At 70.3% G+C, this 109,606-nt stretch carries 112 protein-coding genes and 2 pseudogenes (2 of these 114 cut by a window edge); 54 read left to right on the plus strand and 60 right to left on the minus strand.

Features of this window, described 5'->3' with window-relative positions; genetic code table 11:
- The 3 genes from ACN20J_RS22845 to ACN20J_RS22855 all read left to right on the plus strand — a co-directional run.
- Window positions 1–35: the final stretch of a phosphorothioated DNA-binding restriction endonuclease gene (locus tag ACN20J_RS22845; RefSeq protein WP_419668930.1), read on the plus strand. The gene continues 862 nt to the left of window position 1, outside the view; 35 of the gene's 897 nt are visible here — the last part of the coding sequence; the start codon falls outside the window, past its left edge; its stop codon occupies window positions 33–35.
- A 63-nt stretch (window positions 36–98) separates the two neighbouring features.
- Complete coding sequence (locus ACN20J_RS22850) at window positions 99–377, plus strand: CopG family transcriptional regulator (RefSeq protein WP_037735482.1); 279 nt, start codon at window positions 99–101, stop codon at window positions 375–377.
- On the plus strand, window positions 374–799 hold the full coding sequence (locus ACN20J_RS22855; RefSeq protein WP_189843237.1) for a PIN domain-containing protein: 426 nt from the start codon (window positions 374–376) through the stop codon (window positions 797–799). Before ACN20J_RS22850 ends, ACN20J_RS22855 begins: the two co-directional genes overlap by 4 nt.
- Window positions 800–1,012: 213 nt before the next feature.
- On the opposite strand, the gene ACN20J_RS22860 is transcribed toward ACN20J_RS22855, so the two are convergent.
- Window positions 1,013–1,216, minus strand: coding sequence for a hypothetical protein (locus ACN20J_RS22860; protein ID WP_419666650.1), 204 nt, complete (start codon window positions 1,214–1,216; stop codon window positions 1,013–1,015).
- Window positions 1,217–1,572: 356 nt separating this feature from the next.
- Complete coding sequence (locus ACN20J_RS22865) at window positions 1,573–2,571, minus strand: helix-turn-helix transcriptional regulator (protein WP_419666651.1); 999 nt, start codon at window positions 2,569–2,571, stop codon at window positions 1,573–1,575.
- A 246-nt stretch (window positions 2,572–2,817) separates the two neighbouring features.
- Between ACN20J_RS22865 and ACN20J_RS22870 the strand changes: the two genes are divergently transcribed.
- From ACN20J_RS22870 to ACN20J_RS22880, 3 genes are all read left to right on the plus strand, one after another.
- The gene (locus ACN20J_RS22870; RefSeq protein ID WP_419666652.1) at window positions 2,818–3,435 is read left to right on the plus strand and encodes an ester cyclase; all 618 of its coding nucleotides are present in this window, start codon (window positions 2,818–2,820) and stop codon (window positions 3,433–3,435) included.
- 187 nt (window positions 3,436–3,622) lie between these two features.
- Complete coding sequence (locus ACN20J_RS22875) at window positions 3,623–4,390, plus strand: SDR family NAD(P)-dependent oxidoreductase (protein ID WP_419666653.1); 768 nt, start codon at window positions 3,623–3,625, stop codon at window positions 4,388–4,390.
- An 85-nt stretch (window positions 4,391–4,475) separates the two neighbouring features.
- Window positions 4,476–5,330 (plus strand): SDR family oxidoreductase, encoded by an 855-nt coding sequence (locus ACN20J_RS22880; RefSeq protein ID WP_419666654.1) that lies wholly within the window; start codon window positions 4,476–4,478, stop codon window positions 5,328–5,330.
- A gap of 161 nt (window positions 5,331–5,491) precedes the next feature.
- Here ACN20J_RS22880 and ACN20J_RS22885 read toward each other — a convergent pair whose 3' ends face one another.
- The 4 genes from ACN20J_RS22885 to ACN20J_RS22900 all read right to left on the minus strand — a co-directional run bounded on the left by ACN20J_RS22885 (window position 5,492) and on the right by ACN20J_RS22900 (window position 9,177).
- Window positions 5,492–6,475 carry an SMP-30/gluconolactonase/LRE family protein gene (locus ACN20J_RS22885; protein WP_419666655.1) on the minus strand — a complete coding sequence of 328 codons (984 nt, stop codon included), beginning with the start codon at window positions 6,473–6,475 and terminating at the stop codon, window positions 5,492–5,494.
- 147 nt (window positions 6,476–6,622) lie between these two features.
- Window positions 6,623–7,501, minus strand: coding sequence for a TIGR03943 family putative permease subunit (locus tag ACN20J_RS22890; RefSeq protein ID WP_419666656.1), 879 nt, complete (start codon window positions 7,499–7,501; stop codon window positions 6,623–6,625).
- Window positions 7,498–8,508, minus strand: coding sequence for a permease (locus ACN20J_RS22895; RefSeq protein ID WP_246575421.1), 1,011 nt, complete (start codon window positions 8,506–8,508; stop codon window positions 7,498–7,500). The genes ACN20J_RS22890 and ACN20J_RS22895 overlap by 4 nt, the downstream gene beginning before the upstream one ends.
- 159 nt (window positions 8,509–8,667) lie before the next feature.
- A complete protein-coding gene (locus ACN20J_RS22900) occupies window positions 8,668–9,177 on the minus strand; it encodes a spore germination protein GerW family protein (protein ID WP_419666657.1) in 510 nt (169 codons plus the stop codon).
- A gap of 189 nt (window positions 9,178–9,366) precedes the next feature.
- On the opposite strand from ACN20J_RS22900, the gene ACN20J_RS22905 reads away from it, so the two are divergent.
- Together ACN20J_RS22905 and ACN20J_RS22910 are read left to right on the plus strand one after the other, a co-directional pair.
- The gene (locus ACN20J_RS22905; protein ID WP_419666658.1) at window positions 9,367–11,481 is read left to right on the plus strand and encodes an NAD-binding protein; all 2,115 of its coding nucleotides are present in this window, start codon (window positions 9,367–9,369) and stop codon (window positions 11,479–11,481) included.
- A 68-nt stretch (window positions 11,482–11,549) separates the two neighbouring features.
- Window positions 11,550–11,846 (plus strand): annotated as a pseudogene (locus tag ACN20J_RS22910) (DUF6191 domain-containing protein); the annotation flags it as partial.
- A 104-nt stretch (window positions 11,847–11,950) separates the two neighbouring features.
- On the opposite strand, the gene ACN20J_RS22915 reads toward ACN20J_RS22910, so the two are convergent.
- A complete protein-coding gene (locus ACN20J_RS22915) occupies window positions 11,951–12,349 on the minus strand; it encodes a nuclear transport factor 2 family protein (RefSeq protein ID WP_189843248.1) in 399 nt (132 codons plus the stop codon).
- A 150-nt stretch (window positions 12,350–12,499) separates the two neighbouring features.
- On the opposite strand from ACN20J_RS22915, the gene ACN20J_RS22920 reads away from it, so the two are divergent.
- Entirely contained in the window at window positions 12,500–14,359 is a 1,860-nt protein-coding gene (locus ACN20J_RS22920) for a S9 family peptidase (protein ID WP_419666659.1), read from the plus strand.
- 85 nt (window positions 14,360–14,444) lie between these two features.
- Window positions 14,445–15,305 carry an SURF1 family protein gene (locus ACN20J_RS22925; RefSeq protein ID WP_419666660.1) on the plus strand — a complete coding sequence of 287 codons (861 nt, stop codon included), beginning with the start codon at window positions 14,445–14,447 and terminating at the stop codon, window positions 15,303–15,305.
- 145 nt (window positions 15,306–15,450) lie between these two features.
- On the opposite strand, the gene ACN20J_RS22930 is transcribed toward ACN20J_RS22925, so the two are convergent.
- From ACN20J_RS22930 to ACN20J_RS22945, 4 genes are all read right to left on the minus strand, one after another.
- Window positions 15,451–16,776 (minus strand): hypothetical protein, encoded by a 1,326-nt coding sequence (locus ACN20J_RS22930; RefSeq protein WP_419666661.1) that lies wholly within the window; start codon window positions 16,774–16,776, stop codon window positions 15,451–15,453.
- On the minus strand, window positions 16,773–17,441 hold the full coding sequence (locus ACN20J_RS22935; RefSeq protein ID WP_190230573.1) for a SigE family RNA polymerase sigma factor: 669 nt from the start codon (window positions 17,439–17,441) through the stop codon (window positions 16,773–16,775). Before ACN20J_RS22935 ends, ACN20J_RS22930 begins: the two co-directional genes overlap by 4 nt.
- A 401-nt stretch (window positions 17,442–17,842) precedes the next feature.
- A complete protein-coding gene (locus ACN20J_RS22940) occupies window positions 17,843–18,931 on the minus strand; it encodes an aspartate-semialdehyde dehydrogenase (protein WP_189843252.1) in 1,089 nt (362 codons plus the stop codon).
- Window positions 18,931–20,205, minus strand: coding sequence for an aspartate kinase (locus ACN20J_RS22945; protein ID WP_361893361.1), 1,275 nt, complete (start codon window positions 20,203–20,205; stop codon window positions 18,931–18,933). Before ACN20J_RS22945 ends, ACN20J_RS22940 begins: the two co-directional genes overlap by 1 nt.
- A 301-nt stretch (window positions 20,206–20,506) precedes the next feature.
- Between ACN20J_RS22945 and ACN20J_RS22950 the strand changes: the two genes are divergently transcribed.
- Both ACN20J_RS22950 and ACN20J_RS22955 read left to right on the plus strand, forming a co-directional pair.
- Window positions 20,507–21,268, plus strand: coding sequence for a response regulator transcription factor (locus ACN20J_RS22950; RefSeq protein WP_362001591.1), 762 nt, complete (start codon window positions 20,507–20,509; stop codon window positions 21,266–21,268).
- On the plus strand, window positions 21,265–22,644 hold the full coding sequence (locus ACN20J_RS22955; RefSeq protein WP_419666662.1) for a sensor histidine kinase: 1,380 nt from the start codon (window positions 21,265–21,267) through the stop codon (window positions 22,642–22,644). The genes ACN20J_RS22950 and ACN20J_RS22955 overlap by 4 nt, the downstream gene beginning before the upstream one ends.
- Here the strand turns inward: ACN20J_RS22955 and ACN20J_RS22960 are convergent.
- Entirely contained in the window at window positions 22,607–23,131 is a 525-nt protein-coding gene (locus ACN20J_RS22960) for an SgcJ/EcaC family oxidoreductase (protein ID WP_362299868.1), read from the minus strand. The two genes, ACN20J_RS22955 and ACN20J_RS22960, sit on opposite strands and share 38 nt — an antisense overlap.
- A gap of 153 nt (window positions 23,132–23,284) precedes the next feature.
- Here ACN20J_RS22960 and ACN20J_RS22965 point away from each other — a divergent pair, with 153 nt between their 5' ends.
- Window positions 23,285–24,022 (plus strand): sulfite exporter TauE/SafE family protein, encoded by a 738-nt coding sequence (locus ACN20J_RS22965; RefSeq protein ID WP_362299870.1) that lies wholly within the window; start codon window positions 23,285–23,287, stop codon window positions 24,020–24,022.
- Here the strand turns inward: ACN20J_RS22965 and ACN20J_RS22970 are convergent.
- Together ACN20J_RS22970 and ACN20J_RS22975 are read right to left on the minus strand one after the other, a co-directional pair.
- Window positions 23,982–24,182, minus strand: a complete 201-nt coding sequence (locus tag ACN20J_RS22970; protein ID WP_362299873.1) for a DUF397 domain-containing protein — start codon at window positions 24,180–24,182, stop codon at window positions 23,982–23,984. The two genes, ACN20J_RS22965 and ACN20J_RS22970, sit on opposite strands and share 41 nt — an antisense overlap.
- Entirely contained in the window at window positions 24,179–25,066 is an 888-nt protein-coding gene (locus tag ACN20J_RS22975; RefSeq protein ID WP_362299876.1) for a helix-turn-helix domain-containing protein, read from the minus strand. Before ACN20J_RS22975 ends, ACN20J_RS22970 begins: the two co-directional genes overlap by 4 nt.
- A 9-nt stretch (window positions 25,067–25,075) precedes the next feature.
- On the opposite strand from ACN20J_RS22975, the gene ACN20J_RS22980 reads away from it, so the two are divergent.
- Complete coding sequence (locus tag ACN20J_RS22980) at window positions 25,076–25,486, plus strand: hypothetical protein (RefSeq protein ID WP_307888730.1); 411 nt, start codon at window positions 25,076–25,078, stop codon at window positions 25,484–25,486.
- 45 nt (window positions 25,487–25,531) lie between these two features.
- Here ACN20J_RS22980 and ACN20J_RS22985 read toward each other — a convergent pair whose 3' ends face one another.
- The 3 genes from ACN20J_RS22985 to ACN20J_RS22995 all read right to left on the minus strand — a co-directional run bounded on the left by ACN20J_RS22985 (window position 25,532) and on the right by ACN20J_RS22995 (window position 27,321).
- Entirely contained in the window at window positions 25,532–26,191 is a 660-nt protein-coding gene (locus ACN20J_RS22985; RefSeq protein ID WP_189843261.1) for a DUF5063 domain-containing protein, read from the minus strand.
- 55 nt (window positions 26,192–26,246) lie between these two features.
- Window positions 26,247–26,846 (minus strand): recombination mediator RecR, encoded by a 600-nt coding sequence (gene recR / locus ACN20J_RS22990; RefSeq protein WP_055613476.1) that lies wholly within the window; start codon window positions 26,844–26,846, stop codon window positions 26,247–26,249.
- A gap of 133 nt (window positions 26,847–26,979) precedes the next feature.
- Window positions 26,980–27,321 carry a YbaB/EbfC family nucleoid-associated protein gene (locus ACN20J_RS22995; RefSeq protein WP_079053092.1) on the minus strand — a complete coding sequence of 114 codons (342 nt, stop codon included), beginning with the start codon at window positions 27,319–27,321 and terminating at the stop codon, window positions 26,980–26,982.
- 291 nt (window positions 27,322–27,612) lie between these two features.
- On the opposite strand from ACN20J_RS22995, the gene ACN20J_RS23000 reads away from it, so the two are divergent.
- Window positions 27,613–28,461: an SLATT domain-containing protein gene (locus ACN20J_RS23000; protein ID WP_419666663.1), complete on the plus strand. Its 849-nt coding sequence runs from the start codon at window positions 27,613–27,615 to the stop codon at window positions 28,459–28,461.
- A 379-nt stretch (window positions 28,462–28,840) separates the two neighbouring features.
- Here ACN20J_RS23000 and ACN20J_RS23005 read toward each other — a convergent pair whose 3' ends face one another.
- The gene (locus ACN20J_RS23005; protein WP_419666664.1) at window positions 28,841–30,343 is read right to left on the minus strand and encodes a M20/M25/M40 family metallo-hydrolase; all 1,503 of its coding nucleotides are present in this window, start codon (window positions 30,341–30,343) and stop codon (window positions 28,841–28,843) included.
- A 231-nt stretch (window positions 30,344–30,574) separates the two neighbouring features.
- Here ACN20J_RS23005 and ACN20J_RS23010 point away from each other — a divergent pair, with 231 nt between their 5' ends.
- Window positions 30,575–31,015, plus strand: a complete 441-nt coding sequence (locus ACN20J_RS23010) for a VOC family protein (RefSeq protein ID WP_419666665.1) — start codon at window positions 30,575–30,577, stop codon at window positions 31,013–31,015.
- A 27-nt stretch (window positions 31,016–31,042) separates the two neighbouring features.
- Here the strand turns inward: ACN20J_RS23010 and ACN20J_RS23015 are convergent, their stop codons facing one another.
- From ACN20J_RS23015 to ACN20J_RS23025, 3 genes are all read right to left on the minus strand, one after another.
- On the minus strand, window positions 31,043–33,097 hold the full coding sequence (locus tag ACN20J_RS23015; RefSeq protein WP_419666666.1) for a serine/threonine-protein kinase: 2,055 nt from the start codon (window positions 33,095–33,097) through the stop codon (window positions 31,043–31,045).
- Between the two features lie 142 nt (window positions 33,098–33,239).
- On the minus strand, window positions 33,240–33,743 hold the full coding sequence (locus ACN20J_RS23020) for a MarR family winged helix-turn-helix transcriptional regulator (protein ID WP_419666667.1): 504 nt from the start codon (window positions 33,741–33,743) through the stop codon (window positions 33,240–33,242).
- Window positions 33,740–34,351: a type 1 glutamine amidotransferase family protein gene (locus ACN20J_RS23025; RefSeq protein ID WP_362309180.1), complete on the minus strand. Its 612-nt coding sequence runs from the start codon at window positions 34,349–34,351 to the stop codon at window positions 33,740–33,742. Before ACN20J_RS23025 ends, ACN20J_RS23020 begins: the two co-directional genes overlap by 4 nt.
- Before the next feature lie 220 nt (window positions 34,352–34,571).
- Here ACN20J_RS23025 and ACN20J_RS23030 point away from each other — a divergent pair, with 220 nt between their 5' ends.
- The 3 genes from ACN20J_RS23030 to ACN20J_RS23040 all read left to right on the plus strand — a co-directional run bounded on the left by ACN20J_RS23030 (window position 34,572) and on the right by ACN20J_RS23040 (window position 37,569).
- Entirely contained in the window at window positions 34,572–35,927 is a 1,356-nt protein-coding gene (locus ACN20J_RS23030; RefSeq protein WP_362309182.1) for an aspartate aminotransferase family protein, read from the plus strand.
- 101 nt (window positions 35,928–36,028) lie between these two features.
- Window positions 36,029–36,760 carry a GntR family transcriptional regulator gene (locus tag ACN20J_RS23035; RefSeq protein ID WP_189843268.1) on the plus strand — a complete coding sequence of 244 codons (732 nt, stop codon included), beginning with the start codon at window positions 36,029–36,031 and terminating at the stop codon, window positions 36,758–36,760.
- 158 nt (window positions 36,761–36,918) lie between these two features.
- Window positions 36,919–37,569 carry a hypothetical protein gene (locus ACN20J_RS23040; RefSeq protein ID WP_189843269.1) on the plus strand — a complete coding sequence of 217 codons (651 nt, stop codon included), beginning with the start codon at window positions 36,919–36,921 and terminating at the stop codon, window positions 37,567–37,569.
- 69 nt (window positions 37,570–37,638) lie between these two features.
- Here the strand turns inward: ACN20J_RS23040 and ACN20J_RS23045 are convergent, their stop codons facing one another.
- The 3 genes from ACN20J_RS23045 to ACN20J_RS23055 all read right to left on the minus strand — a co-directional run bounded on the left by ACN20J_RS23045 (window position 37,639) and on the right by ACN20J_RS23055 (window position 39,964).
- Entirely contained in the window at window positions 37,639–38,076 is a 438-nt protein-coding gene (locus ACN20J_RS23045) for a hypothetical protein (RefSeq protein WP_189843270.1), read from the minus strand.
- A 123-nt stretch (window positions 38,077–38,199) separates the two neighbouring features.
- Window positions 38,200–38,490 carry a hypothetical protein gene (locus ACN20J_RS23050; RefSeq protein WP_143640208.1) on the minus strand — a complete coding sequence of 97 codons (291 nt, stop codon included), beginning with the start codon at window positions 38,488–38,490 and terminating at the stop codon, window positions 38,200–38,202.
- A gap of 190 nt (window positions 38,491–38,680) precedes the next feature.
- Window positions 38,681–39,964: an adenylosuccinate synthase gene (locus ACN20J_RS23055; protein ID WP_143640206.1), complete on the minus strand. Its 1,284-nt coding sequence runs from the start codon at window positions 39,962–39,964 to the stop codon at window positions 38,681–38,683.
- A 199-nt stretch (window positions 39,965–40,163) separates the two neighbouring features.
- On the opposite strand from ACN20J_RS23055, the gene ACN20J_RS23060 reads away from it, so the two are divergent.
- The gene (locus ACN20J_RS23060; protein WP_259333939.1) at window positions 40,164–41,213 is read left to right on the plus strand and encodes a diacylglycerol kinase; all 1,050 of its coding nucleotides are present in this window, start codon (window positions 40,164–40,166) and stop codon (window positions 41,211–41,213) included.
- A 211-nt stretch (window positions 41,214–41,424) separates the two neighbouring features.
- On the opposite strand, the gene eutC is transcribed toward ACN20J_RS23060, so the two are convergent.
- Both eutC and ACN20J_RS23070 read right to left on the minus strand, forming a co-directional pair.
- A complete protein-coding gene (eutC, locus tag ACN20J_RS23065; protein WP_419668931.1) occupies window positions 41,425–42,186 on the minus strand; it encodes an ethanolamine ammonia-lyase subunit EutC in 762 nt (253 codons plus the stop codon).
- Between the two features lie 35 nt (window positions 42,187–42,221).
- Entirely contained in the window at window positions 42,222–43,616 is a 1,395-nt protein-coding gene (locus tag ACN20J_RS23070) for an ethanolamine ammonia-lyase subunit EutB (protein WP_419666668.1), read from the minus strand.
- Window positions 43,617–43,867: 251 nt separating this feature from the next.
- On the opposite strand from ACN20J_RS23070, the gene ACN20J_RS23075 reads away from it, so the two are divergent.
- Window positions 43,868–45,388, plus strand: coding sequence for an APC family permease (locus ACN20J_RS23075; RefSeq protein ID WP_419666669.1), 1,521 nt, complete (start codon window positions 43,868–43,870; stop codon window positions 45,386–45,388).
- 119 nt (window positions 45,389–45,507) lie between these two features.
- On the opposite strand, the gene ACN20J_RS23080 is transcribed toward ACN20J_RS23075, so the two are convergent.
- Window positions 45,508–46,005: a GbsR/MarR family transcriptional regulator gene (locus ACN20J_RS23080; RefSeq protein WP_419666670.1), complete on the minus strand. Its 498-nt coding sequence runs from the start codon at window positions 46,003–46,005 to the stop codon at window positions 45,508–45,510.
- 104 nt (window positions 46,006–46,109) lie between these two features.
- Between ACN20J_RS23080 and ACN20J_RS23085 the strand changes: the two genes are divergently transcribed.
- Complete coding sequence (locus ACN20J_RS23085) at window positions 46,110–47,018, plus strand: ABC transporter ATP-binding protein (protein WP_189843275.1); 909 nt, start codon at window positions 46,110–46,112, stop codon at window positions 47,016–47,018.
- Entirely contained in the window at window positions 47,015–48,631 is a 1,617-nt protein-coding gene (locus ACN20J_RS23090; RefSeq protein WP_419666671.1) for an ABC transporter permease, read from the plus strand. Before ACN20J_RS23085 ends, ACN20J_RS23090 begins: the two co-directional genes overlap by 4 nt.
- Window positions 48,632–48,761: 130 nt before the next feature.
- Here the strand turns inward: ACN20J_RS23090 and ACN20J_RS23095 are convergent, their stop codons facing one another.
- From ACN20J_RS23095 to ACN20J_RS23130, 8 genes are all read right to left on the minus strand, one after another.
- The gene (locus tag ACN20J_RS23095; protein ID WP_419668932.1) at window positions 48,762–49,973 is read right to left on the minus strand and encodes a cytochrome P450; all 1,212 of its coding nucleotides are present in this window, start codon (window positions 49,971–49,973) and stop codon (window positions 48,762–48,764) included.
- Between the two features lie 78 nt (window positions 49,974–50,051).
- Window positions 50,052–50,717: a response regulator gene (locus ACN20J_RS23100; RefSeq protein WP_189843277.1), complete on the minus strand. Its 666-nt coding sequence runs from the start codon at window positions 50,715–50,717 to the stop codon at window positions 50,052–50,054.
- Window positions 50,714–52,063, minus strand: a complete 1,350-nt coding sequence (locus tag ACN20J_RS23105; protein WP_419666672.1) for a sensor histidine kinase — start codon at window positions 52,061–52,063, stop codon at window positions 50,714–50,716. The genes ACN20J_RS23100 and ACN20J_RS23105 overlap by 4 nt, the downstream gene beginning before the upstream one ends.
- Window positions 52,064–52,194: 131 nt before the next feature.
- Window positions 52,195–52,869: a response regulator gene (locus tag ACN20J_RS23110; protein ID WP_190230554.1), complete on the minus strand. Its 675-nt coding sequence runs from the start codon at window positions 52,867–52,869 to the stop codon at window positions 52,195–52,197.
- The gene (locus ACN20J_RS23115; protein WP_419668933.1) at window positions 52,866–54,230 is read right to left on the minus strand and encodes a histidine kinase; all 1,365 of its coding nucleotides are present in this window, start codon (window positions 54,228–54,230) and stop codon (window positions 52,866–52,868) included. Before ACN20J_RS23115 ends, ACN20J_RS23110 begins: the two co-directional genes overlap by 4 nt.
- Window positions 54,231–54,417: 187 nt before the next feature.
- Window positions 54,418–55,659 (minus strand): acyltransferase family protein, encoded by a 1,242-nt coding sequence (locus tag ACN20J_RS23120; protein ID WP_419666673.1) that lies wholly within the window; start codon window positions 55,657–55,659, stop codon window positions 54,418–54,420.
- Entirely contained in the window at window positions 55,652–56,578 is a 927-nt protein-coding gene (locus tag ACN20J_RS23125; protein WP_419668934.1) for an alpha/beta hydrolase, read from the minus strand. Before ACN20J_RS23125 ends, ACN20J_RS23120 begins: the two co-directional genes overlap by 8 nt.
- A 657-nt stretch (window positions 56,579–57,235) precedes the next feature.
- Window positions 57,236–58,102: an alpha/beta hydrolase gene (locus ACN20J_RS23130; RefSeq protein WP_419666674.1), complete on the minus strand. Its 867-nt coding sequence runs from the start codon at window positions 58,100–58,102 to the stop codon at window positions 57,236–57,238.
- A gap of 280 nt (window positions 58,103–58,382) precedes the next feature.
- Here ACN20J_RS23130 and ACN20J_RS23135 point away from each other — a divergent pair, with 280 nt between their 5' ends.
- Window positions 58,383–58,991, plus strand: a complete 609-nt coding sequence (locus ACN20J_RS23135) for a TetR/AcrR family transcriptional regulator (protein WP_419666675.1) — start codon at window positions 58,383–58,385, stop codon at window positions 58,989–58,991.
- Between the two features lie 355 nt (window positions 58,992–59,346).
- Here the strand turns inward: ACN20J_RS23135 and kynU are convergent, their stop codons facing one another.
- The 9 genes from kynU to ACN20J_RS23180 all read right to left on the minus strand — a co-directional run bounded on the left by kynU (window position 59,347) and on the right by ACN20J_RS23180 (window position 69,320).
- Entirely contained in the window at window positions 59,347–60,576 is a 1,230-nt protein-coding gene (gene kynU / locus ACN20J_RS23140) for a kynureninase (protein WP_190230549.1), read from the minus strand.
- Window positions 60,569–61,414 carry a tryptophan 2,3-dioxygenase family protein gene (locus ACN20J_RS23145; protein ID WP_190230548.1) on the minus strand — a complete coding sequence of 282 codons (846 nt, stop codon included), beginning with the start codon at window positions 61,412–61,414 and terminating at the stop codon, window positions 60,569–60,571. The genes kynU and ACN20J_RS23145 overlap by 8 nt, the downstream gene beginning before the upstream one ends.
- A gap of 154 nt (window positions 61,415–61,568) precedes the next feature.
- Window positions 61,569–61,982: a DUF3151 domain-containing protein gene (locus tag ACN20J_RS23150; protein WP_189843284.1), complete on the minus strand. Its 414-nt coding sequence runs from the start codon at window positions 61,980–61,982 to the stop codon at window positions 61,569–61,571.
- Window positions 61,983–62,177: 195 nt separating this feature from the next.
- A complete protein-coding gene (locus tag ACN20J_RS23155) occupies window positions 62,178–63,671 on the minus strand; it encodes an MFS transporter (protein WP_189843285.1) in 1,494 nt (497 codons plus the stop codon).
- A 124-nt stretch (window positions 63,672–63,795) separates the two neighbouring features.
- Window positions 63,796–64,818: a class II fructose-bisphosphate aldolase gene (gene fbaA, locus ACN20J_RS23160; protein ID WP_189843286.1), complete on the minus strand. Its 1,023-nt coding sequence runs from the start codon at window positions 64,816–64,818 to the stop codon at window positions 63,796–63,798.
- Between the two features lie 195 nt (window positions 64,819–65,013).
- Entirely contained in the window at window positions 65,014–65,562 is a 549-nt protein-coding gene (gene pyrE, locus ACN20J_RS23165) for an orotate phosphoribosyltransferase (protein WP_189843287.1), read from the minus strand.
- Window positions 65,563–65,572: 10 nt separating this feature from the next.
- Complete coding sequence (locus ACN20J_RS23170) at window positions 65,573–66,364, minus strand: aldose 1-epimerase (RefSeq protein WP_190230547.1); 792 nt, start codon at window positions 66,362–66,364, stop codon at window positions 65,573–65,575.
- A gap of 282 nt (window positions 66,365–66,646) precedes the next feature.
- Window positions 66,647–67,591 carry a carbon monoxide dehydrogenase gene (locus tag ACN20J_RS23175; RefSeq protein ID WP_419666676.1) on the minus strand — a complete coding sequence of 315 codons (945 nt, stop codon included), beginning with the start codon at window positions 67,589–67,591 and terminating at the stop codon, window positions 66,647–66,649.
- Window positions 67,592–67,679: 88 nt separating this feature from the next.
- Complete coding sequence (locus tag ACN20J_RS23180) at window positions 67,680–69,320, minus strand: polyamine aminopropyltransferase (RefSeq protein ID WP_190230545.1); 1,641 nt, start codon at window positions 69,318–69,320, stop codon at window positions 67,680–67,682.
- A gap of 353 nt (window positions 69,321–69,673) precedes the next feature.
- Between ACN20J_RS23180 and ACN20J_RS23185 the strand changes: the two genes are divergently transcribed.
- Complete coding sequence (locus ACN20J_RS23185) at window positions 69,674–70,201, plus strand: YbjN domain-containing protein (RefSeq protein ID WP_189843291.1); 528 nt, start codon at window positions 69,674–69,676, stop codon at window positions 70,199–70,201.
- 45 nt (window positions 70,202–70,246) lie between these two features.
- Here the strand turns inward: ACN20J_RS23185 and ACN20J_RS23190 are convergent, their stop codons facing one another.
- Window positions 70,247–71,446 (minus strand): hypothetical protein, encoded by a 1,200-nt coding sequence (locus ACN20J_RS23190; RefSeq protein WP_372505481.1) that lies wholly within the window; start codon window positions 71,444–71,446, stop codon window positions 70,247–70,249.
- Window positions 71,447–71,531: 85 nt separating this feature from the next.
- Entirely contained in the window at window positions 71,532–72,749 is a 1,218-nt protein-coding gene (locus ACN20J_RS23195) for a pyridoxal phosphate-dependent aminotransferase (RefSeq protein WP_419666677.1), read from the minus strand.
- Between the two features lie 993 nt (window positions 72,750–73,742).
- On the opposite strand from ACN20J_RS23195, the gene ACN20J_RS23200 reads away from it, so the two are divergent.
- Window positions 73,743–74,261 carry a DUF2617 family protein gene (locus ACN20J_RS23200; RefSeq protein ID WP_189843293.1) on the plus strand — a complete coding sequence of 173 codons (519 nt, stop codon included), beginning with the start codon at window positions 73,743–73,745 and terminating at the stop codon, window positions 74,259–74,261.
- A 197-nt stretch (window positions 74,262–74,458) separates the two neighbouring features.
- Here the strand turns inward: ACN20J_RS23200 and clpB are convergent, their stop codons facing one another.
- Entirely contained in the window at window positions 74,459–77,068 is a 2,610-nt protein-coding gene (clpB, locus tag ACN20J_RS23205) for an ATP-dependent chaperone ClpB (RefSeq protein WP_419668935.1), read from the minus strand.
- 113 nt (window positions 77,069–77,181) lie between these two features.
- On the opposite strand from clpB, the gene ACN20J_RS23210 reads away from it, so the two are divergent.
- Window positions 77,182–77,595, plus strand: coding sequence for a pyridoxamine 5'-phosphate oxidase family protein (locus ACN20J_RS23210; RefSeq protein ID WP_189843294.1), 414 nt, complete (start codon window positions 77,182–77,184; stop codon window positions 77,593–77,595).
- Between the two features lie 188 nt (window positions 77,596–77,783).
- Here ACN20J_RS23210 and ACN20J_RS23215 read toward each other — a convergent pair whose 3' ends face one another.
- Window positions 77,784–78,119 carry a hypothetical protein gene (locus tag ACN20J_RS23215; protein WP_143640154.1) on the minus strand — a complete coding sequence of 112 codons (336 nt, stop codon included), beginning with the start codon at window positions 78,117–78,119 and terminating at the stop codon, window positions 77,784–77,786.
- A gap of 325 nt (window positions 78,120–78,444) precedes the next feature.
- Here ACN20J_RS23215 and ACN20J_RS23220 point away from each other — a divergent pair, with 325 nt between their 5' ends.
- Entirely contained in the window at window positions 78,445–79,428 is a 984-nt protein-coding gene (locus ACN20J_RS23220; RefSeq protein ID WP_361893279.1) for a helix-turn-helix transcriptional regulator, read from the plus strand.
- Between the two features lies 1 nt (window position 79,429).
- A complete protein-coding gene (locus tag ACN20J_RS23225; protein WP_419666678.1) occupies window positions 79,430–80,425 on the plus strand; it encodes a LuxR C-terminal-related transcriptional regulator in 996 nt (331 codons plus the stop codon).
- Here the strand turns inward: ACN20J_RS23225 and ACN20J_RS23230 are convergent.
- Complete coding sequence (locus ACN20J_RS23230) at window positions 80,379–81,422, minus strand: helix-turn-helix transcriptional regulator (RefSeq protein ID WP_190230524.1); 1,044 nt, start codon at window positions 81,420–81,422, stop codon at window positions 80,379–80,381. The two genes, ACN20J_RS23225 and ACN20J_RS23230, sit on opposite strands and share 47 nt — an antisense overlap.
- 282 nt (window positions 81,423–81,704) lie before the next feature.
- On the opposite strand from ACN20J_RS23230, the gene ACN20J_RS23235 reads away from it, so the two are divergent.
- The 3 genes from ACN20J_RS23235 to ACN20J_RS23245 all read left to right on the plus strand — a co-directional run bounded on the left by ACN20J_RS23235 (window position 81,705) and on the right by ACN20J_RS23245 (window position 85,179).
- Complete coding sequence (locus tag ACN20J_RS23235; protein WP_189843305.1) at window positions 81,705–83,249, plus strand: circularly permuted type 2 ATP-grasp protein; 1,545 nt, start codon at window positions 81,705–81,707, stop codon at window positions 83,247–83,249.
- Between the two features lie 98 nt (window positions 83,250–83,347).
- Window positions 83,348–84,280 carry an alpha-E domain-containing protein gene (locus ACN20J_RS23240; protein WP_189843306.1) on the plus strand — a complete coding sequence of 311 codons (933 nt, stop codon included), beginning with the start codon at window positions 83,348–83,350 and terminating at the stop codon, window positions 84,278–84,280.
- A 56-nt stretch (window positions 84,281–84,336) separates the two neighbouring features.
- The gene (locus ACN20J_RS23245) at window positions 84,337–85,179 is read left to right on the plus strand and encodes a transglutaminase family protein (protein WP_189843335.1); all 843 of its coding nucleotides are present in this window, start codon (window positions 84,337–84,339) and stop codon (window positions 85,177–85,179) included.
- 150 nt (window positions 85,180–85,329) lie between these two features.
- On the opposite strand, the gene ACN20J_RS23250 is transcribed toward ACN20J_RS23245, so the two are convergent.
- Window positions 85,330–86,394: a sugar ABC transporter substrate-binding protein gene (locus ACN20J_RS23250; RefSeq protein ID WP_189843336.1), complete on the minus strand. Its 1,065-nt coding sequence runs from the start codon at window positions 86,392–86,394 to the stop codon at window positions 85,330–85,332.
- A 418-nt stretch (window positions 86,395–86,812) separates the two neighbouring features.
- Here ACN20J_RS23250 and ACN20J_RS23255 point away from each other — a divergent pair, with 418 nt between their 5' ends.
- Entirely contained in the window at window positions 86,813–87,244 is a 432-nt protein-coding gene (locus ACN20J_RS23255) for a hypothetical protein (RefSeq protein ID WP_189843307.1), read from the plus strand.
- Between the two features lie 409 nt (window positions 87,245–87,653).
- Window positions 87,654–89,204 (plus strand): MFS transporter, encoded by a 1,551-nt coding sequence (locus ACN20J_RS23260; RefSeq protein ID WP_419666679.1) that lies wholly within the window; start codon window positions 87,654–87,656, stop codon window positions 89,202–89,204.
- A 272-nt stretch (window positions 89,205–89,476) separates the two neighbouring features.
- On the opposite strand, the gene ACN20J_RS23265 is transcribed toward ACN20J_RS23260, so the two are convergent.
- Both ACN20J_RS23265 and ACN20J_RS23270 read right to left on the minus strand, forming a co-directional pair.
- A complete protein-coding gene (locus tag ACN20J_RS23265) occupies window positions 89,477–89,716 on the minus strand; it encodes a hypothetical protein (RefSeq protein ID WP_361921160.1) in 240 nt (79 codons plus the stop codon).
- A gap of 83 nt (window positions 89,717–89,799) precedes the next feature.
- Window positions 89,800–90,249 (minus strand): helix-turn-helix domain-containing protein, encoded by a 450-nt coding sequence (locus ACN20J_RS23270; protein ID WP_364187451.1) that lies wholly within the window; start codon window positions 90,247–90,249, stop codon window positions 89,800–89,802.
- A gap of 367 nt (window positions 90,250–90,616) precedes the next feature.
- On the opposite strand from ACN20J_RS23270, the gene ACN20J_RS23275 reads away from it, so the two are divergent.
- The 6 genes from ACN20J_RS23275 to ACN20J_RS23300 all read left to right on the plus strand — a co-directional run bounded on the left by ACN20J_RS23275 (window position 90,617) and on the right by ACN20J_RS23300 (window position 93,565).
- A complete protein-coding gene (locus ACN20J_RS23275; RefSeq protein WP_419666680.1) occupies window positions 90,617–91,129 on the plus strand; it encodes a hypothetical protein in 513 nt (170 codons plus the stop codon).
- Complete coding sequence (locus ACN20J_RS23280) at window positions 91,126–91,347, plus strand: helix-turn-helix domain-containing protein (RefSeq protein ID WP_419666681.1); 222 nt, start codon at window positions 91,126–91,128, stop codon at window positions 91,345–91,347. The genes ACN20J_RS23275 and ACN20J_RS23280 overlap by 4 nt, the downstream gene beginning before the upstream one ends.
- A 311-nt stretch (window positions 91,348–91,658) precedes the next feature.
- Window positions 91,659–92,060 carry a hypothetical protein gene (locus tag ACN20J_RS23285; protein WP_189844077.1) on the plus strand — a complete coding sequence of 134 codons (402 nt, stop codon included), beginning with the start codon at window positions 91,659–91,661 and terminating at the stop codon, window positions 92,058–92,060.
- 70 nt (window positions 92,061–92,130) lie between these two features.
- Window positions 92,131–92,727, plus strand: a complete 597-nt coding sequence (locus tag ACN20J_RS23290) for a phage tail protein (RefSeq protein ID WP_189844076.1) — start codon at window positions 92,131–92,133, stop codon at window positions 92,725–92,727.
- A 146-nt stretch (window positions 92,728–92,873) separates the two neighbouring features.
- Entirely contained in the window at window positions 92,874–93,164 is a 291-nt protein-coding gene (locus ACN20J_RS23295) for a hypothetical protein (RefSeq protein WP_419666682.1), read from the plus strand.
- Window positions 93,165–93,259: 95 nt separating this feature from the next.
- Window positions 93,260–93,565: a hypothetical protein gene (locus ACN20J_RS23300; RefSeq protein WP_419666683.1), complete on the plus strand. Its 306-nt coding sequence runs from the start codon at window positions 93,260–93,262 to the stop codon at window positions 93,563–93,565.
- 23 nt (window positions 93,566–93,588) lie between these two features.
- Here the strand turns inward: ACN20J_RS23300 and ACN20J_RS23305 are convergent, their stop codons facing one another.
- Window positions 93,589–93,978 (minus strand): DUF3592 domain-containing protein, encoded by a 390-nt coding sequence (locus ACN20J_RS23305; RefSeq protein WP_055618393.1) that lies wholly within the window; start codon window positions 93,976–93,978, stop codon window positions 93,589–93,591.
- 120 nt (window positions 93,979–94,098) lie between these two features.
- Here ACN20J_RS23305 and ACN20J_RS23310 point away from each other — a divergent pair, with 120 nt between their 5' ends.
- The 8 genes from ACN20J_RS23310 (at window position 94,099) to ACN20J_RS23345 (ending at window position 101,078) form a co-directional block, all read left to right on the plus strand.
- The gene (locus tag ACN20J_RS23310) at window positions 94,099–94,608 is read left to right on the plus strand and encodes a hypothetical protein (RefSeq protein ID WP_157881538.1); all 510 of its coding nucleotides are present in this window, start codon (window positions 94,099–94,101) and stop codon (window positions 94,606–94,608) included.
- 17 nt (window positions 94,609–94,625) lie between these two features.
- Window positions 94,626–95,684, plus strand: a complete 1,059-nt coding sequence (locus tag ACN20J_RS23315) for a hypothetical protein (RefSeq protein ID WP_419666684.1) — start codon at window positions 94,626–94,628, stop codon at window positions 95,682–95,684.
- A gap of 9 nt (window positions 95,685–95,693) precedes the next feature.
- On the plus strand, window positions 95,694–96,521 hold the full coding sequence (locus ACN20J_RS23320; protein WP_419666685.1) for a hypothetical protein: 828 nt from the start codon (window positions 95,694–95,696) through the stop codon (window positions 96,519–96,521).
- 3 nt (window positions 96,522–96,524) lie between these two features.
- Window positions 96,525–98,906 carry a hypothetical protein gene (locus ACN20J_RS23325; RefSeq protein ID WP_419666686.1) on the plus strand — a complete coding sequence of 794 codons (2,382 nt, stop codon included), beginning with the start codon at window positions 96,525–96,527 and terminating at the stop codon, window positions 98,904–98,906.
- Window positions 98,903–99,088 carry a hypothetical protein gene (locus ACN20J_RS23330; protein WP_190230515.1) on the plus strand — a complete coding sequence of 62 codons (186 nt, stop codon included), beginning with the start codon at window positions 98,903–98,905 and terminating at the stop codon, window positions 99,086–99,088. Before ACN20J_RS23325 ends, ACN20J_RS23330 begins: the two co-directional genes overlap by 4 nt.
- Before the next feature lie 88 nt (window positions 99,089–99,176).
- Window positions 99,177–99,818 carry a hypothetical protein gene (locus ACN20J_RS23335; protein ID WP_419666687.1) on the plus strand — a complete coding sequence of 214 codons (642 nt, stop codon included), beginning with the start codon at window positions 99,177–99,179 and terminating at the stop codon, window positions 99,816–99,818.
- Between the two features lie 7 nt (window positions 99,819–99,825).
- Window positions 99,826–100,683 carry a peptidoglycan-binding protein gene (locus ACN20J_RS23340; protein WP_419666688.1) on the plus strand — a complete coding sequence of 286 codons (858 nt, stop codon included), beginning with the start codon at window positions 99,826–99,828 and terminating at the stop codon, window positions 100,681–100,683.
- A gap of 140 nt (window positions 100,684–100,823) precedes the next feature.
- On the plus strand, window positions 100,824–101,078 hold the full coding sequence (locus ACN20J_RS23345; RefSeq protein WP_055618386.1) for a hypothetical protein: 255 nt from the start codon (window positions 100,824–100,826) through the stop codon (window positions 101,076–101,078).
- 5 nt (window positions 101,079–101,083) lie between these two features.
- Here ACN20J_RS23345 and ACN20J_RS23350 read toward each other — a convergent pair whose 3' ends face one another.
- On the minus strand, window positions 101,084–101,749 hold the full coding sequence (locus ACN20J_RS23350; protein WP_189844065.1) for a Uma2 family endonuclease: 666 nt from the start codon (window positions 101,747–101,749) through the stop codon (window positions 101,084–101,086).
- Between the two features lie 274 nt (window positions 101,750–102,023).
- On the opposite strand from ACN20J_RS23350, the gene ACN20J_RS23355 reads away from it, so the two are divergent.
- Window positions 102,024–102,293, plus strand: coding sequence for a hypothetical protein (locus ACN20J_RS23355; RefSeq protein WP_055618384.1), 270 nt, complete (start codon window positions 102,024–102,026; stop codon window positions 102,291–102,293).
- A 24-nt stretch (window positions 102,294–102,317) separates the two neighbouring features.
- Here the strand turns inward: ACN20J_RS23355 and ACN20J_RS23360 are convergent, their stop codons facing one another.
- Entirely contained in the window at window positions 102,318–102,602 is a 285-nt protein-coding gene (locus ACN20J_RS23360; protein ID WP_419666689.1) for an ATP-binding protein, read from the minus strand.
- Between the two features lie 278 nt (window positions 102,603–102,880).
- Here ACN20J_RS23360 and ACN20J_RS23365 point away from each other — a divergent pair.
- The 4 genes and pseudogenes from ACN20J_RS23365 to ACN20J_RS23380 all read left to right on the plus strand — a co-directional run.
- Window positions 102,881–103,039, plus strand: a pseudogene (locus tag ACN20J_RS23365) (helix-turn-helix domain-containing protein); the annotation flags it as partial.
- A 9-nt stretch (window positions 103,040–103,048) separates the two neighbouring features.
- Window positions 103,049–103,735, plus strand: coding sequence for a DUF5753 domain-containing protein (locus ACN20J_RS23370; protein WP_246575439.1), 687 nt, complete (start codon window positions 103,049–103,051; stop codon window positions 103,733–103,735).
- A 10-nt stretch (window positions 103,736–103,745) separates the two neighbouring features.
- A complete protein-coding gene (locus ACN20J_RS23375; RefSeq protein ID WP_189844064.1) occupies window positions 103,746–103,937 on the plus strand; it encodes a DUF397 domain-containing protein in 192 nt (63 codons plus the stop codon).
- Window positions 103,937–104,677 (plus strand): class I SAM-dependent methyltransferase, encoded by a 741-nt coding sequence (locus tag ACN20J_RS23380; RefSeq protein WP_189844063.1) that lies wholly within the window; start codon window positions 103,937–103,939, stop codon window positions 104,675–104,677. The genes ACN20J_RS23375 and ACN20J_RS23380 overlap by 1 nt, the downstream gene beginning before the upstream one ends.
- 36 nt (window positions 104,678–104,713) lie before the next feature.
- Here ACN20J_RS23380 and ACN20J_RS23385 read toward each other — a convergent pair whose 3' ends face one another.
- Entirely contained in the window at window positions 104,714–105,229 is a 516-nt protein-coding gene (locus tag ACN20J_RS23385) for a hypothetical protein (RefSeq protein ID WP_361991682.1), read from the minus strand.
- A gap of 123 nt (window positions 105,230–105,352) precedes the next feature.
- Here ACN20J_RS23385 and ACN20J_RS23390 point away from each other — a divergent pair, with 123 nt between their 5' ends.
- Complete coding sequence (locus tag ACN20J_RS23390; RefSeq protein ID WP_190230511.1) at window positions 105,353–106,450, plus strand: hypothetical protein; 1,098 nt, start codon at window positions 105,353–105,355, stop codon at window positions 106,448–106,450.
- A 138-nt stretch (window positions 106,451–106,588) separates the two neighbouring features.
- Here the strand turns inward: ACN20J_RS23390 and ACN20J_RS23395 are convergent, their stop codons facing one another.
- From ACN20J_RS23395 to dnaK, 4 genes are all read right to left on the minus strand, one after another.
- Window positions 106,589–107,056: a heat shock protein transcriptional repressor HspR gene (locus ACN20J_RS23395; protein WP_055615521.1), complete on the minus strand. Its 468-nt coding sequence runs from the start codon at window positions 107,054–107,056 to the stop codon at window positions 106,589–106,591.
- Window positions 107,057–107,063: 7 nt separating this feature from the next.
- Window positions 107,064–108,260 carry a molecular chaperone DnaJ gene (gene dnaJ / locus ACN20J_RS23400; RefSeq protein ID WP_055615522.1) on the minus strand — a complete coding sequence of 399 codons (1,197 nt, stop codon included), beginning with the start codon at window positions 108,258–108,260 and terminating at the stop codon, window positions 107,064–107,066.
- 87 nt (window positions 108,261–108,347) lie between these two features.
- Window positions 108,348–109,016, minus strand: coding sequence for a nucleotide exchange factor GrpE (gene grpE / locus ACN20J_RS23405; RefSeq protein ID WP_364187502.1), 669 nt, complete (start codon window positions 109,014–109,016; stop codon window positions 108,348–108,350).
- Window positions 109,013–109,606: the end of a molecular chaperone DnaK gene (dnaK, locus tag ACN20J_RS23410; RefSeq protein WP_055615524.1), read on the minus strand. 1,272 nt of this gene lie beyond the right edge of the window; 594 of the gene's 1,866 nt are visible here — the last part of the coding sequence; its start codon lies off the right edge, out of view; it ends in the stop codon at window positions 109,013–109,015. Before dnaK ends, grpE begins: the two co-directional genes overlap by 4 nt.

Raw genomic sequence — 109,606 nt, forward strand, 5'->3', positions numbered from 1 at the left:
TTCACGGCAGCCCACGCCCTGCCACGGCAGCCTGAACATCGAATCGTCGGCCGCGCCTCACTGGTACGTAGCGTGATACCAAGAGTATGGTCTCCTGTATGGCGACAAAGAAGGTGACCGTGACGATCCCCGAGGATCTCCTGGACGAGATCCGCGCGGACGCGGCAGAGCGGGGCTTGTCGGCGTACGTCGCCGAGGCGCTGCGCTTCAAGCGCGACCGGGACCGGCTCCTGGAACTGGTCGACTGGCTACAGGAAGAACACGGCCCCGTGACTGAGGACGAGCGTGTGGCAGCCCTCGACGAGCTGGAGGATCTCGACGCCGAACACGAGCGGCGCCGCACCTCCGGACAGCACAACGCCGGAGAGGCTGCGTGAAGAAGCGAGCCGGTGAGCACGGGCAGAGGCCGCTACGTGTCTTCGTCCTGGACTGTGAAGCCCTCTCCCTGGCAGTGCGCGGTGATCGGAAGATGATCGCCTGGCTCGACCTCGCAGCGCGAGGGGAGGCCGAAGTGCTGACGTCGCCGATGACCCTGGTCGAGGCGTATGACGGCAGAACGACCGAACAGCGCTGGGACTGGGTCCTGTCCCGGCTCCAGGTCGCCGACATCGGGAAGGACGAGGCCCGCCAGGCACGCCGGCTCCTGGCCGACGCCAAGCTGCACGGCCACAAGTACGCGATCGACGCCGTGCTCGCCGTCATCGCGCGACAGCAGAAGGGACAGGTCACCGTCTTCACCTCGGACGTCGACGACCTGGAGAAGCTGGTCCCGGACACGATCGTCGTCAAGAAGGTGTGACCCGACCCACGCCCCTCAAGGGCCCGCAGCTGGGATGGCACCGACCCGGGAGTGGGACATCCCGCACGGCTTCGAGCCCCGGATCCTGACCAGGACAGACGCGTCAATCGCCCTACCTGACCGGGCTCTCATCACTCACTGCCGCGGCAGCCTTCGCGAGCTCGGACTCGGCCCGCTCCCGCGCTTCCTGCGCACGGCCTGCTGCCCTTCTGATCACGGCCAGGAACCGAAGAACGCCGCCAAGACACCAGCGATCACTGCACTGTTATGAGCCCAGCGGGCGACCACGCGTGCGTGTCGCAGGTTCAGCCCGGCGGTCGAGGCGTTCGACGGCTTCTCGGACTGGGTGAGCTTCGGCCAGTACAGCACGGTGACGGATAGCGACCCGGCCGAACAGGAGAAGGACGTGAAGTTCACCTCCCTGCTGGCCAACCTGGTGATCTATCTCCGCCCCATACGCCAATCGGCACCAGGAACGGGAGCCGTGCCACGGCCGAGGATCCTCCGTCAGATGCCTTTGGCCTTTCGGCCGTTACTACCGGCGCCCTGGCTGAAGCTGCCGTGCGCGCAGGGATCTCGAAGGTCCTGCGCACACAACGAGGGACGGTCGGCCGGTCGCGGAGCGCGTTCCAGTAGCCGTACGGCTTCGTACTCAGCCCGTGCCGCGTCCCAGCGACGCTGTCGGCGTGCCACGTAACGTTCGGCCAACTCGCCGAACAATCACGGCCATGTGCCCCAGCCAGCAGCCAGGGCGGGGCGCAGCGCGCAGGACATCAGTCGCGTGGCTCGGCCAGCTCGGAGTCGTCGGTCGATGCGGGGGTGTCTGTCGACGCGGGATCCGCGAGGTCGTCGTTCTTCGTCGCAGACCAGCTCGCCAGCAAGTTGAGGGCCTCCTGGGAGTGGGAAGCGGGCTCGGGGGTGTAGGTGAGGAGGAGCTGGCTGGGGTCCGTGCCGAGTGGGAAGGTTTCGAAGGGGAGGTCCAGGTCTCCGACCACCGGGTGGTGGAGGCGCTTCGCGCCGGTGGTGTGGATTCGGACGTTGTGGGCTGCCCAACGGCGGCGGAACTCCTCGCTGCGGGTGGACAGTTCCCCGATCAGGTCCGTCAGCCGCCGGTCGTAGGCGTCGCGGCCGGCCTCGGCGCGCAGCATGGCGACCGTGTCGTTCGCGACCTCGTCCCAGTCGCGGAAGAACTCGGTCGCGTGCGGGTCGAGGAAGACGAAGCGGGCGTTGTTCGGTGGGCGTGCCGGGTCGGCGGGGGCGGCGGAGTCGGCGGGCGCCGCGTAGACCGGGGAGAACAGCGCTCGCCCTAGGGCGTTGGCCGCCAGGATGTCCAGGCGTCCGCTCAGTACGAACGCGGGTGTGCCGGTCATCGAGTCGAGCACGCGTTGTACCGCGGGCCGGACGCGCTGCTGAACCGGCCGACGGCGCGGCGGACGGGTCGTGCCGGCCCCTCGCAGCAGGTCGAGCAGGTGGATTCGCTCGGCCTCGTCGAGCTGCAGCGCCTGTGCGATGCCGTCGATGACGCTCTCGGAGACGCCGGTGGCGTTGCCGCGTTCCAGTCGCGTGTAGTACTCGCTGGAGATGCCCGCCAGCAGGGCCACCTCCTCCCGGCGCAGACCGGTGACCCGTCGGCGGTCGCCGCCGTACGTGGGCAGTCCGGCCTGCTCAGGGGTGACCCTGGCCCGTCGCGTGCCCAGGAATTCCCGGATCTCTGCGCGGAAATCGCCACGGACATCGCGATTAGTGCCGTACGGGTCGTTTCTGCCTGCCATGTTCTCCACTCTACGAGCGCTTCCCGGCGCCTGGGGGTCCCTCTCAGTGACCCCCTCAGCAGGGACTCCCACCCTCCCGTGACAACCGGTTCTGTTGGTGGTGCACCGCATGCACCGCATGCACCGCATGCACCGCATGCACCGCATATGGCGGTGTGAATCCCTCCGATCCCCCGATCCCTCCGATCACCCGGATCACCCGGATCACCCGGATCACCCGGATCACCCGAGATAAAGGGACTGGCAATGCGTCGATACAAGAAGCGGGCCGTCGTCGTCACGGCGCTGGGAGCGCTCGGCCTCGCGGCCTTCGGGGCCGGTGCCGCGGACGCCGTCGGCACGGTCCACGGCAACACCGGCACCAGCAAGAGCACGAGCACCGAAACCGGCTCCCGGTCGCCGTCCCGCGTCGCCGCCGAGTCCGCATCGTGGAGCCACCGGACCGCCCAGGCGAACAAGCGCATCATGCAGCGCTTCACCAGCGAGTTCCTGCCCACCGGCGATCCCGCGCTGGCCAGAAAATTCATCAGCCCGGACATCGTCATGCACTTCGCCGGAACGACACAGCAGGGCCGGGACACCTACCTCGGCGTCGTCGCCGCCAACATGAAGGCCATCCCCGACCTCGAGTGGACGGCGGAGGACATGCGGGCCGAGGGCGACACCGTCGCCGTCCGGTACGTCATGACCGGCACCCACCAGGGACCCTTCGCCGGCGTCGAGGCGACCGGCAAGGCCATCCGTGCCGAGAGCATGGCGTTCTACCGCCTGGCCGGCGGCAAGATCGTCGAGGAGCGCGCCCAGCTCGACATGCTCGGCATCCTCCAGCAGATGGGCGCCGTACCCGTCGCGCCCGCCGCGTAGCAGCGGAGCGCCGCACCGTACTTCACCCGCCTCCGCGCCGTATCGGCCCCCTGCGCCGTCACCACCGTGACCTGCGCTCGCCACCGCCGTGACCTGCGCCCGCCGCGCCCCTCCGTACGTACAGGTCCGGTCCCCCGGCCCCACGCCGCGCTCGCCCAGAGAACCCAAGCAAGAACAGGACACCCCCATGCCAACGAAACTGACCCACACCATCGCTCTCGTCACCGGTGCGAGCAGCGGTATCGGGGCCGCCACCGCCCGTCGGCTCGCCGAGGACGGTGCCTCCGTCGTCCTCGTGGCCCGCCGTAAGGACCGTCTGACAGAGCTCGCCGCCGAGATCGAGAAGACGGGCGGCACCGCGCTGGTCGTGGAGGCGGACATCGCCGACCGCGGCCAGGCCGAGGCCGCCGTACAGCGGACCGTCGAGCGCTTCGGACGCCTGGACATCGTGGTCAACAACGCGGGTCTGATGCTCCTGGGGCCCGTCGTCGACGCGGACGTCGAGGAGTGGGAGCGGATGATCGCCGTCAACGTCCAGGGTCTGCTCTACACCACCCGCGCCGCCCTCCCGCACCTGCTCAGGGCCGCCGAGGACGGGCCGCGCCGGGTCGCCGACGTCGTCAACATCAGCTCGATCGCGGGCCGGGTCGCCTGGAACGGATACGGCGTCTACAACCTGACCAAGTTCGGCATGAACGGCTTCACCGAGTCCCTTCGCCAGGAGGTCACCCAGCGGCACGTACGCGTCGGTGTCCTGGAGCCGGGCGGCGTGGACACCGAGCTGGGCTCGCACAACGACCACAAGCCCGAGATCCGCGAAGCGATCGGCACCTTCTTCGAGCAGACCGAGGTCCTCGCCCCCGACGACATCGCCGACGGCGTCGCGTACATGGTCACCCGGCCACGCCACGCCTCCGTCGGCGAGCTGTGGATCATGCCCACCGATCAGGCCTGATCGCCTTCTCAGCCCCACCCTTCCTCGACCCCACCCCTCATCACCGCGCCAATTCATCACCGCACCAATTGAAAGGAACCCAGCCATGAGCAAGGTCATTCTCGTCACCGGCGCCGGACGCGGTCTCGGCACCGACATCGCACGCGAGGCCCTCGCCGCAGGTCACCAGGTCGTCGCCACCGGCCGTCGCCCCGAAGAGGTCGAGAAGACTCTCGGCGGGCCGCAGGACAATCTGCTGGTCACCAAGCTGGACGTCACCAGCCCGGAGGACGCCGAGGCCGCCGCGCAGGCCGCCGTCGACCGCTTCGGCCGTATCGACGTGCTGATCAACAACGCCGGGAACTTCTTCGCCGGCTACTTCGAGGAGATCACGCCCGACCAGATGCGCCGGCAGATCGAGACCAACCTCTTCGGTCCGATGAACGTCACCCGCGCCGTCCTGCCCGTCCTGCGCAGGCAGCGCGCCGGCCACGTCATCACGCTCTCCTCGTCCGCCGGTCTGATCGGGCAGGAGTTCTGCGTCGCGTACGCCGCCTCCAAGTTCGGTGTGGAGGGCTGGATGGAGTCGCTGCGCTACGACGTCGAGCCGTACGGGATTCGCACCACCGTCGTCGAACCCGGCTTCTTCCGCACCGAGTTGCTCGTGGACGCCTCCACCACCTGGCCCGAGCCGACCATCGACGACTACGCCGAGCGCACCACCGCCACCATCGCGGCCTGGAAGAGCATGAACGGGCAGCAGACCGGCGACCCCGCCAAGCTCGCCCGCGCCCTGCTGAACATCGCCGACCGGGCCGAGCCGCCGCTGCGTTTCGTCGCCGGTGCCGACGCCATCGAAGGCGTCGAGGCCAAGGCCAGGGAACTCCTCGCCCAGGCCCAGGCATCCCGCGAGCTGGGCGGCGACCTGGCCTACGACGACACCACCACTGCCACCGCCTGACCCCCTCTCCCACCCGCCGGATCCGGGCGGGAGAGTTTCGGAATTCCCTTGCCGGAAAGGGGCCTTGGCGCCCCATCCGTACTCGTCCCCGTCCCCGGCCCCGTCCTCGTACTCGGCCCCGTACGGGTACTCGTCCTGCGATCGCGCCGTAGCCCTCCGCGTCAGATCGGGACCGCCACCCCCGTGAACGTCGTCTCCGGGGTCTGCGGGCTGGTGAAGCGGGCGTTGACGAGGTAGAGGCGGTTGCCGAAGCGGGCCGCGGTGGTGGGGACGTCGAAGCGGGGGTCCGTGATCGTGCCGGTCAGGGTGGCTGTCGTGGCCTTGGCGTTGAGGTGGAACACGCTGATGAGGTTCAGGCGGTTCTGGACCACGTACAGGGTTCGGCCTGTTCGGTAGAGGCCGTCGCCGTTGACTACGTTGGCCGCCCCGATCAGGGTGATCTTCGTGGCGTGGCCCGTCCTGAGGTTCACGTTGTAGAGCTCGCCCGGGGTGCTCTTGACGACGATCAGGGCGCGGCCGTCGGGCGTGCCGACGATGCCGTTCGCGTTGTTGACGTCGGGGAGTTGGACCCAGTCGCCCGTGAGGGGGAGGGTTTTCACGGTTCCGGCTCGGCCTCGCGGTACTCCGTAGAGCGCGGCGGCGCGTGAGTCGGTGAACCAGGCGCGGTCGCCCAGGAGCGTGACGTCGTTGATGAAGTGGCCGGTCGGTTCCGTCAGTTGGTGTGTTGCGACCACTTCGCCCGTGCGTGAGTCATGGGTACGGGCCACACCTGTATTGCCGGCCACGTACAGGAGGCCGTCGTGGTCGAGCTTCAGGCCGACGGCTATCAGGCCGGTGCCGCCCGCGAAGAGGATCCTGCCCTCGCCGGTCCGCAGGTCCGTGCGGTAGAGGGCGCCGTTGGCACGCGAACCCATGTACGCGTACGGCTTTCTGCCGATGGCTATGCCCTCGGGGAGGAAGCCGTTGGGGAGCGGGAACTCGGTCGGCCATGTGCCGCCGCCGTGCCCAGTGGTGGCGGTGGCTGCGTTCGCCGTACCTGCGCCTGCGCCCGTCGCCACCGCGAACGCGGTGAGGGCGGCGCCGCCCAGGAGGGCGCGTCGGGAAGGGTGGGGGAGCGAGTGCGGGTGCGGGTGACTGCGGGGCATGGTTGCGGCCTCCGGGAAGAGTGGGTGAGCCTTCAACTCGCTCATCCTGGCCCAGACTTGAGCACCCCTCCCCCCGTACGCCGGCTATCGACAGAGGATCGACAGGTTCCACCGCGAAGTCGGTGGCGTCGGCGGCCTGCGCCCGGGTCAGCCGTTCCAGCTCTCGTCGTACGGGTCCCGCGGCGCCTTGACCGGTTTCACCTCGGTGACGTCGAGGAACGGGATGATGCCGTCGTTCACCGGGTCCTTGGTCTGCTTGGCGGTGTACGTGCCGGTGACCTCCAGCCAGCTGTCCGGTCGCAGGACGGGCGGGATCCGGCCGGTCAGGCCGATCTTCACCGGCTGGGCGTCGGCGGCGCAGCAACTGAGTGCCATACGGACCAGGTACGGGGTGCCGTCGCGGTCCAGGGCCAGCAGGCCGGCGATCTTGATGTGCCGGTGGTTGAGGGAACGGCCGTGGTCGTACGCCGCCCGGCCCGCGTAGTCGACGAGGTTCAGCCGGACCGTCTCGCCTGCGGGGAGGTCCTCGAAGCCCCAGGGCTGCTTCTGCAGGGCCGTGCCGGTACGCATCGCGCTGTACGAGCCCAGTGCCGGCGGCGCCACGAGGATGAGGGCGAGGAGGGGGAGGACCAGGAGCCAGGAGATACGGGGTTCGTGGTGGGCGTGGGGGTGGGTGTCGGCGTCGGCGTCGGTATGGGCGTGCTCATGGAGGTCGGCGGGGGCGTCGACTTGAGCCAGGGCGCCCACTTGATCCGGGGCGTCAGCGCGTGCCAGGGCTTCAGTACGGGCCGGGGCTTCAGTGCGGGCCGCGGCTTCAGCCACTATGTCGTCCCCGTCGGACACACGCACCGCCTGCCGCTCGTACCAGACCGTCGCGACCGCCGTGGCGATCAGGACGACCCCCGCCGCCACCAGCAACGGCTGCAACCCGGCCTTGACGTACCGCAGATAGAGGTCGGTGAGGGCGGCGTGCAGGATCGCGCCGCCGGTGAGGAAGAGGACGGCTGCCTGGGCCTGGCGGTTCACAGGAGCACCGCCCCGACCAGGGCCGAGACCAGGACGGCCAGGGCGAAGGTGGCGGGCGCGAAGCGCAGGGCGAACTCGCGGCCGAACGTGGCCGTCTGCATCGCAAAGAGCTTGAGGTCGATCATCGGGCCGACCACCAGGAACGTCAGCCGGGCCGTGAGCGAGAACTGGGTCAGGGACGCCGCCACGAACGCGTCCGCCTCGGAGCATATGGAGAGCAGTACGGCCAGGACCGCCAGGGCGAGGACCGACACCACCGGGTTGTCGGCCGCGAGGCTCAGCCACTCCTCCGGGACCACGGCCTTGAGCGTGGCCGCGGCCATCGCGCCCACCACCAGGAAGCCGCCCGCGTGCATCACGTCGTGCCGTACGGATCCCCAGAACGCCGCACCCTTGCCGAGGCCGTCGGACGCCGGGCGGGCCGGCGGGCGCAACCAGTCGGCGCGGCCCAGCCGTTGCCACAGCCAGCCCATCGTGCAGGCCACCAGCAGGCTCGCCACGAAACGGGCCGCGACCATCTGCGGTTTTCCGGGGAACGCGACAGCCGTCGCGGTCAGCACGATCGGGTTGATCGCCGGCGCGGACAGCAGGAACGCCAGCGCCGCCGCGGGCGTGACACCCCGGCGCACCAACGCCCCCGCCACCGGCACGGACGCGCACTCGCAGCCCGGCAGCACCGCCCCGGCCATCCCCGCGACCGGCACCGCCAGAGCGGGCCGCCCCGGCAGCGCGCGGGCGAAGAACGACGGCGGGACGAACACCGCGATGACCGCCGACAGCAGCACTCCGAGTACGAGGAAGGGCAGCGCCTGCACCATCACCGCGACGAACACGGTCATCCAGCTCTGCATCACCGGCGCGGACAGCGCCCCGCGGATCGGGCCCTGAAGCACGATCCCCACGATCAGCAGCATGATCAGGACGAGGGGTGAGTTGAACTGCCAGCCCCGCGGTTCGCTCGGCTCGGCGTCCTCAACCCTGGGCGGTGCCGTGTCGGTTGTGGTCACGGGAGAGGTACCTCCGGTAGGGAAGGGCTTCCTGGATGGGTTGCCCTCCACCTTCAGTACGCCCGTTCCGGCACAGCTTCTCATCCCGATGTTCCGGCCGGGCGTGCGCGTGTTCCGGCCAGGGCACGCCCGCCTTCCGGCCAAGGCGTGCCCGAGCCGTCACTTCCTGCGGCGCAGCGCCCCGATGATCCCGGGAAGCGCACTGCCGAGTGCGACCACCGCCAGCGGGACGAAGACATCGACCCAGGGGTCGCGGATCGGGCGGTACGTGGCGAAGCCCTCCTGGATCTCGATGAATCCGATGGGCTTCGCGCCCGCGCCGCCACCTCCGCCACCTCCCTCGCCGGTCTTGGCCGCGCCTGCCTCGCGGCCCACACCGACCCCGAAGCCGAGCCCGACCTTGGCGACGGGGATGACCGTGACGCCGTTCCTCGTCACGGGTTCGCCGTAGACGGCGCTCACCGAGGCACGCCCGCCCAGCTTCTCGGCCAGCCGCTCCAGCAGCGCGACGGCCGGGTTGCCCTTGGGCACCTCCGCGAGGACATCCATGGGAACGCCCTCCGGCGGCTGCGCCGATGTGGTCCCCACCGACTCCACCGGCTCCACGGGCTTCACCGACTCCACGGGCTCCTCGGGCTTCTCCGGCTGTACGGGCTCGTCTTGGGGCATCACTCGTCACCATCCTCTGGCAGTACGGTCTTCGGTCTACGGTCGGTTCGGGCGGCCAGTGTCCCGCGGAACCCCCGCCTCAACTCCCTTGCGGCAGGCCCCTGTGCAACCGTCCGTACCGGTGAGGCACTCTGTGCTGTTGTGGCGAGCCTTCCTAATCAGAGCGGGTCGGACGATCGCGGTGCGCACATGGTGGTGTGCGGGGACGATGCCCTCGCGCACCGGCTGGCGGCCGAGTTGCGTGGCGTCTACGGCGAACGGGTGACGCTGGTCGTGCCGTCCGCCGAGGGCACCGTACGGCCGCCGGTCGTCGGGCGGGCCCGTGCCTCGGCGCTGCTCGACCGCGTGTCGGCGGCGGTGACCCGGGCGACGGCCAACGGCGGCATCGGCGGCGGTGGAAGCGGCAACAGCACCGGCGGGAGCGGAAGCGGAGGCACCGGTGAGGGCGTGGCAGGCCGGGCCACCGTCTCTCTGACCCGTGGAGCCACGTCTCCCCGGGGGACCGCCTCGACGAATCGGTCCGCCACCTCCGAGGAGCCCCGCCCCGCCCGGGTGCTGGAGGCCGCCGTCCTGACCGAGGCCGTACTCGCCGAAGCCGGTGTCGAGCATGCCGCCGCACTGGCGCTCGTCCATGACGACGACGAGACGAACATCCGCGCCGCACTGATGGCCCGGCGCCTCAACCCCCGTCTGCGCCTGGTCGTCCGGCTCTACAACCGCCGCCTCGGCCAGCACATCGAGGCCCTCCTCGACCAGGCCTCCGCCCTGGCCATGGCGGGTATGGCCGACGCCGGTGTCGGCACCGGAGCGAATGCCGCAGGAGACGGTGGAGGAAATGGCAACGGGAACGGCAGTCCGTCCGGGCCCGTACTCCTCGACGCCTCCACGACCGTTCTCTCCGACGCCGACACCGCCGCACCCGCGCTGGCGGCGACCGCGGTCGCCGGGACCAGCAAGGTCGTACAGACCGACGGGCTGATGCTCCGGGCCGTGGAACGGCAGCCCCCGGGCCCCGGGGAGGTCGCCGACCCGGGCCTGTGCACGCTGGCCCTGCTCTCGGCCACCACCAACGACCCGGCCGGCGCGGACGGTTCGGAGAGCAGCGGTGAGCACGGGCCTCGGCTCCTGCCCGACGAACGCTCCGTGGCCGCTGCGACCGGCCGCGGCACCGTCGTCCTGGAGGCGGTGTCGTACTCCGGGCCGCCGCTTCCCGCCGGACGCAGTGTCCTGCCCTTCGGCAGGCTGTTCTCCCGGCGGCTGCGGTGGTCGCTCGCGGGCCTGGTGGCCTGTGTGGTGGCGCTCGCCGTCGCGTCCATGGCGACGACGGGCGACCATCCGCTGCACGCCACCTATCTGACCCTCCTCGATCTCTTCGCCATCAACGACCCCGCCCTCGACGAACCCCTCGGCCGCCAGATCCTCCAACTCCTCTCCGGTCTCGTCGGGTTGCTGCTGCTCCCCGTGCTCCTCGCCGCCGTGCTGGAGGGCCTCGGTACGTTCCGCAGCGGGACCGCGCTGCGGAAGCCGCCCCGCGGGCTCTCCGACCACGTCGTACTCCTCGGGCTCGGCAAGATCGGTACACGTGTCCTCGCCCGTCTGCGCGAACTCCACATCCCCGTCGTGTGCGTCGAGGCCGACCCCGAGGCACGCGGGCTCGCGCTGGCACGCCGGCTGCGCGTGCCCGTCGTCCTCGGTGACGTCACCCAGGAAGGCGTCCTGGAAGCCGCCAAGATCCACCGTGCGCACGCCCTGCTCGCCCTGACCAGCGCGGACACCACCAACCTGGAAGCCTCCCTGTACGCCAGGTCGGTGCGGCCCGATCTGCGCGTCGTGCTGCGGCTGTACGACGACGACTTCGCCACCGCCGTCTACCGCACCCTGCGCGCCACCCACCCGCACGCGCTCACCCGCAGCCGCAGCGTCTCCCATCTGGCCGCGCCCGCCTTCGCCGGAGCGATGATGGGCCGCCAGATCCTGGGCGCGATCCCGGTCGAACGCCGGGTCCTGCTCTTCGCCGCCCTGGACGTCGCCGGGCATCCGCACCTTGAGGGCCGTACGGTCGCCGAGGCGTTCCGCGCGGGAGCGTGGCGGGTGCTGGCCCTGGACAGCGCCTCCCCCGAGGAACGCCGGCCCGGCCCCGCCACCGCTCCCGCCCCGGGCTCGCCCGAGCGCCCGTCGGGCCTGGTCTGGGACCTGCCTCCCACCTACGTGCTCGGCTCCGAGGACCGCGTCGTCATCGCGGCCACCCGACGAGGCCTTGCCGAACTGCTGGGACGACGCCCCCGGGACCGTACGGGCGCGTAGTCCCAGGACCGTACGGGTGTGTGGTCCCGAGTCTGTCCCCGCGGCGCGACCCGCCCCACAATGGGCCGATGGAATTCGCCGTGTTCGCCTCCCTTCCCGGGCTGGTCATCCTGCTGACGGTCATCGCGTTCGTCGATCAGTTGATGTTGCGCGCCGGGCGGGCCGGGGTGCTGCCCTGGCACAACGGGGCGCGGGTCGGACAGGTGTCGGCCACCGGCTTCGAGCAGCTGCACGGCGCGCTGTCACCGGGCAAGCAGAACGAACTCAAGGAGCGGGAGTCCGCCCTCGTGCTCCGGGACGACGAGGAGGACGGCGCGCCCCCGCACCGGACACGCGTCGACCTGGACAGCGGGGTCGCGGTGGTGGTCATAGGCACGCCGGCCCGAGCCCAAGCCGAAACCCAAGCCCGAGGCGAAGCCCCAGCCCCAGCCCGGAACAATGGAGACGGCTCCCCTCAGCGCCCCACCGATCAGTAACGCTCCACCAAGTGCTCCCGCCCCACCGGCGGTTCATACGGCTCGGGCCAGAAGTCCGTGATCGTCAGCACGCGGCCCTCGGCGTCACCCGTGAAGAACGAGATCCCGTACATCTCGTCCAGGCCCACCGTGAAGTGGAGCCAGGTGACGACCTGGCCGGGCTCGGCGACTATGCGCTCGATCCTCAGATGCCAGTCGCCGGGATACTCGCGGTTGAACTCGACGTACCTCTCCCGCCCGCTGACGCGCTCGCGCGTCTGGGGAAGGGTGTAGACGACGTCCTCCGCGAGGGTGTCCGCGAAAGCCGTCCAGTTCCTGTCCTCGGCCGCGGCCCAGAAGCTCTCCACTGTTTCGCGCAGATCTGTTGTGCGCGGATCGGTCGATGAGGTCATGGCGCCATAGTGCACCCGGCCACTGACAATCGGCCCTGACCTGCACGGACCCGGACATTGCCCCTGCCGCGACGGGTTCGGTCCGCGGAGTTTTCCACAGGCTGAGGACCTTGGGAGCGCATTGTCGTCCAGTGCGGGCAGTATGGGGCCATGACTGAGAGCAACGGGTCCGTCCCGCACGAGGGAAGCATGCCGGACTGGGAAAAGCGCTTCCGGGCGCCGCGGGTGTCCTTGCCGGACTGGGCGGAGGACGCGCCGCACCGGTCCTTGTTCGTGTCGAACGCGACAGGGACGTACGAGTTGTACGCGTGGGACCGTGAGACGGGCGACCAGCGCCAGGTCACGGACCGGCCCAACGGGACGACGGACGGCGTGATGTCGCCGGACGGCGAGTGGATCTGGTGGTTCGACGACAAGGACGGCGACGAGTTCGGGATCTGGCGACGCCAGCCGTTCGCCGGGTCCGGCGACAAGGATGGCAAGGGCGACAAGGGCGGCGCGCCCGTTCTCGACGAGCCCGCGGCTCCCGGGCTCGACCCCTCCTATCCCGCGGGGCTCGCGCTCGGCCGGGACGGACGGACGGCGATCGTCGGCCGGTCGACCGACGAGGACGGCTCGACGATCTATGTCAGCCGGATCGGCCAGGACCCCGTCGAGGTCTACCGGCACCGCGAGTCGGCGGGCGTCGGCGATCTCTCGCACGACGGATCGCTGATCGCGATCGAGCACACCGAGCACGGTGACGCGATGCACTCGGCGGTGCGGGTGCTGCGGATGGACGGCTCGGCGGTCGCGGAGCTCGACGACACCAAGGGCGGCACGGCCGAGCTCGGCCTGGAGGTGCTCGGCTTCGCCCCGGTCGACGGGGACACCCGGCTGCTCGTCGGGCATCAGCGGCGGGGCCGCTGGGAGCCGATGGTGTGGGACGCGGCGTCCGGCGAGGAGACGGACCTGGCGCTGGCCGCCCGCCTGGACGGCGACCTGAGCGCCGAGTGGTATCCGGACGGTTCCGCGCTGCTCGTGGTGAACAGCTTCGAGGCGCGCAGCCAGTTGTGGCGGTACGACCTGGCGACCCGCGGCCTGGAGCAGGTGCACACGCCGAAGGGCACGGTGTCGGGAGCGACGGCCCGCCCGGACGGCAGCGTTGAGTATCTGTGGTCGTCGGCCGCCGAGCCGCCGGTGGTCCGCTCGACGTCCGGCGAGGTCGTCCTCGACCCGCCCGGTATGAAGGCCCCGGCGTCTGTGTCCGTCCAGGACGAGTGGGTGACCGGTCCCGGCGGGCGTATCCACGCCCTCGTCCAGCGGCCGGCCGGGGTGACGGGTCCCCTGCCGACCGTCTTCGACATCCACGGCGGCCCGACCTGGCACGACAGCGACTCGTTCGCGGCGGGCCCGGCGGCCTGGGTGGACCACGGGTACATGGTGGTCCGGGTCAACTACCGCGGCTCCACGGGCTACGGGCGCGAGTGGACGGACGCGCTCAAGCACCGCGTCGGCCTGATCGAGCTGGAGGACATCGCGGCGGTACGGGAGTGGGCGGTCTCGTCCGGTCTCGCCGACCCGGACCGGCTGATCCTCACCGGCGGCTCCTGGGGCGGCTACCTCACGCTGCTCGGCGTCGGTATGCAGCCCGAGGCGTGGGCGCTCGGCATCGCGGCGGTGCCGGTCGCGGACTACGTCACGGCGTACCACGACGAGATGGAGGCCCTGAAGGCGATGGACCGCACGCTGCTCGGCGGCACACCGGAGGAGGTCCCGGAGCGCTTCGAGGCGTCGTCCCCGCTGACGTACGTCGACGCGGTGAAGGCCCCCATCTACATCTCCGCCGGGGTCAACGACCCGCGCTGCCCGATCCGTCAGGTCGAGAACTACGTGACCAGACTCGCCGCGCGCGACGCCGTCCACGAGGTGTACCGCTATGACGCGGGGCACGGTTCGCTGGTCGTGGACGAGCGGATCAAGCAGGTCCGTCTGGAGCTGGACTTCGCGGAGCGGCACCTGGGCAAGTGAGCGCACGGGTCCCCTCGTGGGGCGGGTCGGTCGAGAGGCACCCCCTCGGCCGAGCCTCCCGCGAGGGCCCCGTACCTTTGAGGTTGTGTACCGGTTCCTGCTGACGCCCCGCTGGTGGGGGATCAACGTCTTCGTGCTGTTGGCCATCCCCTTCTGCATCTTCATGGGGTCATGGCAGTTGAGCCGGTTCGAGGACCGGGTCCAGGACCACCGTGACGCGGGCGAGCAGGCCACGGCGGCCAAGACGGATCCGGCCAGGCCGCTCGCCGAGCTACTGCCCGTGGACAAGGAGACGTCCGGCAAGCAGACCACTGCGAAGGGCCGGTACGGGAAGCAGTTGCTCGTGCCGGGCCGGGAGCTGGACGACAAGCGCGGCTTCTACGTTCTGACGTTGCTGCGTACGGATGACGGCAGGGCCCTGCCGGTGGTCCGGGGGTGGCTCCCCGGAGCCGCGGACCCCTCGAAGGCCCCGGCCGCTCCGACCGGTGAGGTCACCGTGACCGGCGCGCTGCAGGCGTCGGAGACACCCGGTTCGAACGGCGTGCCCGCGGCCGGTGGTCTCCCCGCCGGCCAGACCGGCGCGATCAGCTCGGCGGCGCTGGTGAACCTCGTGCCGTACGACGTGTACGACGCATGGGTCACGCTCGCCAAGGCCGACGCGGGGATGAAGGCGGTGCCCGCGGCGGCTCCGGCGGACACGGGCCTGGACCTGAAGGCGTTCCAGAACCTGGGCTACACCGGCGAGTGGTTCGTCTTCGCGGGCTTCGTGGTCTTCATGTGGTTCCGGCTGATCCGGCGCGAGGTGGAGTTCGCACAGGACGCGGAACTGGGCCTCGTCGAGGACGACGGCGAGGGCACTCCCCCGGGCCAGGACAGCGACGGCGAGGACGCCGCCACATCCACCACCGCGGACAACACGAAGGTGTCAGCCTCTCCCACCGCCTGACGCGGCCCGACCGGACCGCAAGGCGCCTCGGCCGCCCCGGCCCAACCGGACCTCGGGCCCCGAGGGATCTCCGAACCCCAGGACCGCAGGGGACCCCAGAGGACCGCAAGGGGCCCCGGAGGACCGCAAGGGCCCCGGCCGGGCCTCAGGACCCGGCCAGCACCCCGGTCCGGTAGACCGTCCCGGCGCACGCGTTGGACACGGTCGTGGACACCGTGGGGCCGCCGCCCTCGGCCGAGTAGGAGACGACGACGCTTCCGTCGGCGGCTCCGTCCTCCTTCATGAGCTGCGAGCTCACGCCGCTGGTGCCCTCGGAGGTCGTACCGCCGCTGTCGCCGGTGGTGCTGGTCGGCGTCGGGTCGGGCGAGGGCTCGCCGCCGGTGCTGCCACCGGTGGTCGGACAGGTGCTCGACGGCACCCAGGCGAACTCGACCTCGTAGGCCGAGCCCGGCTGGAGCACCAGCGCGGCGGCGTACGTGGACTGGTCGGGCAGTCCGGCCGCCGCGTCACCCGTGGCGTGCAGGGCCGTGCCGATCGCGGACGAGCTCGCCGCTCCCTGGGCGGCCAGGGCGACCGAGCCGTCGCCGGAGACCGTACAGCTGGCGGCGGAGACGTTGGTGACCCGGAAGGTGCCGTAGACCGCGCCGTTGGCGTCGGGCGAGCCGGCGCTCCCGGAGGCGCTGCCGAGCTGCAGGGACGTACAGGCGGGCACGTTCGCGGCGGAGGCCGACGGCTGGGCGCCTGCGGTGCCGCCGTTGTCCCCCTTGCCCTTGCCGGGCTTGTCCGTCTTGTCGCCCTTGCCCTTGTCGTTGTCCTGGCCCGAGGAGCCGCCGGAGCCGCCCCCCGCGCCGGCCTGCTTGCCCTCGTTCGCGCCGCCCTGGGTCTGCGAGGCGTTGCCCGCGATGGACGGGTCGGCATTGGGGCCGGTGGAGTTCGAGACATGGATGAGGGCCGGGACGGCCGTGCCGATGAAGAGCGCGGCGGCAGCCATGCCGACGACGGCCTGGCGCTTGCGTGCCCGCCTGGCCGGTACCGCGCGCCGCAGATGGTCCAGCGTGCCGTCGGTCGGCTCGATCTCCTCGACGGCCTGGTGCAGGAGCCGCCGCAGGGCCAGTTCGTCGGACCCGAGCGCCCCCAGCGTGAGGCCGTCGGCACCGAACCCGCCCGAGTCCTCCGACTCGGGGCCCGCGGCATCCGTGTCCGAGTGGGCCGAACGGGTCGAGTGGGCCGAAGGGTCCGACTGGCCCGCCGCACCCGAAGGGCCCGAGGACTGCGTCGAGCGCGGCGAAGCGCCGGACGGGTGGTCCGCCGAGCGGCCGTCCGTGTCCGAGACACCCGATTCTTCCGGGCCCGAATTCTCCGAGGCGCCGTGATTCACAATTCCGTTCCCAGCGTGCTGGTCGTGCTCGTTGTCGTCGCTGTAGCCGCGACCGTACTCATCATGGCGTGCCCGCTCGTCTTTCGCGCTCATGCCGGCGCCTCCATGGCGACACGGAGCGCCGCGATGCCGCGCGAGCCGTACGCCTTCACCGAACCCAGCGAGATGCCGAGCGTCTCGGCCACCTGCGCCTCGGTCATGTCCGCGAAGTACCGCAGGACGAGGACCTCGCGCTGGCGCCTCTGGAGCCCCTTCATCGCCTTGATCAGGGCGTCACGCTCAAGCAGGTCGTACGCACCCTCCTCCGCGCTCGCCATGTCGGGCATGGGCTTGGAGAGGAGCTTCAGACCGAGGATGCGCCGACGCAGGGCCGAGCGCGAGAGGTTGACGACGGTCTGCCGCAGATAGGCGAGCGTCTTCTCCTGGTCACGCACGCGCTTGCGCGCCGAGTGCACCCGGATGAAGGCCTCCTGGACGACGTCCTCGCAGGAGGCGGTGTCGTCGAGGAGGAGCGCCGCGAGACCGAGGAGCGATCTGTAGTGGGCGCGATAGGTCTCGGTGAGATGGTCGACGGTCGTGCCGGCCGCCAGGGCTTCGTCGGCGCCCTCGCGCTGGTTCGGCAGGCGGGTCGGGCGCGCTGCGGGCATGGGGGCGATCACCGGCATGCCGCCGCCGGACGCGCCGGACATGCGGGGTCGGCGGGGCGGGCGCAGGGTCGTGCCCCGCGCCGCCACAGTGAATTCGAGTACCTCAGCCACGCCAGTTGGACACGCATCCCCCCGTTGGGGTTGTACGCGACAGGCATCACTTTTGCGTCAGGCTGCACGCCAGACAGTGCGTCAAATGCCCTCATACGTAAAAGCTCATCCCCTATGCCCCATATGAACGTGGCGTCCGGACGCCCCCTGAAGGGCGACCGCAAAGACGCTCCCCGCCCTCCGCGCGGTTGCGGAGAACGGGGAGGAAAATCTTCGAACGCCAGAAGCCTCGGTCGTCGGAAGCCTCGATTCAAGTGGTCCGGACCATTTTCCGACCATGAAAGTCACACAGATCCTACAAACGATTCAACTTTCGACCAGAAAATTTCCGGTCGAAAGCCCCTCGCAGCGCTGTGACACCACAGGACGGCAGCCGCGGCAGCCGCGCGCCCGAGTCACCCTCAACCCAGCTCGGCCGCCACCAGTTCCGCAATCTGGGCCGTGTTCAGCGCGGCCCCCTTGCGCAGGTTGTCCCCGCAGACGAAGAGCTCCAGCGCCGTCGGATCGTCGAGCGCCCGCCGCACCCGTCCCACCCAGGTGGGGTCCGTGCCCACCACGTCGGCCGGCGTCGGGAACTCCCCCGCCGCCGGATTGTCGAAGAGCACGACACCGGGCGCTGTGGCGATGATCTCCCGCGCCCGGTCGACCGTCACCTCGCCCTGGAAGCGGGCGTGGACGGTCAGCGAGTGCGTGGTGACGACCGGCACACGTACGCAGGTGACGGCGACGGGCAGGTTCGGCAGTCCGAGGATCTTGCGGGACTCGTCCCGCACCTTCATCTCCTCCGAGGACCAGCCGTCCTCGCGCACGGTCCCGGCCCACGGCACCACGTTGAGCGCCACCGGCTCCGGGAAGGGGCCCGTGTTGTCTCCCACGGCCCTGCGTACGTCACCGGGGGTCGTCCCCAGTTCCGTACCGGCGACGAGCGCGAGCTGCTGGCGCAGGGTGTCGACACCGCGGCGCCCGGCCCCGCTCACCGCCTGGTACGAGGAGACCACCAGCTCGCGCAGGCCGAACTCGGCGTGCAGCGCGCCCAGGGCCACGATCATGGACAGGGTGGTGCAGTTGGGGTTCGCGATGATGCCGCGCGGGCGCACCCGGGCGGCGTGCGGATTGACCTCCGGCACCACCAGGGGCACCTCGGGGTCCATCCGGAAGGCGCCGGAGTTGTCGACGACGATCGCACCCTTGGACGCGGCCAGCGGCGCCCAGCGCTCGGCGACCTCGTCGGGTACGTCGAACATGGCGACGTCGACCCCGTCGAAGGCCTCCTCCGTCAGGGCCACCACCTCGACCTGCTCACCGCGCACGGCCAGCTTGCGGCCGGCCGAGCGCGGGGAGGCGATGAGGCGGATCTCGCCCCAGATGTCCGCGTGCTGGGACAGGATCTGGAGCATCACAGTGCCGACGGCCCCGGTCGCTCCCACGACCGCGAGCGTCGGCCCCACGGACCCGGGTCGCACGGTCCCGGGTCCCACAGTCTTGGCCATCAGCGGCCGGTGCCTCCGTAGACGACTGCCTCGTCGCTGTCGGAGTCGAGCCCGAAGGCGCTGTGCACGGCGCGCACGGCCTCGTTGACGTCGTCCTGGCGGGTCACCACCGAGATGCGGATCTCAGAGGTCGAGATCAGCTCGATGTTGACGCCCGCGTCGGACAGCGCCTGGAAGAACGAGGCGGTGACGCCCGGGTTGGTCTTCATCCCGGCGCCGACCAGGGAGATCTTGCCGATCTGGTCGTCGTAGCGCAGCGAGTCGAAGCCGATCGCGCCCTTCGCCTTCTCCAGGGCCTCGATGGCCTTGTGGCCCTCGGTCTTGGGGAGGGTGAAGGAGATGTCGGTAAGACCCGTGGAGGCCGCCGACACGTTCTGCACGATCATGTCGATGTTGATCTCGGCGTTCGCGATGGCGCGGAAGATCACCGCGGCCTCGCCCGGCTTGTCCGGGACGCCGACGACCGTGATCTTGGCTTCGGAGATGTCGTGCGCGACTCCGGAGATGATGGCGTGCTCCACCTGCGCGTCCCCTTGCGGATTCTCGTTGCTGACCCAGGTGCCCGGCAGTCCCGAGAAGGACGAGCGGACGTGGATCGGGATGTTGTAACGGCGTGCGTACTCGACGCAGCGGTGCAGCAGCACCTTGGAGCCGGAGGCGGCGAGCTCCAGCATGTCCTCGGAGGAGATCCAGTCGATCTTCCGTGCCTTCTTCACCACGCGCGGGTCGGCGGTGAACACACCGTCGACGTCCGTGTAGATCTCGCAGACCTCGGCGTCGAGGGCGGCGGCGAGCGCGACGGCGGTCGTGTCGGACCCGCCCCGGCCCAGCGTGGTGATGTCCTTCTTGTCCTGGCTCACGCCCTGGAACCCGGCGACGATGGCGATGTTGCCCTCGTCCAGCGCGGTCCTGATGCGGCCGGGCGTGACATCGATGATGCGCGCTTTGTTGTGGACGGAGTCGGTGATCACGCCTGCCTGGCTGCCGGTGAAGCTCTGGGCCTCGTGGCCCAGGTTTTTGATCGCCATGGCCAGCAGGGCCATGGAGATCCGCTCTCCTGCGGTCAGCAGCATGTCGAACTCACGCCCGGCAGGGATCGGGGATACCTGCTCGGCGAGATCGATCAGCTCATCCGTCGTGTCACCCATCGCCGACACCACGACAACGACCTGATGGCCGTTCTTCTTGGCGTCGACGATCCGCTTGGCGACACGCTTGATGCCCTCGGCATCGGCTACGGAGGAGCCTCCGTACTTCTGCACGACAAGGCCCACGTGCGCTCCTCGCTCAGTCCGTCTCGTACCGCACGACTGCGGTCGGCTCAGTCTAACGAGCGGCCGAATTCCACCCCGGCGATATCGCATCGTGAGATGTCCCGCTCACGAGTTGATCACCCGGGTCCGTCCGGCTTTCGGTCGTCCGATCGGTCGGCTTCCGTCCACCGGCCCTTCGGCCGCTCCAGGACCGCATCTGCCCTGCCCGGACGCACCTCACTCGGAAAGTGCGCCGCGTCACACTCACGAGCCGTCGCGTTAATTTTCAAGCAGTTGAATTTCAAGCATTAGGGTTCCGCCTGTGCGCGTACTCCTGGTGGAAGACGACGAGCCGGTAGCCCAGTCGCTCCGGCGCGGGCTGCTGCGTTACGGCTTCGAGGTGGCCTGGGTCGCCACGGGCGGTGACGCCCTGGCCCACGAGGATCCGTACGACGTGGTGCTGCTCGATCTCGGGCTGCCCGACACCGACGGTCTGGACGTCTGCAAGGCGCTGCGCGAGCGCGGTGACGTGCCGATCATCGTGATCAGCGCGCGCAGCGACGAGACGGACCGGGTGGTCGGCCTGGAGCTCGGCGCCGACGACTACGTCACCAAGCCGTTCGGAGTGCGCGAGGTCATCGCGCGGATAAGGGCGGTGATGCGGCGCGCCCAGCCGCGTACGGCGGCCGAGGCCGCGGCGGCCGGACCGGATCGGTACGGGTCCCGGCTGACCGTCGACCGCAAGGCGGCCCGCGTCCGGCTGGACGGCGAGGAGGTCGCGCTCGCGCCCAAGGAGTACGACCTGCTGGCCTTCCTCACCGAGGAGCCGGGCGCGCTGATGTCGCGCGAACAGATCATGGAAGCGGTCTGGGACGCGAACTGGTTCGGGCCGACCAAGACGCTGGACGTGCATGTGGCGGCGCTGCGGCGGAAGCTCGCGGGCGCGATCACGATCGAGGCGGTCCGCGGGGTCGGCTTCCGCCTGGAGATCGACAAGGACGGCGACCGCGGCGACGGCGGCACGAGCAGCGACGGCGGGAACAGCGCCAGCGCCGGCGGCAACAAGGGTGACGCCTCCTCATGATCCGGCAGCTGATCGTCAGTTACGTACTCCTGGTGGCGATCGCGCTGGCCGCCTTCACCGTGCCGGTGGCCTTCACGCTGACCGCGCAGCTGCGCGGGGACACCGAGGAGTCGGTGGAACGTGAGGCCACCACCATGGCGCTGCTGCTGGGCGAGGGGGACGCGTCCTCTCGGCAGGCGCTGGTGCGGATGGCCGGGGCCTACTCCCAGGACACCCCCGGCACCGTCCAGGTGACCGACGCCGACGGCGCGGCGGTGGCTTCGCTCCCCCTCCCCGCGGACGACAAGGCGATCACGCGGGCCCTCAAGGACCATGAGCCGACGGTCGACTGGGGCTCCTCCTTCGTCTGGGGGCGGCACCTCGTGGTGACCGTGCCGGCCGAGTCGGCGGACGACAAGAACCAGACCGTGGGCGCGGTACGCATCAAGTACGCGACCTCCGACCTCAGCAGCCGGCTGTGGAACATCTGGGGCTTCCGGGCCATACTCGCGGTCGGCGTGCTGGCCGTGGCCGCCTTCATCGGCGCCTTCGTGGCCCGCCGCCTCACCCGCCCGCTCCGCCAGCTCAACGACATGGCGACCCGTTTCAGCGACGGCGACCTGACGGCACGCTCGCCGGTGGAGGGCCCGCACGAGACCCAGCAACTGGCTCGCACCCTCAACTCGGCCGGCGAACGCCTCGACAGCCTGGTCGCCGCCCAGCGGATCTTCGTCGCCGACGCCTCCCACCAGCTGCGTACGCCGCTGACGGCACTGCGCCTCTCCCTGGACAACATCGCGGACGGCACCGACGACGAGTTCGTACGGGAGGACGTGGAGCAGGCCACCTCCGAGGTGGTCCGGATGAGCCGCCTGGTGAACGGGCTGCTGGTGCTCGCGCGCGCGGAGGCGAAGGTGTCCGCGGCCGAACCGCTGTCGCTGCTCGACGTGATCGAGGAGCGCTTCGCGGTGTGGAGACCGGCCGCCGACGAGCGCGGAGTCACCGTCGCTCTGGGGGGAGTTGCCGGCGGCCGGCCGTTCGTGCTGGCCAGCCCGGGTCACTTGGACCAGGTGCTGGACAACGTCCTGTCGAATGCTCTGGAGGTCTCACCGGACGGCGGGACGATCACCGTGGAGGTGTCGTCCCACCCCGACGAGGTCGTGATGTCGGTGCTGGACCAGGGGCCCGGCATGTCCGACGCGGAGAAGTCCCGCGCCTTCGACCGCTTCTGGCGCGGCCAGGGCCTGACGGGCCGGGCCGGCTCGGGGCTCGGCCTGGCCATCGTCAAGCAGCTGGTCACGGATGACGGCGGTACGGTGGCGCTGCGGGACGCCCCTGGTGGGGGGCTGTGCGTCCGGTTCAGCCTGCGGCGGGCAGCACCGAGGAGTGGTGGTTGACGATCAGCCACTTGCCGCCGCGCTTCTCGTACTCGTACGTGTAGCGGGCCTCGACGTCCTTCTTCTCACCGGTCTTGGGGTCGGTCAGGTTGAAGACGTACAGCCCCGCGTCGATCGCCGAGTTGCCGTCCAGGACGTTGATCACGGACTTGATCTTCGTGCCCTTGGGCTTGTTCAGCAGGAAGTGGTCGAAGTAGTCGACGATCTCGGCGTGGTTCGTACGGATCTTGGGCGAGGCGGTGGGCAGGAGTACGGCGTCCGAGGCGTAGCGGGCGGCGACCTTCTTCGAGTCTCCGGTCTGCAGGGCCGCGTTCCAGCCGTCGAACAGCGCGGCGATCTCCGCCTTGGACGCCTTCTTCGCGTGCTTGGTGGTGGAGGGCTTCGACTGCTGCTCCGGCGCGGCCTGGCTGACGCCGACGGTGACGGCTCCGGCGGCCACGAGGGCGACGGTGACGATCGCTGCACGGGTCCGTATGTGACGCTGCATCACAACTCCTGTGTGGTGGGGTGGACTTGCTCCCCTGGGGGAGTGATCCAACCTTCGCTTCACACCGGTTAGGCCCCGTGCAGCGCAGATGCAGCGCACGGACAACGTTCGTACAAAACAGCAAAAGGCGCAGGTCACGGAGAGGGTTCGGCAATGGCGGGTGGCTGGGAGGCCGGTTTGCTGCTGAGCGGCATCGTGCTGCTCGGTTCCTGTGTGCAGTGGCTCACCGGTATGGGCTTCGCGCTCGTCGCCGTGCCCGCGCTGGTGCTGCTGCTCGACCCGGCGCAGGGTGTCGTCCTCGCCAACTGCGTCTCGTGCGCCATCTGCCTGGTCGGCCTCGCGGGCGGCCTGCGCGCGGTCCGGCTGCGCGCGATGGTGCCGCTGTGCGCCGCGGCGGCCTGCACGGTCCCCCTGGGCACCTGGCTGGCCCGCCGACTCCCCGAGCCCGTCCTGCTCGCCTGCATGGGCACCCTGGTGACGGCCGCCGTCCTCCTCGTGATGCGGGGCGCCCGGCTACCGTCCCTGCGCGGAAGCGGCGGCGCGGTGGCCGCGGGCGCGGTCGGCGGCTTCATGAACTCCGCGGCGGGCGTCGGCGGCCCGCCGATATCCCTGTACGCCCTCAACGCGGGCTGGACCGTACGGGAGTTCGTGCCCAACGCGCTGTTCTACGGGGTGGTGGTGAACGCCTTCTCCATCGCCGCGAACGGGGTGCCCCAACTCGCCGCGCCTGTGTGGGCGTTGGTGGTGGCGGGGATGGTCGTCGGAGGGTCGATCGGCAGATGGCTCGCGGGACGGCTACCGGAGAGGCAGGCCCGCCTGCTGGTCCTGCTGCTGGCGTTGGTGGGCGGGGTCATGACCCTGGGGAAAGGGTTGTGGGAGTTGCTGAGATGAAGGCGGACCAGGCGGGGGCCCGTACCTTCAACTGTGGGCTGTCGAAGGCCAGTTTGGTGTCACGTATGTGGGTTGTGGTGGGGGTGAGGGCGACTGACACGCAGTTGTCACCCTCGGCGTCGCTGTGACTGGACTTGAACCACGTCAGTTGCTCGCTCATAGCGCGTCCACCATCCGCTCGATGAAACCGGCCGACTCAGCAGGGCCGAGAGCCACGGTGCGGATCATGCTAAGCCGCTCGATGTGCGCGCTGACCACCCCTGGGTCGGACGTGAACTGACTCACCGACTGGCCTGTCGAGTACGCGAAGCGCTCGTGGTCGTGCGTCTCCAGCATCACCATGGGGCCGCCGAGGGCGGCAGGGATCGCCCGGTCGAACGGGAGCACCTGGATCGTGACGTTGTTGCGCTTCCCCAGTTCCAGGAGGTGGAGCAACTGCTCCCGATCCACCTGACAGCCACGCAGCACTGCCTCGTGCAGCACATAACTGCAGGCCACCGGCGGCTTGCGGGTGAGGAGTTCCTGGCGCTCCATCCTCGCCGCGACTCGCTCCTCGACCGTCTCCTCGTCCAGCGGCGGGCTGAAGTTGCCGATCAGCCCCGTCGCATAGGCCTTCGTCTGCAACAGGCCGGGGACCAGCAGCGTTTCGTACGACCAGATGCTGACCGCTTCCCGCTCGTACAGCATGAAGTCCTGCGCCCGCGCCGGGAACGGCTCCCGCTTCACATAGTCCTTGGCCGCACTCAGCAACCCCTCCGCATGACACAACTCGTCCGCCGCGTCCAGGACGCGCGGCGTCGGCATGCGTACGCCCTGTTCCATGGACTTGATGGTGTCCGGTGAATAGTTGGCGGCGGCGGCCAGTTCCTCGCGGGTCACGTTCGCTTTGGTGCGCCAGCGTTTCAACTGGTTGCCGCTGTATCGCCAGTTGAGCGGCGACGGCGTGGAGGAGTTGTACTGGACTGACACTGCGGCCACCTCCGCCTGATACACCCCGGCGTGTATCTCCTCGGTCACTACCGAGCGTAGCTGCGCGACCGCCATCGTGTGACCATGACGAACGCACTCCCCCACTACCGTCCCGAGTGGGTCCCCCTCGCCGGCCACCAACTCCGCCTGTCCGGCATCCACTTCGACACGATCCGTATCCAGGGCGTACGCGGGGAACAGGTCGCCGCGGACCTCGTCGAGGCGACGGACGGCGACGCGGGGCCCGTCGTCTGCGAGGCGGTCGGGTTCCGGTGGATGTACTTCCTGCTCGCGCCCGGATCCGCGAGGGCACACACCTGGCCGCTGGGGGTGCAGCGGTTCGGCGGGGCGGGGAGCCGCACGGTCACGTACATCGGGATTCCGGCGCTGGACGGCAACACGTGGCCGCTGCAGTGGTACAGCGAGCCGACGCCCACCACGCCGTACGTCGACCCGGACCGGCTGCACGCGACGCTCGGCCTCCGCTGCGCGTGAGTGCGCTGTGCGAGCGCCGCGGCAGCAACTTGCCTGCGGCCGGGGCTACTTGACCTCGCGCAGGCCCAGCGGGCCCGCGATCTCCTCCGCCATCACCTTGCCGGCCGCCTCCGCGAGGGCGTCCTCGCTGAGGTCCTGGTCGGTGTCGAGACCGTCCAGTTCCTCCAGGGGCTGGTTCAGGCGGACATGGGCGACCAGGGACTGGAGGGCGCGCAGGGTGGCCGAGGCGGTGGAGCCCCAGTTGGAGAAGTACGAGAACTGCCACCACCACATGGCCTCGGTGGTGCGGCCCGCCCGGTAGTGGGCCATGCCGTGACGGAGGTCCGTCATGACGTCGGCCAGGTCGTCCGAGATACGGGCCGGGACCGGGGGCTTGCGGGGCTCGTACGGGTCGAAGACCTCGGAGTAGACGTCGACCGGGTCGAGCATCTCCGCGAGGCGCTCGCGGATGTCGTCGACGTCCGGCTCGGGGCCGAGGTCCGGCTCGTAGCGCTCGTCCGGGACGATGTCCTCGTGCGCACCCAGCCGGCCGCCGGCCAGCAGGAGCTGGGAGACCTCCAGGAGGAGGAAGGGGACCGCCGAGTCCGGCTCGTCGCCCTTGGCGACCTCTGTGACCGCTACGAGGAAGCTCTCCACCTGGTCCGCGATCTGGACCGCGAAGTTGTCGGGGTCCTGCCCCGTCGCGTGCAGCGTGGCGTCAGACATCTAGAAGCCGGCCTTCCTCAAGGACTTCGACAGGACCTTCGTCCCAATTGCTCGTTCAGACATCCAGCAGCCGCCTTCCCTCGAAGGCGCGCCCCAGAGTGACCTCGTCGGCGTACTCGAGGTCACCGCCCACCGGCAGCCCGCTGGCGAGGCGGGTGACCCTGAGGCCCATGGGCTTGATCATGCGGGCGAGGTACGTGGCCGTGGCCTCGCCCTCCAGGTTCGGGTCCGTGGCCAGGATGAGCTCCGTGACCGTGCCGTCCGCCAGGCGCGCGAGCAGTTCCCTTATACGCAGGTCGTCGGGGCCCACGCCCTCGATCGGGCTGATCGCGCCGCCCAGGACGTGGTACTTGCCCCGGAACTCACGCGTCCGCTCGATCGCGACGACGTCCTTGGGCTCCTCGACCACACAGATGACCGTGAGGTCGCGGCGCGGGTCGCGGCAGATGTTGCACAGCTCCTCCTGCGCCACGTTCCCGCAGGTCGCGCAGAAGCGGACCTTCGCCTTGACCTCCATCAGGCACTGGGCGAGACGGCGTACGTCCGTCGGCTCGGCCTGGAGGATGTGGAAGGCGATCCGCTGCGCGCTCTTGGGACCGACGCCGGGGAGCCGCCCCAGTTCGTCGATGAGGTCCTGGACCACGCCTTCGTACACGGATTGCCTTCCTGTTCCTGCTCGTCGCCCTGCTCGTTCGCTGCTCGTTCGGTACGTACCGTAGTCGCGCTTGCCCTCTTGGTACGTACGGTAGTTGGCGGTCGGCCGTCTTAGAAGGGACCGCCGGGTTGACTTAGAACGGCAGGCCGGGGATGCCGCCGCCACCCAGGCCCTGGGCCAGCGGGCCGAGCTTCTGCTGCTGGAGGGTCTGGGCGTTCTCGTTGGCCGCCTGGACCGCCGCGACGATCAGGTCGGCGAGGGTCTCGGTGTCCTCGGGGTCCACGGCCTTAGGGTCGATGACCAGGCCGCGCAGCTCGCCGGAGCCCGTCACCGTCGCCTTCACCAGGCCGCCGCCCGCCTGTCCTTCGACCTCCGTCCGCGCCAGCTCCTCCTGCGCGTTCGCGAGGTCCTGCTGCATCTTCTGGGCCTGCTGGAGCAGCTGCTGCATATTGGGCTGGCCACCACCGGGAATCACGATCAGCTCCTGGTTTCGTACGGCTGTGAGTACGGCTGTGTGTACGGCTGTCCGGCAGGGTTTTCCCGCCTTGGGACGAGCCTACGTGGTCTGCCGAGCCGTCGCTCCAGCACTCTTTCGAGTGAGACGGCGGATTGGCCTATACCTGATCAACGCCCACGTCCGAGCGGAAAACCCCCGAAACCGGGTCCATCGCCACCCATTGGGAGGTAGTAAGAGTGCGGCGCAGCAGCATCTCGTGAACCTTGCGCCACGTTACCGTCACGCAACGTCACGAGTAGGGAGCGTCGGGTGAGCCAGCCGGACATGCAGCCCGAGGGGTCGGCCCAGGACGGGGACGGTCGGGGTGATGGTGCGAGGGCCGGTGGTCCGAGGCCTGGGCCGGGAGGGTTCAGGCCCGGCGGACCAGGGCGGAGCGGTCCGCGACGCGGTGTTCCCGGCCGGGGCGCGCTCGGGCCCGGCGGGCCGAGGTCCAGCGATCTCATGGGGCGTACGTTCCCTCTCGGGGACTGGGGTGAGCCGGCCGAGCGGCTCCACGAGCTGTACCGGTGGGTGGAGGCGGGGGCGCTCACCACGGCGTCCTGGTATCTCGCCGAGCGGGTGTGGAAGCGGCGGGGGGCGCGGGTGTTGCGGGGCGGGGCCGCGGTGGGGGTTCTTGCCGGGGCCGCGTTGCCTCTCCTCGATGTCACCGGGGTGGTGGGCGGGGGTGCCGTCTTTGGATACCTGGGGTTGCTCGTCGGGGTCGCCTGTGTGGCGGGGGACCGTTTCTTCGGGGTGACGGCCGGGTGGATAAGGGATGTGGCCACGGCTCAGGCCGTGCAGCGGCGGCTGCAGGTACTTCAGTTCGACTGGGCGTCCGAGTGTGTACGGGAGGTCCTCGGGCCCACCGAGGGGACCGCGGGGGAGGCTGCCGAGCGGTGTCTTGGTGTGCTTCGGCGGTTCTCGGAGGATGTGGCCGAGCTTGTGCGGGTGGAGACGTCGGACTGGATGGTGGAGTTCCGGACGGGGGCGGGGCCGCTGGCGATCCAGGCGGGCGCGGGCGGGGGTCCACGGGTGGACACGGCCCCACCCGGGCGCCCCCCGCTCCCCCCGGGCACCCGCCCGAACATGCCACGCCAGCGACCGCCCGAGCCCCGATAGACCTTTCTTCGCCCCCGCCGCCCCTACCCATTCCCGTCCCTTTCTGGGGGCTCCGCCCCCAGACCCCCGCTCCTCAAACGCCGGAGGGGCTGGGGGTTCGGGGTGGGTGGGGAAGTGCGGGTGGGTGGGCGAGAAACGGCCTGGACGGCCTTGTCCTCAAACGCCGGACGGGCTGGGTGGGTGGGGACTTGCGGGGTGGGATGCGTGCGGGTGAGTCGTGGCTAGGTGCGCAGTTCCCCGCGCCCCTGAAAACCTGGGGGCGCGGGGAACTGCGCAGTCTTTTAGCCTCTCCGGCGTTTGAGGAGCGGGGGTTCGGGGGCTGGCCCCCGAGTAAGGGACGGGAATGGGTAGGGGCGGCGGGGGCGAGGAAAAGTACGGGTTATACCTGGGGCAGTGGGAATGACACCGGGCCCCGTAGACCCGCTCGGTTTACCGCTCTTACTCCGAAGAAGACGTTGTCCTTGGACAGGTCCACCTCGTGGGAGGTCACGTCGCCGACCGGGATGATGTGGGTCCACTCGGGAGCCGTGGTCTCGCGCCAGACGACCTCGTAGCCCGCCAAGTCGGGCTCGGAGCCCCGGCTCCAGGTCAGCTCCGTGGAGTTCGTCAGCGCGGCCGTCAGGATGCGCGCGTTGCGCGGCGCGGCCGGGGCCTGGGCCAGCGTCCAGAGCGCGGCCGCGTTCACACGGGCGACCCGGGCCGTGAAGGGGAAGTCGCAGAACTCCGGCAGGTCGCCGAATTGCTTGCCGCCCTCGACCCGCACGTCCTGGTGCTGGTGCGCGAAATCCTCGGCCGGCTCGGTGAAACGCGCAGCCGCATAGCCCTGTTCGAGGAAGGGGATGTGGTCACCGCCCCGCCGGTACCGGTCCCGGCGGTAGACGACACGTACATGCATACCCGTCGCCGAGTTGTCCCCGGTGTCACGCACGAACCGCGCCAACTGCCGCGACGGCGAGTCGTTCTCGCCGCCCACCGACCGGCGCGTCGCCGCCTGCTCGGGGGTCTCCGACGTGGGCACGCCCTCGGCGAAGAGACGGATCGTGTACGGGTCCTTCGTCCCGTCGTCCGCCTTCGAACTGCCCACGATGTCGTTCGTGAACATGGCCTGCACATCCGTGCCCGCCGCCTTGAACCGGGACGCCATGTGCGCGGCCCCGTATAGCCCCTGCTCCTCCCCCGCGACAGCCGCGAACACGATCGTCGACGCCGGGCGGCGCTTCGCCATCACCCGCGCCAGTTCCATCGCCACGGCGACCCCGGACGCGTCGTCGTCCGCGCCCGGGGCGTCCGAGGTGGCGTCCATGACGTCGGTGACGCGGGAGTCGTAGTGCCCGGAGACGACGTACACCCGCTCCGGTGTGACCGAGCCCCGCAGGGTCGCCACCACGTTGGTGATACGAGTCGCGGTCGGGATACGGGACGCGGGTTCCTGGACGTACGACTGGAGTTCGGCCGTCATCCGGCCACCGGACCCGGCGGCGTACGAGCGCATCTCCGCGAGGATCCAGTCGCGGGCCGCGCCGATGCCGCGGTCCGGGTCGTCCTGGGTGGAGAGGGTGTGCCGGGTGCCGAAGGAGACGAGTTTGCGGACCGTCGCCTCGATGCGGTCCGCGTCGATCTCCTTCAGCAGGGCGCGCAGTTCACGGGAGGGGGCCTGCGCGGTGGCCGGCGGGCGCGAGCCCGGCGGCGCGGCCTCGGCGGACCGCGCGGGCGTGTCCACGAGCTCGGCCGTCGGCATGGCCGCAGCGGACGCGGCGGGCGCCGCGGACGGCCCCACCGTGACGGCCCCGGCAGCCGCCGTCGCGGCCAGGACGGTTCTTCTGCTGGGGCGTATGTGCGGGTCGGGGGGTGGGGTGGGGGATGAGGTGGGGGTGGGTGACATGGATCCATGGTTGTGCGCGTGTCCGGCGCACACAAGGGTCCCTGCCATCACCCGAGCGGCCCCGGCCCCACCCCCGGCTGCGGAGGTGCCCCCACCACTCCCGGAGTCCGGTGGTCTGCGGATGTCGAGAACGTGTCACCGGCTCCGTCCCAGGGACGTCAGCGGCCACCACCCGGCCGCACGAGGAAGAAGAAACAGAAGAAGAAGCAGAAGGAAGAAGGAGAAACCAGCATGGCTATTCAGCGGATGGACAACGTCGGCATCGTCGTCGAGGACATGGACGCCGCCATCGCGTTCTTCGTGGAACTCGGTATGGAGCTGGAGGGCAGGGCGGAGGTCAAGGGCCTCGTCGCCGACCAGTGCACCGGGCTCGACGGCGTCCACTGTGACATCGCGATGGTCCGGACCCCGGACGGTCACAGCCGGCTGGAGCTGTCGAAGTACCGCACTCCCGCGGCGATCAGCGACGGGCCGCGCGACCGGCCGCACAACGTGCTGGGCACGCACCGCGTCATGTTCGCCGTCGACGACATCGAGGACACCGTGGCCCGCCTGCGCCCGCACGGCGGCGAACTCCTCGGCGAGATGGCCCGGTTCGAGGACAGCTATCTGCTCTGCTACGTCCGCGGCCCGGAGGGCATCATCGTCGGACTGGCCGAGCAACTGGGCTGAGACCGGCTCAGCCCTGCTCAGCCCTGCTCAGCCCTGCTTCGTGTACGTCAGTTCGTCGCCGTTGCTCGTGTTCACCCGGCGGAGGCGGCCGTCGGGGAGGACGGTCAACTCCGTTGCCTCGCCCGGGCTGCAGGACGAGGCCGGTTCGCCGACCGTGACCTCGGACGCGCTGATCCGGAGCGGGCCGCCGGAGCTCGGGGCCTCGGAGAGCTCCGCCCGGAACACACAGTGGTACGTGCCGCTGCCGGCCGGGCCGTCCGCCGTGAGCGAGAGGACCGTGTCGCCCACCTCGCCCTGCTGGATGGTGAGTTCGCGGGTGTTGTGGCCCGTGGCGTTGTCGATGGACGCGGTCCAGGTGCCGAGGTACTTGACGGGGATCGCGCCGTCCTTCGGCGTCTCCTCCGGTGTGGTGGTCGGCGGTTGTGTGGGGCCCTCGGTGGCCGGGCCTGGGGCGGGTGCGGTTGCCGTCGGCGATGTGGTGGGGTCGCCGCCGCCTGCGCGGTTGTCTCCGTCGCCCTTCATCAGGGCGTAGACGGATGCGCCTGCGCCCAGCGCGACGATCAGGGCGACGATGATCAGGACGGCGGTGGAGCGGCTGCCTCTTTCCGGTGGCGGGCCGGGCTGTGGGAGAACTCCCGGGCCGTACGGGGGTGTTGGGCCGTAGGGGGGCGTGGGGCCGTAGGGAGGGGTCGAGCCCGGCGGGGGTGGGTAGCCGGCGGGCTGGTGTTGGTAGTGCGGGTAGCCGTAGGCGGCGGGCTGGGGGTGTTGTTGGGGGTAGCCGTAGGCGGGGTGGACGGGTGGGCCTCCCGGCGGGCCTCCTCCCGGTGGGGCGGTCGGTGGGGGTGTGCCGGGCAGGCCCGTGGTCATTGTGGGGAGGTGGTCGAAGGGGGCGCCTCCCGGGGAGCCCGGTGGGGGTGGGGTGGGGCCGTCGGGGGTGGGGGCGTGTTCTGGGGTGGCCTCGGGGATGGGGGCCGGAGGTTCTTCGCCCCCGCCGCCCTTACCCTTCCCGTCCCTGGGGGCTGCCGCCCCCAGACCCCCGCTGTCGGCCTGAACGGCCTCGTCCTCAAACGCCGGACGGGCTGAAATCAGCCCCTCCGGCGTTTGAGGAGCGGGGGGCGGGGCCCCGGCCGCGCTCTCCCCCTCCTTCGAACCCTCCGGGCTCTCCGGATCCTCCGTGTCCAGGAGCTGTACCGCGTGCCGGCCCAGCTGGGCCACCAGCATTCCCGGCAGCCAGGGGTCGCGGCTGCGGCCGTCCGTGACGGTGTCTTCCGCGCCTGTGCGTTCGAGGATGTCGTCGAGGGTCGGGCGGGAGGCCGGGTCCTTGCGCAGGCACTGGCGGACCAGGTCGGCGATGCCCTCCGGGACGCCCGCCAGGTCCGGCTCCTCCTGGGCGATGCGGAACATCAGGGCGTGCACGCCGCTGTTGGCCGTACCGAACGGCAGGTCGCCCGTGGCCGCGTACGACAGGACCGAGCCCAGGCAGAAGACGTCGCACGCGGGCGTGATGCGGTCGCCGCGGACCTGCTCGGGGGCCATGAAACCGGGTGAGCCGACGAGCGCGCCGGTGCGGGTGAGGCCGCCGTCGGTCACCGTCTCCAGGGCGCGTGCGATACCGAAGTCGATGACGCGCGGGCCATCGATGGTGACGAGGACGTTCGACGGCTTGAGGTCGCGGTGGATCAGCTCCGCCGCGTGGATGTCCTTGAGCGCGTGCGCGAGACCGGCCGCGAGGATCCGTACGGAACGCTCCGGGAGCGCGCCGTGGTCGTGCCCGACGACCGCTTCGAGCGAGGGTCCCGCCACATAGCCCGTTGCGACCCAGGGGATCGCCGCCTCCGTGTCCGCGTCGAGGACCGGTGCCGTCCAGTACCCGCCCACCCGCCGGGCGGCCAGCACCTCCTGGCGGAAGCGCGCGCGGAACTCCTCCTGCTCGGCGAGTTCCTGGCGTACGAGCTTGACCGCGACCGTCCGCCCCCGGTCGGAACGCGCCAGGAACACCTGCCCCATGCCGCCGGCACCGAGCCGCGCCAGCAGTCTGTACGCGCCGATCCGCTGCGGATCGGCAGGCCCGAGCTTCTCCATCGGTATGCCGCCCTCCCCCGTACTTGTGCGACAGCCCGAGGATAGTGCGGCCGAACGGGGAGGTGGCCGGAGCGGTGTCTACGGTTCCGTAACAGCGGATGCCGTTTCTGTCACGGTTCGCCCACCCGGATCCGGGCCCGTTCTACCCGCCCGTGCGCGTGCTCGTCTCCGCTCCCGCCTCCGTGACCGTCTCCATCGCGCCGATCAGTCGCTCCAGCACCCGTACGGTCTCGGCCAGTTCGGCCTCGCCGAGGGTCTCCGCGAGGCGGTCCGCGAAGGCCGCGTGCCCGGGGTCGATCCGCCGGACGGACGCCAGTCCCTCCTCCGTCGGGCGGAGGAGCTTGGCTCGGCGGTGGGCGGGGTTCGGCACGTACTCCGCGAGGCCCCGCTCGACCAGCAGATCGGCGATCCGCTGCACGCTCTGCCGGGTGATGCCCATGACTCGGGCGATCCCGGAGACGGGCAGCGGCTCCTTCAGTACGGCCCCTAGCACCTGCCACCAGGCGGCGGTGAGCCCGGCCGGCTTGGCCAGCTCCTCGGCCACGCCCATGAACTGGCCGTTCAGCCGGAAGACGCCGAGCGCGCTCCGGCTGAACAGGTCCTGCCGCACCCTGCTCGCCCCACCCGGCTCATCCTTCGCACTCACTGGCCGGCCGCCTCAAGCACCGCGTACGCCTCCGCGTCCGAGTCGTGGAACAGCCGGTACCAGGCGTCGAGCACCTCTCCCTCGTACACCCCGAGCAGTCCGAACACCTCCCGTGCGAACGCGACGGGCTCGGTGGGTCCTGCGGTGATCAGCCTGCCGTCCGTGACGGCGTCGGTGTCGACGTACCGCTCGCCGCCCTTGTATCCCGTGGCCGCCAGATAGAAGGAGACGGCACTGGTGTGGGCCCGGTCGTCGAGCAGTCCCTCGCGGGCGAGGCCCGCCGTTCCTCCGCAGATCGCGGCGACGGGCACGTCGGCGTCCAGGAACTCGCGTGCCTTGCGGGCGAAGGGGGCGAGGTCGTCGCTCGTGTCCCACAGGTCGGCTCCCGGCAGGATCAGCAGCGAGCTGTCCTCGGGCCGCAGGTCGTCGAGCGCGATGTCGGGCTGGATCCGCAGCCCGCCGATGGACCTCACGGGGGCCAGGGACGCTCCGACCGTCCGGATCTCGTAGCCGTTCCGGGCGAGGTACGCGGTCGTGTGGCCGGTCTCCCAGTCGGCGAGCGTGTCGTAGACGGCGAGGTGTACGGGCTTGCGGTTGCTGCTGCTCATGGTTCCTCCTCGGTCGTGCCGATCGGCCGTCCGGCCCTGTCGGTGATTATGTAAGTATGCTGTCATCACGACAGGATGCTGTCAATAGCTTTCCGCGTCCGTGTCCGCGGCCTCGGCTCCCCCGGGCGTCCCTACACACGACAACCTGTCGCGTTCCCGGCCGCACCGCAGACAGGACGCCGATGTCGCGCCCTCGCCCCGGACACCTACGCTCGGCCGCATGACCCCTCAGCCCAATCCCCAGGCCGGCGCCGCCGTGAAGGCCGCGGACCGTGCGCATGTGTTCCACTCCTGGTCAGCGCAGGAGCTCATCGACCCGCTCGCCGTCGCAGGCGCGGAGGGGGCGTACTTCTGGGACTACGACGGCAAGCGGTATCTGGACTTCACCAGCGGGCTCGTCTTCACGAACATCGGCTACCAGCACCCGAAGGTCGTCGCCGCGATCCAGGAGCAGGCCGCGAGCATGACGACGTTCGCGCCGGCCTTCGCCGTCGAGGCCCGGTCGGAGGCGGCCCGGCTGATCGCCGAGCGGACGCCCGGGGATCTGGACAAGATCTTCTTCACCAACGGGGGCGCCGAGGCCGTCGAGAACGCCACTCGGATGGCCAAGCTGCACACCGGCCGCCCGAAGGTGCTCTCCGCCTACCGCTCGTACCACGGCGCGACCTCCGCCGCGATCAACCTCACCGGCGACCCGCGCCGCTGGCCGAACGACAGCGGGGCGGCCGGGGTCGTGCACTTCTGGGCGCCGTTCCTGTACCGCTCGCCCTTCCACGCGGAGACCGAGCAGCAGGAGTGCGAGCGCGCGCTCCAGCACCTCGCCGACACCATCGCCTTCGAGGGACCGGCGACCATCGCCGCGATCATCCTGGAGACGATTCCGGGTACGGCGGGGATCATGATGCCGCCGCCGGGATACCTGGAGGGCGTCCGTGCGCTCTGCGACGAGTACGGGATCGTCTTCGTCCTGGACGAGGTCATGGCGGGCTTCGGAAGGACCGGGCACTGGTTCGCCGCGGACCACTACGGGGTCGTACCGGACCTGATGACGTTCGCGAAGGGTGTGAACTCGGGGTACGTGCCGCTGGGCGGTGTCGCGATCTCGCCCGCCATCGCCGAGACCTTCGCCAAGCGCCCCTACCCCGGTGGACTCACCTACTCCGGGCACCCCCTCGCCTGTGCCGCCGCCGTCGCGACCCTCAACGTGATGGAGGAGGAGGACATCCTCGGACAGGCCACCCGGATCGGCCAGGCCGTGCTCGGTCCCGGGCTCCGCGAGCTGGCCGAACGCCACCCGAGCGTCGGCGAGGTCCGCGGCACGGGCGTCTTCTGGGCCCTGGAACTCGTACGGGACAAGGAGACGCGGGAGCCGCTGGTGCCGTACAACGCGTCCGGCGCCGCGAACGCGCCCATGGCGGCGTTCGGTGCCGCGGCGAAGGCGCACGGTCTGTGGCCCTTCATCAACATGAACCGCACCCATGTCGTTCCCCCGTGCAACATCACGGAGGCGGAGGCCAAGGAGGGTCTGGCCGCGCTCGACGAGGCGCTCTCGGTGGCGGACGAACACACGGTGTAGCGCGGGGCCGGTGTGGTCCGGATGGTCCCTTGTCGAACGCGTAAGGTGACTGGCTCGTAGACATGAGCGAGTACTTACCCGATCGGGGAGGGAAGCGGACGATGCCCCGCACCGGCAGCGGCAATGGCGCCGTCACCCGCAGCACGCTGCGGCAGCAGATCGCGGACGCGCTCCGCGACGAGGTGCTGGCCGGACGCCTCAAGCCGGGCCAGGAGTTCACGGTCAAGGAGATCGCCGAGCAGTACGGCGTCTCCGCGACCCCCGTCCGCGAGGCCCTGGTCGACCTGTCGGCCCAGGGCCTCCTGGACGCGGACCAGCACCGCGGCTTCCGCGTCCACGAGTACTCGCTGGACGACTACCGGGGCATGATCGAGGCCCGCAGCCTGGTCACGGACAGCATCTTCCGCGGGCTGCTCGACGCGGAGGCCACCACCACCCGGGGCGCCCGCGCCGCGCTCGCCACCCGGATCGACGACCCGCGCACCGGTGCCGCGCTCGCCGGGGTGCGGCGGCGCGGCGAGGAGGCCCAGCGGGCGGCCGTCGCCGGTGACCTCAACATCCTCATCGGCTACGACCTGCGCTTCTGGCGCGAGCTCAGCGGGCTGTTCGGCAACCCCTACCTCGCCGACTTCCTGCACCGGCTGCGCGTCCAGTCCTGGGTGTGCGCGGTCCAGCACCTGCGCCGGGTCGACGACCTGCGCGGCCGTCTGTGGGCCGAGCACACGGCCCTCGTCGACGCCCTCACCGAACGCGACGCCCCGACCGCCCACACGATCGTGACCGCGTACGACGCGCACTCGGTGGCGCTGATCGAGCAGTTGGTGGCGGACTAGGTCCGAGGATCCGGGCTGGGCCTGAGATCCGGGGCCGGATGCGGCGGGTGTGGGGGTGGGGCCGTCAGGTGTGGGGTATTCGACGTTCACGGCGGGGCCCGACCGCGCTTGCACCCACTACCCTTTCCTGACCACCGTGCTACGCGAGGAGCTCTCTGTTGGCCTGTGACCTGTGGCTGGTCCCGCTCGTCGACGTGTTGTGCCACACCCCCGACAACCCCTTCGCCGAGGAACTCGCGCTCTACGACAAGGTTCTGGGCGAGGCCGGACTTCCGCCGGTGCCGGTCTACGCCTACATGCCGGGCCTCTCCGGCGATGTGGCACCGGTCGCGGGCTTCGACTACGACGCGCTGCACTTCCTGCGCCGCGCGTATCTGCTGCAGGTGTGCGGGCTCCCGGTGACGCCGGTCGACGAACTGGGCGGCGACTACGAGCAGTTGCTGGAGATGTTCGACGCCACGGCCCAGCAGTCGCACCTGGTCTGGCACTACGACCACGCGGGCGCGTACGTACCGGTGGACTTCCCGCACCCGCTGTCGAGCGACGAACTTCTCGCGGGCGGGGGCCCCTTGGGCTCGTCCCAGGCACTGCTGCGGGAGCTGGAGTTCGTCGCCCCGACGATCGGCATCGACCCCGCCGTACCTCCCCTTCCGCCGGAGCCCCCCATGGCCCCCACCGAGCTGGAGGAGCCGGCCGCGCCCGCGCCCTTCGATTCCAGCCCGTTCGCCCGCGAACGGCATGTGTGGCTGGGGCTGCACGCGGCGGCGACGCGGAGCCTGGCACAGGGCTCGATGATCATCTTCAGCTAGCCCTGTCTGTCACTGGCCCTGTCCGTCATTCGGGGCGCGCTGCCCGGGAGTTCTGTGTCCGGGCGGGTGTCAGGACGTGCAGACGTCGGTCAGCTTGTCGGCGGCGGCGTCGATCCGGCCGGAGTCCGGGCTGGTGTCGCCGTCCAGGATGGCCTTGTTGTAGTCCTTGATGGCGTCGTTGAGGTCGTCGACCGCCTTGCCGACCTTGTCGTCGACGGTCCCGTCGCCGGTCTCGTCGCCGCCTGCCCTGTCGTTGATCCTGTCGAGGTTCTTCTCGATGGTGTCGATGGACGAGTCGGTCCGCGTGGGGTCCTTCACCGCGTCCGCACCCGCCTCGTGGATCGCCTTGAGGCTGTCGGCGATCGTGTCGGCGTTCTTGACGCAGCTCAGCGAGTTGTCGAGGTCGTCGTCCTCGCATCCGGTGAGCAGCCCGGCAGCAAGCGTGACAGCTGCCAGGGTGGTGACGACGGTGACGGTACGGCGTACGGGGCGACGGTTCGCGGCCATGGGATCGGCCCTTCCTGGATCGGCTGGTGATGCCGTCCACGATTCCGTCGTACTCGCACCGCCACGAGGGACCGGCCCCCCGAGTCCGTGGTGTAGCGGGCTACACCATCGACGCCCCGGCGGTCAGCGCAGCTCGGACAGGCCCTTCTGGAGGTCCTCGCCGTTCATGATCGGGCAGACCTCGACCTCGGCGTTGAACTGGGTGAGGAACGGCTCGCCGACGGGAGGCAGTTCCGAGCTGTCCTTCATGTCGAAGAACAGGAGACAGGTACGCCGGCCGCCCAAGGGCGCGAAGTACGCCGCCTCGGGCTTGAGATGGTCCAGGATCTCCTTGATCAGCTCCGGCATCTTGCCGCTGCGGATCGCTTCGTTCGACTTCTCCGTGTCCAGAGTGGCCTTGAGCATGACGCGCATCGCGCTCACCTTCTCCTGATCGCCGCACGCACGTTTGCACTTTCAGCGTATGCCCGTTATGAGAGGTGCGCCCACTCTTGCCCCACCCACGCGAAGGAGGGGTGCCCGATCGGGCACCCCTCCTCGCGGTCCGTACTGGATGGCCATCCGTGTTGGACGGTGGTCCGTACTGGTTGGACTGCGGTCCGTACTAGATGAACGAGTTGATCTCGATCGTCTCGTCGCGGCCGGGGCCGACGCCGATCGCGGAGATCGGGGCGCCGGACATCTCTTCCAGGGCCTTCACGTAGTCCTGCGCGTTCTTCGGGAGGTCCGCGAAGGTCTTGGCCTTCGTGATGTCCTCCGACCAGCCCGGCAGGGTCTCGTAGATGGGCTTCGCGTGGTGGAAGTCGGTCTGGGAGTACGGGAGTTCCTCGACGCGCTTGCCGTCGATCTCGTACGCCACGCAGACCGGGATCTCCTCCCAGCCGGTCAGGACGTCCAGCTTCGTCAGGAAGAAGTCCGTCAGACCGTTGACGCGCGTGGCGTAACGCGCGATGACCGCGTCGAACCAGCCGCAGCGACGGTCACGGCCGGTGGTGACACCGCGCTCGTGGCCGATGCGGCGCAGGGCCTCGCCGTCCTCGTCGAAGAGCTCGGTCGGGAAGGGACCTGCACCGACACGCGTGGTGTACGCCTTCAGGATGCCGATGACCCGACTGATCTTCGTGGGGCCGACACCCGAGCCGGTGCAGGCGCCACCGGCGGTCGGGTTGCTGGACGTCACGAAGGGGTACGTGCCGTGGTCGATGTCCAGCAGCGTGCCCTGGCCGCCCTCGAAGAGGACCACCTTGTCCTCTTCGAGCGCCTTGTTGAGCACGAGGACCGTGTCGGCGACGTACGGGCGCAGCTTCTCCGCGTACGTCAGCAGTTCCTCGACGACCTGCTCCGACTCGATGGCACGTCGGTTGAAGACCTTGGTGAGGAGCTGGTTCTTGCCGTCGAGGGCCGCCTCGACCTTCTGCATCAGGATCGACTCGTCGTACAGGTCCTGTACTCGGATGCCGACGCGGTTGATCTTGTCCGCGTAGGTCGGGCCGATACCGCGACCGGTCGTGCCGATCTTCCGCTTCCCGAGGAAGCGTTCCGTCACCTTGTCCACCGTCACGTTGTACGGCGTGATGATGTGCGCGTTTCCGCTGATGAGGAGTTTGGAGGTGTCGACGCCTCGCTCGTTCAGTCCGTTCAGCTCGGAGAACAGGACCGACGGGTCGACGACGACTCCGTTGCCGATGACCGGAGTACACCCCGGCGAGAGGATTCCGGAAGGGAGGAGGTGGAGGGCGTACTTCTGATCGCCCACGACTACCGTGTGGCCGGCGTTGTTGCCGCCCTGGTAGCGCACCACATAGTCCACGGAACCACCGAGCAGGTCGGTGGCCTTTCCCTTGCCTTCGTCACCCCACTGAGCACCGAGCAGCACAAGTGCGGGCACGCGCGTACACCCCTTCCGGGCGGGGCATGTCCAAGGTCGGGGACGTACGCGGCTGGTTCTGGTACGGCTGCGTACGCCGGCGACCACCTTTGGCCGCGACCGTCGGACCGGATGCCCCGGAATAGACGAAGCCCCTGGCGCAATAGCGCAAGGGGCTCTTGCACAAAGATGCTACCCGAGGAAGCGAGGCAGGACCGAGGTGTCGACTTCCGACCAGCTCCTTGTGGTCATCGACCCGGTCGCCCGTCACGGTGACGGTGAGGCGGTACGGATCGCAAAAGACGTGCTCAGAGCGGGTGCGACGACGAAAGTGTGCCTTCCTGACGGGCCCGAGGAATTCGATCGGGCACTTGCCCGGAGAGGGTCACGACGGCCTGTCGTGATCGGGGACGACCGGGCGCTTTTGCGTGCGGTCTCCGTTTTGTACCGGCGGCGGGAGCTGGCCGGATGTGCACTGTCCCTGGTGCCGGTCGGTGTGAGCGGCGGTGCGCTGTCGCTCGCGCGGGCGCTGGGCGTGCCCATAGGCGCCGTCGCGGCGGCCCGAGCCGTCCTCGACGGGGCCGAGCGGCGGCTCGACCTCCTCGTGGACGACAGCGACGGGGTGGTGCTGGGGGCGCTGCGGATTCCGCCGTTGGCGGGGGGTAGGTGGGGGGTGGGCGGTTCGGGCGGGTCTTCGGGGGTGGGCTTGGGTGGCTTGGGGGCTGGTTCTGGGAACGGGTCTGGGTCCGGTTCCGGCAATGGGGCTGGTTCTGGGGCCGGGGGCGGTTCGCGGTTGGGGTTGGGGTTGGGGTTCGGATTGGGCTCGGGTTCGGGTTCCGACTCCGACTCTGGCTCTCGGTCCGGGTCCGGGAGTCCTTCTGAGGATGGCGGTGGGCATCACCATCACTGGCTTCGTACCTGCCAGTCCCTCGTACGGACCCTCGCTGCCCGGCCCGCCCGGGTGCCGGCTCCTGCGGTGAGCGGGCCGACGCGGTTGCGGATCGAGGTCGACGGGGTGACCCTCGTCGACCTCGACCAGCCGCTGGAGTCCGTGTCCGTCATGCCGGGTGGGGTGGGCGGGGGTGCGCGTGTCGAGGTGCGGCCCGCCTCTGTGGGGGCGGAGGCCGCTCTGCTGGAGGCTGTGGCTCGGACGATCACCGTGTCGGGGGCGGACTTCCGGTATCGCGCGGATGCGGTGGTTTCGGGGCCTGTGCGGACTCGGACTTGGACGGTGCGGGAGGGGGCTTGGGGGTTGACGCTGCCGGGGTGACGGGAGGGGTTTTCGCCCCCGCCGCCCCTACCCGTCCCGTCCCTGGGGGCTGCCGCCCCCAGACCCCCGCTTTCGGCCTGAACGGCCTCGTCCTCAAACGCCGGACGGGCTAGTAGTTAGCCCCTCCGGCGTTTGAGGAGCGGGGGTTCGGGGGCGGAGCCCCTGAGTAAGGGACGGGAATGGGTAGGGGCGGCGGGGGCGAAGAAACCCCCTACCCCGCCGTCGGCAACCCCAAGTCGTCCTTCAACGACACCCCCGTCCCACCCAGCTCCCGCGCTCGGGTCATCAGGGACGTCAGTTTGGCGGCGGCCAGGTCGTAGGACAGGCCCAGCGGAGGGCGGATGTTGGAGAGGCAGTTGCGGTCGGCGTCCGTGGTGTGGCCGGGGCGAGGGGCGTACGTGAGGTACGCGCCGAGGGAGTCCGCCGCCGACATCCCGGGCCGTTCCCCGACCAGCACGACGACCATCGCGGCACCCAGCGCATGGGCGACGTCATCACCCAGCGCCACCCGCGCCTGCTCGGCGAGGACGACCGGGGCGATACGCCAGTCGGCGGGGAGCCGGGCCGTGGTCGCCGCGATCACCGACGCCGCGTGCTCATGGACGGCCCGGCTCGACAGCCCGTCCGCGACCACGAACGCGATGTCCCAGTCGTCACGCGGCAGATGCGCCCGGTCGACGTCGTCGAGCCTCCGGCCCAGGTCGGGCCGCTGGAGGTACGTCAACCGGTCGGGAGCCGCACTCCGGACCCGTACCGTCGGCACACCCGGCAGCGCGGACGCCACCACGTCCGGGTCGAACGGCGAGTGGACCGCGTCCCGCGCCGCCGCGTGCACGGCCTGGAGTTCGAGGCGGTGACGCGTGGGCAGGGCGGACCCGGCCCGGCCGAGCCCGATCCGCGCCTGGGTGTGCCGCCGCAGCCCCGCCCACAGCGCGGTGTCGGACGACGACTCGGGAGCCGTACTCCCTTCCATCAATGCCCTTACCAGCACGGCCAGTTGACGGTCCGTCATGCTGCCAGCTCCTTGCCGATGGCCATCAGGGGGTGGGCGGTGCCGGCGACGGGCCGTATTCCGCCTCGTTCGTCCAGGAGGCCGATGCCCTCCAGCCATGCCTCGAACTCCGGTGCCGGGCGCAGCCCCAGGACCTCACGGAGGTACAACACGTCGTGGAAGGAGGCGGATTGGTAGTTGAGCATGATGTCGTCGCCGCCGGGCGTGCAGATGACGAAGGACGCCCCGGCCACACCCAGCATGGTCAGCATGGTGGCGATGTCGTCGTCGTCCGCGTCGGCGTGGTTCGTGTAGCAGATGTCCAGGCCCATGGGCAGGCCGAGCAGCTTGCCGCAGAAGTGGTCCTCCAGGGCGGCGCGGAGGATCTGGCGGCCGTCGTAGAGGTACTCCGGGCCGATGAAGCCGACGACCGTGTTGACGAGGAACGGGTCGTACCGGCGGGCCACCGCGTACGCGCGTGCCTCGACCGTCTGCTGGTCCACCCCGTGGTGCGCGTCGGCGGAGAGCGCGCTGCCCTGGCCGGTCTCGAAGTACAGGGCGTTGGTCCCGACCGTGCCGCGGCCCAGGGCGCGCGCCGCCTCGTACGCCTCGTCGAGGAGGCCGAGGGTGACGCCGAAGGACGCGTTCGCGGCCTGCGTGCCGGCGATGGACTGGAAGACGAGGTCGACGGGCGCCCCGGCGGCCATCAGGTCGATGCTCGTCGTGACGTGGCTGAGCACGCAGGACTGAGTGGGGATCGCGTACCGCTGGATCACGCCGTCGAGGAGTTCCAGCAGGTCCCGTACGGCCTTGGGGCTGTCGGTCGCCGGGTTGATGCCGATGACCGCGTCGCCGGAGCCGAGGAGGAGTCCGTCGAGCAGCGCGGCGGCGACGCCCGCCGGGTCGTCGGTGGGGTGGTTGGGCTGGAGGCGGGTCGCGAGGCGGCCGGGCAGGCCGATCGTGGAGCGGAAGGCCGTGACGACCCGGACCTTGCGGGCGACCGCGACCAGGTCGGCGTTGCCCATGAGTTTGGAGACGGCCGCCGTCATCTCGGGGGTCAGGCCGGGGGCCAGCGCGGCCAGGGCGCTCGCGTCCGCCGCGTCAGAGAGCAGCCACTCCCGGAACTCCCCGACCGTGAGACCGGCGACCGGCGCGAAGGCCACCGCGTCATGGGTGTCCACGATGAGCCGGGTGACGTCGTCGTCCTCGTACGGGATCACCGGTTCGGCGAGGAACTGCGCGAGCGGCACGTCCGCCAGCGCCCAGCGGGCCGCGACCCGCGCCTGCGCCGACTCGGCGGCGAGCCCGGCGAGGCGGTCGCCGGAGCGTTCGGGGCTCGCGGCGGCGAGCAGCCGGGCGAGGCCGTCGAAACGGTGGGTACGGCCGCCGAGGGTGGAGGTGTACGTGCTCATGCCGGGGACGGTACGAAGTGCGGGCGTACGGGGTCCATGGCCGGACGGAGAGTTAACGCAGACGTTCGCTGCCGCCGCGATCCACAGGTGTTCTAAAGGTCTGGTTGACAAACATTTAACGCCCGGACCGGCGACACGACTCATTTTCCATGCAGCATTCCGGTCGACCGAGGACAAGCTCGGATACGAGCGCGAAGACGAGCACGAAGACAAGCGGGCGACCGCGGACGACCCTGGAGAGGGGCCACCCGATGGCAGTACAAGAGGGCGCAGCCCCCGAGGCAGCGGCGGACACGACCGGCGAGGACACCACCGTCCATCGGCTCAAGCCGAACGCGATCGGCCTGCTGGGCGTGGTCTTCATGGCCGTCGCCACGGCCGCGCCGATCACCGCGATGACGGGCAACGTGCCCTTCATGGTCTCCTCCGGCAACGGCATCGGAGCCCCCGCGAGCTATCTCGTCGCAATGGTCGTCCTGGCGATCTTTGCGGTCGGCTTCACCTCGATGGCGAAGCACATCACGTCCACGGGCGCCTTCTACGGCTTCATCTCGTTCGGCCTCGGCCGGACCGTCGGCCTGGCCTCGGGGCTCCTCGCGACCTTCGCGTACGTGGTCTTCGAACCGGCCCTGATCGGCATCTTCTCGACCTTCGCCACGACGACCCTCCACGACCAGACGGGCGTTGACGTCCCGTGGTGGGCGTTCGCGATCCTGATGCTCGGGATCAACGCCATGGGCACGTGGTTCGGGGTGTCGGTCGCCGAGAAGCTGCTCGTGGTGCTGCTCGCCACCGAGGTGACGATCCTCGCGGCGATGGCGATCTCCGTCGCCCTGCACGGCGGCGGCCCGGACGGTTTCACGTTCGGCCCGGTCAACCCGGTCAACGCCTTCCAGGGGACCTCGGCCGGTCTCGGACTCTTCTTCGCCTTCTGGTCGTGGGTCGGCTTCGAGTCGACGGCCATGTACGGCGAGGAGTCCCGCGACCCGAAGAAGATCATCCCCAAGGCCACGATGATCTCGGTGCTGGGCGTCGGCATCTTCTACGTCTTCGTCTCCTGGATGGCCATCACGGGCAACGGCGAGACGGCGGCCGTCGAGGCGGCCTCGTCCTCCAACCCGCTCGCCCTCTTCTTCAACCCCACCGAGCAGTACGTCGGCCACTGGGCCGTCATCGTCATGCAGTGGCTGATGATCACCGGCTCGCTGGCCTGCGGCATGGCCTTCCACAACTGCGCCGCCCGCTATCTCTACGCCCTCGGCCGCGAAGGTGTGCTGCCGTCGCTGCAGCGCACGATCGGGCGCACCCACCCCGAGCACGGCTCCCCGCACGTCGCGGGCCTCGTCCAGACGATCGTCAGCGCGGTACTGCTCGGCGCGTTCTGGGCGGCGGGCAAGGACCCGTACACCGGTACGTACGTCCTGCTCGCCATCCTCGGCACGATGGCCATCCTGGTGGTGCAGGCCGTGTGTTCGTTCGCGGTGCTGGCGTACTTCCGCAAGAACCACCCCGAGTCCCGGCACTGGTTCAGGACCTTCACGGCCCCGCTCGTCGGCGGCCTCGCGATGCTCGCGGTGGTGGTGCTGCTGGTGTCCAACATGGGCGTCGCGGCCGGCCCCGAGTCCGGCTCGATCGTCCTGAAGGCGACCCCGTGGATCGTCGTGCTGATCGGCGCGGGCGGGGTGGCGTACGCGCAGTACCTGAAGAGGCGGCGGCCGGAGGGGTACGCGCTGCTGGGGCGGACGGTCCTGGAGGAGACGAAGGAGAGGTAGCCAGCCGCGAGGGAGTTGGCGGCGGAGTCCGCGGCGCCGTTCTCGGTGGTGTTCGCGGTGACGTCAGCGGCGCCGTTCACGGTGGTGTTCGCGATGGGCCTTCGGCCGGGTGCTGTACGTCAGCCCTGGCCGAACGTCTTGTCCCGGTGCTCCCGCCACCGCTCCATCAACTGGCCGAGCTCGCCCTGCAGATACTCGAAGAAGGCGAGCGTCTCGGCGATCCGCTGTCCGCCGGGGGTCGTCACCCCGAGGCTGTCGACGCCCTCGCGCAGGGTGTGCTCCCAGCGCTTGAGCACGGCGTCACGGCTGGTCAGCGCCTCGTACCACTGGTCGCTGTGCACCCGGTACCGCTCGCGCCGCGAGCCGGGTTCGCGCTCCCGCGACACCATGTGGACCTGGGCGAGATAGCGCACCGCGCCGGAGACCGCGGCGGGGCTGACCTGGAGCTGTTCGCCCAGTTCGGCCGAGGTCATGGCGCCGGAGTCGGACGCGAGCAGCGCGGCGAAGACCCGGGCGGCCATCCGCTGCATACCGGCCTCGACGAGCTGTGCCGCGAAGCCCTCGACGAACTTCGACACCGCCTCCGTGTCCCGCCCCACCGCACTCGGCTCCGTCATCGTTCGATCATCTCCCCTGCTCGCGCACCGACCCCCGAGTGTATCGGTCCTTTTTATGCTTCCTTAACTTCACAAATTTCTGAAAGAAGCGTACGTTCTGAACCATGACGAAGGCAATCACCGTCTCCGGACTGCACAAGTCGTTCGGCAGCACGCATGCCCTGGACGGTCTCGACCTCGACGTCGAGACCGGCGAGGTCCACGGCTTCCTCGGCCCGAACGGCGCCGGGAAGTCCACCACCATCCGCGTCCTGCTGGGCCTCCTGCGCGCCGACTCCGGCGCCGCCCAGCTGCTGGGCGGAAACCCGTGGACCGACGCGGTCGAACTGCACCGCCGGATCGCGTACGTCCCCGGCGACGTGACCCTGTGGCGCAACCTCTCCGGCGGCGAGGTCATCGACCTGTACGGGCGGCTGCGCGGCGGCCTCGACAAGGCGCGCCGGGCGAACCTGATCGAGCGGTTCGAACTCGACCCGACCAAGAAGGGCCGCACCTACTCCAAGGGCAACCGGCAGAAGGTCGCCCTCGTCGCCGCCTTCGCCTCGGACGTGGACCTGCTGATCCTGGACGAGCCGACGTCGGGCCTCGACCCGCTCATGGAGGAGGTCTTCCAGTCCTGCGTCGAGGAGGAACGCGACCGGGGCCGTACCATCCTGCTCTCCTCGCACATCCTCAGCGAGGTGGAGGAGCTGTGCGACCGCGTCAGCATCATCCGCAAGGGCCGGACCGTGGAGAGCGGCTCACTCACCCAGCTGCGCCATCTGACCCGTACCAGCGTCACCGCCGAACTCGCGGGCCCGCCCAACGGGTTGGCGGCCCTGCCCGGCGTCCATGACCTCGACGTCCAGGGCAGCAGGGTCAAACTCCAGGTGGAGAGCGACAAGCTGAACGCCGTACTGCGCTCGCTCACCGAATCGGGCGTACGGTCCCTGACCTCGACTCCGCCGACCCTGGAGGAGCTGTTCCTGCGGCACTACCAGGAGGACGTGCGGGCGGAGGCGGTGTCGCGATGACCGCCGTGGCTTCGGGTGCACGGTTCGGCGTACGAGCCGGTGGTTCCCGTCAACTGGCCGGTACCTGGACCCTGTTGAGGCTCGCGCTGCGCCGCGACCGGGTGATGATCCCGCTGTGGGTCGCGGTGATCGGTCTGATGGTGGTCTCCATGCCCGGCTCGCTGGAGAGCGTCTACTCCACGGCCGCCGAACGCGCCGACGTGGCCGACCAGATGCTGACCAACAGCTCCCTGCGCGCCATGTACGGGCCGGTGTTCGGCGACTCCCTCGGCGGCCTCACGGCGTGGCGCATCGGAACGTACGCGGGCGTGTTCGCCGGGATCATGAGCCTGCTCGTCGTCGTGCGGCACACCCGGGACGAGGAGGAGAGCGGCCGTCAGGAGATGGTCTCGGCGGGCATGGTGGGCCGTCGCGCCCCGCTGACCTCGGCACTCCTCGCCGCCCTCGTCGCGAACGCGGGCCTCGCGCTGATCATCACGGGCGGCCTCGCGGGACAGGGTTCGTCGGGCGCGCTGGCGCTCGGGCTCGGCACGGCCGGGGTCGGCATGGTCTTCGCGACGATGGCGGCGATCGTCGCCCAGCTCACGGAGAGCGCCCGGCTCGCGAAGGGGCTGACGGGCGGGCTGCTGGGCGCGGCGTTCGTGCTGCGGGCGGCCGGTGACTCCTCGGTGAGCGACGGCTCGTCGGTACTGACCTGGCTGTCCCCCGTCGGCTGGCTGGAGAACCTGCGCTCCTTCGCCGACGAACGGTGGTGGGTGCTGCTCCTCTTCATCGCCGCCGTGGCACTCCAGGGCCTGATCGCGTACGACCTGGCCGGCCGCCGTGACGTCGGCATGAGCTTCCTGCCGACCCGGCCGGGCCCTGCCTCCGGCCGCCTCGGTACGGCCTGGTCGCTGGCCTGGCGGCTGCAGCGCGGCAGCGTCCTCGGCTGGAGCCTCGGCTTCCTCGCCGCCGGGGTCGCCTTCGGCGGAATCACCACGGGCGCCACGGATCTGGTCGGCGACAACGAACGCACCCGCGAGATCATCGAGCGCATGGGCGGCCAGTCCGGGATCACGGACGCGTTCCTCGCCACGATGGTCGGCATGCTCGGGATGGTCGCCGCGCTGTACGTCGTCCAGTCCGTGCTGCGCCTGCACGCCGAGGAGACCTCCCAGCGCGCCGAACCCGTCCTCGCCAACGCCGTGGGCCGCCTGCGCTGGGCCTCCGGTCACCTGCTGATCGCCTTCGGCGGGGCGACCCTCATCATGCTGATCAGCGGCCTGGGCCTGGCCCTCGGCTACGGCCAGGACCTCCCCACCATCCTGGGCGCCTGCCTCGTCCAACTCCCCGCGATCTGGACCATCGGCGGCCTGGCCGTCCTCCTCCACGGGGTGTCTCCGACGGTGGCACCGGCCGCGTGGGCCGTGGCAGGCGCGGCCCTCCTCCTGGGCTGGATCGGCCCGGCCCTCGACCTCCCGACCACCCTCCTCAACCTCTCCCCCTTCGGCCACCTCCCAAAGCTCCCGGGCGGTGAGATGGCGTGGACACCGGTACTGGTACTTACGGCGATCGCGGTGGCCCTGGTGGGGGTGGGGCTGGGCGCGCTAAGGCGCAGGGACATGGCGACATGACGCCGGTGGCCTTGTCTCTTCAGGGGCGCGGGGAACGGCGCAATCTTTTCGCTTTTAGGGGCGCGGGGAACTGCGCGACCAGCACCCCACCCACCCGCACGTACACACCCACCTGACCTACCACCCCCCGTCACACCTCAACAAGCAACCCCTCCAACCCCCGAATCACAAAGTTCGGCTTCCGCTCAGGCTCGGCAGCGAGCTTGAGCGAAGGAGCCTGATCCAACAACGCCCCCATCGACGCGGCCAGTTCGATCCGGGCAAGCGGCGCCCCGATGCAGTAGTGGATCCCCGCACTGAAGGAGATGTGGGGATTCTCCGGCCGGGCCAGATCCAGCGTCTCCGGCTCGGCGAACACCGCCGGGTCATGGTTGGCGGAGCCGAACAGCAACGCCACCTCGCTCCCCCGTGGAATCACCATCCCGTCCACCTCGATCTCGTCGAGCACCCACCGCTCGAACAACTGCAACGGCGTGTCGTACCGCATCAGCTCCTCCACCGCCGTACCCACCAGCCCCCGGTCCGCCCGGAGCGCCGCAAGCTGGTCGGGGTTCCGGAACAGCGCCCACCACCCGTTCACCGTGGCGTTCACCGTCGCCTCGTGGCCCGCGTTCAGCAGGAGCACGCACGTCGAGATCATCTCCTGCTCACTGAGCCGGTCCCCCTCGTCGTACGCCGCGATCAGACCCGAGACCAGGTCGTCCCCCGGCTCCTTGCGCCGGAGCGCGATCAGCTCCCGCAGGAACTCGGTGAACTCCACCGACGCCCGCACCGCCTTCTCCGCCGTCTGCTCCGACGGGCTCAGCTCGTACATCCCGCAGATGTCCGCCGACCAGGGCCGCAACTGCGCCCGCTCGGACTCCGGGATCCCCAGCATCTCCGCGATGACCGCCACCGGGAGCGGTTCGGCGACGACCTTCAGCAGGTCACCGCCCCCTGCCTCGACCAGCTCGCCGACCAGCTCGGCCGCCAGCCCGTCCACGTACGGACGCAGCCGCTCGACCGTCCGCGGGGTGAACGCCTTCGACACCAGCCGCCGGATCCGCGTGTGGTCCGGGGGCTCCAGGTCGAGCATCCCGTGGTCGTTCAGCACATGGAACGGCTCGTGCTCGGCCGGCGGTGCCGTACGCCCGAAGTCCTCGTGCGTGAACCGGTGCTGGTACGTCCGGCCCAGACGCCGGTCCCTGAGCAGCGCCGACACGTCCGCGTGGTGCGGGACCAGCCACTGGTTGGTGGGCTCGTAGTAGTGGACCCGGCCCTGGGCACGGAGATCCGCGTACGCCGGGTACGGGTTGGCCAGGAAGGCCTGGTCCCAGGGGTCGAACGCGGGCGGGGTTTTCATGGCTGCCATGAGCGGACGCTAGCCGGAGGTGTCCCTGTCTGACCAGGGGTGTCCCTCTTCCCCGCGCCCCTGAAAAGATCAGCCCGGGGTCACCAGTCGTGCCTCGTAGGCGAACACCGCCGCCTGGGTGCGGTCCCGCAGGCCCAGCTTGACCAGGATGCGGCTCACATGGGTCTTGATGGTGGACTCGGCCACCACCAGGCGGGTGGCTATCTCGACGTTGGACAGGCCCTGGGCTATGAGGACCAGCACCTCCGTCTCGCGCTCGGTCAGGTCTCCGTAGGCCGCCTGGGCGGTGGGCGACAGGCGGGGCTCCTCGGCCAGCTTCGAGAACTCCGTGATCAGCCGCTTCGTCACCGAGGGCGCCAGCAGTGCCTCGCCGGCCGCGACCACCCGCACCCCGTCCGCGAGCTGCCGGGCGGAGGCGTCCTTCAGGAGGAAGCCGGACGCTCCGGCGCGCAGCGCCTGGTACACGTACTCGTCGAGGTCGAACGTCGTCAGGACGAGCACCTTCGACGCGCTGTTCGCCGCCACGATCTCGCGGGTCGCCTCTATGCCGTTCATCTCGGGCATCCGGATGTCCATCAGAACGACGTCAGGCCCCAGCTCCCGGACCCGGTCCACGGCCTCGCGGCCGTTGACCGCCTCGCCGACGACCTCGATGTCCGGCATCGCGCCGAGCAGCACCGAGAAGCCCTCGCGGACCATCATCTGGTCGTCGGCGATCAGTACGCGGATGGTCATGCGGAGTCCTCCGTCGGTGCCGTCGCCGCCGGGACGGGGAGGAAGACCGTGACCTCGTAGCCCCCGTCGTCCGTCGTCGCGGCCGTCATCTCCCCGTCCAGCATCGACACCCTCTCCCGCATGCCCGTGATGCCGTGCCCGGCGCCCGGTGAGGGCTTGACCAGGCCGGTCGCCGGACCGTTCACGATGCGCAGTCCGAGTCCGCCGAGCACATAGCCGATCTCCACCTTGGCCGCGGCGCCCGGCGCGTGCCGCAGGCTGTTGCTCAGCGCCTCCTGGACTATTCGGTACGCGGACAGCTCGACGCCCTGCGGAAGCTCGCGAACCGCCCCGGTGACCGTCTTGTCCACGGCGAGGCCCGCGCCCCGCACGTTCTCCAGGAGCCGGTCCAGGTCCGCGAGGGTGGGCTGCGGGGCGTCCGGGGCCTCGTAGTCCTCGGCCCGTACGACACCGAGGACCCGGCGCAGCTCGGAGAGGGCTATGACCGCGTTCTCCCTGATCACCGCGAAGGCGTACTCCAGCTCCGGCGGTGGGTTCTCCACTCGGTAGGGGGCGGCCTCCGCCTGGATGGCGACCACCGACATGTGGTGGGCGACCACGTCGTGCAGCTCGCGGGCGATCGTGGTGCGCTCTTCGAGAAGGGTGCGCTTGGAGCGCTCGTGCGCGGTCACCGTCTCCTGGGCGGTCACCTTCTGCGCGGCGTCGTGCCGCACATGCCAGACCGTGACGACCAGCAGGGCCAGCGCGCTCACGAACAGGAAGGGCACGGTGTTCGTGTAGTAGTGGCTGCCTCCGAAGAAGACCTCCGCGAACAGGCCGTACGCCGCTGTCAGCGCCCACATCCAGGCTGCCGTGCGGGGTCTGGTCCTCAGCGCCACGATCGTGAGCACGATCAGCTGGGTCGCGAACGCGCCGGGCAGCCAGGGCCAGTCGCTCCCCCAGTCGTTGCCGAACAGAGCTGTGACCGGTGTCACCGCGAGGGAGACCCAGAAGGCTCCGACCGGCCTGAGCAGGGTCAGCAGGATCGTGCCCAGTGCGAGCAGGCCGGTCAGGAGCTGCGGGAGATCACCGCCGCCGTTGCCCGCGAGGGAGATGAGCAGCGCCACCAGGCCGGCCAGTCCCACCACTATGTGCGGGGTCCAGGCCGCCTGCTCCCGCAGGCGCGGCGGCAGCCGCCGGGTCAGGCGGCCGTCCACACGCATCCTGGGAAGTGGGCGGACGGCGAAGGCGTCGTGGAAGAGGTCCTGGCGCAGCCCGCGCGACGCGTCCATCGCCAGCTGGAACTCGGGGCTGCGCTGCCTGGCACCGCCTGGCGGTGTCGTCTGCGTCTGCGTCGTCTCGGTCACATACAGAACGGTAGGCGGAGACCGGCATAGTGGTCGTCACCAGTGAGAAGGGTCATTCAGCCTCCCTCTCAGGTACTACGGGTACGACCGGGTGTCCCTCGGGTCGGTGCCGCCCGTGGTCGCCGGGGCGCTCAGTAGCCGGTGGGGCGCACCAGCCCGCACTCGTACGCGAACACCGCCGCCTGGGTGCGGTCCCGCAGGCCCAGCTTCACGAGGATGCGGCCCACGTGGGTCTTCACGGTCTGCTCGGCGACGAAGAGCCGCTCGGCGATCTCCGCGTTCGACAGGCCCTGCGCGATCAGGGCCAGCACCTCCGTCTCGCGCTCGGTCAGCTCGCCGACGCGCTGCTTGAGCGGGGCACGGGGTGTGGAGTCCAGCCGGGAGAACTCCGCGATGAGGCGCCGGGTGATCCCGGGCGCGAGCAGCGCGTCGCCTGCGGCCACCACCCGGACCGCCTCGGCGAGCTGGTCGGCGGACGCGTCCTTCAGCAGAAAGCCGGAGGCACCCGCGCGCAGCGCCTCGTACACGTACTCGTCGAGGTCGAAGGTGGTCAGCACCAGAACTCTGATCTGCGGGGTCTTGTCGGTGATGCGACGGGTGGCCTCGATGCCGCCGAGCTCGGGCATACGGATGTCCATCAGGACGACGTCCGGGGCGAGTTCGGCGACCTTGGCGATGGCGTCCAGGCCGTCGACCGCCTGGCCGACCACGTCGATGTCGGGCTGGGTGTTGAGCAGCACCGTGAAGCCCTGCCTGACCATCTGCTGGTCGTCGGCGATGAGTACGCGGATGCTGCCGCTCGTCATGAAGTGTCTCCTGTGGGGTCCGGTGGGCCCTTGGGGCCGGTCGAGTCGTCGGGACGGGGAGTGGGCGTGCGGGAGGCGGTGGCCGCCGAACGCGGCAGGAACGCTGCCACCGTGAAACCGCCGCAGGCCGTCTCCATGGCCATGAGGGTCCCACCGAGCATCATCGCCCGCTCCCGCATCCCGAGCAGACCGTGCCCGGCGCCCGGCGACGGCGAGGCGGGGCGATCCGGCGAGGAGTTGACGACCCGGATCTGCAGGCCGCGCGGGAAGTGCGTGAGCTCCACCCGCACCACCGAACCGGGCGCGTGCCGCAGCGCGTTGCTCAGCGCCTCCTGGACGATCCGGTACGCGGACAGCTCCACGCCTGGCGGCAACGGGAGCTGCTCTCCGGTGATCTCCGTGGTCACCGCCAGCCCGGCGGCGCGGGTGTTCTCGACGAGCGCGTCCAGGCGGTCGAGAGTGGGCTGGGGAGCGTCGGGCGCGGCGCCGGTGCCGGCACCGAGACCGTACGCGTCGTCGGGGTTCTCCGAACGCAGCACGCCGAGGACCCTGCGCAGCTCGGTGAGCGCCTCCAGGGCGTTCTGCCGGATGCCGTCGAGGTTCTCCTTGAGCTCGTCGGAGGGGTTCTCCACCAGGTGCGGGGCCACCTGGGCCTGGATGGAGATGACCGACATGTGGTGGGCGACCACGTCGTGCAGCTCGCGGGCGATGCGGTTGCGCTCCTCCAGCAGGGTGCGGCGGGAACGCTCCTCCGCCGTCAGGGACTCCTGCTCGACCAGCTGGGTGCGCGCCTCGCGGCTGCCGCGCAGGGCGGTGCCGAGGAGGACGGCGACGGCGAACACGGAGACGGCCAGCACGCCCGTCCCCGAGTACGGTCCGCCGCCGAGGAGGCCCTGCACGAGGGCCGTGACCAGCCCGGTCACCGCCAGCACCCCGAGGGCCACCCGGGCGGGCATCCGCAGGGCGAGCAGGAAGAGGATGAGGGCGTGCGCGGCGATCGTGGGCCCGATCCACGGCCAGTTGGGGCCCGGGGCCACCATGTCCACCATGTTCGACCGCGCGGCCACGGCGGCGATGAACATCGCGGACAGCGACAGCCACCACGCCGGAAAGGGCCGCCACAGGGCGAGTACGAGCGCCACGCCCTGCGACGTTCCGGCCAGCAGACCGAACTCGACGCCCAGCCGGTAGCTGGTGCTCATCTCGTCGATGCCGCCGATCGCGGCGACGACAGCGATCAGGCAGATCACGACGTGCGGCAGCCGGCGCACCCAACGGGGCCAGGGCAGTGGCGGCAGGGGCGCGCTGCCGGACGAGAGGCCCGAGAGAAGGGCGGACAGGGAGCGACGGGTGCGACGCACCCGGGCGGGACCAGCAGGACTGGTGGGGCTGATGGGGCCGGTAGCGTCGGCGGAGTGCTCGGAGTGAGCTGGCAGGGGCACGGTGGGGCGGGTCTCCGGGAGCGGGGGCGGGGACGAGGGTGGGGGTGGGACCGAGGTGGTGTCGTCCTCTGTCCGGGCGTCCTTGGCGTCGTCCACGCCGTCAACCCTAGGCACGCCGGGCCTCGTTCGCTTCCACCGCTTCCACGGCGACGCGGTGGGTGCGGACGACTCGTGACGGTCCATTGGTGCGGGTGCGGGTACGGGTGCGGGTACGACGGCCCTGGCGGCGGTGCCCCTGCTCGTAGGAACGAAAGGCCGCCCAGCACACGGCCAGGGCCAGGGCGAAGACCGGGAGCCAGGCCAGTCGGAACGCCACCCACGCGAGGTCGTCCGGGGTGGTGTGCAGGCCCGGGAGCCGGCCCGCGAGGAGGCCCGTCGCGGTGACCGACATCAGTGCCGTCTGGTGCCACAGGAAGATCGTCATCGCGGAGAGGTTGACGAAGGCGACCCAGGCCCAGAGCACCGGCCGGCGCATCGCCCGGCGCAGACGCTCGCGCAGCAGCAGCGCCAGACCGCACTGGGCCAGGCCGAAGGTGACCACGGCCAGGGTAGGCGGATTGAGGTTGGAGACCGAGGCGCCGGGGACGCCGACCATCGACGCCGGATAGCCGCCCCACGCCACGAGCCCGGCGGTCACCGCCGCACCGCCCGCGAGCAGCACCCAGCCCGAACGCCGGCTCAGCTCGCCCCGCGTCCAGGCCGCGCCCAGCGTGTACGGCACGAGCCAGCCCGCCGCCACATTGACCCAGCCCAGCCAGGCCGGGCCGCCGAACCCGAAGCGGATGAGGTCCACATGGAGAACGACGGCCAGCGGCCACAACGGGTTGACCCGGGTCACCAGTGGCGTCACCGCCGTCAGCGCGGCGAAGACCAGCAGGAACCAGAGAGGGGACAGGACCAGCTTCAGCAGCGCGTGGACCGTCTTCAGGTCCGCGCCCGTCACGAGCAGGCCGGCCGTGGCCACGGTCCACAGCCCGAGGACTGCCGCCACCGGCTTGAAGAGGCGGGACAGGCGCGTACCGAGCCAACGTCGGTACGTCGTACCGCGCGACCGCGCCGAGGCGTAGCTCTTCGTCGCCACGTGTCCGCCCACCAGGAAGAACACGGCTAGCGTCTGGAAGACCCACGAGATGGGCGCCAGCCAGGGCATGGGCGCCAGCGGGCTCGACGTGCGCAGCCTGCCGCCGTCCGCGACCAGGGCCGTGACGAGCCAGTGGCCGAGCACGACGCCGAGTATCGCGAAGGCGCGCAGGGCGTCGACGGAACGGTCCCGGTCGGCCGGTGTCGCCGCGTCGATCCGCTCGGTGCCGCGGCGCAGTCGGCGTATCACCTCATCCACGTCACCCATGGGTCATCTCCGGTGTCTCGCCGAGCACGATCCGGGCGATGTTGTCCAAGGACACCGAGCCCGGCTTGAGGTAGTCGCTGTGGCCGCCGTCGCCCGCCGCGAAGACGCGGGCGCCGAACGCCGGGGACACGGGGTCGGTGCCGAAGCCGACCGTCGTGCCGAAGAGGTCGGCCCTGGTGTGCGGGACGTCCGCGATCCAGTCGTCGCCGCCTCGGCCGGCCCAGACGCGTGCCTTCGTGTGCAGGCCGGCGGCCGAGTCCACGCCTGTGCCGGGGCTGCCTATGAGCACCAGGTCCGAGATGTCGAGTCCGCTTGCGGCGCGGGCGCCCACGACTGTCCCGTACGAGTGGCAGAGCAGGGTGAGTCGGGCGCGCCCGTTCACCTGCCTCAACTCGCCTATGAATTCACGGAGTTCGGGTGCCGCCTCCTTGGCCAGGCCCGTGGTGAGGACGTCGGGGCTGATCGTGCCGGGCGTCTCGTAGCCGAGCCAGGCGATCACCGCGGCGCGTGGGCCGAGTTGCCGGCCGAGTCGCTGGTGCAGGGCGAGGGCGCCGGCGCGGAAGCGGTCGTACGTGTCCAGGCTCGTGTCGGAGCCGGGTACGAGGACCGCCACGTGGTCGGCGTTCGCCAGGTCGCCGAAGACCTCGGCGGCTCGGCCGGAGCCGCGGGCGTCGAAGGTGAGGAAGCGGCGCGACGGGTCCGCCATGGAGCGGACGGCCGCCGCACGGCTGCGGTCGCCGTGGGCCGCGGCCATCCGCGCGGCCTCGGCGGCGTTCGCCCGGTTCGCCGCGTAGGCGCTGTCCAGCGTGGTGGGGGTCAGCGTGCCGGTGTGGGCCGGGGCGGGTGCCGGTATCTCCGGGTGGCTGGCCGCGGCGGAGATAGGGGCGACGAGGGCGCCTGTGATCAGGGCGGCGAGCAGGCCTCGGCGGGCGCGGGGCCATCGGGGGTGTTTGGTGGGATGGCTTGGCTCAACCGGATGGCCTGGCCGGCCCGGTTGGCCTGACTGGCCTGGCTGAACCGGTTGGCTCGGCTGAACCGGTTGGCTCGGCTGAACCGACCGGTCTGCCTGGCCTGGCTGACCCGGGTGGTCTGCCTGAACCGGCCGGTCTGTATGGCTCGGCCGGGCCGATCGATCCGGTCGCGCCGCAGCCCTCCCCCGTAGCCCCATCCGCGTGCCCCCCGTCTCGGTTCGCCCGTCCATCGGGCTCAACTGAGAAGGAAGTTACGGATCTGGGCTTGTGGTCGGCGTCCCGCCTGGGAGCTCACCTGCGAGGTAGCTCTCCGGTATTACGGGTATCACCGGGGCGCCTTTGCTCCGCGGGCAGCGGCTCCATTCCGGCGCGGGCGCCACCCCGGCATGGGTCCGCTCCTGCGCGGGCGCCACCCCGGTGTGGGCTCAACGCCGGCACGGGCTCGGCTCCGGCAACGGTTCAGCCTTGGTACCGGCTCGGCGCCACCCCGGCACGGGCGCCGCTCCGGCACGGAGCTCGGCTCCGGTACCGGCCCCGCTTCGGCGCCAGCACCCGCACCGCACCCGGCGTTTGGCAGCCCCTGGCAGGGCCGGCTTCGCCCTGTCCTACCAAGCCAGTTGGGCGATTTCCTCCGCCACCACCGCGCAGGCGTCCGCCGCCGGGTCGATCAGGGGGAAGTGGCCCACGTCCTCCAGGAGCGTCAGGCCGACCACCTCGCCGGCCTTGGCCGCCGCGTCCGCGTATGCCTCGGCGACCGCCTGCGGTACTACGACGTCCTCGCGGCCCTGGACCAGGGTCGTGGCGATGCCCGTCGGGAGGAGCAGGGCCGGGTCGGCGTACGGCTGGCGTTCGCCGAACTTGGCCTCTCCGCCCAGGAGTTGGCGGGCCGCGCCGGAGCAGACGTCCAGTTTCTCCGCGACCGTGAAGTCGGCGATCGGGGCGAATGCGACGACGCCTCGGAGTGGGGCGGGGCGGTCCGTGTGCCACGGTGCGTCGGCCGGGAGCAGGTGACGGGCCGCCGCCCAGAGGGCCAGCTGGCCGCCCGCCGAGTGCCCGGTGACCACCATGCGGCGCGGGTCGGCCTGCGGGAGGGCCGCGCGTACGAGTGCCGGCATCGCGTCGAGTGCCGCCGCCACGTCGTCGAACGTGTCCGGCCAGCGTCCCGCGACGGGTCCGGAGCCGCCCTGCGCCGGGATCGTGCCGCCGCGCCGGTACTCGACGTTGGCCACGGCGAAGCCCCGCCTCGCCAGGAAGTCCGCGAACGGCGTGATGTGCCGGCGGTCGTACGGTGCCCGCCAGGCGCCGCCGTGCAGGACCACGACGAGCGGGGCGCGTTCCTCGCCCCCTCGCGGCGCGTAGAAGTCGACGACCTGGTCGGGGTGGTCGCCGTACGCGGCGGTGGTGTCGGGGTCGACGGGCGGATGCGAGAAGGCCGACTCCTCCTCCGCGGCGTCGCGGGCGTCGTCCGGCATGCTCCAACCTCTCAGCGGTGCGGTGTGTGTTCACCTGCGCGGCCCGCCTGTCAACACGCTCCGGCGGGCGGACCGTTGGCGGGACGGTATCAGGCCGGTGACGTGCCTCAACACGCGGCTGTGACCCTCGGTGAGGGGCAAATGGTTCTATTGTTTCGTTACGCTCGTGATGGGCCTCGTGCCTCCACGAAACGCCCGCGCGTCTCCGCCGAACGCCTCCGGCCGTGGCCGTGGCCGTCGTGGTCCGTGAAGCCGCCGTACGTACTTGAAGGAGCCCGTCATGTCCGCTGAGCCCGGCACCGTTCGTCCCGGGGGGCGTACCGCGCGGGTGCGGGCCGCCGTGCTGCGGGCCGCCGGGGACGTGCTCGCCGAGCAGGGGTTCGCGCATCTCGATCTGGCGGATGTCGCGCGGCGGGCCGAGGTGGGCAAGACCACGGTGTACCGGCGGTGGGGGAGCGTGACGGGGCTCGTTGCGGATCTGTTGGTCGAGATGGCCGAGGAGTCGTTGCCGCGTACCGAGACGGGGGGTGTGCTTGGTGATCTTCGGGCCAATGCGCGGCTTGTTCGGGGGACGTTGGCCGATCCTCGGCAGGGGGCGTTGTTTCGGGCGGTGATTGCTGCGGCTACGGGGGATGCGCGTACGGCGGAGGCGTTGCGGCGGTTTTATGAGGTGCGGGTTGCCGAGTGGGCTCCTTGTGTTGAGCAGGGGGTTGGTCGGGGGGAGTTGCCGGTGGGGACGGATGCGTCCGAGGTCGTACGGGCTGTCTCGGCGCCCCTCTACTACACGTTGCTCACGACGGGGGTGGCTCCCGGTGTGGCCGCGGCCGATCGGGCGGCGGAGGCCGCGGTTGCCGCTGCGCGGGCCGGGGTGTTTGTTGTGGAGGACTGAACCGTGCCGGGGGGGCGACCTCGGTTTTTTTCGCCCCCGCCGCCCCTACCCATTCCCGTCCCTTTCTGGGGGCTCCGCCCCCAGGCCCCCGGTATCGCGCTGAACGCGCTCGTCCTCAAACGCCGGACGGGCTGAGTGGGTGGGCGGGGCTGATGGGGGTGGGTAGGGAATCGGCCTGAACGGCCTCGTCCTCAAACGCCGGACAGGCTAAAAGATCAAGCGCCAGCCCAGCTGAAAGCTCACGCCCCGGACCAGTTGAAAGCTCACGCCCCGGCTCAGCCGGAAGCTCGAACCCCAACCAGCCGAGAACCCAGCCCCGGACCAACCGAAAGCTCAACCCCACCCCCCAACCCCGCTAAAACATCTCCCCCAAAACCCGAGCCGCCCTCTCCACATCCCCGAACCCCACGTATAGCGGCGTGAAGCCGAAGCGCAGTACGTCCGGTTCGCGGAAGTCGCCGATGACGTCCCTGTCGATCAGGCGGCGCATGACGTTGCCCGCGTCGGGGCAGCGGAGGGCCACCTGGCTGCCGCGTTGCGTGTGGGGGGAGGGGGTCAGCGACTCGACCTCGCCCCCGGGGACGTACGACTCGACGCATTCCAGGAAGAAGTCCGTCAGGGCGAGGGACTTGGTGCGGACGGCGTCGATCGATACGTCGTCCCAGACCTCCAGGGCCGCCTCCAGGGCGAGCATGGAGAGGATGTCGGGGGTGCCGACGCGGCCTCGGAGGGCGCCGGGGGCCGGGGTGTAGTCCGGGGTCATGCCGAAGGGGTCGGCGTGGGAGTTCCAGCCGGGCAGGGGTGAGTCGAAGCGCGGTTGGTGGGCCTCTCGGACGTAGAGGTACGCCGGTGAACCCGGGCCGCCGTTCAGGTACTTGTAGGTGCAGCCGACCGCCAGGTCCACGCCGTGTTCGTCGAGGCCCACCGGCAGGGCGCCCGCGCTGTGGCACAGGTCCCAGATGGAAATGGCGCCCGCCGCTTGGATCGATGCCGTCAGGGACGGCAGGTCGTGCAGGCGGCCCGTGCGGTAGTCGACGTGGTTCAGCAGTACCGCCGCCGTGCGCTCGCTCAGGGCGCCCGGCACCTCGTCCGGCGTCACCGGGCGCAGCGTGCAGCCCGTGAGGCGCGCTGCGGAGGCCGCGATGTAGCCGTCCGTGGGGAACGTCGTCGCGTCCACCAGCACCTCGTCCCGGCCGCCCGGCCCCGGCCGACCAGCGTGCCCTTCGCCGTCACCTTTCTCGGCCGCCAGCCGTACCGCCCCCACAACCGCCTTGAAAACGTTGACACTTGTGGAGTCGCCGACCACGATCTGGCCCGGCGCCGCGCCCACCAGTGGAGCGATCCGGTCGCCGATCCGTTCCGGTGCGGTCCACCAGCCGCTCTCGTCCCAGGAGCGGATCCGCAGTGAACCCCACTGACGGCGTACGACGTCCTCGACGCGGCCGGGGACCGAGCGCGGCAGCGCGCCCAGCGAGTTCCCGTCCAGGTACACCGTGTCGTCAAGTACGAACTGGGCTCGCATCCCCGCCAGTTCGTCCGCCGCGTCCAGTTTTTCGGCCTTCGGCCGCATCTCGGGCTCAGACATGGGACCGCGCCGTCCACAGCTCGGGGAACACGTTCTTCCGGGCCCGCTTCTCCAGCCAGGCCACCCCGGCGGAGCCGCCCGTGCCCGTCTTCGCGCCCATGGCGCGCCGCGTGGCCACCAGGTGGTCGTTGCGCCAGCGCCACACCAGCTCGGCGACATCGGTCAACGCCTCGCCCAGCCGGGCGAGTTCGGCACTCTCGTCGCCCGCGTACAGGTCGGTCCAGACGGTCTCGACCTCGGGCGACGGGTCGTAGCGGAGGGACACGTCACGGTCGACCACCGACGCAGGAATCGCGTGGCCTCGCCGTGCGAGCAGCCTCAACACCTCGTCGTACAGGCTGGGTTCGTGCAGGGCCTTCTCCAGCTCGGCGTGCACGCGGGGCGCGCCCCGGTGCGGTACGAGCATGGACGAGGACTTCTCGCCGAGCAGGAACTCCATACGGCGGTACATGGCCGACTGGAAGCCGGAACCCTCGCCGAGGGCGCTGCGGTACGAGTTGAACTGGGCCGGAGTGAGCTGGCCGAGGGGCTTCCAGGAGGCGTTCAGCGCCTCCAGTTCCCGTACCGACCGCTTCAGGGCCGCCACCGCGACCGGCACCCGGTCCTCGCGCAGCGCCTTCGCCGCGGTCTCCCACTCGTGGACGATGACGGTGAACCACAGCTCCATGACCTGGGTGGTCACCAGGAAGACCATCTCTCCGGGATCGTCGGAGAGGGTGTGCTGGAGGTGGGTGAGGACGTCCGCCTGGACGTAGTCCTCGTACGGGGTCGTGCCCTGGAAGTCGAGATGCGGGGTCTCGGGCTCCGAAGCCTCTTGGGGCTGAGCCTGGTGGGACATCGCTGTCTCCTGTTGTGTACTCCGGGTAGCGGTCCGCCCCTGCCGAGTTCGACACGGTGGCCCCGGTCCCCACGGGCATCCTCCACAATCGTGCCCCGAATCCGCAAGGTCCGCCTGGTCACACCAGGCGGACCTGCACAAACAACAGTCCGGCTCAGCCGAGGGTCTGGGCCGCCGCCGGGGAGGAGTCCTTCAGGAACTGCGCGCAGCGCTCGTACTCCTCCTGCTCGCCGATCGCCTGCGCGGCGCGGGCGAGGCCGTGCAGGGCGCGCAGGAAGCCGCGGTTCGGCTCGTGCTCCCAGGGCACCGGGCCATGGCCCTTCCAGCCGTTGCGCCGCAGGGAGTCCAGACCGCGGTGGTAGCCGGTACGGGCGTACGCGTACGACTCGACGACGCTGCCTCGCTCGTACGCCTCGTCGGCCAGCTGGGCCCAGGCGAGCGAGGAGGTGGGGTACTTGGCGGCGACGTCGGCGGGGGGTGTGTCGTTCGCCAGGAGCTCGCGCGGCTCCGGGTCGTCGGGCAGGTGGGTCGGGGGCGGTCCCCCGAAGAGGTTCTCGTGAATGGCCATGGGTTCCAGTTTGCCTGCCCGTGACGCCCGCGCGAGCACCGCGGGCGCGCTTTACTCCCCCGGCGAACGCGCCGCCGGCCACTCCAGCCGGCCACTCCAGCCGCCCGCTCCGGCCGATTACTCCGGCCGCCTGCTCCGGCCGACTACTCCGGCCGGCTACTCCAGCCGCCCGCTCCAGCCGGCTACTCCGGCCGACTACTCCAGCCGTCCGCGCGACTGGTTCGGCTCCAGCGGCGGCGCCGTGACACTGCCGTGCGTGAGGCATTCCGGGCGCAGACAGCCCGGCGGGGGCTTCCGTACGGTCGCGTAGGCGATCACCGCGCCCACGACCAGGATGCCCGCGCACAGGGGCATCGCCCGCCGGAACGCGTCGTTGAAGGCGTCCGCCGACCGGTACGCCTCCTCGCCCATCCCGGCGAGCAGCGGCAGCGCGGCGACGGCGACGAGTCCTGCCGCGCGGGCCGCCGCGTTGTTGATGCCGCTGGCCAGGCCCGCCCGGCCGACGTCCACGGAGGCGAGCACGGTCGCGGTGAGGGGTGCGACCAGCGTCACCATGCCGAGGCCCAGCACCAGGATGGCGGGCAGCACGTCGAACGCGTACGAGGCGTCGGTGCCCACCCTCAGCATCAGCAGCATCCCCGTCGCGCACAGCAGCGGGCCCACCGTGAGCGGGATGCGCGGGCCGATGCGCTGGGCGAGCTCGCCGGAGCGGGCCGACAGGAACAGCATCAGGACCGTCGTCGGCAGCAGGGCAGTACCGGCGCCCAGGGCCGAGTACCCGGCCACGACCTGGAGCTGGAGCGCGGAGAGGAAGAAGAAGCCGCTGAAGGCCGCGTACACGCACAGGGTGACGACGTTGACCGCCGTGAACTGGCGGGACGCGAAGATGTCGAGCGGCATCATCGGGTCCGCCCGCCGCCGCTCCACGGCCACGAAGGCGACGCCCGCCGCGACCCCCGCGACCGCCGTCACGGCGACGACGAGCCCTGATCCGGCGGACGCCTCGATGAGGGCGTACGTCACCAGGGCCAGCGCCAGCGCGCCGAGGGCGGCGCCGAGCACGTCGAAGCCGCGCCCGTGGATCCGGTCGTCCTTCGACTCCGGTACGTGGCGCAGGGCGATCGGGGCGCAGAGCAGCGCGAGCGGGACGTTGAGGAGGAACACCCAGCGCCAGCCGGGGCCGTCCACCAGCCAGCCGCCCAGGAACGGGCCGACCGCCGCGCCGATACCGCCGAAGCCGGACCACAGGCCGACGGCCCTGGCCCGGTCGTCCGGGTGGAACGACGCCTGGATCAGCGCGAGCGAACCGGGCGTGAGCAGCGCACCGCCGATGCCCTGCAGCGCTCGGGCCGCGACGAGGACGCCCGCGCTGGGGGCGAGCCCGCAGAGCAGCGACGCCGCCGCGAACCACACCACCCCGACGACGAACACCTTCCGCCGCCCGAAGCGGTCGCCGAGGGCTCCGCCCAGCAGAATCAGGCCCGCGAGGGTCAGCATGTACGCGTTGACGGTCCACTGGAGGCCCGCCAGGTCCGAGTCGAGATCGCGGCCGATCGTCGGCAGCGCGACGTTCACGACGGTCGAGTCCAACATCGCCATGCTCGACCCGAGCACGGTCGTCAGCAGGATCCACTTCCCGGCGGGGGACGACATTCTGACGGCCGGGGACTCCTTGGGCGGGGCAGCCATACACCGGAGCATACGGACACCGGAGCGCACGGACATATGGAAAGGCCCGGCCCCTCAAAGGGAAACCGGGCCCCGCCGTCACCACTGGAGCACTAACCGTCTCCACCGGAGTACTACATGGGTGCTACTTGATCTTCGTGCCCGTCGAGCGCAGGTTGGCGCAGGCCTCCGTGACGCGGGCGGCCATCGACGCCTCGGCGAGCTTGCCCCAGGTGCGGGGGTCGTACGTCTTCTTGTTGCCGACCTCGCCGTCGACCTTCAGGACGCCGTCGTAGTTGCGGAACATGTGGTCCGCGACCGGGCGCGTGAACGCGTACTGCGTGTCCGTGTCCAGGTTCATCTTCACGACGCCGTTCTCCAGCGCGGTGGCGATCTCCTCGGCCGTGGAGCCGGAGCCGCCGTGGAAGACGAAGTCGAACGGGGACGGCTTGCCGTACTTGGCGGCGACGCCCTCGTTCAGCTCCTTGAGCAGCTCGGGACGCAGGACGACGTTGCCCGGCTTGTAGACGCCGTGCACGTTGCCGAAGGACGCGGCCAGCAGGTAGCGGCCCTTCTCGCCGAGGCCCAGGGCCTCGGCCGTACGGATGGCGTCGTCGACCGTCGTGTAGAGGGAGTCGTTGATCTCGTGCGAGACACCGTCCTCCTCGCCGCCGGTCGGGGTGATCTCGACCTCAAGGATGATCTTCGCGGCGGCGGCGCGGGCGAGCAGCTCCTGGCCGATGGCCAGGTTGTCGGCCAGCGTCTCCGCGGAGCCGTCCCACATGTGGGACTGGAAGAGGGGGTTCTCGCCACGGGCGACGCGCTCCTCGGAGACCGCGATCAGCGGACGTACGTACCCGTCGAGCTTGTCCTTGGGGCAGTGGTCCGTGTGCAGGGCGACCGTGATGTCGTACTTCTTGGCGACGATGTGCGCGAACTCGGCCAGGGCGACCGAACCGGTCACCATGTCCTTGTTGTACTGGCCGCCCAGGAACTCCGCACCACCGGTGGAGATCTGGATGATGCCGTCGCTCTCTGCCTCCGCGAAGCCGCGCAGCGCAGCGTGCAGGGTCTGGGACGAGGTCACGTTGATGGCCGGGTAGGCGAACTTGCCTGCCTTCGCCCGGTCGAGCATCTCGTTGTAGACCTCGGGGGTTGCGATCGGCATCTGTCCGCTCCTTGTGTATGTGCGGGTGGCGTTCTGCTGCTTACGGCCCTGACCTAGGGGGTGACGTCATCGTCGGCCCCATCTTTCCAGACTTGCCCGGATGCTCCGGCCCCCGTGCCCAGCCTGTGGACAACTCCCGGCGTGGGCTCGGACCAGGGAGGAGAGGGGGGATCGGACCCAGGCTCGGAACCGGGGTCAGTCCAGGCCCAGTTCGTCCTTCGAGTACGCGAAGAGGTACGGGACGCCCGCGCCCTTCTCGATCTTCTCGCCGGCACCGGTGGCGCGGTCGACGATGGTCGCGACGGCGACGACCTCGGCGCCGGCCTCGCGCACGGCCTCCACCGCGGTGAGCGGGGAGCCGCCGGTGGTGGAGGTGTCCTCGACGACGACCACGCGGCGGCCCGCGATGTCCGGGCCCTCCACGCGTCGCTGCATGCCGTGCTCCTTGGCCGCCTTGCGCACGACGAAGGCGTCGAGGCGGCGGCCTCGCGCGGCGGCTGCGTGCAGCATGGCGCCGGCCACCGGGTCGGCGCCCATGGTGAGGCCGCCGACCGCGTCGAATTCGAGGTCCGCGGTCAGGTCGAGGAGCACCTGGCCGACCAGCGGGGCGGCCTCGCCGTCCAGCGTGACCCGCCGCAGGTCGACGTAGTAGTCCGCCTCCAGGCCCGAGGAGAGGGTCACCTTGCCGTGCACCACGGCCTTGTCCTTGATCTGCTGCAGCAGCTCGCCGCGTACGTCACTCATGCGGGTCAGCTTAGAGGCGCCGCCACGTCCAGGTGGTCGTGGCTTCGAGGGGATCGATGGGGGTGACCAGGCGGGGCAGGGTGTTGAGCCCGTTGGGCGGCCCGGTCTGCGGCTCCACGCAGACGGCGGCCTCCTGCTCGTCGTACACGACGACCCAGTGCTCGTGGCTCGCGACGTTCAGCTCCAGCCGCCCGGGCCAGGTGAGGGTGACGTCGACTCCGTCCGGCATCCCGAAACAGTCGTCCCAGGGGCCGGGCTTCGGATCGATACGGCGGCCGGTGGGCAGGTGGTCGTCGCCGCGCTCCTCCTGCCAGGCGGCGGTGAAGTCGACCCGCACGTCCTCGCCGCTGCCCAGGTTGCGGTTGAACCAGGGGTGCCAGCCGATCTGCGCCGGGAAGGAGTCGTCGTACGTCTCCACCGACATGGTCAGCGTCAGGGTGTCCGCGGTCAGCGCGACGACCTGGGTGACACGGCCCGTGTACGGCCAGGGGTCGACGAGGTCGTACGTGATCACGGCCTCGTTCTCGCTCCTGCGGGCCGTGTGCCAGGCGGCGTCCCGGGCGGTGCCGTGGATGGCGTGGGGTGGGGAGTTGAGGGGGAGCTGGTGGGGGGTGGCGCCGTTCAGGAAGCGGCCGTCCCTGGTGCGGCCGCACCAGGGGACCATCGGGAAGCAGCCGAACTTCTGGCCCTGGCGGAGCAGTTCGACTCCGTCGACCTTCAGTCCGCCGATTCGTCCGCCGTTGCCGGGCTGGACGGTCACCTCCGCGTCGGCCGCGGTCAGCGTGATGTCTTCGTTACTCACGCGGGAACCCTAGCGCCCCGCGCTCCGCTGGGTTGGGGGGACTTGGGTCGTGGCTTGGCTGCGGGTTGGTGGGGGCTGGTGTGTTGGGTGCGGGTTGGTGGGGGCTGAGTGCGCGGTTCCTCGCGCCCCTGGGTGGGTGGGGGTGAGCGGGGGGGTGTTGGGTGCGGGTCCGTTTCGGGTGAGTGCGCGGTTCCTCGCGCCCCTGGGTGGGTGGGGGTGGGCGGTGTCTTTAGGGGCGCGGGGAACTGCGCGGGTGCCCTCGGCTTGCCCGCGCCTGGAGGTCTACCGGCGTTTGCGGAGGGCTCTGCCCAGTACTACCGCTGAGGCCAGGAGGAGGGCCGCTGCGGGGGCCGCCCAGCGGAGGGCCGCGCTGGGGCCTGCGGCCTCGGGGGCGGGCACGGGGGCGTAGCGACCCCGTGGAGGCGCGTGGTCCACCTCCTCCGCGCTGCGGCCGATCATCGTGCGCCGGGCGTGCGCCGCCTCGGCGGGGGTGCCCGACTCCGGGACGGCGTCGTCCTCGAAGCCGCCCTCGAAGTCCTCCTCGGCGAACGGTTCGAGAGAGGGAGGCGGAACCTCGGCCTCATGGATGGAGGAGGTCTCCTCGGCGGCAGGGGTCTGCTCGGCGGGCGAAGGCTCCTCGGCCGGCGAGGGTTCCGGGGCCGCTTCGGGCTCGGAGGCCGCCGACTCGGGTGCGGGAGTGGACTCCTCGGGTGCGGGGGTGGCCCCCTCGGGCTCAGAGGCCGTCTCCGGCCTCCTCGACTCGCCGCCGGAGGCAGCCGCACCCGCACCCGCAGCCGCGTCCGGCACCGCCAACCCCTCCGCGAACCGGCTCAGCAGACGCGTCGTCGCCGAGGTCACCGCGTCCGGCGGGAGTTCCGTGACGCGGCCGTCGGCCGATGCCGTGCCGGTGAAGGTGACGGTCGAGCCACTCGGGTCGCCCTCGCGGGAGCGCAGCGACAACGTGAGGGCGAGCTTCACCGTGCCGCTGCCGCGGGCCTCCGTGGCGTCGGCCTCGACGGCGTACGTGCCGTCGTCCTGCGGGGTGACGGTGAGCGCCCCGCGATACGTGATGGCGTGCCCGCCGACGCGTACCTTCAGGCGGCCGGAGACGGGCGGTGTTCCCGCGTCCTGCTGGAGCCCGGGGACGGCCCGGGCCACCCGCGCGGGATCGGCGAGAGCCTCGCGCAGCGACTCGACGGGAACCGGAACGAACACCTCATGCTCCATGTCGGCCGAGCCTACCCAGCACCGCCCGTACCGCACCTCTGTATGAGGGGATTCCCCCGGATCCGCGGGCAGAGCGACTCGGTCGGAGTCAGTCCGCGTACCTCGGATGCACCAGCGTGGACGGTGGCAGGCCGGTGAGCCGGGTGCGTTCGGCCGCCCGCGCGTCGGCCCGCAGGGACGGTACGTACGGTGTGCCCGGCGGTGTACGCAGCTGCGGCCGGGCGCGGGACGCGAGGACGAACCCCCAGTCGTGCGGGGCCCGGGACCGGCTCGCCGCCGCCGGGTCGCGTCCGGCCACGGCGTACGGGACGGTCCGCAGGCCGGCCGCCCGTACCGTCGCGTCGACCGTCCAGAAGGCCCGCGGCCTCGACGCCACGGGCCCCGCGTGCACGGCGAGCCGCCCGCCGTCCGCGAGGACGCCCCGCGCGAGCCCGTAGAACTCCTGCGAGTACAGCTTCGTACTGGACGTGATCCCGGGGTCGGGCAGATCGGAGACCACGACGTCGTACGCGCCCCGCGGGGCCCGGCGCAGCCAGCCGAAGGCGTCCGCGGCGACCACCCGCACCCTCCGGTCCCCGTAGACGTGTCCGTTCAGCTCGGACAGCGCGCGGTCGGTGCGGGCCAGCTCCACGAGCCGGGTGTCGAGTTCGACGACGTCGACCTGCCGTACGCCGTCGTGCCGCAGCACCTCGCGCACGGCGAGGCCGTCGCCGCCGCCCAGGACGAGCACGCGCGCGTGCGGGCCGTTCATCGCGGGGTGGACGAGGGCCGCGTGGTAGCGGCGTTCGTCGCTGCCGCTGACCCGCAGGCGGCCGTCGAGGTAGAGGTCGAGGGGACGGCCGTCCGTGCCGCCGGTGAGGACGACCTCCTGGACGTCGGTGTGCATCGCCACGCGTACGTCCTTGCCGTAGACCGCGTGCCGCGCGGCCCGTTCGAAGTCGTCCACGAGGACGGCGGCCGAGGCGAGGAGTGCGAGCACGACGAGGTTGGCGACGACCAGCAGCCAGCGGGCGCGCCGGCTCAGGTCCTGCCGGAACAGGCCGAGGACGAGGGCGCCGCCCGCGATGGCGTTGACGGTTCCGGTGACCAGCGTCGCGGTCAACTGGCCGAGCAGGGGCAGGAGAAGGAAGGGAAAGGCCAGACCGCCGACCAGCGCGCCCACATAATCCGCGGCGAACAGGTCCGCTACCGCGCCGCCCGCGTCCTGTCTGCGGATGCGCTGGATCAGCTCCATCAGCAGGGGGACCTCGGCGCCGATGAGCAGTCCGATGGCCAGGGAGAAGGCGACGAGGACGTAACTGGAGCCGCCCTCCCAGGCGCCGCCCCAGTCGCCGGTCCAGGCGAAGACGGCGTACAGGGCCATCGCGCTGCAGCCGCCGACGAGCGCGAGCAGTGCCTCGACGGCGCCGAAACCGGCCGCGGCGCGGCAGCGCAGGCGCTTCGCGACCAGCGAGCCGAGGCCCATCGCGAAGACCATCACGGACAGGACGACGGAGGCCTGGGTGACCGAGTCGCCGATCAGGTACGAGGCGAGGGCGACGAGTTCGAGTTCGTACACGAGTCCGCAGGCAGCGCAGATGAAGACGCCCGCGAGGACGAGGAACCGGCCGGTGGCCGTGCTGACCGGCAGACGCGCCGGGCCCTGGCCGCTCCGGGGCGGCGGGGCCTTGGCCGTGCCCGGTCGGTCCGTGGCCGTGCCGGGCTGGGCGGGGGCGTGCGGCTCGATCACCCAGCGAACGGTACGTCACCGAACAACTGCGTCCTGTCACCCACACGTGTGGAAACTCGGGCCTGAACGCATACTTTGGCCAGGGCGCGTACGGGCCGTGAACGGGGTGGTTGTGCGCGGTCCGGTTTGTCGGGTGCGGGTCAGCGGGGGCTGGTCGCTCCCCCACTCTCGGCTTCGCTCGACCGGGGGGACCCCCATCGCGGCGGAGCCGCAAATGTCACAGTCCCGCGCCCCTTACGGGGCTTGCCCTGCGGCTCTGTCCGATTCTCCTGGGGCCAAAGGACTACTGAACGCCGATCAGGGCTAGGGTCGAAGTCAGGTAACCACGTGCAATCCTCAGGAGTACCCACCGAATGTCTATCGACCCGTCCTCGATTCCGAACTTCGGGGGCCAGCCCGAGCCGAACCCCGGCGGACCGGCGGGCCCCGTCGTCCCTGATCAGGACCTTGTGAAGCAGCTCCTGGACCAAATGGAGCTGAAGTATGTCGTCGACGACGAGGGTGACCTCGCGGCGCCGTGGGAGCAGTTCCGCACGTATTTCATGTTCCGCGGTGAAGGCGACCAGCAGGTCTTCTCGGTGCGGACGTTCTACGACCGGCCGCACCAGATCGAGGAGAAGCCCCAGCTCCTCGAGTCGATCGACGACTGGAACCGGCGCACGCTGTGGCCGAAGGTCTACAGCCACACGCACGACGACGGCACCGTCCGCCTGATCGGCGAGGCGCAGATGCTGATCGGCACGGGCGTCAGCCTGGAGCACTTCGTGTCGTCCACGGTCAGCTGGGTGCGGGCCGCCATCGAGTTCGACAAGTGGCTCGTCGAGCAGCTCGGCCTGGAGCAGGAGATCGACGAGGCCGACAAGCCCGAAGAGGACGAGTAGGACTCACTCGGGCACGGGCCCCGCGGGCCACGGCCGCGCGGCGGCTCACAGCGGCTTGTGGGCGAGCACGACGAGGTACGCCCCGTACGCGAACGAGAGCCCGGCCAGGGCGCCGACCACCAGGGTCGCGTGCCATGGCCGGGCTCTCGCCGTCCGTACGAGCGCGCAGGCCAGCGGCAGCAGCAGCGGGAACGCCGGCAGCAGGAACCGCGGCTTGCACTCGAAGAAGCCGGCGCCGCCGACCGCGACGAGCAGCAGCGCGCCCGCGTAGACCAGCAGCGGCAGGGGCGCGCGGTCGGCAATCAGCAGCCCGTACAGCAGCAGGCCCACCGCCACGATCACCATCGACATGGGGAAGACCAGCCGGTCGCCGTGGAGCAGCAGATGCTTGACGAAGCGCAGTGCGCCGAGGCCGAAGTCGAAGCGCGAGCCCCACAGCCGCTGCACCTCGAAGTACCCGCCGAGCAGATCGCCCTTGCGCCGCCCGACCCACAGGAAGAACCCCGCCCACCCGAGGGGTGCGAGCGCCGCGCCCGTCCACAGCCTGTGGGAAACCTTTCCGCGCCGCCTGAAGATCTCGTACGCCGCCGCCGCGAGCACGGCCGCCGCCACGGCGAAGCCGTTCGGCCGGGCCAGCCCCGCGCAGGCCGCCAGCGCGCCCGCCCACACCCAGCGGCCGGTGAGGACGGCGTACAGCGACCAGGCGGCGAAGGCGGTCAGGACCGGTTCCGTGTACGCCATCGAGAGCACGACGGAGTGCGGCAGCAGGCCCCACAGGAGGACCAGGGTGGTGGCGACGGCTCGGTCGTGCAGCCGGGCGCCGATCGCGTAGATCCCGCAGGCGGCGACCGCGGCGGCCGTCCACGAGATCAGCAGGCCGGCGCCGGGGCCACTGAGCGGGGTCAGCTCGGTGACGGCCCGCAGCAGCCCCGGGTAGAGCGGGAAGAACGCCAGGTCGCTGTGGACGACGGTGGGGCGGAAGTGCAGGCTGCGCCCGTAGCCGTCGCCGGCGATCCGCAGATACCAGATGGAGTCCCAGGACCGGCCGAGCAGGAGCACCGGGTGCCCGCCGGTCGCCCAGGCGGTCATGGCCACCGCCGCGGCGCCCAGCAGCCGGGCTGCGGCGAACAGCCCGAGGGCGGTACCCATCGCCGCCGCCGGGGACGGACGCGGACGGGCACGGCCCTCGGTGGCGGACTCCGTGACGGCGGGGGACGGGGGCGCGAGGGTCCTTACTTGGGTCACACCAGAAGATTGCTGGCAATTCGTATCATTTGCGAGCAACGCGCGGCCGGGCGCGTACGAATTCCCCCGCTTCTCCGCGAGTGCTTCAGCCCGCGAGGGTCTTGAGGCGCTTCACCGCCTCCTCCAGGACCGACGTCTGCTTGCAGAAGGCGAAGCGGACGAAGGGCGCGCCGACGTCGCGGTGGTCGTAGAAGACGGCGTTCGGGATGGCGACCACGCCCGCGCGCTCGGGGAGCGCGCGGCAGAACGCGAACCCGTCGCTCTCGCCGAGCGGCCGGATGTCGGTGGTGATGAAGTACGTGCCGGCCGGCCTGAACACCGTGAAGCCCGCCTCCGCGAGCCCCGCGCCGAGCAGGTCCCGCTTGGCCCGCATGTCCGCGCGGAACGCCTCGAAGTACGTGTCGGGCAGCGCCAGCGCCTCGGCGACCGCGTACTGGAAGGGCCCCGAGGCCACGTACGTCAGGAACTGCTTGGCCGAGCGGACCGCCGCCACCAGGTCGGGCGCGGCCGTCACCCAGCCGACCTTCCAGCCGGTGAACGAGAAGCTCTTGCCCGCGCTCCCGATGGTGACCGTGCGCCCGCGCATGCCGGGCAGTGTGGCGAGCGGGATGTGCTCGGCCTCGTCGAAGACCAGGTGCTCGTACACCTCGTCGGTGATCACCAGCAGGTCCCGCTCGACGGCCAGCTCGGCGATCGCGGTGAGCTCCTCGCGGGTGAGGACCGTGCCGGTCGGGTTGTGCGGGGTGTTGATCAGCAGCAGCCGGGTGTTGTCCGTGACCGCGTCGCGCAGCTCGTCCAGGTCCAGCCGGAAGCGCCGGTGCACGACCCCGTCGTGGGTCTCCTCGTGCGGGCGCAGGGTGACCGGTACGCGCGTACCGCCCGCCATCGCGATGCAGGCGGCGTACGAGTCGTAGTACGGCTCCAGGGCGATCACCTCGTCGCCCGGTTCGAGCAGGGCCAGCAGGGCCGCGGCGATGGCCTCCGTGGCACCCGCCGTGACCAGGACCTCGGTGTCCGGGTCGAAGCCGAGGCCGTAGCGGCGCTCCTGGTGCGCGGTGATCGCGGTGCGCAGCTCGGGCACGCCCGGGCCCGGTGGGTACTGGTTGCCCCGGCCGTCGCGCAGCGCCCGCACCGCAGCCTTGCGGATCTCCTCGGGGCCGTCGGTGTCGGGGAAGCCCTGGCCGAGGTTGATCGAGCCGGTACTCAGGGCCAGGGCCGACATCTCGGCGAAGATCGTCGTGCCGAACTCTGCGAGGCGGCGATTGAGGAGCGGGCGGCGTGCACTGGAGGTCATGACCGCCATCCTGCGCTCAACCTCTGGAGTTGCTCAACTCTGCTTTGGTCCGTGAAGCGCGGGGGCATCCCCCCTTCACACAAGAAGCACACGCGGGAAATCAGCAAGCAGAGCAGCGAGCAAGCAGCTGGCAAGCAGCAAGAGGAACAGGCACAAACACACACAGAAGCACAGGCGAGAAGCAGAGCCCACGGGGGGCCGCTTCGGGGGAACGGAAGGAGGGTGGCGCCATGATCGTAGGCATCATCCTGGCGGTGTTCGTCGTACTGGTCGTCATTGGACTCGTGTCCGCCGCGACGAGCGGCAGCCGGAGGCGTTCGCGCCGGTCCAGGCACAGCTGGTGGGCCGGCGGCTCGGGTTCGGGCTCGGGCGGGGGCGGCGGCTGTTCGACGGGGGGTTCTTCCTGCAGCAGCGGCTCGTCCTGCGGAGGCGGGTCGTCCTGCGGGGGCGGGGGCGGTGGGGGCGGATGCGGCGGAGGCAGCTGACACGGGGCAGCTGAGCTCCGGACAGGAAACCGCGTCCGGACCGTCCGGCACCACGAGCGTCCGTCGGGAGTCGTCTCCCGGCGGACGCTTCGCCGTGTGTCGGGTCTCGTCTCCCGGCCGGCCCGTCGCCGTGTGTCGGGATTCTCCGCCGGGGAGGCGCTTCGGCGTGTGAGGAGAGCCGGGCGGGTGTCGAGGAGCGTTGAGGGACGTTGAGGGGCGTTGAGAGAGCGGGGGGCGTGAAGGCGCACGTGTGAGCCAATGGCGCACTTCTTGGTTGAACAGTTGAGCTGTGGAGCCCTCGGGGGGATGGAAACCCTACGAAGTTGGGTAAAAACGCTGTGGCGGACGCGCCGTTCATGATTCCCTCGTAATCGCCGACGCAGACCCCGGAACATCCTTCTGACCTGGCCGCCCGGGCCCAATCCCCGCCCGGCGCCGACCGGGGTGCGACGGACCGACTCACCGTCACCCTTCACAGACACCAACCCCACCCTTTTGCGTGCAGCGGAGCCGACCCATGCTCACGACCCTCAACACCGCCTACACCGACACGCGTGCGGCCGATCTCGCCTGGGCCCTCGGTCGCGAACCGCTGCCCGCGCTCGCCACACTCGATCTCGAACTCTCGGGTTCGAAGCTCCAGTTGAGACTGCTCGGGGCGTCCCACCAGGTGCTATTGGAGGAGGAGCGGGGCAGCTGTTCGGAGACCGTCGCCTGTATTCCGGGCAGCAGCACACCGTTGCCGCTCGGCGTCGCCAAGCGGGTGGGCGACTGGGAGTACGAGTTCGCCGCGCGCGTCGAGACGTTGTCGCGGGGCTCGTTCGCGGGGCGCGCACAGGAGTTGCTCGCGCTGGTGGCCGACCATCCGAACGGTCTGGCGGGGGTCTTCCCCGGCAGCCCGCACGCCTTCACGGCGATGCTCGCGCAGCGACACGAGGGGCAGGTGCATTGGCGCACCTGGCATGCGTATCCGCAGGACGGGCAGTTGGTGGCCACCCGTACGCGGGTGGGGGTGCGGGTGGCTGCGCCGGCTTGAGGGGTGGGGTGGAGTGGAGTGGGGTTGGTGGGGCTCGTTGTACGGGTGCGGGTCGGTCGGGGTTGCTCGCGCAGTTCCCCGCGCCCCTGAAAAGCCCGGGGGAACCCCACCCCTGAAAACCCAGGGCAACCCCACCGACCCGCACCCGCACCCGCACCCGCACCCGCACCCGCACCCGCAGACGAACTCCTGCCTCCCTACAACTCCTTGCCGGAGGGGGCCGCCGTCGTGGGGCCCACGATCAAGCCCTCGCCGAACGCGTCCACGCGAACCGTGTCGCCGTCGTTGACCTCGCCGGAGAGGATCTCCTTGGCGAGCCGGTCGCCGATGGCGGTCTGGACGAGCCGCCGCAACGGCCTCGCCCCGTACGCCGGGTCGTTGCCCTCGTCGGCGAGCCAGGCCAGCGCCGCGTCGGTGACCTCCAGGGTGAGCCGCCGCTCGGCGAGCCGCTTCGCGAGGCGGTCGACCTGGAGTCTGGCGATCCGCTCCAGCTCGGACTTGTTCAGCGCGGAGAAGACCACCAGATCGTCGAGCCGGTTGAGGAACTCCGGCTTGAAGGAAGCCCGTACGACCTCCAGGACCTGCTGCTTCTTCTCCTCCTCGGACGTCAGCGGCTCGACCAGATACTGGCTGCCGAGGTTCGAGGTGAGGACCAGGATGGTGTTGCGGAAGTCGACCATCCGCCCCTGGCCGTCCGTCAGGCGGCCGTCGTCCAGCACCTGGAGCAGGATGTCGAAGACCTCCGGGTGCGCCTTCTCCACCTCGTCGAGGAGCACGACGCTGTACGGGCGGCGGCGGACGGCCTCGGTCAGCTGGCCGCCCTCCTCGTAACCGACGTAGCCGGGCGGCGCGCCGACCAGCCGGGCCACGCTGTGCTTCTCCCCGTACTCCGACATGTCGATGCGGATCATGGCCCGCTCGTCGTCGAAGAGGAAGTCCGCGAGGGCCTTGGCGAGTTCGGTCTTGCCGACGCCGGTCGGGCCGAGGAAGAGGAACGAGCCGGTCGGGCGGTCCGGGTCGGCGATGCCCGCGCGGGTGCGGCGCACGGCGTCCGAGACGGCCTGCACGGCTTCGGTCTGGCCGATGAGGCGGCGGCCCAACTCCTCCTCCATGCGCAGGAGTTTCTGGGTCTCGCCCTCCAGGAGGCGGCCGGCGGGGATGCCGGTCCAGGCGCCGACCACGTCCGCGATGTCGTCCGGGCCGACCTCCTCCTTCACCATCGTGCCCTTGGCGGCCTCCTCCTCGGCCTCGGAGGCTTCCTCCAAGTCCCTTTCCAGGGTGGGGATCTCGCCGTACAGCAGCTTGGAGGCGGTGTCGAAGTCGCCGTCGCGCTGGGCCCGTTCGGCCTGGCCGCGCAGTTCGTCGAGCTTCTCCTTCAGCTCACCGACGCGGTTGAGGGACTGCTTCTCCTTCTCCCAGCGGGCGGTGAGGCCGCGCAGCTCCTCCTCCTTGTCGGCGAGGTCGCGGCGGAGCTTTTCGAGGCGCTGCTTGGAGGCAGGGTCGGTCTCCTTGTCGAGCGCGAGCTCCTCCATACGCAACCGGTCAACGGCACGCTGGAGTTCGTCGATCTCGACGGGGGACGAGTCGATCTCCATCCGCAGCCGGGACGCGGACTCGTCGACGAGGTCGATGGCCTTGTCGGGCAGGAAGCGGGAGGTGATGTACCGGTCGGAGAGGGTCGCGGCGGCGACGAGCGCGCTGTCCGCGATGACGACCTTGTGGTGGGCCTCGTACCGGCCCTTGAGTCCGCGCAGGATCGCGATGGTGTCCTCGACGGTCGGCTCGGCGACCAGCACCTGCTGGAAGCGGCGTTCGAGGGCGGGGTCCTTCTCGATCCGCTCGCGGTACTCGTCCAGGGTCGTCGCCCCGACCATGCGCAGCTCACCGCGGGCGAGCATCGGCTTCAGCATGTTGCCGGCGTCCATGGAGGAGTCGCCGCCGGCGCCCGCGCCCACGACGGTGTGCAGCTCGTCGATGAACGTGATGATCTGGCCGTCCGAGTCCTTGATCTCGGCCAGCACCGTCTTCAGGCGCTCCTCGAACTCACCGCGGTACTTGGCGCCGGCCACCATCGCGCCCAGGTCGAGCGAGACGAGCCGCTTGTTCTTGAGCGACTCGGGCACATCGCCCTTGACGATCCGCTGCGCGAGCCCCTCGACGACGGCGGTCTTGCCGACGCCGGGCTCGCCGATGAGGACGGGGTTGTTCTTGGTGCGGCGGCTGAGCACCTGCACGACCCGGCGAATCTCCTGGTCACGGCCGATGACGGGGTCGAGCTTGCCCTCACGCGCGGCCGCGGTGAAGTCCGTACCGAACTTTTCGAGTGCCTTGTACTGGCCCTCGGGATCCGGGGTGGTCACCCGGCGCCCTCCCCTGCTCTTCTGGAAAGCCTCCAGCAGCTTTTTCGCACTGGCTCCCTGCTGGGAGAGTACGTCCCCGCTCTGGCCGCCCTTCGCCGCGATCCCCATGAGCAGGTGCTCGGTGGAGAGGTACTCGTCGCCCAGCTCCTTGGCACGCTCGGCGGCGTCGGCGATGACGGCGAGCAGCTCACGGTTGGGCTGGGGCGGGGCGACGGTGGAGCCCGTCACGCTGGGCAACGCGCTCAGTACGCGCTCCGCGCCGGTCCGTACGCCGGCCTGGTCGGCCTCGACGGCGGCCAGCAGGTCGGTGATGTTCTCGTTCTCCTGCCCCTCAAGGAGCGCGAGAAGCAGATGCGCGGGGGTGAGGTCGGCGTGACCCCCGGTCACGGCCCGGTTGCTGGCCGCGTTGATCGCGTCCCGGCTCCTGTTGGTCAGCTCGGCGTCCACGTGTCCGTTCTCCTCCTCGTGCTCCAGGTTGGCTGACCCAACCAACGTACACAAAGTTGAGTCTATTCCACTCAAGAAGGTGCGGGCGAGGGTCAGCGGATAGGTTCCGGTCCATGGCCTCGTACCCCGTGAACCCGCACGATCCCGACGACTCGTACCTAGGTTTCTGGCGGGAACGTCACCTGTGCACCCTGACCACCCTCCGTCCCGACGGCACGCCGCATGTGGTGCCCGTCGGGGTTACATACGATCCGGAGGCCGGTCTCGCTCGGGTGATCGCGAACAAGTCCAGCACGAAGGTGCGGAACGTGCAGGCCGGCGGGCCCGAGGGCGTCCCGGTCGCGGTCTGCCAGGTGGACGGGCGGCGGTGGGCGACGCTGGAGGGGCGCGCGACGGTCTCCACGGATCCGGCGCGGGTCGCGGAGGCGGTGCGGCGGTACGCCGAGCGCTATGGCCGGACCCCGTCCCCCAACCCGTCCCGGGTGGTCGTCGAGATCGCCCTGACGTCTGCACTGGGGCACGGGTGACCGAAACTGGTGCGCGGTGGGCGCACAGTGGGACACCAGTCAGGTACCAGGCTGGTTTCAGCCCTTGTGGAAACCGGTGGATGACCTGAAATATGCCTGGAAACTGCAGCGGCGTCACCGTGTTCAGGTCACGGTGACGCCGCTGCGGGGGAAGCGCCTGAGCGATTTACAACGACGGGGGAATCGCGTCAGGCACTGCGGGGGGTGGCTGAGATGGCTCGTACGTCCGGGGCTTCCGGCTCGTCCAGCCTGTGGTCGCGCTGGTCGAGGTTCACAAAGATCATTCCGTACCGAATGGCGCACCGTACCGGCTGCGGCGCCCCCCGAGGCCGTCGCAGACACCGATACGCCCGAAGGTCGTCGTCATCGTCCCGGGTCACCACGACCGGCTCCCCGAACACCGTCACCATCAATGAGTCACCGCTGTGGGGGACAGCAGTGGCCAGATCGATGAAGTGCCAGCCGGAGCGGTACGCGGTGGCCATTTCTCGGCGGAAGGAGCGGTCGTCGGGAGGAGTAGTCATGCTTCTGCGTCCACCGGAGCGGAGTCCCAGCCGCTGTCCACCGGAACGGCCAGAGTCACCGGGTCCGCCGCCTGGATGATGTCCCACCCGCTGTCGGGCGGCGGGTCGGCCTGTCCTGCACCGCCAAGAGCGCCAACTGCCACTGGAACGGAGAAGACAGCGGCAAGTACTGAACCAAGCAATCTCGCGCGCATAGTCGGCTTCGTCCTCACTTGATCGAATCTTCTCCCCCGTCGTGACAAGACGATGGCTCATTCAGGCACGTCAATGCCACAGGAGCGATGCATCATGTTCCTGCACGTTCAGGACCCTGGGGGGTGGAGAAATGACAATAAACAACTCAAACCCGACACATCCCCATGCTGTCACTGAGTTGTGCACCGAAGGAGCGCGGCTTTACGCCAGCGCTCTGCGCTCCGGAAAGATCACTCGCGGGGAGGTGGAAGCCGCTCCATGCCTGCTCGAATTCGCCCTGCTGCATCCTGATCCGGACGACGCGAACTGGCTGCGTCCGGTTCCACCCACCGTCGCGCTCGCGCAGCGACTGCACCCGCTGGAGCGCGAGATCCAGCAACACAGGCGCCACACGATCGAGCTGACCGACGCCTTCGACCCGTTCATCGCCATCAGCACCCAGAGTCAGGCGAGCATTCACGCCATCACGGTGCTGGAAGGGTTCGACCGGATCAACACGGCGCTGAACTACGCCACCGCCGAGTGCCATACCGAGATGCTCACCGTCCAGCCGGGCGGCGGCCGGCATGCCGACACCCTGATGCAGGCCCTGGAGCGCGACAGGCCCCTCACCGACCGCGGGGTCCGGATGCGCACGCTGTACCAGCACACGGCCCGCCACAGCCAGAGCACACTTGCCTACATAGAGCACATATCCGACGGCAAGATCCAGGTCCGTACACTCGAAGAGCTCATCGAGCGCCTGATTATCTTCGACCGCACGGTCGCCTTCATCCCGGCCAGCGACGACCGGCGGGTCGCTCTCGAGCTCCGGCACCCCGGACTCGTCATGTACCTCAGCAAGGTCTTCGAACAGCTCTGGCAGCGCGCGGTCCCGCTGACCGAGGATGTTCCGAACGACGTCGACCCCAATGGCATCACCCCTGTCCAGCGCTCCATCGCCAAACTCCTCATCGAGGGGCATGTCGACGAGGCCATCGCCCGCCGCCTGGGTATGAACGTCCGCACCTGCCGCGCCCACATCGCGAAGCTGGCCTCCGCCCTCGGCAGCGGCAGCCGGGCCCAACTCGGCTTCCTCATAGCACAGTCGGGGCTCCTGGAGCGGGATCACTGACATGTCCGTCAGAGAGAGCCCCCACCTCCACGCGCACGGAGACGAGGAGCTTTGCGAAGCAGGCATAGGTCTGTATGCCCGTGCCCTGCGCGAGGGCAGTGTGCGCGAAGTTGATGGCGAGGCCGCTCCCTGCCTGCTCGATCTGGGGCTGTTGCACCCCGACGTGGACGACGCGAAGCGCCTGGTGCCCACGGCGCCGGCCGTCGCGCTGCCACGGCTCCTCCGCGCGTTCGACGAGCGGATCGCGGAGGAGCGGCGGCGGGAGGCCCGGCTGGCCGACTCGTTCGAATCGCTGATGAGGATCGACGGACGGAACACAGCCCCGGCGGAACCGACGGGCATCACCGTTCTCAACGGCCTCGATCGAATCAACTCGGCCATCACCGAGGCCATGGCGGACGCCTCGACGGAAGTGCTCACCGTTCAGCCCGGCGGCGCCCGGCCTCTCAAGGACCTCGCCATCGCCCTGCCCCGCGACCAGGCCATGCTCGACCGCGGCGGCCGTATGCGCACGCTCTACCAGCACACGACCCGCCACGCCCTTCCGGTGCTCGCCCACTACGAACGGCTGCGCGGCGACGTCGAGGTCCGAACTCTCGACGAGATCACGGAGCGCTTGGTCGTGGTCGACGGAGCCGTCGCGTTCATCCCCGCGAAGCGGGACCGCAGCATCGCTCTGGAACTGCGCCATCCCGCGCTGGTGGACTACCTGGTCACCGTCTTCGACCGCCTCTGGCGCCTCGCCACCCCGATGTACCCCGAAGCCGTACACCCCCCGTCCCTCAACGGCATCACCCCCCGCCAGCACGCCATCGCCGCCCTCCTCATCGAAGGTCACACCGACGCGGCCATCGCGGACCGGCTCGGGCTGAACATCCGTACCGCCCGCGTCCACATCGCCAAACTCGCCGCCACCCTCGGCAGCGAGAGCCGCGCGCAGCTCGGTTACCTCATCGGTCGGTCGGGGATTCTGGAGTCCCGGGACCGGGAGTCGTGAGGGGCTGGAGTTCCGGGGAGCGGGGTGGGCCGTCGAGGCCGGCCTGGGCTATGCGGACGCCTAGTTGGGTGCGGCTGGCGGCGCCCAGGGTTTCCGAGAGGCGGGCTATGTGGGCGCGGCAGGTGCGGACGCTGATGCCGAGCCGCTCCGCGACCACCGCGTCCTGGTGGCCCTCCGCCAGCAGCGCCGCGATGGAGCGTTCGCGGTGTGTGATGCCCTCGATGCCCGTGTCCGGGAGGGGTGCGGTGAGGGGGATCGCCAGGCGCCAGAGCCGTTCGAAGACGGTGACCAGGTAGTCCACGAGTGCCGGGTGACGTAGTTCGAGGGCGATCGTGCGGTCGGAGCTCGCGGGGATGAAGGCGACCGTGCGGTCGAAGACGATGAGCCGCTCGGTGACCTCGTCCAGGGTGCGGGCCTCGGCCGAGTCGCCCATCAGTTCCATGTAGTTGAGCAGGCCCTGCCCGTGCCGGGCCACATGCGTGTACAGGTCGCGCATGCGCACACCCCGGCGGCGCAGCGCCATGGCCCGGTGCAGGCCCTCGGAGAGCTCGTCCTCACGGCGGATGCCGCCCGGCTGGACGGCGAGCACCTCGGAGGCGCACGCCTCGGTCGCCTCGTCCATCGCGGCCCGGATCCGGGGCAGTCCGTCGAGCACCCGGATCGCCACGCCCTCGGCGCGCGAGTGGGCGTTGCCGCCGAGGGCCGCGTACCACTCGAAGGCGGACACCGCCGAGCCCATGCGCGACTGCGTCGCCACGACGTGCTCGTGCATCTCCCGCAGCAGCCGTGTCATGACCTCCTGCGGCGAGGTCGGCACCAGCCAGCCCATGTCGTCGGGGTCGGGATGCAGCAGCGCCAGCTCGACCAGGCAGGGCACGGTCTCGGCGTCCTCGCGGGACACCCGGCCGCGTCGTACCGCCCGGGAGTACACCCGGTCCCCCGCCTCGCACAGGCGGTCAGCACCGTGCGAGTGCGCTTCCTTCCCGTGCCCGGCCATCTCCTCAACCCCCGGTTCAAGCCTCTTCCGGAGCGCAACTATGCGCGGCTGCCACCGCCTCCGCAACACGGCTTCGACGCGCCCCCGCCCCCTATAGGCACGGTAAATATCGATTTATACCCACCACAGCATGGCTCGTTGCAACAAGCTGATGGCACTCGCGAATCGGACGGCGGGGCGCATGTGCGACGCATGAGGACGGTGAGCAAACGCGCGACCCGCGTGAGCTGCCGGAAATCACCGAGTGATCGTCGTGTTACGTGCCGCATTTAACGTCAGGCCATGGCGGACATATTTGACGCGTACGCGTTGGCCGACGCGTGGGACGAGATGTTTGAGCGGCCGGGTGAGGTCAGGACCGCCTATGAGCCGGTGCTGGCGGCACTCCAACCGATGGAACCGGCCGAACTTCGGTTCAGGGCCGATCAGATGGCCCGGTCGTTCACGGACCGCGGCGTGACGTACGCCTTCGCGGGCGAGGAGCGGCCCTGGCCGCTGGATCTCGTACCGCGGGTGCTGGACGCGCTGGAATGGGATCTCATTCAGCGCGGGGTCTCTCAACGGGTCAGGGCCCTTGAGGCCTACCTCGCGGACGCGTACGGGCCGTGCCGGGCCTTCGAGGACGGGGTCGTGCCCTGGCGGCTCCTCCTCAACTCGCCCCACTTCCACCGGGCGGCGCACGGCGTGGAACCCCCGGGAGGGGTACGCATCCACGTCGCCGGCATCGATCTCGTACGGGACGAGGCCGGTGACTTCCGGGTTCTGGAGGACAACGTCCGGGTGCCGTCCGGGGTCTCGTACGTCATCGAGAACCGGCGGGCGATGACCCGGATCTTCCCCTCGCTCTTCGCCGAGCAGCATGTGCTGCCGGTCGACGGGTACGGGCAGCGGCTGCTCGCGGCGCTCCGGGCGTCCGCACCCGACGGGGTCGGCGACCCGCGCGTCGTCGTGCTCACCCCGGGTCCCAGCAACGCCGCCTACTTCGAACACGCCCTGCTGGCACGGCTGATGGGCGTGCAGCTGGTGGAGGGCCACGATCTGGTCTGCCGCGGGAACCGGGTGTGGATGCGGACCACGCGCGGCGAGATGCCCGTCCATGTCGTATACCGGCGGCTCGACGACGACTTCCTCGACCCGCTGCACTTCCGGCCCGACTCGGTGATCGGCTGCCCCGGCATCATGAACGCCGCCCAGGCCGGGAACGTCACACTCGCGAACGCGGTGGGCAACGGCATAGCGGACGACAAGCTCCTCTACACGTACGTTCCCGATCTCATCCGGTACTACCTGTCCGAGGAGCCGGTGCTCCCCAACGTCGAATCGTTCCGCCCCGACGAGCCGGGACAGTTGGAGGCGGTCCTCGACCAGCTCGACCAGCTCGTCGTGAAGCCGGTCGACGGGGCCGGCGGGCAGGGCATCGTGATCGGACCGCACGCGGACCGGCAGACGCTCGATCGCGTACGCAAAGAGGTCGTCGCCGATCCTCGGGGGTGGATCGCCCAGCGGCCGGTGGCCCTGTCCACCTCTCCCACCCTCGCGGGCGAGCGGATGGCCCCGCGCCACATCGATCTTCGGCCGTTCGCCGTGAACGACGGCAGCGATGTGTGGGTGCTGCCCGGCGGGCTCACCCGGGTCGCGCTCCAAGAGGGCAACCTCATCGTCAACTCCAGCCAGGGCGGCGGCTCCAAGGACACCTGGGTACTCGCGGAGGGCCCCGCGGAGGGCCCGGTGACGGAGCCCTCCGGCCCCCTGCCCGAGGTCGCCCCGCGCCAGCTCGGCCCCGACGGCGACCATCTCGTCCCTCAGGAAGGGGCGCAGCAGCAATGACGGCCGCACATGGAGTGCCCGCACAAGCAGCCCGAACAGCTCAGGCAGCACACGCAACTCAAGCCGCTCAAGCAGCTCAAGGAGCAGGAGGTACGGCCGTGAACGACGTGATCCTCTCCCGCATCGCCGAGGCGCTGACCTGGACGGGCCGCTATGTCGAACGGGCCGACGCCACCGGCCGCATCCTCGACGCGTATCTGCACCGGCTCCTCGAAGACCCCTGGCGGGACGAGGACGTGGCCTGCCGCTCGTTGTACGCGATCCTCGGCGTCGACGCGGGCACCGGCCCCGTCGACATGCAACAGGTCCTGGACCAGCTGGCCTTCGACGCCCGCTCGACCTGCTCCATCGAGGGCGCGCTGGGCGCCGCCCGGCTGAACGCGCGCAGCGCGCGCGAGGCGGTGTCCTCCGAGATGTGGGAGTGCCTCAACTCCACCTGGCACGCCCTCGCCGACCAGCGTCTCGCCGCCCGCCGCACCGGCCCGTACGCCTATCTGGAGCTGGTCCGCCGACGGGCCGCGCTCTTCTGCGGGCTCGCCGACTCGACGATGAGCCGGGACGACAGCTGGCGTTTCGTGGTGCTCGGCAGGAGCCTGGAGCGGGTGGACATGACCGTACGGCTGCTGTCCGTACGGGTGCTGGACGCGGCGCACGCGCCCGACTGGCCGACGCTGCTCAGCGCGAGCGGGGCGGACGAGGCGTACGCACGGGTGTACGGCGGTTTCGGGGACACCGCCCGGGTGGCCGAATTCCTCATCATGGACCGGGAGTTCCCGCGCTCGGTGCTGCACGCGCTGACCACGGCGGAGGAGTGCCTTGCGGCGCTCGGCCGCCCGCGCCAGGACCCGGCGCGGCGCCCGATCGGCAGGATGCGCACCCGACTCGAATACCTGGACTCGACGGCCCTGGAAGACGTACTTCCCTCCCTCCTGCGGGAGTTGCAGACGTCCTGCATGGCCTCCGCCGAGGCGGTCGCGGAGAGGTTCTTCCCGTACCAGGGGCCCGTCGAGTGGGCCCAGGAAGGAGCGTGAGCATGAACGCCAACGCCAACGCCAACACGAGCGCGAACGGGAACGGGAACGCTCCGATGACCCGTCGGCTTCGTATCCGGCACATCACCCGCGTCTCGTACGCGCAGGCCGCGGTCCGCTCCCACAACGAGGTCCGCATGACCCCGCTGACGCTGCCGGGCCAGACGACGCTGGACGCCCGCGTCCTGGTGAACCCGTCCACGCCGACCTGGTCGTACTGGGACTACTGGGGCACCCAGGTCACCGGCTTCGACCTGATGGAGCCGCACGAGGATCTGACGATCACGGCGGTGAGCCTGGTGGAGACGTCACCGCCGGCCGACCTGTCACCGGCCCCGACCTGGGCGGAGGTGGCCGAACGGGTGGCCAACTCCCGCCTGCTGGAACACTCGGTGCAGACCTCCCGTACGGCCGTCCCGGAGGAGCTGGTCGAGCGGGCCCGTGCGGCGGCCGCGGGCCTGGACCCGCACGAGACGGCGGTCGCGGTCTCGGACCTGGTGGCCGACCGGGTCTCGTACATCCCGGGCTCCACCGGCGTGAACACCAGCGCGGCCGAGGCCTGGGACCAGGGCGCGGGCGTCTGCCAGGACATAGCCCATCTGACGGCCGGGCTCCTGCGGGCACTCGGCCTGCCGACCCGCTATGTGTCCGGCTACCTGCACCCCGAACGGGACGCGGAACTGCACCGCCCCGTCGCCGGCCAGAGCCACGCCTGGATCGAGTACTGGGCCGGCGACTGGACCGGCCACGACCCCACCAACCGCACCCGCGCCAACGAGTCCCACGTCGTGGTCGGCCGGGGCCGCGACTACGACGACGTCACCCCGCACAAGGGGATCTACCGAGGGGTGGCCGGGGGCCCGCCGGAGGTGACGGTGGAGTTCACCCGGGTGGCATGAGCTCGCGGGTGGCGTGAACTCGCGCGTGGCGTGAACTCCCGTGGCCCGTAGGCCGGTTGGCGGCCGGGAGGTTCAGGGGTTTTTCCACAGATGTGGGAAACCCTCTGAACCGTCCCGGTTACGCGCGTCGACCCCGCACCGGACAAAGTGCTACTTGATGCCCAGGGAGTCGCAGGCCGCCTTGTACTTGGCCGTGCAGATCTGTTCGGCCGTGTAGATGCCGTCCTGGAGGACCGTCGACTTGATGGTGTCCTTGGTCAGGGCGGAGACCTGGAGAAGGTTGGCCGGGACGTTCTTCTTCGTGGGGCTGGTGACCTTGTCGGGGGTCAGCGAGTCGAACTCGATGCCGAAGCCACGGACGACGGCCACGGCCATCTCGGCGGCGGTCTCGGCCTCCTGCGGGTACGGCTTGTAGACGCTCATGAACTGGTCGCCGATGACGACGCGCTGCACCGCGTCCAGCTCGGCGTCCTGGCCGGTGATCGGCGGCAGGTCGTTGACCCCGGCCGCCTTCAGCGCGGAGATGATGCCGCCGGCCATGCCGTCGTTGGCGGAGTACACCCCGGCGATGTTGTCGGCGCCGATGGCGGAGATCGCGGCCATCATGTTGGCCCGGGCGTTGGCCGGCTTCCACTCCTTGGTGTCGTACGACTTGGCGATGGTCACCTTGCCCTTGAGCTCACCGAGGGCGCCGTCCTTGAACTGGGCGGCGTTCGGGTCCGTCACCGCGCCGTTCATCATGACGATCTTCTGCGACTTGCCGGCGCCGAGCTCGTCGACGAGGGCCCTGCCCTGCACCTGGCCGACCGCCTCGTTGTCGAACGAGACGTACGCGTCGATCGGCCCCTCGGCCAGCCTGTCGTACGCGATGACGGGAATCCCCGCCTCCTTGGCCTGCTTCACCCCGGAGGCGATGGCCTTGGAGTCCACCGCGTCCACGAGGAGTACGTCGACCTTGTCGGCCACCATCCGCGCGAGCTGCTTGTTCTGCTCGGCCGCGTCCTGCTCGGCGTTCTCGTAGACGACCTTGCCCTTGCCGCCGGTCAGCGTCTCGACCTTCTCCTTGATGATCGGGAAGTCGAACTTCTCGTAGCGCGAGTTCGACTTCTCCGGCAGCAGCAGCCCCACCGTGATGTCGTCGCCCTTGGTCGGGCTCGCTTCGTCGCCGTCGCTGCTCCCGTCAAGTGCTCCGCATGCGGCGAGCATGAGGGTCATCGTGGAAGCCGAGACGGCTACGGCGGTACGACGTATGGCGCTGTTCACTTTCGGGTGCCTTCCGGACGAGGGCGCAACCGTGCGGGCCCAGGTGACAAAAGCCAACGTCGGGGTTCCTGGTGCGTCAAGGAGTAACTGCTAACGAGATCGCAACAGAAACCTGTGGAGAGACCGGGGTGATGTAGGGGAAATCCGTCGGGCAGGGGTACACCTGCCCGTCGTACGAGGGGGTCGAGGGTGGGGCGGACCTGGGCGGAAGCGTCCAGAACACCACGTCCGGGTCAGTACGGGCACCTGTTCGGCCGCGTACGGATTGCGGTGGCGCGGCTCTCGGAAGTTGCTGGGAGGAGGTGCCGGCAGCAGTTGCCGGAACCAGGCAGCTCGTCCCGCTCGTGTCCACACTCACTCTGGAGTCCCCATGCGCACGCTCTCCCGATGCCTCATACCGCTTCTGGCGGCCGGCTGCCTGGCCGTGACGGCCGGTACGCCCGCGATGGCCGCACCCGAGCCCGCCCCCGACCCGTGTGCCGCCAACTGGTCCTCGCTCGCCGGGCTCACCGATACGGGCACGCTCCGCGAGGCGATCGTCGCCTGCGTCGAGAGCTACACGGAACGCCCCCTCGACAGCTGGCTCCAGGCCCCGCCGAAGCCGCCCGTGGAACAGATGGCTCAGGCGGCTCAGGCGGCTCAGGTGGCGCCGCCGGAGACGAAGGAGCAGGGGGTCACCGCCGTGGAGGACTGGACCGGCGCCGACGCCGCCGACTGGGACGACGATCTGGCCTGCGACCTCGCCGAGATCTTCGACGAGCCGACGTTGTGCCGCCCGGCCCCCGCCAATCCGGCCCCCTGACAAAGGGGTTCACGGCAAACGGTTCACGGCCAAAGAGCTCACGGCAAAGGGTTCGCGGCAAGGCTTCAAAGGGGTTCATGAATCACGGGAGAGGGTGGGCGGTGTTTCCCGCCGGAGAAGCGCCCACCCCTTCCGACCAGGGACGACACCGTCCGGGCGGCGAAATTCAATTCCCCGGTGCTCACAACTGTGATCGCCCGTCAAGGGCGAGAAGAACCACATTTTGAGAATGCGGATTCTCGCCCCTCCCGGCGGAAATCGACTGCTACGTTTGGGCTTCGTCCCGAGTCAGGCAGGCGTGCCGTCGACGGCAGCCCCGCTCGGATTGCATCGCGGGTGTTCTCGTTCACCGTCGACCCAGCGCGCCCTTTTCGCCTCGGTTCTCAGCCCATCCCTTTGGAGTTCCTCCATGTCTGCGGACAGCACAGCTGTCACCACTCCCGCACGCCCGGAAACCGGCACCGGCACCGGCACCGGCACCGGCACCCAACCCCCGGGCCGTCACCTCGGCCTCGCCCTGGTCGTCATCGCGGCGGCCCAGCTGATGGTCGTACTCGACGCCACCATCACGAACATCGCCCTGCCCGCCATCCAGACCGACCTCGGCGTCTCCGACGCGAACCTCGCCTGGATCGTCAACTCGTACGCGCTGGCCTTCGGCGGGCTGCTCCTGCTCGGCGGCAAGGCCGGTGACCTCTTCGGCCGCCGGCGCATGTTCCAGGTGGGCATCATCGTCTTCACCCTGGCCTCCCTGCTGGGCGGGCTGGCCCCGAACGAGGGCCTGCTGATCGGCGCCCGCATCCTCCAGGGCGTCGGCGCCGCGCTCGCCGCGCCCAGCGCGCTGGCCCTGATCACCACCACGTTCCCGGTGGGCAAGCCCCGCAACACGGCGATGGGCGTGTACGCGGCCATGGGCGGCGTGGGCGCCACTGTCGGTCTCCTGCTCGGCGGCACGCTCACCGATCTGCTGGACTGGCGCTGGGTGTTCTTCGTCAACATCCCCATCGGCCTGGCCGTCCTGGCCGGCACCCGCACCCTCGTCGAGGCCGAGCGCCACCCCGGCCGCCTCGACGTGCCCGGCGCCATCACCGGCACCGGCGGTCTCATCGCCCTCGTCTACGGCATCACCCGCGGCGGCGAGCACGGCTGGACGAACGGGCCGACCCTGGCGTCCTTCGCCGCGGCCGTAGTCCTGCTGGCGGTCTTCCTCGTCCTGCAGTCCCGCAGCTCGCATCCGATGATGCCGCTGCGGCTGTTCCGGGACCGCAACCGGACCGGCTCGTACGCCACCATGCTGTTCATCGGTGCGGGCATGTTCGCCACGTTCTACTTCCTGACCCTCTACATGCAGCTCATCCTGGGTTTCAGCCCCGTGAAGACCGGCTTCGCCTATCTGCCGTTCAGCTTCGGCATGGCCGCGGCGGCGGGGGTCAGCTCCAAGCTGGTCGCGCGCTTCGCCCCTCGGCTGATCGCCGGGCCTGGGCTGCTGGTCGCCGCGGTGGGCATGGGGTGGTTCGCGACTTTGAAGGCGGACTCCTCGTACGCCGCCCATCTCATGCCGGCGATGTTCGTCACCGCGCTCGGTCTCGGCATGAGTTTCGTGCCGATGACGCTCGGGGCGGTGAGCGGGGTCGACCATCTGGACACCGGGGTCGCTTCCGCGTTGCTGAACACCGCGCAGCAGGTTGGTGGGGCGTTGGGGCTTGCGGTGCTGTCCACCATCTCCACGTCTGCTGCCGATGGCAGGGTGCCCGATGCTGCTGCGTCCCTCTACCGGGGGCTGGCCACTGAGGACTTCGGGCTTGTGTCTCGGGCCGGGGAGGCGCTGACGCACGGGTACACGATGGCGTTCGTCGCCGCCGCGGGGATGTTCTTGGCGGGGCTTGTCGTCACGGCTTTCGCCGTCGACGCGGGGCGCCAGGGGGAGGCGGGGTCTGTGCCTGGGGCCCACATGGGCTGACCCGAACGTTTTTCGCCCCCGCCGCCCCTACCCATTCCCGTCCCCTGGGGCTCTGCCCCAGACCCCGTGCCCCGTGGGGTGGGTTGTCGGGTGGAGGTCGGCTGTTGCTGGTCGCGCAGTTCCCCGCGCCCCTGAAGACCTGGGGGCGCGGGGAACTGCGCAGTCTTTTGGGGGTTCGGGGGGCGGAGCCCCTGAGTCAGGGACGGGAATGGGTAGGGGCGGCGGGGGCGAAAGAAACCAGGTGTCAGGCACCCGCGAACGCCACCCCCGCATCAGTCCCGGCCCATGCCCCCGCCCCCGGTCCCCTCCCCACCCGTCGCCCGCGCGTGCTCCTCCCACCCCGCGCGGAACCAGTTCAGCTGATGCCGTTGGAGTTCTTCCTCGGTGAGGACGCGGACGGATTCCGGCCCCGCCGCCCGGACCTTCTCGCCGAGCCCGATGAGGAGTTCGCCCACCAGGCGGGAGACACGTTCCGCCTCGCCGTCCGGGCCGCCGCCTCCTGGATTTCCCATGCCGCGCTCCCTCAAGGCCCCGCAGGCCAATGGCCAATAGCCCGAGTACTCCGGACCCCCGGCCCCTTCGCCGTCAGCCGCCGTCAGCCGCCCTCCGGCAGGAACTGCTGGGCCACCTTGGCGAACAGCTCCCGCAGTTCGGGCGGGACGCCCATGCGCAAGGCGGCCTCCTCGACGCTCAGCCACGGACGATCCTCGCCGCCCGCGGGGCGCGCGCCGTCCGACACCGGCAGGTCGTCCTCGGTGAGCCGGCCCGAGCGGATGAGCATCTCCCGCAGCGGCACGCCGAGTACGGCCGCGATACGCCGCATCGTCTCCAGGTCGGGCATGGACTGCCGCTGGAGCAGCCGGCTCACGGCGGCCCGGTGCACCCCGGCGTCGTCGGCGAGCTTCGAACGGCCGCCGCCGCGCGGGCTGTCGATGTCGTAGCCCCGGACGCGCAGCAGTCCCTCGATCCAGCCGGCGAAGTCGTCGAGGCCCGCGGCCCGGAAGTTGTGGTCGGCGCGGGCACCGACCCGTGAGCTCGAAGCCATGCGTCCGCTCTCCCCTCGTCGCCGAGGCAGCGTACCGATCGCACACGCACCAATATGTGTGCGCGCCCGCGCGTAACTGTGGAGATTCGGCAACTTCCCGCAGCTCAGGAGGGGTTGAGGACCCGCCGTCACATCGACCTCCACGGAACGTAATCACTTGCGTACGCGCTCGCAACATGCAACCCTGTCCGCTCGTTCGCAACCATCGAACATATGTTCCCATAGATCGAAAGGGGTTGCACGTGCCCGACCAGTCGCCCGGAGCCGCCGCCACCACGACCACAGCCTCAGCCTGGCGTTCTGCTGCCGAACCGGTATCGCGCGGCTGCAATCAGCGCCCGGTCCACCGGCCGAACGCGGTCGCCCGATGAGCGAAGACCACGGTGGAGCCGCCTGGATCGCCTCGCTCGTCCGCCGCTTCCCGGACCTCGTCGACGAGTTGGCCCCCGCGGTCCACGGAGGCCTGCGCGAGCGCCGGGACAGCGGACCCGTCGGCGGCACGACCGCCCCGGTCCGCCTCTACGTCTCCGACGCCGTACGGGACATCACCGACGGAGTCGTCGAACTGGAGGAGGCCGTACGTGAACGGCTCGGCCTGCGGCCGGTGCCCCCGGCCTCCGTACCGGTACGGCTGCGCCGTATCGCCGGACTGCTGGACCGCATCGCCGCCGACCCGCTGCTCGCCCCGCACGTCGAGGACGAGACCCGGCGGATGGCCGCACGCTGCGCCCGCGCGCTCGGCGACCCGGAGCAGCTCGTACGGCTGCCCGGCCGCTGCCCCGCCTGCGACTGCGTCTCGCTGCGGGCGTTACCCGAGCGGGCCGAGATCAGATGCGTCAATCCCGTGTGCGGGCGGTTACTGGAGGCCGAGCACTCATGACCGGAACCACGAACGCCGGCAGGACCCTCAACATCCCTTTGATCACAGCCGAGTTGGCCGCCGACGAGGCCGGCGTCACGACCGCGACCATCCGCAAGTGGGTGCAGCGCGGCCATCTGCGGCCCGCGGGCACCCAGGGCCGCCGACGCCTCTTCCGCCTGGAGGACGTCTTCGCCGCCGAGCGGACGACACACCTCGCCCGGCACCACGACCACTGATCCCGCCGAACCCACTGGTCCCACCGAATCCACTGAACCTGCTGGTCCCACTGGTCCCGCTGATTCCGCCGTACGCGCGAGGGGTCCTGCCGCACCACGCGGCGGGACCCCTCATGCGTACAGCCTGAATAACCGTCAGGCATAAGCCAGTTGCAAGTTTCCCCCACCGGTGTCACAGTGGATGCAGCGGCAGAGCTGCGCCCGGAGGACGGGCGGCGGACCTGCCGCTTCGTGTTGCCCGGAAACTTCCGGGCCAGGTCGCCCGGAGGCCCGGAGATCCCCGGAAACCGTCTCCCGAAGGGAGCGTCCATGTGGCCATCCTGACCTTTCCCGACGCCGAGCAGCTGGTCGTCGACTTCCTCAAGAACCGGGCCGAGCTGACCGGCGTCACCGTCGACAGCCGCCCGCCCGCCGGGTTCGACGGCACCCAGAAGGTGGTCCTCGTCTCCCACATGGGCGGCGCCTGGGTCGACGACCAGCATCTCGACCAGCCGCTGCTCGACCTGGAGGCGTACGGCCCGGACAAGCCCACGGCGCACACCGTGGCGCTGTCCGCCCGTGCCTGCGTCCTGGAACTGGCCGACACGGTGTACGGCTCCGCGATCGTCGTCGATGTCTCCGAGGCCGACGGACCGCGCTGGCTCCCCGACTACACACGGTCGGCGGCGAACCGCTACCGCTCCACGATCCGGCTGCTGCTGCGGCTCGGCTGAGCCCGGCCGCCCACCGTACGACCGATCTCCGTACGACCGCTCAAGTCCCTTACTTGAAAGAGGCGTTCGCATGGCAACGAACAACGGCAAGGAAATCCGTGTCGCCGGTACCGGCCGGGTCCTGGTGGCCCCCGCCGGGAACACCGCGCCGGCCAAGTCCGACGACGTCTGGCCGACCGGCTGGGTCGAGCTGGGATACACCTCCGTCGACGGCATCAAGCTCAACAAGAAGGACAAGATCGACCCGGTCGACACCTGGCAGTCGGCGAGCCCGGGCCGGTTCATCTACTCCGACCGCGACCTGACCGTGAAGTTCCAGCTGCTCCAGATGAACAAGAGCACGCTCTCCTTCTTCATGGGCATCCCGGCCACCGACATCACCCAGACCTCGGTGGGCGGAACCGCGGTGGTGGACACGTACGAGTTCCTGATCCCGAGTACGCCCGCGAAGGACGAGCGGGCCCTCGGCATCGAGTTCACGGACGGCACGGACGCCGTGTACCGGTTCATCCTGCCGCGCGGGCAGGTCACCGAGACCGAGGAGATGGGCTTCACGCGGACGGGTTCCGTGAAGCTCGGGGTCACCTTCACCGCGCTGGAGGCGGAGACCGCCAAGCGCGAACTGGCCAAGTGGATCATGAAGGACAAGGCGTACGCGGCTCTGTGACGGACCGCCCGTCCACCCTCTGATCCACCTTCTGTGACAGCCCTGTCCGGGCTCGTCACCCGGGGCGGCGGGCTCCCCCACCCGCCGCCCCGGCCCTCCGCATACGTCCGTTCGCACATGTACCTCTGTCCGCAAGGGAGTTCACCATGGCCGGATTCAATGTCAACGCGGCCCGCGCGCAGCGCCTGGAGGCGCTCGGGCGGGCCTGGACCTTCGAGCTCGACGACGACAGCTTCGAGCTGCCGACCGAGCTGACCCGCACCACGGCCCGCACACTCCGCGACCTCGACGACAACGACGTGGACGGGCTGCTCCGACTCCTGCTGGGTGAGAGGCAGTTCACCCGCTTCGAGCGGCACGACGTCACCATGCAGGACATCGCCGCCATCCTGGAGGCCTACGGCAAGGAGACGGGGCTGGGCCTGGGGGAAGACTGAGCCTCGGCGAGCTCGTCGAAGAGCACGCCGAGGCCCTGGAGGCGGACCTGCTCCGCCATTACGGGGTCGACCTGCTCGACTGGCACCGGGGGCAGTTGTCGTCACGTCGGCTGTCGGTGCTGATCCAGCACCTGCCGAGGGACAGCGCGCTCGTCCGGGCGCTGCACGGCGAGGCGGCGGACTGGTCGGTCACCGACTACCTGCTCGCCTCCGTCGTCGACCAACTCGCCGAGGCGAACTGGATGTTCGCGACGGTCAACCGGGACGAGGACAGCGAGCCGCTGGAGTTCCCCGAGGCCGTACCCCGGCCGGGCGACGAACCCGACGTCAAGCCGGACGCCGGGTCGGCGCAACGGACTGCGACGCCGACGGCGGAAGAACTCATGAATTTCTTCCTCTGACGGCCGGCCCTGCGGACAACCGGTCAAAGGTGCGCGACAGCGGTGGCCACCAGAGAAACCGCGGCAACCGAGCCGATCACCCACGGCACCCTGCCGCTGCCGACTTCCGCCGTCATCATGGCTCCTCGCGGATCCCTCGGGTCGTACATCACATCAAGCTTTTCGCCCACGGCAGCGGGTGGGAACCGGTAGCTCTGCGTCTCGCAGGTATACACCGCTCCCTCGACGACAAAACGGAGCTGGAGACTGGTATTCCCCTCCGAGTTACGCCTGTGGTTGATGCAATCGGCCTGGACGACAACACCTCTGCGTCTGAGATTCCCGTCGCGCCAAACAAAGAGAGCGGAACCCAGTAACAAGGGAATACCCAAAATCATTACGCCGGGCGCATAGTCACGCAGAACCTCGAACATACCCAACTCCCATCCTCAGGCGACGCGCAACGCTTCCAAACCCTAGCGACCCCCCTTGGGGCTGCCTAGGGAGTCGCTGGCGCAGCACGCCTCCACCTTCGACACCGCTCGGGAGAAAAGGTGAACCAGAGAACAAATGATGAAATTTATCAAAAGGTATCCGAGGTGAAGACGCTCCTCACAGCCAAACAGACCACCTGCCTGTCCAAAGCTCACTTCGATGCAGCCATCGAAAAGCTCTCAGGTCCGACACCTGCGACCTCTTCCAAGAATGCTCCCGGCGTAGCGGAGCAACTCGCCCCGCTGACCGGAGCTTCCGAAATCATCACCAACATCATCAAGAAGGAATGGATTCCCCTGAGCGTAGCGGCTATCGGCGTCCTGGGGATCAAATTTCTCAATTGGGAGGTGCTCGGAAAAAATCTACTGCGCGGTATTCGGTTGCAGTTGCAGCCGGAGAAATTTGTTGGAGTCGGACGGATCCAACAACCTCAAGCCGCCCCGCAGGCACCTATCACCAGTATCGATGTGGACCGGCTGAAAGGTATGCGCAGCGCCTCCATCTCTCTGTCCCGGGCGCTGAGTGACCTCACAAAAGAGGCGGGTAGTGCCGCGCGGCAGATCGCCTGACTCGGGAGGGGTTTCTCATGTCACTCGCACGTAGTTCCACCACCGCTGCGGCAACGCTTTCCCGCTTCCGTGGCGCAGCCGTTCAGGCCTCGAACTCCGTCCAGCAGTTGCGTACCGCGACCACCGGAGCCAATCCCTCGCTGGACAAGATCCGGGGCGGTTCCGACAAGCTCAACACGTCGCTGGGCCGGCTGCGGACGGCCGCCTCGCAGACGGGCAGCGGCCTCTCGAAGGCCGGCTCCGGGGCCAAGGGCGCCGACGGCTCCCTCGCCAAGTCCAGGTCCACCACCGACAAGTTCAAGACCTCCCTCGACAAGCTCAAGTCCTCCGCCGACAAGGCCAAGGGAGCGCTCAAGGACGTAAAGCAGCAGTCCGACGCCGTGGAGAAGTCCGTCGGGAAGGCCGGCAAGAACGCCGACAAGGGCGGGAAGTCCATGGGGAGCCTCGGGAAGGGACTCAAGGGCGCGTCCACCGCGCAGAAGGGGCTCAACCTCGCCATGGCGTCCAACCCGTTCGGGCTGGTGATGACCCTGGTGGCCCCGCTCATCGCCCAGTTCGTGAACATGGACAAGGTCGCCGCCCTGGTCCGCAAGGGGCTCACCGCCGCCTGGGGTCACATCAAGAGCTCCTCGCAGTCGGCCGCGAGGATCCTCGGGCCGCTCTTCAAGGGCGTCGTGAACGGGTTCCTGACGCCCACCCGGATGCTCGTCCGCGGGCTCAACGTCCTGATCAGCGCCCTGAACCGCGTCAAGTTCAAGGTCCCGGACTGGGTGCCCGCCATCGGCGGCCGGGGCTTCGCGTTCAACCTGTCGCCCATCCCGGTGCCGCAGCTCGCGAAGGGCGGCGTCGTGCGGGCCCGTACCGGCGGCACGCTCGCGCTCGTCGGCGAGGGCGGAGAGCACGAGGCCGTCATCCCACTGTCCAAGCTGGAGCGGATGCTCGGCTCCGGCGGTGGCATGCGCAGGCTCGCGGCGGCCGTCGAGGCGCTCGCCGAGCGGCCCGTCCAGATCGACGTGGACTCCCAGACCATCGCACGCGCCGTCCAGCTGGGGCAGCGCAAGCTCGCCCGGAGGTGAGGCAAGGACATGGCCAGGAACCTGTGGATCGGCAAGCCCGGTCTGCTGCGGGAGATCGACCAGGCCGCCAAGAGCTGGGACCGCAGCGCCGAGTTGAACGTCACCGAGTTCAAGTCCCTCGAAGGACGCGTCACCACCATCGCGCCGCCGCGTACGGTCCGCCGGCTCAAGTTCTCCTGGGACTGGCTCGAACCCGGTGACGCCCAGCACCTGACCCGGCTCGCCCGCCGGGTCAACGGCCCTGGCCTGCAAGGCAGTCCGACTCCCTCGTACGGACCGCTCGCGGTCATCGACCCGGCCTCGGTCAACCTGCTCGGGCCGTATCAGGCCGCGGCCCAGAGCTCCGAACCCGGCGGCACCGACCACTGGTTCACCGTGTCCGGCTCGCTGGGCGTGCTCCCGTACACCGGTGACACCGTCATCGGCGACTTCGGGGAGACCACCCGGGTCGGCTGGAAGCACGGTCTGTGGACCGGCTGGCCGGTGGCCCCCGGTATGCGGGTGTCCTGGCAGGTGCCGCCCGACTGGAACCCGGCACTCGCCACGGCCCAGCTGGACTGGAAGCGCGCCGACGGCACGTATCTGAGCACCACGGCAGCGACCGGCGCCGCAGTCACCGGCACCGCTCCCGCCGAGTCCGCCTTCGTCACTCCGGTCGGCGGCCCCGGTGAGGCCGTGCTCGCCGGACTGGCCGGCGCCTGTCTGACGATCGACGCGGTCCCGGTCGCGTACGCGCTCGGTGACGGCTGCCCGGCGATGACCGTGACCGCGTACAGCGACGTCCCGGCGTCCCGGCTGCCGTACCGGAACATCAGCATCGACCTGGTGGAGGTGTAACAGGTGCAGGATTCAGACGAGTTGCTCGGGGCCGCCCTCGCCGCCCCGGACCGGACCCCGGCCCACGCCACCCGGCTCGGCGGCCGTGAACTGGGCGCGCAGATCCAGTCCTGGAAGGTGGAGCGGGCCTACAGCACCGATCTGCCCGAAGCCCTGCGCGCCTTCTCCGGAAGCGCGTCGGCCCAGCTCGAACTGCTCCTCGGCGGCACCGGCGTGCCCGCGCCGCTGCTGTACTCGGCCTGGGCGGGCCGCGGCACCGGCGACGCCGTACGCCCCGGTCAGTCCGTCGTCCACCGGGCGGGCGCGAACGGCCGTACGGTGCCTGCCTTCCGGGGCACAGTGCGGTCCCGCGCGGCAGCGTCGGGCAGCGACACCGTCACCGTGCAGGCGCTGGACGGCGCGGAGCGGCTGCGCGGACCCGCGCAGCTCCCGCGGCCGTATCACGGTCTGCGTTACGGGCGTCCTGTGGCGAGCGCGACCTGGTGCGTGGACGAACTCCTGCGCCAGGGCGGCATCCACAGCTGTCCGCCGCCCCGGGGACCGGCCGTGGCCGAGGACCCCGCCAAGCCGTTCACCGTGCTCTACGCCTCGCTGCACGGCGGCTTCAACGCCTCGTACGGGCAGCCGGAGACGCTGCCGGACCCGGCGTCGTACTCCTGGATCCGGGACGGAGCCCCGTTCGACACGGCGCTGATGCCGAAGGCGGCCGGGCTGGAAGTGTCCTGGATGCCGCGGTCCCGCTTCGTCGTGGCCGGGAAGGTGTTCCAGGCCGAGCTGCATGTGAACACCGCCCTCTCGGTGGGCAGCGAACTGGAACTCAAGCTGGTCTTCGACCGCAGCGCGGGAGCGTTCGGGAACTACGCGCTGAACGTGTACTTCGCGACCGGCGTCGTGAAGATCACCTCGGGCACGGTCGACGGCGGCGGCACGGTCGCGAGCTGGACCATTCCCAAGCTCGCCTCCCTCAAGGGGGTGTGGCATCTCGGGTTCACGGTGGACACCCGGGCGGGGACCACCGGCGCGAGCACCCCGGCGACCGTGTACCCGCGGCTCACTGCCCCCGACGGGGAGTACGTCGTCCCGCCGACCGCGCCCTACACCTTCACCGAGGCATCCGCCCTCCAGCCTCCCTCCGAGCTGTTCCAGGTCAACCTGAAGACGGACGTGGCCGTCGAGTGCCTCCAGGTCACCGACCGTTCCTGGCCCGACCTGACCTCGTACACCGCCGACGAGTGGGAACAGAAGGGCCGTTGGGCCAGGGGCGCGGTGCTCGACGACGCGACGGTGCCGCTGTTCGACCTGCCCAAGGTCTCCGGCTCCCAGTGGGACGCCATCACCGAGATCGCCCGCGCCACGCTGTCCACCGCCGAGTTCGACGAGCTGGGCGTCTTCCGCTGGCGCGGCCCGGGCCGGTTCCAGTCGGTGCCGGCCCGGCCCGATCTCACGGTGACCACCCGGCGGGACATCGCCGCGCTCACCGTCTCCGAGGAGATCGACGCCTGCCGCAACTACTGCGAACAGCCCTACCAGGACTGGACGGGCATCAGCCACACCTTCAGCGACACGGTCACCGACACCGTCGTACGGGAGATCCGGCCGGGCAGCCCGGTAGAGGTCGCCTACGCCGTCGCCGAGGACGAACTCGACATCGGGCCGCTCCAGATCGAGGACGACGTGGCTCCGATCGGGGGCCACCGGGTCCGCTTCGGCAGCGCGGCGACGGGCGGCACCTCGGTCAAGGGCCGGGTGACGGTCGGCTCGCGGCGCGACGGCCCGAACTACATCGTCCGCTTCACCAACCACGGTACGGCGAGCGTCTGGACGGTCACCAAGGACGGCAAGCCGTCCGTGCAGATCGTGCCGCAGAAGCGGACCGGCGATCCCCGGCAGCGCTCGTACGCCTGGTACAACACCAACAGCCAGCTCCACTACGGCAAGCAGGTCTACCAGGCACCCGCGACCGAGTGGGTGCAGCAGCGGCAGGCCGCCTCGGACCTGTCGTTCGCCATGCTCGACGCCGGCCGCTATCCGGTGCCGGTGCTCGGCGAGGTGGAGGTGCTGCACGACCCCCGCATCCAACTCGGCGACGTCGTACGGGTGGTGGACACCAGCGGCGCCACGCTCGACACGCTCGCCTGGGTCGTCGGAATCCGCACCACCTGTGCGTCCGGCGCCGCCCCGCAGCAGACCCTGACCCTGCGCGGCACCTCCTACAACGGTGTCCCGGCCGACGCCGGACTCACCCCGGACCCGCCGGTCGATCCGGGGTACGGCACGCAGCGCACGTACTCCCTGATCGAGGCGCGGAACGCGACGCTCGACGCGCTGACCACGAGCGGGGTCTCCTATCGCGAGCTGCTCAACGCACCGGGAGGTGCGGCATGAGCGAACCGCCCGCGCAGGAACCGCTGTTGGAACAGCTGCAGGAACCACTGCAGGAATCGCTGTTGGACCCCGTCGAGGAGGACGGAAACGTGGCCCATCCCGTCCCGATCGACAGCCCGACGACACGCGACGGGGACGGGGGCATGCCCGCGGATTCGCTGCCGCCCGTCCTGGGCGACTGACTGCGCGCCGCGTCTCCCCCTCCCGGTAACGCCCAGCTCTACAACTCCCCAACTCCCCCTCTCCCACAAGTTCCAGGAGGAAGCCGTCATGGCCCTGCTCACTCCGCTCGGCAGTCTCCCGTACCCGCAGCCGTCCGACGCCGCGAACATCCCCGTGCACATCCAGTCGCTCGCCGAGGCCGTGGACGGCCGGACCGTGCTGCGGTTCGCCGACGGCGCAGCGCGGGACGCCAAGGTGACCGCCCCGGTGGCGGGCATGCTGTGCTGGCTCAGCACGCCGAAGCAGTACTGGTATTACACCGGCAGCGTCTGGTCCCAACTGGCGCCCGCCCCGGTCCACAAGGCCAACCCGACGGTCGGCACCACCACCGCGACATCGTTCGTGGAGACACTGACCCCTTCCACCGGCGACCCGACGGCCGCCGCCTTCACGGCTCCGGCCTCCGGCTCCGTGCTGGTGTCGGTGGGCGCGCGTATCAGCAACAGCGCCACCGGTACGTGCTTCATGTCGGCGAACATCAAGGCCGGTTCGGGCTCGACGGTCGTCCTGGCCGCCGCCGACGCCCGCTCGGCCATCGCCACCGGTACGGGCCAGGTCTCGGCAAGTACCCAGTACCTGGTCAGCGGCCTCACCCCGAACAGCGCGTACACGGCTATCGCCGCCTACAAATGCACCGCGGGAACGGCCACGTTCGCCTTCCGGTTCCTGACCGTCACCCCCGTGAACTGAGGACGTCATGGCCACACCCCTGACGGCCGACGCCCTCGCCCGCGCGCTGCGCAGCGAGGGCGTCGCCCTTTCCGAGCACTCCGACTGGCGTACGCACAACCGCAATCACAAGGGTCCCTGGGGTCCGGTGCACGGCGTGATGCTGCACCACACCGCCGGCACCGACAGTCTCCGCCTGTGCCGCGACGGCACCGGGGCGCTGCCGGGCCCGCTGTGCGTCGGGCTGATCACCAAGGACGGCACACTGCACCTGCTCGGGTACGGCCGTACCAACCACGCCGGTTCGGGTTCGAGCGCGGTCCTGGACGCCGTACGCGCCGAGAGGTCCACGCTCCCCGCCCCCGGGCCGGACGCCGTGGACGGCAACGCCCGCTTCTACGGCTTCGAGATCGAGAACCTGGGCAACGGCCGCGATCCGTATCCGGCGGCCCAACTCGCCGCCGTGGAACGGCTGTCGGCGGCCGTGTGCCGTGCCCATGGCTGGTCGGCGGCCAGCGTGATCGCCCACAAGGAGTGGACGCGACGGAAGATCGACCCGTCGTTCCCGATGGCGGTGATGCGCGCGCGGATCGACGCGCTGCTGGGCGACAGGCCCGCTCCGCGCCCCGCACCTGTGACGCACGCGCCCTTCCCGGGCGCCGCGTTCTTCGTGCCGGGCCGCCGCAGCGAACTGATCACGGCCGTCGGCAGACGGCTGGTGGCCGAGGACTGCGGCCGGTACGCGAACGGCCCCGGCCCCGTCTGGACACGCGCCGACGTCCTCTCGTACGCGGCCTGGCAGCGCAAGCTCGGCTATGTGGGCGCGGCGGCGGACGGCATCCCTGGCCGCACCAGCTGGGACAGACTGCGCGTGCCGCGGGACTGACGGGCGACGGTCGCCAGAAAGCACTGGGAACCACCAGGAACCACCGAAGAGAACGAGGAGCACGAGGAGCAGCACGATGACCAAAACCGACGCCGATACCGATACCGATACCGATGCGGACGATCGCCGGGAGGTGTGCGATGACGGCGACTGAGACGGAGGAGGTGGTACTGGAGCTGGAGCGGCTGCGTCGCTCGGTCGACGTCGGTTTCGCGACCACCCGCGGCGACCTGGCGCTACTCCTCCAACGCGCCGACCAGACCGACAAGACCCTGGACGAACACGAGACCCGTATCGAGGCCCTGGAACGCACCCGCTGGCCCCTGCCGTCCCTGGCGGCAGCCACGTCGTGCCTGGCCCTGGCGCTGACGGTCTGGCAGACGCTGGGCCGATAGGCGCTCTACTCCTTGGCCCGCGCGGGCCCCGTGATCGCCTCCGTGACGACGAAACCCTTGGCGGGGCCTTCGGGGATGGTGACCTCGGTGCCGTAGGGGACCCGGTGGATGTCCTCCCAGTCGGCCCTGTCGGGGCGGGGCCCGGTGAAGAGGGTGACGGCGCCCTGACCGTCGTAGTCATCGATGACGACGTACACCGGGATACCCGCACGGGCGTACTCGCGGCGTTTGCGGACGCGGTCACGGTCCTGGTTGCGCTTGCCGGGGGAGACGACTTCGACGATGAGCTGCACGGAGTCGGCCCTGACTCCCATGTCGTCCTCGTCGCCGCACGGCTCCGTGTCCTCCGGGGCGACGAAAGCGTCCGGGATCCATGCCTTGCGGCTGTGGATCACGTTCACGTCCTGATGGCAGGCGTACTCGCCTCCGTCCAGGAACTTGTCCAGAGCCCTTCGCACGCGGTTGGTGATCAGGCCGTGCGACCGGCGAGCGGTGGGCGACACCTCGATGACTCCCTCGATGATCTCAGCGCGGTAGCCCTCAGGAAGTTCCAAGGCTTTCCATGCCTGCCACAGGACCTCGTCAAGGCCGGGCCCGTTCTCGGGCAGACAGTGAGGCTCGGTCCTGATCTCGGTCATGGTCTCGGGCCTCTCGTGTGCAAGAGCGGTCATCGTGGCGTCACCTCCTCAAGTGTGGGCTGGGCGTGCTTGTGGCACAAGCAACGCCATCACGGTAGGCAGCCACATGGGCTCACCTGCGGAAACGTTCGCTGTTCACTCGAACAGATGAAGCAGAAACGACTCACCCCGCTCGCCGCAGTCGGCTACTCCGCGCGCCGATGGCCGGTCTGCCGAGTCCCGGTTCCGGGACCGGTCCCGGGAGCGAGCGCTACGTTCGGCGGGCTCGCTCGCGCCCGACGTCCGCCTCTACGTTCCGGAGCCTTGGATGATCTTCGGCATCCCCGTCCTGTGCATCTTCGCCTGGATGGCCTGGTCGGTCCTTCGGATGAGCCACTTGCCCGCCTGGCGTCAGTGGCTGCCCGCTGTACTGCTTACGGCTGCGGTGTCTTCCTGGTTTCTCCTCGCTGCTTCTGTCGCCTCCGACTCTTGGGGGTGGTTCTACCTGCCCGTCTGCCTCGCACTGGCCTCGTGGGCCGTGAGCTTGCGGGAACGCCGCGCGGCGGGCAGGCAAAAGGGCGTCGAGGCATCCGGCTGACTCAAACAGGTGAGCAGAAACGGCTCACCCCGCCGGCCGCAGCTCGAACCAAACCCCCTTCGCGTACCGCCCCGTCCTCCCGTCCGCGACGCCCCATGTGTCCGCCACCTCCTCGGCCAGGGCAAGCCCTCGCCCCCAGCAGGCGGCGACCCCCGCGGCCGGGTGCGCCACGACCGGTGGGTCGGGGCTCTCGTCGAAGACGCTGACGTGGAGCCGGGCCGGATTCAGCCGGATCCGCAGCATGGCGGCGCCCTTGGTGTGCAGATGGACGTTCGTGACGAGTTCCGAGGTGCACAGGGCGGCGGGCATGACGAGGGGTTCGCGGTCGTGCGTGAACAGGACGGCGCGTACGAAGTCCCGGCAGACGCGGGGCGCGGTGGCGTCCGCGGGGCGAACAGGCTGTATTCGTAGGCGAGTTGCGCGGGCGGTGGGCGGCGCGGCGGGCGGGGTTCATTGGCGTCGACTCCAGTCGGGGGGTGGGGGGTGACACGGCCCGCGCCCGGCGATGGCTTTGCCCGAGCGCTCCTGGATGGAGGGGCGGGTGCTCTGTCGGCTTGTGGGCAGGGGGAGTTGAGCGATTCCGCTCAGTGACTGGAACCACACTCACAGTAGGGCTATTGGTTTACGCAGGGTTCAGCGCCGGGGAGGCTGCCGCGCGTATCGGTATGGGCAGGGCCCAGCTGAGCCAGATCGAGACGGCGAAGACGACCATCCTGACGGAACGCCTCCACGAGCTATGCCGCCTCTATGGATGCATGGATAAGACCTACATCGAGGCTCTGGTGGTCATGTCCGAGGCAACGGGCAAAGGGTGGTGGACGCCCTACAAGAAGCCCATGGAACAAGGGCCCTTGAACATGGCAGAGCTGGAAGCCGGCGCGGCTGAAGTGCGGTTGCACCAGTCACTCTTCATCCCGGGCCTCTTCCAGACGGCCGACTACGCACAGGCCATCTTCGCCACGCCGCAACTGGGTTTCGAGAACGAGGACATCGGGGACGCACTGAAGTTCCGTATGGAGCGGCAGCGAATCCTGACCCGTGACAGCCCTCCGTCCGTGCACGCCGTGATCCACGAGTCGGCGCTGCACATGAAGTTCGGCGGGACGGACGTGCTACGCGGGCAGCTGCTCCATCTCATCGAACTGGCCCGGCTTCCCCACGTGAACATCCGGATCTATCCGTTCAGCTCCCAGGCGCATGCCGCCATCAGCGGGAACTTCGTCCATCTGATCCCTTCCGTGCCGCAACTGGGCACGGTGGTACTCGAACAGCCCACGGGAATCCGGTACTTGGGTGGCCAGGAGGCCCTGCTCCAGTACAGGCAGCTTTTCGAGCGGCTCGCCGATTACGCCTTGCCTCCGATCGACGTATCGTTGGCCCCGGAAGCACACTCCGTGAAGGACTCTCTGGCCCTCATCCAGCACGTCCTCTACACCCTCTAGGGAGACGCGGATGCCTGAACTCAACTGGCAGAAGTCGACGTTCAGCGGCGGCCCGCAGGGTGAGTGTCTCCACATAGCCACCGCCCCCGACGGAACCCTCCGCCTCCGCGAGAGCGACACCCCCGACGTCATCCTCGCCACCGCCCCGCAGGGCCTCGCGGGACTTCTGCACCACATCCGTACCCGTACTCACAACTCCTGATGGCGGGCGAAGCCTTCAGGCATCCGCGGCTCGCCGCGCTCTACGACCCGCTCGATCCCGATCGGAGCGACCTCGACGCGTACGTCCGCATCGCTGAGGAGTTCGGGGCGCGGCGCGTGCTGGACATCGGCTGTGGGACAGGTGTGTTCGCGTTGCTGCTCGCCGATCGTGGGATCGAGGTCGTCGGTGTCGATCCGGCGCAGGCGTCTCTCGACGTGGCCCGGGGCAAGCCCGGCAGCGAAAGGGTGCGCTGGATCCACGGGGACGGCACCACCCTCCCGCCACTCCAGGCCGACCTCGTGACCATGACCGCGAACGCCGCCCAGGAGCTGGCCGATCCGGAGATGTGGCGGAAGACCCTGCGGGGCGCCTACGAAGCCCTGCGCCCCGGCGGGCGGTTCGTCTTCGAGACGCGGGATCCGGCCCGGCGCGCCTGGGAGGAGTGGAACCGCGAGGCCTCGTACGGGGTTACGGAGCTCCCGGGTGTCGGCGCGATCGAGGGCTGGGACGACCTGGTCGAGGTCGACGGGCCACTGGTGACGTTCCGCCACACCTTTGTGTTCGCCGCGGACGGGGAGGTACTCACCTCGGAATCGACCCTGCGTTTCCGTGAGCGGGACGAGATCGAGGCGGACCTGGCCGCGCAGGGGTACGTCGTGGAGGACGTCCGCGACGCCCCCGACCGCCCGGGCCGGGAGTTCGTCTTCGTCGCGCTACGGCCGGGAGCCGGTCACGCCTGATGCCCCGCCGCCCCTGACGCCCGGCCGGCCGGCCGCTCACGAGAGGCTGCCGACCCCGACCCACTCCCGCAGCAACCCCTCCCGCTCCGCCGCTCGCGGCGACCCGTCCTCCTGCGCCCGGCCCCACTGCGCCATGGCGGCCAGCGTCGCGCGCAGGGTGGCCTCGCCCGCCGTCAGGTGGGACAGGAGGGACAGCGAGAGGTCGTACTCCTCCTGGGAGTAGCTGGACGCCGCCGCGTACACGGTCAAGTCGGTGGTCCCGTCGGCCGTTTCGACGAGGACGCTCATCATCGGCGGCGCATCGGTCTCGCCGAAGCTCGTCACGGTCAGCACCATGTCCACCATCACGCTGATCCGACGCTTGAGGTTTTTCAGCGGGACATCCTCGACGGTCAGCCCACGCACCTCGTCCCACGGCCACAGGTCCGAGCTGCCGTCACCGAGCGACACGACCCCCTCCGGCGTCAGCCGCACCCCCGGGGCGCGCCCGGACGGCTTCGCCCCCACATACACATCGCCCTCGGCGATCCAGAACAGCCCCACCATGGCCATGGGCAAGCTCCATTCCCCCCGTGAATCCAACGTTCAGCAGACCCATACAACCAACCCCCGTGTCCGCAGGTCTCGTTCGTCGACGGTTTCCTCCTGCCACCGACGAACAACATCGAGGAACGCATGAACCCACTCAGACGTTCCACTCTCGCCACCCGAGCACTCGGCGGCGCCACCTGGGCATGCGCCGCCGTGGCCCTGTTGCTCGTCCTGGTGCGGGACGACGCGCCGGTGCCGCGTACGGACCTCCTCGTGACGCTCGGGCTCGCGGTCGTCGCCGCGGCGGGGTGGGCGCTCGCATGGCGTACGGCGCCCGTGGTCGAGTCGGCGTCAGGACGGGAGCCGGAAGCGGCGCCCCCTGGTCGACTCCCCCTCCCCAAGCGGGACTTGGGCACGGTCGCCGGGTTTCTCCTGTTCCTCCTGACTCCGTTCTCGATGCTCCAGCTCTCCCTGGGTCCCGGTGACGGAGGCCTGTTCAGCGGGCTCCTGGCGCTCTTCCTCGTCGTCGTGACGGTGAACGCGGCGGCCATGGCCCGCCGGCGGACGAGCCAGGCCCCCACCCTGCGGAAGCTGCGTGTGCTGGCCGAGGACGCGGCACACGGCGAGGTGTACGCGGTCCGGGTAAGGGCCGGGGAACCGGTGAGGCTGCGCTTCAGTGAACGCGGCGACAAACCCGGCACGGTGGACGTCTCGTACTGGCACTGGATCGTGCTGAGGGACGGCACCCACGAGATCCGGCTGTCCGCGCCGCGCGAGGACTTGGCACGGGCGGCCGTACGGCTCGGCGGGCAGGACGGGTGGCTGTGCCTGCCCAAGCGCTGGAAGCTGATCGACGAGGAGCTGCCGGCAGCGTTCGTCGCGGACAGCGGCGAGGCCGTTCCGGGCCTCGTCGCACCGGAGGACGTCCGCACGTACCTCACCCGGGACCTTCACCCGACCGCGGCCGACCGCGCGGCACGCCGGGTGCCGTCGACCGCCAAGTTCCGCGCCCCGGTCCATCTGCCGATGCTCGGCGGCGCCTGCCTGGCCGCCCTGCTCGTCCTGCCCGTGCTGCTCGTCGGCGAGGACGTGCCCGCGCCGCTGGCCTGGCTCCTGTGCCTGCTCGCGACGGCCTCGGCCATGGCAGGCGCCGTGCGCGGGGTCGGCCTCGGCGCGACGCGCGCGATCCTGGGCGATGTCTCCTGGACAGAACAGGACGATACGGATCCGTCCATCGCGTAGGTCGGCGCGGGCGTCCGGACGCCCACCACACCGGCCGAGTGAGCTGAGACCGTCCGACCACGTGAAGGGGCCCGGAGGTTCGGTCGAACCTCCGGGCCCCTTCACATGTGCTGACCTGCGCGCGTCGGTCAGTCGGTGTCAGTCCGACTGCTGTCGCTTCGGGCGCCACACCACCAGTGCGCTCGTCTGCTGGACCTCCTGGTACGGGACCAGGTCGCGGCGGTACGAGGCGTGGACGGCGGCCTCGCGCTGTTGCATGGCCGCCGCCGCGCCGTCCAGGGCCGCTTCCATCTCCGCGACGCGGGACTGGAGCGCGGCGACCTGGTTCTCCAGCTCGATGATGCGCTTGATGCCGGCGAGGTTGATGCCCTCGTCCTGCGACAACTGCTGGACGGTGCGCAGCAGTTCGATGTCACGGGCCGAGTAGCGACGGCCGCGCCCGGCCGTGCGGTCCGGGGAGACCAGGCCGAGGCGGTCGTACTGGCGGAGGGTCTGCGGGTGCAGGCCGGAGAGCTGGGCGGCCACCGAGATGACGTACACCGGTGTTTCTTCCGTCAGCTCATATGCGGAATAAGAACTCTGTCGACGGCGTCCGGTTGCGTCCATGGTGTCCTCATGCTCCCTTCGCGGCCTGGAACAGCTCCGCCCGCGGGTCCTCGTCCGCGGTGGCCTCGCGATACGCCTCGAGCGCGTCACGAGCCTTCCCCGTCACGTCCGTGGGGACACTCACCTCGACGGTGACCAAGAGGTCCCCGCGGGTGCCGTCCTTGCGGACCGCGCCCTTGCCACGGGCGCGCATCGTACGGCCGTTGGGTGTGCCCGGGGGCAGCTTCAGGGTGACCGGAGGCCCCCCGAGCGTGGGCACGCGGACCTCGCCGCCGAGCGCCGCCTCCGTGAAGGTGACGGGGACGGTGACGGTGAGGTTGTCGCCCTTGCGGCCGAAGACCGGGTGCGCGTCGACGTGCACGGTGACGTAGAGGTCGCCCGCGGGTCCGCCGCGCTCGCCCGGGGCGCCCTTGCCGCGGAGCCGGATGCGCTGGCTGTCCGAGACCCCGGCCGGGATACGGACCTGCATGGTGCGGGACGACTTGGCGCGCCCCGAGCCGTTGCAGACCAGGCACGCGTGCTCCGCGATCAGGCCGCGGCCCTTGCAGTCGGGGCACGGGTCGGTCAGCGAGAAGCCGCCGCCCGAGCCGCGCGCCACCTGGCCGGTGCCGACGCAGGTCGGGCACACGCGCGGTGTGCCGTTCTTGTCGCCGGTGCCCGAACAGGCCTTGCAGGGGGACTGCGAGGTCATGCGGAGGGGCACGGTCGCCCCGTCCACGGCCTCGGTGAAGCTGAGCGTGACCTCGGTGTCGATGTCCTGGCCGCGCCGCGGCTGCGTACGCGTGCCGGTGGTGGCGCCGCCGCGGTTGAACAGCCCGCCGAACACGTCACCGATACCGCCGCCGAAGCCGCCGGCGCCGCCCTGGCCGCCCGCTCCGCCCTGACCCGGGCCGCCGCCGAAGAGGTCGCCCAGGTCGAAGTTGAAGTTGCCGCCCCCGGCGCCCGGACCGGGCCGGAACCCGCCGTTGCCGAAGAGGGCGCGCGCCTCGTCGTACTCCTTGCGCTTCTTGGGGTCCCCGAGGATGTCGTTCGCCTCGGAGATCTCCTTGAAGCGGTCCTCGGCCTTCGCGTTCCCCTTGTTGGCGTCCGGGTGGTACTCGCGGGCGAGCTTCCGGTACGCCTTCTTGATCTCGGCCTCGGTGGCGTCCTTGGGGACGCCGAGGACCTTGTAGTAGTCCTTCTCGATGAAGTCCTTGGTGCTCATCCTCGACGCCCCTCCTTCCGCACGTCACTGTCACGTACGCGCTTGGTGTTCATGGTGCATACGGGCGCGCGTACGCCCTGTTCCACGTCAGCCCTCGTCCGGGCCACCGCTCTCCTTGTCGTCGGCCGCCTGCGTCCCGTCCGCCTCGTCGCCCTTGACCGTCTGCGCGCCCGGCTGGGGCTCGGCGACGGCCACCCGCGCGGGGCGGATGGTGCGCTCGCCGAAGCGATACCCCGGCTGCAGAATCGCCACGCACGTCGTCTCGGTGACGTCCGGTGCGTAACTGTGCATCAGGGCCTCGTGGATCGTCGGGTCGAAGGGCTCGCCCTCCTTGCCGAACTGCTGCAGACCCATCTTCGCCGCGACGGTCTCCAGCGACTCGGCCACCGACTTGAAGCCGCCGACCAGTTCGCTGTGGTCCCGCGCGCGGCCGATGTCGTCGAGCACGGGCAGGAGCTCGGTCAGGAGGTTCGCGATGGCGATCTCCTTGACCGCGATCCGGTCGCGCTCGACCCGGCGGCGGTAGTTCTGGTACTCGGCCTGGAGCCGCTGGACGTCCGCCGTGCGCTCGCCGAGCGCCGTGCGTACCTGGTCCAGCTGAGCGGTGAGGCCCGCGATCTGTGCTGCTGCTGCCGCGTCCCCGGCCTGGGCTGCCCCCTCCTCCACGGAGGGGGCAGCCTTCGGCTCGGCGTCTTCAGAGGTGGCGCCGGAGGGGACGTCGGGCTGCTCGTCGAAGCCCGGGGTCTCCTCTGTCACGCGGCACCGTCCTTGCGGTCACGGTCCTCGTCGACGATCTCGGCGTCCACGACGTCGTCGTCGGCGGCCTTGGCGCCCGCACCCTCGTCGGCACCCGGGGCCTCGGCACCGGCGGCACCCTGCGAGGCCTGGGCGTCCGCGTACATCGCCTGGCCGAGCTTCTGGGAGACGGCGGCGACCTTCTCGGTGGCCGTACGGATCTCGGTGGTGTCCTCGCCCTTGAGCGCGGTCTTCAGCTCCTCGATGCTCGTCTCGACCTCGGTCTTGACGTCACCGGGGACCTTGTCCTCGTTGTCCTTGAGGAACTTCTCCGTCTGGTAGACGAGCTGCTCGCCCTGGTTGCGGGACTCGGCGGCCTCGCGGCGACGGTGGTCCTCGTCCGCGTACTGCTCGGCCTCCTGGCGCATCCGGTCGACCTCGTCCTTCGGCAGCGAGGAGCCGCCGGTGACGGTCATCTTCTGCTCCTTGCCCGTGCCCAGGTCCTTCGCGGTCACGTGCATGATGCCGTTGGCGTCGATGTCGAAGGCGACCTCGATCTGCGGGACCCCGCGCGGGGCCGGCGGCAGACCGGTCAGCTCGAACATCCCGAG

The sequence above is a fragment of the Streptomyces sp. 2-1 genome (genome assembly GCF_048564895.1).
In the GTDB taxonomy this organism is placed as follows: Bacteria; Actinomycetota; Actinomycetes; order Streptomycetales; family Streptomycetaceae; genus Streptomyces; species Streptomyces phaeochromogenes.

Bases quoted from the DNA above. Each gene is read 5' to 3' on its own strand.
- ACN20J_RS22850 (WP_037735482.1), top strand. From the start codon at position 99: ATGGCGACAAAGAAGGTGACCGTGACGATCCCCGAGGATCTCCTGGAC.
- ACN20J_RS22865 (WP_419666651.1), bottom strand. From the start codon at position 2,571: ATGGCAGGCAGAAACGACCCGTACGGCACTAATCGCGATGTCCGTGGC.
- ACN20J_RS22870 (WP_419666652.1), top strand. From the start codon at position 2,818: ATGCGTCGATACAAGAAGCGGGCCGTCGTCGTCACGGCGCTGGGAGCG.
- ACN20J_RS22875 (WP_419666653.1), top strand. From the start codon at position 3,623: ATGCCAACGAAACTGACCCACACCATCGCTCTCGTCACCGGTGCGAGC.
- ACN20J_RS22880 (WP_419666654.1), top strand. From the start codon at position 4,476: ATGAGCAAGGTCATTCTCGTCACCGGCGCCGGACGCGGTCTCGGCACC.
- ACN20J_RS22885 (WP_419666655.1), bottom strand. From the start codon at position 6,475: ATGCCCCGCAGTCACCCGCACCCGCACTCGCTCCCCCACCCTTCCCGA.
- ACN20J_RS22900 (WP_419666657.1), bottom strand. From the start codon at position 9,177: ATGCCCCAAGACGAGCCCGTACAGCCGGAGAAGCCCGAGGAGCCCGTG.
- ACN20J_RS22905 (WP_419666658.1), top strand. From the start codon at position 9,367: ATGGTGGTGTGCGGGGACGATGCCCTCGCGCACCGGCTGGCGGCCGAG.
- ACN20J_RS22915 (WP_189843248.1), bottom strand. From the start codon at position 12,349: ATGACCTCATCGACCGATCCGCGCACAACAGATCTGCGCGAAACAGTG.
- ACN20J_RS22920 (WP_419666659.1), top strand. From the start codon at position 12,500: ATGACTGAGAGCAACGGGTCCGTCCCGCACGAGGGAAGCATGCCGGAC.
- ACN20J_RS22930 (WP_419666661.1), bottom strand. From the start codon at position 16,776: ATGAGCGCGAAAGACGAGCGGGCACGCCATGATGAGTACGGTCGCGGC.
- ACN20J_RS22940 (WP_189843252.1), bottom strand. From the start codon at position 18,931: ATGGCCAAGACTGTGGGACCCGGGACCGTGCGACCCGGGTCCGTGGGG.
- ACN20J_RS22955 (WP_419666662.1), top strand. From the start codon at position 21,265: ATGATCCGGCAGCTGATCGTCAGTTACGTACTCCTGGTGGCGATCGCG.
- ACN20J_RS22960 (WP_362299868.1), bottom strand. From the start codon at position 23,131: ATGCAGCGTCACATACGGACCCGTGCAGCGATCGTCACCGTCGCCCTC.
- ACN20J_RS22965 (WP_362299870.1), top strand. From the start codon at position 23,285: ATGGCGGGTGGCTGGGAGGCCGGTTTGCTGCTGAGCGGCATCGTGCTG.
- ACN20J_RS22970 (WP_362299873.1), bottom strand. From the start codon at position 24,182: ATGAGCGAGCAACTGACGTGGTTCAAGTCCAGTCACAGCGACGCCGAG.
- ACN20J_RS22975 (WP_362299876.1), bottom strand. From the start codon at position 25,066: ATGGCGGTCGCGCAGCTACGCTCGGTAGTGACCGAGGAGATACACGCC.
- ACN20J_RS22980 (WP_307888730.1), top strand. From the start codon at position 25,076: ATGACGAACGCACTCCCCCACTACCGTCCCGAGTGGGTCCCCCTCGCC.
- ACN20J_RS22985 (WP_189843261.1), bottom strand. From the start codon at position 26,191: ATGTCTGACGCCACGCTGCACGCGACGGGGCAGGACCCCGACAACTTC.
- ACN20J_RS23005 (WP_419666664.1), bottom strand. From the start codon at position 30,343: ATGTCACCCACCCCCACCTCATCCCCCACCCCACCCCCCGACCCGCAC.
- ACN20J_RS23010 (WP_419666665.1), top strand. From the start codon at position 30,575: ATGGCTATTCAGCGGATGGACAACGTCGGCATCGTCGTCGAGGACATG.
- ACN20J_RS23015 (WP_419666666.1), bottom strand. From the start codon at position 33,097: ATGGAGAAGCTCGGGCCTGCCGATCCGCAGCGGATCGGCGCGTACAGA.
- ACN20J_RS23025 (WP_362309180.1), bottom strand. From the start codon at position 34,351: ATGAGCAGCAGCAACCGCAAGCCCGTACACCTCGCCGTCTACGACACG.
- ACN20J_RS23030 (WP_362309182.1), top strand. From the start codon at position 34,572: ATGACCCCTCAGCCCAATCCCCAGGCCGGCGCCGCCGTGAAGGCCGCG.
- ACN20J_RS23035 (WP_189843268.1), top strand. From the start codon at position 36,029: ATGCCCCGCACCGGCAGCGGCAATGGCGCCGTCACCCGCAGCACGCTG.
- ACN20J_RS23045 (WP_189843270.1), bottom strand. From the start codon at position 38,076: ATGGCCGCGAACCGTCGCCCCGTACGCCGTACCGTCACCGTCGTCACC.
- ACN20J_RS23050 (WP_143640208.1), bottom strand. From the start codon at position 38,490: ATGCGCGTCATGCTCAAGGCCACTCTGGACACGGAGAAGTCGAACGAA.
- eutC (WP_419668931.1), bottom strand. From the start codon at position 42,186: ATGGAAGGGAGTACGGCTCCCGAGTCGTCGTCCGACACCGCGCTGTGG.
- ACN20J_RS23070 (WP_419666668.1), bottom strand. From the start codon at position 43,616: ATGAGCACGTACACCTCCACCCTCGGCGGCCGTACCCACCGTTTCGAC.
- ACN20J_RS23075 (WP_419666669.1), top strand. From the start codon at position 43,868: ATGGCAGTACAAGAGGGCGCAGCCCCCGAGGCAGCGGCGGACACGACC.
- ACN20J_RS23080 (WP_419666670.1), bottom strand. From the start codon at position 46,005: ATGACGGAGCCGAGTGCGGTGGGGCGGGACACGGAGGCGGTGTCGAAG.
- ACN20J_RS23085 (WP_189843275.1), top strand. From the start codon at position 46,110: ATGACGAAGGCAATCACCGTCTCCGGACTGCACAAGTCGTTCGGCAGC.
- ACN20J_RS23090 (WP_419666671.1), top strand. From the start codon at position 47,015: ATGACCGCCGTGGCTTCGGGTGCACGGTTCGGCGTACGAGCCGGTGGT.
- ACN20J_RS23095 (WP_419668932.1), bottom strand. From the start codon at position 49,973: ATGAAAACCCCGCCCGCGTTCGACCCCTGGGACCAGGCCTTCCTGGCC.
- ACN20J_RS23100 (WP_189843277.1), bottom strand. From the start codon at position 50,717: ATGACCATCCGCGTACTGATCGCCGACGACCAGATGATGGTCCGCGAG.
- ACN20J_RS23110 (WP_190230554.1), bottom strand. From the start codon at position 52,869: ATGACGAGCGGCAGCATCCGCGTACTCATCGCCGACGACCAGCAGATG.
- ACN20J_RS23120 (WP_419666673.1), bottom strand. From the start codon at position 55,659: ATGGGTGACGTGGATGAGGTGATACGCCGACTGCGCCGCGGCACCGAG.
- ACN20J_RS23130 (WP_419666674.1), bottom strand. From the start codon at position 58,102: ATGCCGGACGACGCCCGCGACGCCGCGGAGGAGGAGTCGGCCTTCTCG.
- ACN20J_RS23135 (WP_419666675.1), top strand. From the start codon at position 58,383: ATGTCCGCTGAGCCCGGCACCGTTCGTCCCGGGGGGCGTACCGCGCGG.
- kynU (WP_190230549.1), bottom strand. From the start codon at position 60,576: ATGTCTGAGCCCGAGATGCGGCCGAAGGCCGAAAAACTGGACGCGGCG.
- ACN20J_RS23145 (WP_190230548.1), bottom strand. From the start codon at position 61,414: ATGTCCCACCAGGCTCAGCCCCAAGAGGCTTCGGAGCCCGAGACCCCG.
- ACN20J_RS23150 (WP_189843284.1), bottom strand. From the start codon at position 61,982: ATGGCCATTCACGAGAACCTCTTCGGGGGACCGCCCCCGACCCACCTG.
- ACN20J_RS23155 (WP_189843285.1), bottom strand. From the start codon at position 63,671: ATGGCTGCCCCGCCCAAGGAGTCCCCGGCCGTCAGAATGTCGTCCCCC.
- fbaA (WP_189843286.1), bottom strand. From the start codon at position 64,818: ATGCCGATCGCAACCCCCGAGGTCTACAACGAGATGCTCGACCGGGCG.
- pyrE (WP_189843287.1), bottom strand. From the start codon at position 65,562: ATGAGTGACGTACGCGGCGAGCTGCTGCAGCAGATCAAGGACAAGGCC.
- ACN20J_RS23175 (WP_419666676.1), bottom strand. From the start codon at position 67,591: ATGGAGCATGAGGTGTTCGTTCCGGTTCCCGTCGAGTCGCTGCGCGAG.
- ACN20J_RS23185 (WP_189843291.1), top strand. From the start codon at position 69,674: ATGTCTATCGACCCGTCCTCGATTCCGAACTTCGGGGGCCAGCCCGAG.
- ACN20J_RS23195 (WP_419666677.1), bottom strand. From the start codon at position 72,749: ATGGCGGTCATGACCTCCAGTGCACGCCGCCCGCTCCTCAATCGCCGC.
- ACN20J_RS23200 (WP_189843293.1), top strand. From the start codon at position 73,743: ATGCTCACGACCCTCAACACCGCCTACACCGACACGCGTGCGGCCGAT.
- ACN20J_RS23210 (WP_189843294.1), top strand. From the start codon at position 77,182: ATGGCCTCGTACCCCGTGAACCCGCACGATCCCGACGACTCGTACCTA.
- ACN20J_RS23215 (WP_143640154.1), bottom strand. From the start codon at position 78,119: ATGACTACTCCTCCCGACGACCGCTCCTTCCGCCGAGAAATGGCCACC.
- ACN20J_RS23220 (WP_361893279.1), top strand. From the start codon at position 78,445: ATGACAATAAACAACTCAAACCCGACACATCCCCATGCTGTCACTGAG.
- ACN20J_RS23225 (WP_419666678.1), top strand. From the start codon at position 79,430: ATGTCCGTCAGAGAGAGCCCCCACCTCCACGCGCACGGAGACGAGGAG.
- ACN20J_RS23230 (WP_190230524.1), bottom strand. From the start codon at position 81,422: ATGGCCGGGCACGGGAAGGAAGCGCACTCGCACGGTGCTGACCGCCTG.
- ACN20J_RS23235 (WP_189843305.1), top strand. From the start codon at position 81,705: ATGGCGGACATATTTGACGCGTACGCGTTGGCCGACGCGTGGGACGAG.
- ACN20J_RS23245 (WP_189843335.1), top strand. From the start codon at position 84,337: ATGACCCGTCGGCTTCGTATCCGGCACATCACCCGCGTCTCGTACGCG.
- ACN20J_RS23250 (WP_189843336.1), bottom strand. From the start codon at position 86,394: ATGACCCTCATGCTCGCCGCATGCGGAGCACTTGACGGGAGCAGCGAC.
- ACN20J_RS23255 (WP_189843307.1), top strand. From the start codon at position 86,813: ATGCGCACGCTCTCCCGATGCCTCATACCGCTTCTGGCGGCCGGCTGC.
- ACN20J_RS23260 (WP_419666679.1), top strand. From the start codon at position 87,654: ATGTCTGCGGACAGCACAGCTGTCACCACTCCCGCACGCCCGGAAACC.
- ACN20J_RS23265 (WP_361921160.1), bottom strand. From the start codon at position 89,716: ATGGGAAATCCAGGAGGCGGCGGCCCGGACGGCGAGGCGGAACGTGTC.
- ACN20J_RS23270 (WP_364187451.1), bottom strand. From the start codon at position 90,249: ATGGCTTCGAGCTCACGGGTCGGTGCCCGCGCCGACCACAACTTCCGG.
- ACN20J_RS23275 (WP_419666680.1), top strand. From the start codon at position 90,617: ATGAGCGAAGACCACGGTGGAGCCGCCTGGATCGCCTCGCTCGTCCGC.
- ACN20J_RS23280 (WP_419666681.1), top strand. From the start codon at position 91,126: ATGACCGGAACCACGAACGCCGGCAGGACCCTCAACATCCCTTTGATC.
- ACN20J_RS23290 (WP_189844076.1), top strand. From the start codon at position 92,131: ATGGCAACGAACAACGGCAAGGAAATCCGTGTCGCCGGTACCGGCCGG.
- ACN20J_RS23295 (WP_419666682.1), top strand. From the start codon at position 92,874: ATGGCCGGATTCAATGTCAACGCGGCCCGCGCGCAGCGCCTGGAGGCG.
- ACN20J_RS23305 (WP_055618393.1), bottom strand. From the start codon at position 93,978: ATGTTCGAGGTTCTGCGTGACTATGCGCCCGGCGTAATGATTTTGGGT.
- ACN20J_RS23315 (WP_419666684.1), top strand. From the start codon at position 94,626: ATGTCACTCGCACGTAGTTCCACCACCGCTGCGGCAACGCTTTCCCGC.
- ACN20J_RS23320 (WP_419666685.1), top strand. From the start codon at position 95,694: ATGGCCAGGAACCTGTGGATCGGCAAGCCCGGTCTGCTGCGGGAGATC.
- ACN20J_RS23330 (WP_190230515.1), top strand. From the start codon at position 98,903: ATGAGCGAACCGCCCGCGCAGGAACCGCTGTTGGAACAGCTGCAGGAA.
- ACN20J_RS23335 (WP_419666687.1), top strand. From the start codon at position 99,177: ATGGCCCTGCTCACTCCGCTCGGCAGTCTCCCGTACCCGCAGCCGTCC.
- ACN20J_RS23340 (WP_419666688.1), top strand. From the start codon at position 99,826: ATGGCCACACCCCTGACGGCCGACGCCCTCGCCCGCGCGCTGCGCAGC.
- ACN20J_RS23345 (WP_055618386.1), top strand. From the start codon at position 100,824: ATGACGGCGACTGAGACGGAGGAGGTGGTACTGGAGCTGGAGCGGCTG.
- ACN20J_RS23350 (WP_189844065.1), bottom strand. From the start codon at position 101,749: ATGACCGCTCTTGCACACGAGAGGCCCGAGACCATGACCGAGATCAGG.
- ACN20J_RS23355 (WP_055618384.1), top strand. From the start codon at position 102,024: ATGATCTTCGGCATCCCCGTCCTGTGCATCTTCGCCTGGATGGCCTGG.
- ACN20J_RS23360 (WP_419666689.1), bottom strand. From the start codon at position 102,602: ATGCCCGCCGCCCTGTGCACCTCGGAACTCGTCACGAACGTCCATCTG.
- ACN20J_RS23370 (WP_246575439.1), top strand. From the start codon at position 103,049: ATGGATAAGACCTACATCGAGGCTCTGGTGGTCATGTCCGAGGCAACG.
- ACN20J_RS23375 (WP_189844064.1), top strand. From the start codon at position 103,746: ATGCCTGAACTCAACTGGCAGAAGTCGACGTTCAGCGGCGGCCCGCAG.
- ACN20J_RS23380 (WP_189844063.1), top strand. From the start codon at position 103,937: ATGGCGGGCGAAGCCTTCAGGCATCCGCGGCTCGCCGCGCTCTACGAC.
- ACN20J_RS23385 (WP_361991682.1), bottom strand. From the start codon at position 105,229: ATGGCCATGGTGGGGCTGTTCTGGATCGCCGAGGGCGATGTGTATGTG.
- ACN20J_RS23390 (WP_190230511.1), top strand. From the start codon at position 105,353: ATGAACCCACTCAGACGTTCCACTCTCGCCACCCGAGCACTCGGCGGC.
- ACN20J_RS23395 (WP_055615521.1), bottom strand. From the start codon at position 107,056: ATGGACGCAACCGGACGCCGTCGACAGAGTTCTTATTCCGCATATGAG.
- dnaJ (WP_055615522.1), bottom strand. From the start codon at position 108,260: ATGAGCACCAAGGACTTCATCGAGAAGGACTACTACAAGGTCCTCGGC.